This window comes from Nonomuraea sp. NPDC052129, assembly GCF_040680095.1.
Taxonomy (GTDB): Bacteria; Actinomycetota; Actinomycetes; order Streptosporangiales; family Streptosporangiaceae; genus Nonomuraea.
Genome location: NZ_JBFAVX010000001.1, coordinates 793620 through 908298 on the forward strand (window position 1 = coordinate 793620; position 114679 = coordinate 908298).

A 114679-nucleotide genomic window follows, 5' to 3' on the forward strand; every position below is an offset into this window, starting at 1 on the left:
CATGACGTACCAGCCCTGGTAGCCGCTGCTCTCAAGGCCGGAGACGATGCCCGCGATGTCCACGTCGCCCTGCCCGAGCGGCCGATAGACGCCCGCGCGCACGGCCTGCGTGTACGTGAGCTCGCCACGGGCGACCTGCCGGGCGAGCGACGCGTCGACGTCCTTGAGGTGGACGTGCGCGACGCGGCCGGGATCGGCCGCGGCTAGAGCGGCAGGGTCGGTACCGCCGATCAGCAGGTGGCCGGTGTCGAGGCAGAGCGGGATCGAGCTGCCGCCGAGCACCCGGTCGACCTCCTCGCGGGTCTCGATCATGGTGCCGACGTGCGGGTGCAGGGACGCTCCACGGCCGTACGCCGCGGCGATCCGGTCGAGGTTGGCCAGCAGCGTCGCCCAGCCCTTCTCGTCGAGGACCGGCCGGGTGTCGTAGCCGTCGGCGCCGGTGGCCGCCGCCAGCACGAGCATGCCCGGCGGGTCGGGGGGCAGCCCGGGGAGCGGGTCGTGACCCGGATCGTGCAGCACCACGGGCACGAACCCGCCCGCGACGCTCAGGCCGTACTCCTCGATGAGGGCGGGTGTCAGGAAGCCGTCCGGGCCCAGCTCGGTCGCGGTGAGGCCGAGGTCGCGCATCTCGGCGAGCACCCGCTCGGGCGGGAGCTGGAAGCCCCAGCCGGGCACCTCGCACACGCCCCATGAGATGGGCGCTCCAGCCAGGTTCATGGCGCCACCTCCACCACTCCGACGGACACGCTCACCGCGTCACCTCCACCACTTGCGACAGACGAGCTCACCGCGTCACCTCCGCGACCTCGACGGGGCGGTTTTCGCGGCGGGAGACTTCGGCGGCCTCGGCGACGTACAGGGCCGCCAGGGCGTCTTCGATGGAGCACAGGCTCACGTCACTGCGCAGGAAGCAGTCGATCTCGGCGGCGTACGCGTCGGCGAAGCGGGTGACGAAGTCGGGCCACGGCTCCCCGGGCGGTTGCAGGCCTTCCGAGCTGCTAAGTGGCGCGCGCGGCCCGAGGCCGACGGCCCGGGTGCCCTTCGTGCCGGCCAGTTCCATGCGCACGTCGTAACCGGCGCCGTTGTAGCGGGAGCCCTGCAGGGTGGCCAGCGTGCCGTCGTCGAGCGTGAGCAGCGCGGCGCTGGTGTCGACGTCGCCCGCCGCGCCGAAGAAGGCGGCGCCCCGGTTCGCGCCGGTCGCGTACACGGACACCACCTCGCGTCCTGTCACCCAGCGCAGGATGTCGAAGTCGTGGATGTGGCAGTCGCGGTAGAGCCCGCCGGACAGCGGGATGTACTCGGCGGGCGGCGGCGCCGGATCCGCGGTGATGAGGTGAACCCGGTGCAACTCCCCCAGCTCACCCCCGCGCAGCGCCATCGCCGCGTCGATGTAGCCGGGGTCGAACCTGCGCTGGAAGCCGATCTGCACCCGGTTGCCCCGGCCGGCCGCGAGCACCTCCACGGTCTCCTTGACGCTCCCCGCGACCGGTTTCTCGCAGAACACCGGGATGCCCAGCCCGCACGCCTTCAGCAGGAGTTCGGCGTGCGTGCTGGTCGGCGAGGCGATGACCAGCGCGTCCGCCTCGAAGGGGTCTCCCGGCCTGCCGTACGGCGACTCACGTACGGGATCCGAGACGATCAGCTCGTCCACCAGCGGATGTGCGGCCAGGGTGGCCGCGTGAAACGCGCCGATCCTGCCCAAGCCCAGCAGTCCCACGCGCATGGCGCCTCCAATGAGATGGGGATTTCTTTCTAAGCGCGACCTTCTCCATCAGTCAATATTTTGTCCTGACATTCTGACCTTTAAGCCTTGGATGACCTCTGCGGCGCGGTGGGCCGGGAGGCGGGCGAAGCCGACCACGATCCCGGGCGGTCCGGGCGTGAGACGCGTCGGGCCGACCGGGTCGGCGGCCAGGCCCAGCTCGCGCGCCGGCCGTACGAACGCGTCCTCGTCCGAGCCCGGCGGCAGGTCCAGGTAGGCGTGCAGACCCGCCGCGATGCCCCGGACACGCACCTCGGGCAGGTGCTCGGCCACCGCCTTGACCAGGGCGTCCCTGCGGCGCCGGTACTCCCGGCGCATCCGGCGCAGGTGCTTGTCGTAGCCGCCGGTACGCAGGAAGTGGGCCAGGGCGTACTGGTCGATGACCGGCGAGCCCAGGTCCAGCTCGCCTCTCGCCTGCCGCATGGACTCGGCCAGCTCGGCGGGGGCCGCCACCCAGCCGAGCCGCAGCCCGGGAGCCAGCGCCTTGCTGACGCTGCCGGAGAGGATCACCCGCGCGGGGGCGAGGCCCTGCAGACAGCCGACGGGGTCGCGGTCGAAGCGGAACTCGGCGTCGTAGTCGTCCTCCAGCACGACCCCGCCACTCTCGGCGGCCCACTCCATGAGGGCGGCCCGCCGCGCCGGGGAGAGCACGACACCGGTGGGGTACTGGTGGGCGGGAGTGATCAGGACCGCGTCCGCGCCGCGCGCCCGCAGCTCCGTCACGACCAGGCCCTGGTCGTCCACCGGGACGGGGACGAGCTCGGCGCCCGCCCGCAGGAGGAGGGGGACCTGGCGGTGGCTGTTCGGGTCCTCCACGGCCAGCCGCAGGCCGCGGGTCCCCTGGGTGAGTACGTGGAGCGCCAGGCTGATCCCCTGGGCCACCCCACCGACGATCACCAGGTTGTCGGCGCGTACGTCCGCCGCCCGGACCCGCCGCAGGTAACCGGCCAGCTCGTCACGCAACTCCGGGACGCCGCCGGGGTCGCCGTAGTCGAACACGTCCGAGGGCATCGTGGTCAGCACATGGCGTACAGAGGCCAGCCAGCGCTCCCGGGGAAAGCAGCCGAGATCGGGAGAGGTGGGGCGGTGGCCGTAGTGAGGGCTGTAGACCGGGCCACTCGCGGGGACCACGTCCATTGCCGAGCGGGCCGAGGTGGGGGCCACCTGGGTGCCCGCGCCGACGCGGGATATCAGGAAGCCCTCGGCCACCAGCTGCTCGTACGCTTCCACCACGACGCCCCGCGAGACCTGGAGGTCGGCGGCCAGGTCTCGGCTGGCGGGCAGCCGGGTGCCCGGAGCGAGGCGGCCGTGCCGGATGGACGCGCGAATCTCCGCCGCGATCTGCCCGGCGATGCCCCCTTGATCACGATTTATCGGGACATGTAGGTCAGCCACATTGGTCCATCCTTTTAGCGGAACATTGGACTGCTGCTATGAGCCATTGTGTCCCTAGTCTCCTTTTTATGAGAAGCGGAGTCGCCGGGGCCGCCGCCGCCATGTTCCTCGTGGGGACGCTGGCGGGCGTGTCCGGCCTGATCCAGGACTACCCCGTGTACGGCGGGCAGGCCGTGCGCTACCTGGTCGCGGCGGTGATCTGGCTCGTCGTCATCCGGGCGCTCGGCCTGCGGTTCGTCCGGCTGACGCGTCGCGAGACGTTGTTGCTCGTCGGCCTGACGCTGCTCGGGCTGGTGCTGTTCAACATGTGCGTGATCGAGTCGACCCGTACCTCCGGCCCCGCGCTGGTCGGGACCGTGCTGGGCACCGTGCCGCTCGCCCTGGCCTTGCTCGGCGGCCGCCCCGCGCCCCGGTTGCTGACCGGCGCGGTGGTCGTGGTGGCGGGCGCGACGCTGGCCACCGGGCTCGGCAGCGGCGACCTGCCCAGCCTGCTGTGGGCGCTGGGCGCGTTGGTCGGCGAGGTCAGCTTCTCGATGCTGGCCATCCCGCTGCTGCCGAAGCTGGGGGCGATCCGGCTGTCGGCGTACTCGACGGTGCTGGCCGTCCCCATGCTGGCCACGATCGGCCTGGTCAAGGAGGGCACCGGCATGCTCAGGACACCGACCACGGCACAGGCCCTCGGCTTCGTCTACCTGGCGGTAGTGGTGACCGTCCTGGCCTTCTTCCTCTGGTACACCGCGCTGCCCAAGCTCGGCCCGGGCCACGCGGGCCTGTTCGCCGGCCTCATCCCGGTCGGAGCGATCACCACCGGCCTGGCTTTGGGCATCGCCACCCCAACGGTCTTCGACCTACTGGGCGCCTCATTGGTGATCGCGGGCATCCTGGTCGGGCTGACCACCACGAGGAACCAGGAACCGGTCCCCGTCAGCTGACAGCCCGCCCCCAGAAGGCCGACTCCGTCTCACGGACCGCCCAGACGGCCAACGCCGCCGCACAGACCACCCAGATGGCCGACGTCGCGCACGTCACGGCGGCCCGCCACCTCCACCGGAGGAGCGTGCCCCTGGACAGGGCCCGGCCACGGTCGGCGGGTGGGGCCCACCGGGCTGGCCGTAAAAAAGACTGGTAGAAAAGATAGGCTCTGTGCGGCGAATGGGGAGGATCATGGGCGAGTTCGATTACAGCGAGTTGCTGCCGCTGGGGGCCGACGAGACGCAATACCGGCTCATCACGCCGGACGGCGTGCGGCGGGTCGAGGCCGCCGGGCGCAGCTTCCTCGAAGTGGAGCCCGAGGCGCTGCGGCTGCTCACCGAGACCGCGATCCACGACATCTCCCACTTCCTCCGTCCTTCGCACCTCGCCCAGCTGCGGAAGATCGTCGACGACCCCGAGTCCAGCGGCAACGACCGGTTCGTCGCACTCGACCTGCTGAAGAACGCCTCCATCTCGGCCGGCGGCGTACTGCCCATGTGCCAGGACACCGGCACCGCCATCGTCATGGGCAAGCGCGGCCGCCACGTCCTCACCGACGGGCGCGACGCCGAGCACATCTCGCGCGGCGTCTACGACGCCTACACGCGCCTCAACCTGCGCTACTCGCAGATGGCGCCGCTGAGCATGTGGGAGGAGAAGAACACCGGCAGCAACCTGCCCGCCCAGATCGAGCTGTACGCCGAGGACCCCTACGGCCACCCGGACGAGTACAAACTGCTGTTCATGGCCAAGGGTGGCGGATCGGCCAACAAGTCGTTCCTCTACCAGGAGACCAAGGCCGTGCTCAACGAGAAGCGGATGCTGGCCTTCCTGGAGGAGAAGATCCGCTCGCTCGGCACCGCGGCCTGCCCGCCGTACCATCTGGCGATCGTGGTCGGCGGCACGTCGGCCGAGTACGCGCTGAAGACGGCCAAGTACGCCAGCGCCCGCTACCTCGACTCGATCCCCACCTCGGGCTCCCCCTCCGCGCACGGTTTCCGCGACCTGGAACTGGAGGCCAAGGTCTTCGAGCTGACGCAGAAGCTCGGCATCGGCGCCCAGTTCGGCGGCAAGTACTTCTGCCACGACGTACGCGTGATCCGCCTGCCCCGGCACGGCGCGTCCTGCCCGGTGGCCATCGCGGTGTCCTGCTCGGCCGACCGGCAGGCCCTGGCCAAGATCACGCCGGAGGGCGTCTTCCTGGAGCAGCTGGAGACCGATCCGGCCCGCTTCCTGCCGGAGACCACCGACGAGCACCTCTCGGACGACGTCGTCACCATCAACCTCAACCGGCCCATGCCGGAGGTCTTGGCCGAGCTGTCGAAATATCCGGTGAAGACGCGACTCTCACTGACCGGCCCGCTCGTGGTCGCCCGCGACATCGCGCACGCGAAGATCGCCGACCTGCTCGACGCGGGCGGCGAGATGCCGCAGTACTTGAAGGATCACGCCGTCTACTACGCGGGCCCGGCCAAGACGCCGGAGGGCTACGCGTCGGGTTCGTTCGGCCCCACGACCGCCGGACGGATGGACTCCTACGTGGAGCGCTTCCAGGCCGCCGGCGGCTCGATGGTGATGCTGGCCAAGGGCAACCGGTCGAAGCAGGTGACCGACGCCTGCAGGGAGCACGGAGGCTTCTACCTGGGGTCCATCGGCGGGCCCGCGGCCAGGCTGGCCCAGGACTGCATCAAGAAGGTGGAGGTTCTGGAATATCCGGAGCTGGGGATGGAGGCGGTGTGGAAGATCGAAGTGGTCGACTTCCCCGCATTCATCGTCGTTGACGACAAGGGTGATGACTTTTTCACCGATCGCACCGGACCGGTCCTGTCGATCGGCCGCCGCTGACGCTCTCCGCGAACCGGTCGCCGAAAGGGTGCCGGGTGAGCCGTCTCCGGCCGCTCGGCACCGGCGGTCGGATGACGCTCAGGCAGCACCCGTCAGGTGAAGCTCAGACGACACCGGTCAGGTGGCACTCAGACGGCACTGGTCATTAACGGCTCAAGCGGCCACGAGACCGCGGTGGGGCGCGACGACGGAGCCGTCTGGAAGGAGCAACCCGGTGTCCTCGAACAGCACCACGCCATTACACAGCAGGCTCCAGCCCTGATCAGGGTGAGCCGAGATCACGTGTGAAGCCTCACGGTCGGGCGAGTCGGCGGTGGGACAAAGCGGGTAGTGACTGCACATCGTGCACCTCTCAGGTGGCGCTCCTGTTGTGGGTTTCAAAAGGGCAGCTGTCGCCCCGACGGCGTGCGAAGGTCCAGTGCGGGTGCGACCGGCCTCTTTGCCGGTCGGCGACGAACCTGACTCTGGCGCATCCTCATCACGTCCCTCAACGAACTCGTCTCGGTTATTGGTTCCGGTAAGCACCAGGGCGTTTGTCCCCAGTGTGACCGCCGCCACTGACAGTTTCGGCCGCCTCCGGGTTCATCCGATCCCCTTAACTTCAGTCTGCCCCTGCGCCCTTACGAGACCCTTACAAACTGCTGACAGCTGCGTCAGGCCCCTATGAGCAACCCTGCCGGACGCCTGCGAGCTTCTTGCGGGCATCGCGCACAATCCTGGTGCCCAACTTGGGCCGGGCACCATATCCGCAGGTCAGCGACCAGAGGCAGATTCGGACTGACACCCTGCCGAGGACCTGGGGGCGCGACAAGGGCGAGCTCGGCGGCCGTGGATCTTGGCGCGTTCCCGAAGCGGGCGGGGGTGCGAAGCCGGGGTGTGGGGCCGGGGAGCCGCTGGGCGGACGGCTGGCCATCGAGCGCGTTTACCACCATCATGGGAACACCGCTGGTGTTCGACGCCTGGGAGCACGCCTACTCCCTTATCAACCGGACCGATGTGGACGGCAGGTTTGCTGACGTCACGAGTCAGACCAGTTGACTTAACTTCGCAACATTTTATCGGCCCCGCCTCTACTGGTCGGTTTAGACAAATAGGTAAGCTGCCTGCCATGCGTGCGCCCTCCGGTTACCTACTAGCCGCGCGCTACCGGCTTCTGGAGCCGGTCGGCCGCGGCGGCATGGGTACCGTTTGGCGAGCGCACGATGAGCTGCTCGACCGGGACGTGGCGGTCAAGGAGGTCCGGCTGCCGGCCGTGCTCGACGAGGAGCTGCGGGCCGAGCTGTGCGCCCGCACCGAGCGCGAGGGCCGGGCGACCGCGATGGTCGCGCACCCGTCGGTCATCACCGTGTTCGACGTGGTCACCGAGGACGACCGGCCGTGGATCGTGATGGAGCTGCTTCAGGCCAAGTCCCTTGAGCAGCTGATCCTTGAGGGCGGACCGCTCCATCCCCGCAAGGCGGCCGAGATCGGGCGGCAGATCCTCGGGGCGCTGCGGGCCGTACACGCCAAGGGGATCCTGCACCGCGACGTGAAGCCCAGCAACGTGCTGGTGATGGAGGACCGCGCGGTCCTGACGGACTTCGGGCTGGCCGCACTGGAAGGTGACGTTTCTATTACCCAGGCGGGCATCGTGCTGGGTTCGGCGGGATACATCGCTCCAGAGCGGGTGCTGGGGTCGAAGGCCAGTCCGGCCGGCGATCTGTGGTCGCTCGGCGCGACCCTCTACACCGCCGTCGAGGGCCGGGGCCTGCACGGGCGCCGTACTGCCGCCGCCGCGCTGGCCGCGCTCACCAGCGGCGAGCCGATCCCGATGACGAAGGCCGGGCCGCTGGCGCCGGTTCTCGACGCGCTGCTGCGCATCGACCCGCAGACCAGGCTCGACTCCGTACGCGCCTCGTTGATGCTGGCCAGGGTGGCGGCGGGCGGCTCCGCGGAGGAGCCGCTGGCCCCGAGCAGATCGGTACGGCCGGCGCCGGTGATCACCACTCCCTCTTTCGCGCGCCGGCCCGCACACCGCGGGCTACACCGAGCAGAGGCCACCGCGGCCGCTTTGGCGGTCCCGCCACCACGTCAGGAACGTAAACCGGGTGAAGGCGTCCATCGGAAACGGGTCGAACCCCGACCTACACCGTCCGCTTATGCCCGTTTCAAAGCGACGGTGATAAAGTTGTGCCTTCCTCGACGGTTCTGGCCAAGAGAACTTCGCAAGCGAGGGTAAAGCACTTCCCAAGCGAGAATCGATATCTTCTTCTCATGCCGGAACAGCAGACACGCCTGCTCGCGGAGCGCTACGAGCTCATCGCGCCCCTCGGCCGAGGGACCATGGGCACCGTATGGCGCGCCCGCGACCGCGCGCTCGGGCGCGAGGTGGCGGTCAAGGAAATCCGCCAGGACCCGGGTCTCACCGAGGAACAGCGGTCTGAGCTGCGCGAGCGCATGGTCCGGGAGGGGCGCATCGCCGCCCGGATCCAGCACCCGTCCGTCGCCGCCATCCACGACGTGCTCATCCACGACAACAGCCCGTGGATCATCATGGAGCTCATCGAGGCCCGCTCCCTGGAGCAGGTGATCGACGAAGAGGGCCCGCTGCCGCCCCGGCTGGTGGCGGAGATCGGCGTCGACCTGCTCGGCGCGCTGCGCGCGGCGCACTCCCAGGGCATCACGCATCGCGACGTCAAACCGGGCAACGTGCTCATCACCGAGAACGGCCGCGTGGTGCTGACCGACTTCGGCATCGCCAAGGCCGAGGGCGACTCCCGGCTCACCAAGACCGGCATGGTCATCGGCTCGCCCGGATACACGGCGCCGGAGCGGGCCAGAGGCGAATACACCGGGCCCGAGTCCGACGTCTGGTCGCTGGGCGCGACGCTGTACTTCGCGGTCGAGGGCCGTCCCGCGTACGAGCGGTCCACGATCGCGGAGACACTCGCCGCGCTGCTGAGCGAGAACGCCGACCCGCCGACCCAGGCCGGGCAGCTACGGCCGGTGCTGACCGGGCTGCTGGACAAGGACCACAAGCGGCGACTGTCGGCGGCCAAGGCGGAGACCTTGCTCAGGATGATCGCCGACACGCCCACGAGCGAGATGCCGGCGATCACGGCGGAGGCCCTGATCGCCCAGGAGGCCGGCGTGCCCGACTCGAACGACACGGCGCCCGCCGTACAGCCCCCCAAGGCGGCCGGGACGTGGGGTCCCCCGCCCGCCGCTCCCGGCCGTGGAGCTCAGGCTCCGGCCGCGGCGGCCGGTCGGGATGCTCGGCCCCCGCACGCCGCGACGGGCCCGAGCGGAATGACGCCGGGCGGAGCGGGTCCGAGCGGCCAGGCACCGGGCGGGGCGTTCGGTCCGGGCGGGCAGGGGCCGATGGGCGGACCGCAGGGGCCCGGGCCCGGTCCGAACGCGTTCGGCACGCCCCCGCAGGGGCCCCAGGCAGGAGCACAGGCCGCGCGGGCAGGCGGGGCGCCTGGCGCGCAGGCCGCCGGTCCGGCGACCGGAGCGCGGCCACACGGGCCCGCGGGTGCCCCTCCCGGATCTCCCGGATCCACGGGCGCGCCATCCGGCCCTGTTGGCGGCCCGCACGGCTCCACAGGCGCTCCGTCCGGGCCCGGTGGCCCTCAGCGTGGTGCCGGAGGGCCCGGTGCCCCGACCGGGCCTCGCCCGAGCGGTGCGTACGACCCCGAGCGGACCATCAGCGTGGCGCGGCCGAAGACCCCCATGCCCCAGGACCCGTCGCGGCGCGGCTCCGACGAGCAGAGCACCGTCACCACCCGCATTCACCACCCTCCGGGACAGCAGGTCTACCCGGTGCCCCCGCCCCAGCAGAACCCGCGCGGCCCCCAGCCCGGACCGCCGCCCGGTGGGCCGCAGGCAGGGCCGCCCTACATGGGACCGCAGGCCGGACCCCCCATGGGACCGATGGGGCCGCAGCAGGGGCCGCCGACCGGCCCGCACGCGGGCCCGCCGCGCCCGGCGGGGCAGCCGGGGCAGGAACGCCAGGCCGGGCAGGGGCTCGGAACGGACCTGTTCGCCATCGCGAAGGAGCCAGAGCAGGGCCCCACGGGCAACCGCAACGGGATGCTGGTCCTGATGGCCGTGGCCGCGGCCGCCGCAGTGGTGATCGCCGTCCTCATCGTGGCGCTGCTGTCCAGCTGACCCGAGACGGCCGCGTCCTCTCCAACCGAGCCGACACGACCTCACCCTGGCCGACTGAGCTGGCCGGCCTCACCCTGGCCGACTGAGCTGGCCCGGCCTCACCCTGGCCGGCTGAGCGGGCCCACCCCGCCTCGTCCAGCTGAGCCCGACACGGTCTCGCCCTGTCGAGCTGAGCTGGCACGGCCTCGTCGTGGCGCCCCTTTCGGGCTGTTTCGGCGTGCGTGAGCCAGACTGGGAGGCATGAGCGAGTTCCGCATTGAACATGACTCCATGGGTGAGGTGCGCGTTCCAGTCGGAGCCAGGTGGCGCGCGCAGACGCAGCGGGCGGTGGAGAACTTCCCGGTGTCCGGACGGCCGCTGGAGCCGTCGCACATCGCCGCGCTCGGCTTGATCAAGGCGGTCGCCGCCGAGGTCAACGGAGAGCTCGGCGTGCTGGAGAAGGACCTGTCCGAGGCCATCGCCCAGGCCGCGGCCGACGTCGCGGAGAACGAGCACGACGATCACTTCCCGATCGACGTCTTCCAGACCGGTTCCGGCACCTCGTCAAACATGAACGCCAACGAGGTCGTCGCGACGCTGGCCGAGGAGCGGCTGGGCCGTCCCGTACACCCGAACGACCACGTCAACGCCTCGCAGTCGTCCAACGACGTGTTCCCGACGTCGATCCACGTGGCGGCGGCGACGGAGGTGACCTACCACCTGCTGCCCTCCCTGGAACACCTGGCGGCGGCACTGCGGGCCAAGGCGATCCAGTTCGACCAGGTGGTGAAGTCCGGGCGGACGCACCTCATGGACGCCACGCCTGTGACGCTGGGGCAGGAGTTCGGCGGCTACGCCACGCAGATCGAGCACGGCTCCGTACGGGTGAAGACGGCGCTCGGTCACGTGCTGGAGCTGCCGCTGGGCGGTACGGCGGTGGGCACCGGCATCAACACTCCGCCGGGCTTCGCGCAGCTGGCGATCGAGAAGCTGCGCGAGGCGACCGGGATCCCGTTCAGGGAGGCGATGGACCACTTCGAGGCGCAGAGCGCGCAGGACTCCATCGTCGAGCTGTCGGGCCAGCTGAAGGTGGTCGCGGTCTCGCTCAACAAGATCGCCAACGATCTGCGGTGGATGGGCTCCGGGCCGCGCGCCGGGCTGGGCGAGATCAACCTGCCCGACCTGCAGCCGGGCTCGTCCATCATGCCGGGCAAGGTCAACCCGGTGATCCCCGAGGCGACCGCCATGGTCGCGGCGCAGGTCATCGGCAACGACGCCGCGATCACGTTCGCGGGCGCGTCGGGCAGCTTCGAGCTGAACGTGCAGCTGCCGGTCATCGCGCGGAACATCCTGGAGTCGATCCGGCTGCTGGCCAACGTCTCACGGCTGCTGGCCGATCGGTGCGTGTCGGGGATCACGGCGAACGTGCCACGGCTGCGGGAGTACGCGGAGTCGTCGCCGTCGATCGTCACGCCGTTGAACCGATACGTGGGCTATGAGGAGGCGGCGAAGATCGCCAAGCAGGCGTTGGCCGAGCGCAAGACGATCCGCGAGGTGGTCATCGAACGCGGCCACGTGTCGGCCGGCCGGCTCACGGAGGAACAACTCGATGCCCTGCTGGACGTACTCTCCATGACCCGGCCCGCCGAGTGACGACAACGCCAGACCACGCGCCGAAGTGACGGCGGGCCTCAGGCCGCTCTGTGGGTGGCCCGGGCCCAGCGGGTGAGCAGGGTCTCGGCGGCCCCTGAGTCGACGGCGTCCCCTGCCCGCTTGTAGGCGTGGGCCAGGGCTCCGGTGAGGTCGGCGGCGGGCGGTGTGCCGTCGGCCGCGACCAGGGCCGCGGCCGCGTTCAGCAGGACGATGTCGCGGACCGGCCCCCGCTCGCCCGCGAGGACCGCCCGTGCCACCGCCGCGTTGTGCGCCGCGTCGCCGCCGGCCAGGTCCGATGGGCGGGCTCGTGGGATCGACAGGTCCGCCGGGTCGAAGCGGGTCTGGGTGACCGTGCCCTTGCGGACGAGCCAGATGGCCGAGGGGCCGGAGGTGGTCAGCTCGTCGAGGCCGTCGTCGCCGCGGAAGACGAGCGAGGAGCCGCCGCGCTCCGCGAGGACGCCCGCGATGACCGGCGCCAGGTCCGGGTCGAAGACGCCGACCGCCTGGGCGGCCGGCAGGGCGGGGTTGGTGAGAGGGCCGAGGAAGTTGAAGACCGTGGGCACCCCCAGCTCCCGCCGCGCCCCCGAGGTGCGTCTCAGCGCCGGATGGAAGGTGGGCGCGAAGCAGAACGTGATGCCGACCTCCTCCACGACCCGTGCGACACCGGCCGGCGACAGGTCGATGACCACGCCGAGCTCTTCCAGCAGGTCGGCGGCTCCGGTGGTCGAGGAGGCGGCCCGGCCGCCGTGCTTGACGACCTTGGCCCCGGCCGCCGCCGCCACGATGGCCGCCATGGTCGAGACGTTGACCGTGTTGGCCCGGTCGCCGCCGGTGCCGACCAGGTCGACCGGGTCGCCGGGGATCCTGATGGCCGCCGATCTGGCGAGCATGCCGTCGGCCAGGCCGGAGACCTCCGCCACGGTCTCGCCCTTGGCCCGCATGGCGATGGCGAACGCGGCGATCTGGGCGTCCGTGGCGGCGCCCGACATGATCTGGTCCATGGCCCAGGCGGCCTGGCCCGAGGTGAGCGAGGTGCCGTCGAGGAGGGTGCTGAGCAGCGCTGGCCAGGTTGTCACTGGACGCCCTTTCGTCTGAGGTGCTCGACAAGGGGGTCCTGACATGACGACGGCCGCCTCGTCGAGGCGGCCGGGGTGCGTATGCGCTAGGAGGACCGCCTAGAAGGCGGGCCACCAGGAGTACGAATACGCGTGCATGGGAGAAACCGTACCAGGCACGTGGGCGCCGTAGCCGCCGGGACACACCACATAAAGGACTACCGATCTATGTCGCGGACACCCATGCCGCCCTCGGCCCACGAGCGCTTAGGCTCGGAGACATGGCGAACGAGCTGACGGGGCGGACGGCGCTGGTCACGGGGGGCGGAGCCGGCATCGGAGCCGCCTGCGCGAGACGGCTGGCCGCCGGCGGGGCGAAGGTGCTGGTCGTCGACCGGAGCGCGGAGTCGGCGGAGAAGGTGGCCGCCGAGGTCGGCGGGGTGCCGGTGGTGGCCGACCTGAGCGATCCGGAGTTCGTCGGCGTGCTGCCGGACGGGCCCATCGACATCGTGGTCAACAACGCGGGGTTCCAGCACATGGCGCCGATCGAGGAGTTCCCGCCCGAGGTGTTCGCCACGATGCTGCGGGTCATGGTCGAGGCGCCCTTCCGGATCGCGCGGCATGTGCTGCCGGGCATGTACGCGCGGGGGTGGGGGCGGTTCGTCAACATCTCCTCGGTGCACGGGTTGCGGGCTTCGCCGTACAAGTCGGCGTACACGGCGGCCAAGCATGGGCTGGAGGGGTTCTCCAAGGCCCTCGCGCTCGAAGGGGCGCCCCATGGGGTGACCTCCACCTGCGTGTGCCCCGCCTACGTACGGACCGGGCTGGTCGAGGGCCAGATCGCCGACCAGGCGAAGATGCACGGCATCGACCCGGGCGAGGTGGTCGAGGACATCATGCTGCAGCCCGCGGCGATCAAGCGGCTGATCGAGCCCGACGAGGTGGCCGAACTGGTCGCCTACCTGTGTGGCCCCGCCGGGTCGTTCATCACCGGAGTCTCCGTGCCCCTCGACGGCGGCTGGACGGCACGCTAGCGACGCCATGATGAGCAGACAATTCCTCGAATTGCTGGCCAGGGAGGCGTCGGCGGTCGAGTTCGAGGGGCCGATCATCCAGGCCAGGGCCGAAGGTGCCGACGCGGCCACGGTCGAGGAGCTGGAGCTGGCCAAGGTCGACGCTCTCAAGGTGCGCGCGCTCCTGAAACGCCGGGCCAGGCGTGAAGCCGAGCTGTCGGCCCTCTACGACACCGCCAACGACCTGGCCGCGCTGCGTGACCTGGACGCGGTGCTGGAGGCGATCGTGCACCGGGCCAGGCAGCTGCTCGCGACCGACACCGCCTACCTCACGCTGCACGATCCGGCCCGCGGCGACACGTACATGCAGGTGACCGACGGCTCGATCTCGGCCAAGTTCCGGGCGCTCAGGCTGGCGATGGGGGCGGGGCTCGGCGGGCTGGTGGCGCAGAGCGCCACGCCGTACGCGACCGCCGACTATTTCGACGACGCCCGCTTCCACCACAAGAACCACATCGACGAGGCCGTCACCGAGGAGGGCCTGGTCGCGATCCTCGGTGTGCCGTTGCGGCTGGGGCAGCGGGTGATCGGCGTGCTGTTCGCGGCCAACCGCAGCCGCCGGCCGTTCCTGCAGGAAGAGGTGTCGCTGCTGGCGAGCCTGGCGGCGCACGCGGCCGTCGCGATCGACAACGCCAGGCTGCTGCAGGAGACCAGGAACGCCCTCGAAGAGCTGTCCACCGCGCACCGCACCGTCAGGGAGCACGGCCAGGCCGTCGAGCGGGCCGCGCTGGCCCACGACCGGATGACCTCGCTGGTGCTGCGCGGCGGCGGCATCGAGGACGTGGCCGCCGTGGTGACCGACGTGCTCGGCGGCTCGCTGGCCGTACTCGACGACCTGGGGCGGCCGATCACCGGAGACGTCGGCGAGCTGGACGCGGGCGTGTTCGAGGCCGCGCAGGCGTCCAGGGCGCTGGGCCGTACCGTGCGCAAGGCGGATCTGCTGATCGCCTCGGTGGACGTCGGCGGTGAGCCGCTCTGCACGCTGATCCTGCGCAGCGACGACGCCGACGAGCGCATCCTGGAGCGGGCGGCGCTGGTCTGCGCGCTGCTGCTGCTGTTCCGCCGGAGCGTCGCCGAGGCGGAGGGCCGGGTGCGGGGCGAGCTGCTCGACGACCTGATCTCCAGGCCCGGCTCCCCCGGCCTTGCCGACCGGGCCCGTCGGCTGGGCGTGGACCTGACCGCGCCGCACGTCGTGGTCGTGGTCCGGCATGACGGGCAGCGCGAGCGGGCCGCGTTCTGGGCGTCGTCGCAGGCCGCCGTACGCCATGGGCTGGCGGCGGGGCGGGCCGATGAGGTCGTGCTGCTGCTTCCCGGCGGCGACGCGGGCGCCATCGCGCAGCGCGTCGCGGCCGAGCTGAGCACGTCGCTGCACACGCCCGCCACGGCCGGAGCCTCCCGCAAGAGCGACGTGGCCGCGGCCTACCAGGAGGCCAGGCGTTGCGCGGAGGCGCTCATCGCGCTGGGCCGGGCGGGTGACGGCGCGAGCGCGAGCGAGCTGGGCTTCGTCGGCCTGCTGGTCGGCGACGGCCGCGACGTGCGCGGCTTCGTCGGCTCGGTGCTCGGCCCAGTGGTCGAGTACGACGCCCGCCGGGGCACCGTCCTGGCCGACACGCTCGCCGCCTACTTCGGCTCGGGGGGTTCGCCCTCCCGTACGGCCGAGGCCATGCACATCCACGTCAACACCGTCACCCAACGGCTCGACCGCGTCGGCAAGCTCCTGGGCGACGGCTGGCTGGAGCCGGAGCGGGCGCTGGAGATCCAGCTCGCCCTCCGCCTGCACCGGCTCGGCCACACATCCGCACCACAGACTGTGGGTCGCGACGCCATATGAGTGACGCCGGTCACTCCCTAGCGTGACGGCATGGCCACTTCCATCAAGAAGATCGTCGCCGCGAGCCTGATCGGCACCACCATCGAGTGGTACGACTTCTTCCTGTACGGCTCGGCAGCCGCCCTCGTCTTCAACAAGCTCTTCTTCCCCGACGCCGACCCCCTGACCGGGACGCTCCTGGCGTTCCTCACCTACGCCGTCGGGTTCATCGCCCGCCCGCTCGGCGGCCTGATCTTCGGCCACTTCGGCGACCGGCTCGGCCGCAAGCAGCTGCTGGTGGTCAGCCTGCTGCTGATGGGCGCCGCCACGTTCCTGATCGGCTGCCTGCCGACGTACGCGGGCGTGGGCGCCGCCGCGCCGCTGCTCCTGACCCTGCTCCGGCTGGTGCAGGGCTTCGCGCTGGGCGGCGAGTGGGGCGGCGCGGTGCTGATCGTCTCCGAGCACGGCGACGCGGCGCGGCGCGGCTTCTGGGCCTCCTGGCCGCAGGCCGGCGCGCCGGGCGGCAACCTGCTGGCCACCGGCGTGCTGGCGGTGCTGGCCGCCACGCAGTCGGACGAGGCGTTCCTGGCGTGGGGCTGGCGGGTGCCGTTCCTGCTGTCGGGCGTGCTGGTGCTGATCGGCCTGTGGATCCGGCTGTCGATCAGCGAGTCGCCGGTGTTCCAGCAGGCCGAGCCGGAGGAGACCGCGCCGATCATCGGGGTGCTGCGCCACCACTGGCGCGACGTCATCGTCGCGATCGGCGCGCGGCTGGCCGAGAACATCTCGTTCTACCTGCTCACGGTCTTCGTCATCACCTACGCGAAGACGAACAAGATCGAGAACACCACCGTGCTCAACGCCGTGCTGATCGCCTCGGCCATCCACTTCGTCACGATCCCGATGTGGGGCGCGCTGTCGGACCGGATCGGCCGCCGCCCGATGTACCTGGCCGGGGCCGCCGGCATCGGGCTGTGGATCTTCGCGTTCTTCCCGCTCGTCGACACCGGCAACTTCCTGGCGATCACGCTGGCCATCACCGTGGGCCTGCTCTTCCACGGCATGATGTACGGCCCGCAGGCGGCCTTCTTCGCCGAGCTGTTCGGCACCAGGATGCGCTACACCGGGGTGTCGATCGGCGCTCAGCTGTCGGCCATCGTGGCCGGGGCGCTGGCCCCGATCATCGCGGTCGCGCTGCTGAAGGGCTACGGCAGCGGCCTGCCGATCTCGGTCTACCTAGGCCTGGCGGCCGTCCTCACCCTGGTCGCCGTCTACGCCGCCAGGGAGACCCAGGGCCGCGACCTGGCGGAGAAGGTGAACGCGTGAAGGTCACCACGCCTCGGCTCACCCAGCACGTCCTGACCGTGGTGGGCCGGGACAGCGGCGAGCCCGCGCTGTTCGTGCACGGCAACGTCTCCTCCAGCGCGTTCTGGCGGGGCACCATGGCCGCGCTGCCCGAGGCGTACCGGCCGCTCGCGGTGGACCTGCGCGGGTTCGGCGAGACCGACCCCGAGCCGGTGGACGCCACGCGGGGCCTGCGCGACTACTCCGACGACCTGAGCGAGCTGATCGACCGGCTGGGCCTGGCGCGGGTCCACCTGGTCGGCTGGAGCATGGGCGGCGGCATCGTCCTGCGGCTGCTGCGCGACCGTCCCGGCACGGTCAGGAGCGTCACGCTGGTCAACCCCGTCTCGCCGTACGGCTACGGCGGCACGGAGGGCGCGGACGGCCGGCTCACCCACGCCGACGGCACCGGAGCGGGCGCCGGGGCCGCCAACCCCGACTTCGTGTCCCGCCTCAAGGCGGCCGACATGTCGGACGAATCCCCCACGTCTCCTCGCTCGGTGTTCCGGAGCACGTACGTGAAGAATCCGGTCCCCGACGAGGACTTCTACGTCCGCTCCATGCTCACCACCCGTGTCGGCGAGTCCCACTACCCGGGCAACCCTGTCGGCTCGGGGCAATGGCCGGGCGTCGCCCCAGGCAAGCACGGCGTGCTCAACGCCCTGGCCCCCACCCATTTCCGACTCGACGACCTGCACGAGATCGACCCCAAGCCGCCCATCCTGTGGATCAGGGGCGCCGATGACGTGATCGTCTCCGACACCTCTCTGTTCGACCTGGCCCACCTCGGTCAGTTGGGCGTGGTGCCCGGCTCGCCCGGCACCACCGCGCAGCCCATGGTGTCCCAGACCAGGGCCGTGCTCGACCGCTACGGCCGTTATCGGGAGGCCGTGCTGACGGAGTGCGGCCACAGCCCGCACCTGGAGCGTCCCGCCGACTTCCAGCGCCTGCTGGCCGACCATCTCGCGGAGTCCTGATGTTAGTCGCGTTAACCCTGGTGGCCAGCCTGCTGACCCCCGCCCAAGGCCTTACGGTGCCGGGCGCCGAGCACACCATCAGCGCCCGGCTCGACGACCTGACCACGGCGGGCACCGTCGGTACGGGCCACACCGATCCGGCCGACTGGGCCGGGCTGCACTCGGCGGCCACCGTCAACCCCACCGGCGTCCCCGGCCTCCAGATCGACGGCTACTTCCCCGACACCTCGGCCACCAACACCAACCACGGCTGGAACCACGACTCCCAGTTCGTCATCAGACTCCCCGAGAACTGGAACGGCGGCCTGGTCGTCACCGGCACCCCGGGCAACAGGGAGCAGTACGCCAACGACTTCACGATCTCCGACTGGGTCCTGTCGAAGGGCTACGCGTTCGCCGCCACGGACAAGGGCAACACCGGCCTGGAGTTCTACGCCGACGGCCGCCGCCCCGGAGACGCGATCGCCGAGTGGAACGAGCGCGTCACCCAGCTCACGGTGGCCGCCAAGGCCGTCGTCAGGCAGCGGTACGGCCGCCAGCCCCGGCGCACGTTCATGGCCGGCATCTCCAACGGCGGCTACCTTGTCCGCTGGCAGCTGGAGAACCGCGGTTGGCTCTACGACGGCGGCGTCGACTGGGAGGGCACGCTCTGGCGGGTCAAGGGCGACAACCTGCTCAACTTCCTGCCCCAGGCGCTGAAGGAGTCTCCCGAGCAGGCCGGCTTCGCCGCGGGCTCGGAGTTCTTGTGGCCCTTCCACCGGCAGTACTACTGGGAGCTCACCCAGCGGCTCTACCAGAAGGAGCTCGACCCCTCCTACGAGGGCGCCCCGGCGGACTACGACTACGACGCGCGCAAGCCGTACGCGGCCGTCGCCAAGATCGCGCTGACCGGCCGGATCACCAAGCCGCTCATCACCATCCACGGCACACTCGACTCGCTGCTGCCGATCTCGCGTGATTCCGACGTCTACGCCAAGATGGTCGGCCCGCACCGGCCGTTCCGCTATCACCGGGTCGAGGGCGGCAATCACCTCGACAGCCTGGTGGACGTCTACCCCGACAAGCTGAAGCCGATGCTGCCGGTCTTCAGAGACTCCTTCACCGAGCTGGAGAACTGGGTCAGTCCCTGAGGTAGCGATGCCTGCCCGCGCGCGCCAGCCGGACAATGTGCCGCGCGCCGGGCAGGCGGCGGCCGATCCGGTGCAGCAGCGTGTCCGTGCCCATCGCCGAGCGCCGCTCGGGGTCCACGGCGGCCGACGGCCGCACCTCGATCCTGCCTCTGCGCACCTCCAGCCCGAACCGCAGGCCGATCTCGTCGTCGGCGGTACGCAGCGAGGAGAGCCAGGCCCCGGGGCCGAGGCTGTCCTTTCCCGGCATCATCCGCTTGACCGGCACCTTGGCCACCAACTGGCCGGCGATCTTGCCCGGCACCCCCGGCTCGACCAGCGCGGGCGCGCTCACCTCGCGGGGCCGCCGCGCGGTGTTGCGCAGCACCAGCTCCAGCGCGGGACCGCCGCTCGGCGGCACGTACGGCACGGGCAGCACGACGTACAGATGCCCCTCCTGCCGCCGGATGATCACGCCGGGCGACACCAGCGCGATCGACTCCGAGAACGAGCGCGGCTCGACCGCCAGCCCGAGCTCGCCCGCGTCGCTCCAGCAGGGCACCACCAGGCGCATCCTGGGCCGCTGGGCGAGCACGCCGAGGCAGTTCAGCGGGCCGTCCGGGCGGCGGACCCGGCTCCTGGCCTGGTGCGCGCCGCCGAACATGCGGACGTGCACCTCCCACTGGCCGGCCTTGAGCGGCTCGCCGTGCGCCGCCGCCGCCACGTCGACCCTGGCCTCGCCGACGATCCGCACGCGGACGTGGCGGCGCCCGTCCTGGACCCGTTCGACCCGGTAGGCGACCGGCAGGTAGTGGATGACGCTCGTCTCGCTGTGCCGTACGTACACCTCGATGCGGGCCCGCTCGATGGCGGCGGTGACGTCCAGGACGCTGTCGGGCAGCAGCCTGGCGTCGACCGATCGGGGTGGCTGCCAGAGCAACCGCTCACCGTCCGTACGGAACCTGGTGGGCCACCCGTCACCGCCCAGAACCTCCACGGACAGGCCGAGCACCAGCACCTGCGCGTCCCAGCGGACTTCGCTCAGGTCCGCCCGCAGCCCGGCCCGGCCGGAGGAGTTGGCCAGGACGACGAGCTGGTCCAGCCGTCCGGTACGGACGAAGGTGGCCACGGCCCGCAGCTGGACCGGCAGGTAGCGGTCGAGGCGCTCGGGGAAGCTGTCGAGCACGAGCTGCCTGATCAACCTGAAGTGCATGCCCCGGTCCACGGACGAGGCGAAGAACCGGCTGCTCAGCAACGGCTTGAGCACGGTGGTGCGCAGCCAGTGGCCGTACATGCGGTCGCGCTGGCGCCCGTCGCTCACGTAGGCGTCGATGTCGGCCAGCAGGATCCGCAGCTCGGCCACGGTGGTGCGCGGGTCCTCCACGACCTCCTCGCGCTCGCCGATGTGGCAGCAGATCTGATCGGCCAGCACGGCGACGACCTTGGCCTGCAGGTAGGCCCGTACGGCGAACGCCTGCTCGGCCACCTGCCCGCCGGGCACGGCGAAGCCCAGCTCGTGCTCCTCCAGGAAGGCGCGGCGGTAGAGCTTGTGCGGGGTGAGCAGGCTGAGCAGCCGGTCGCGCAGGAGATCGGCGCGCCCCCTGCTGCGCACGAACGCGGTCACCGGCGGCCCCACGTCCCGCACCAGGCGGCCGACCAGCACGTCGGCGTCGGTCTCCACGGCCCGGTCGTGCATGCTCAGCAGGGCGCCGCGCTCCAGCCGGTCGCCCTGGTCCATCAGGTAGATGTAGTCGCCCTTGGCGGCGGCCATGCCGACGTTGCGGCCTCGCATCGGTGAGCCGGTGTGGGGCAGGTGCAGCACCCGGACGTTCCTGCGGACCGCGGCGACCGTGTCGAGCCGCTCCGCGATCCCGTCCATGGAACCGTCGTCCACGAAGATCACTTCATAGTCGTCCGCGGGCATGCTCTGCTCCAGGACGGAGCGGATGCACGCGTCAGCGCGGCTTCCCGGGTTGTGGACATTAACGATCACACTGACCTTCACACCCATGTGGTCAGCGTGCGCCGACCTATCTCATGGGGCGCGGTGGCTTGCCGATTGCAGAAGAAAAGATGGCTCGTTAATACCATCCGCTGGCCTGCGAGTGCCCCCAGGCGGCGCAGGGCGTGCCATAGCGGCCCTTGATGTAGCCGAGGCCCCACTTGATCTGCGTGGCCGCGTTGGTCTGCCAGTCGCCGCCCGCGCTGGCCATCTTGCTGCCGGGCAGGGACTGCGGGATGCCGTAGGCGCCGGAGTAGCGGTTCATGGCCCGCTCGTTCCAGCCGCTCTCCTTCTGCCAGAGCGACTCCAGGCAGCCCCACTGGTCGGCGCCGAAGCCCGCCCCGGACAGCATCTGCTTGGCGACGGCCTTGTTGCTGCCCGGCGAGGGGTTGCTGCCCGGCGGGAAGTTGGCGGGCGGGAACCCGTCGCCGCCCGGTGACTTCTTCTTGACCACGATCCAGTCGAGGTCGTCGGGCTTGCCGCCCTGGCGGCTCTCCTTGAGCTTGCGCGCCTGGTAGGCCTTGACCCCCGCCTCCTTGAGCGCGTCGCTGTCGGGGTCGGGCGCGTAGAGGTCGCCGCTGGCGATCCGGCCGAAGTCCTCCGCCGAGATGGGCGTGGGCGGCGTGTTGGCGTTCTGGATCGCTCGGTAGGCGACGAAGGCACCGCCGCCACAGACGACCACGACGGACAACCCGATGACCACCACGCGCTTCACTGTCCGCGAGGACGAACGGGCCGGTCGACGTGCCGAGCGGGGGGTTTCCGGCGCGGGGCGCTCACTCAACTGCGGACCAGGGCTCACGACCCATGAGCTTGCCCTGTCATAGGGGGTGGTCCGCAACCGAAACGGGATATCCGATTGGCGCCACATTTACTAACAGGCTGGTTGGCGCCCAGATTTACCAGCGGTGTGATTTTCATCACATCATCCGGCCCGCCCTTCGGGCGCCCGTCACCGAAGGGAGGGCCGCTTCTAGCGTGCCTGGCGTTGTTTTGGGTCTTGTGCGCGCCATGTCACAGTTTCATGACAGAACGCAGATAGTCGCAGCTGGGAAGAATAATGTCCGCGTGGCTGGCATCCTCCTCGTCGAAGACGACCCCTCCGTCCGCACGGCTCTAGAGCTGGCGCTGACCAGGCAGGGGCACTCCGTCACCTCGTACGCGACCGGCGAGGAAGCCCTCGACCACGTCAGGTCCCGCCGCCCTGAGATCGCGATCCTCGACGTCATGCTGCCCGGCATGGACGGGGTCGAGGTGTGCCGGCGCATCCGCCGGCTCGACCAGCTCCCGGTCATCCTGCTCACCGCGCGCGGCGACGACCTGGACGTGGTGGTCGGGCTGGAGGCGGGCGCCGACGACTACGTGGTCAAACCGGTCGAACCCCGGGTCCTGGACGCCCGCATCCGCGCCATCCTGCGCCGGGCCGAGTCCGCCGCCTCCGACCGGATCTCCTTCGGCGACCTCATGATCGACCGGGGCGCGCTGAAGGTCACGCTGGCCAGCAAGGAGATCCACCTGACGCCGACCGAGCTGCGGCTGCTGCTGGAGCTCGTACGGCATCCCGGCCAGGTGCTCAACCGGCGCTACCTGCTGCGGGCCGTCTGGGACCACACGCACGTGGCCGATTCGCGCCTGGTCGACGCCTGCGTGCAGCGGGTACGCGCGAAGATCGAGCCGAGACCGGCGGAGCCGGTGTTCATCCACACCGTGCGCGGGTTCGGTTACCGGTTCAGCCCTCCGTGATCCCGTTGCCCACCGGGCTGCGCGCGCGCCTGGTCATCACGTTCACCCTGGTCGCCGTCACCGCCTCCTTCCTCGTCGCCACCATCGGCTTCGAGCTGGCCAAGTCGGCGCTCATCAAACGGGCCGAGGACACCTCCATCGACCTGGTGACCAGGGAGCTGGGCCGCATCACCTTCCCGGTCGGCACGCTCCGGCAGGGCGAGGCCCCGCCCACCACCAAGAACCTGGAGAACGTCGCCCAGTCCCTCAACGGCCCGGGCCGCAGCGTCGTCGTCGAGTACAAGAACCTGGCCTACGCCGAAGGCCCGCTGAACATGAACGACGTGCCCAACGAGCTGTACGGCCGCGCCAAGCGAAACGTCGTCACCCAGCGCACCCTCATTCACGACGAGCTCTGGCTCATCGTGGGCGCCGAGGTCTACCGCAGTACCGACGCCGGACCCGAGGCCACCGGCCTGCGGGCTTTCGTGTTCTTCCCACTGCGCGACGACGAGCGCCAGCTGTCCACGCTCAGAGGCACGCTCACCCAGGGCGGCGCGGTCATCCTGCTGATCGCCCTGGTCGTGGCCTTACTGTCGGCCAGGCAGGTGCTGCTGCCCGTCAGGCGGCTCAGCGCCGCCGCGCAGGCGCTCGGTCAGGGCCGCCTGGACACGCGTCTGCCCGTACACGGTCAGGACGAGCTGGCCGAGCTCACCTCCAGGTTCAACGACGCGGCGGCGGCGCTGGAGCTCAGCGTGTCGGAGCTGCGCTCGCTGGAGGCGCTGTCGCGCCGCTTCGTCGCCGACGTCTCGCACGAGCTGCGCACCCCGCTCACTGCGATGACCGCCGTGGCCGACATGCTCTCCGAGGAGGCCGAGCGGCTGCCCAGCGCGCCCGCGGAGGCGGTACGCCTGGTGCTGCGGGAGATCGAGCGGCTGCGCGGCCTGGTCGAGCACCTCATCGAGATCAGCCGCTTCGACGCGGGCACGGCGACGCTCAACCTGGAACCGGTAAACGTGTGCGACGCCATCCACGACTGCCTGGAGGTACGCGGCTGGAGCGAGCAGGTGGAGGTGCACACCTCCCGCATCCTGACGGTCAACCTCGACCCGAGGAGGTTCGACGTCATCGTGGCCAACCTGGTCGGCAACGCGCTCAAGCACGGGCTGCCGCCGGTGGTGGTCAACGCCAGGGCCACGAAGAACGGGCTGGAGGTCAAGGTACGCGACCACGGCAAGGGCATCCCGGTCGAGGCGATGCCCCATGTGTTCGACCGCTTCTTCAAGGCCGGCGCGGGCCGGGCGCGCAGCCAGGGCAGCGGTCTCGGCCTGGCCATCGCGCGGGCCAACGTGCACCTGCACGGCGGCACCATCTCGGTGCGCCGGCAGGAGCCGGGCACGCTCTTCACGGTCTGGCTGCCTCATGGCTGACCGTCGTGCCCTTGTAGCGGCGCTCCTCGCTCTCTTCGCGGTGGCCGCCTGCGGCATCTCCCCCACGGACGTCGAGGAACGGGCCGCGCCGCCGGTCATCGAGGTGCCGCCGCCTTCGAAGACCATCTACCTGCTCAAGAACGGCAAACTGACACTGGAACCCGCCGACGTCGACTCCGACACGGTCAGCAGCCTGCTCACCGCCCTGTTCGACGCCTCCGGAATGCCGCTCGGCGACCGGGACACCGCCCTGCGCGGCTTCACCTTCGAGCGCATCGAGGACTCGCTGAACCCCATCCAGCGCGACGAGGTCCAGCTGCCGCGCACCTCGACGCTGACCGTCTTCATCAGGGGCGAGGGCACGCTCAGCAAACTGGCCAAGGCCCAGATCGTCTGTACGGCCCAGCAGGACGCCGCGTTCGAGCAGGTCAAGATCGTCCACCAGTACCCGGACGACCGCCCCTCCAAGACGGAGGGACGGTTCATCTGCGGCGACCTCAAGTGACCTAGAGCGTGATGTCCTCCAGCATCTCGGTCACCAGTGCGGCGATCGGCGAGCGCTCCGACCTGGTCAGCGTGACGTGCGCGAACAGCGGGTGGCCCTTCAGCTTCTCCACCACCGCCACTACGCCGTCGTGCCGGCCGACCCGCAGGTTGTCACGCTGGGCGATGTCGTGGGTGAGCACCACCCGGGAGTTGGCGCCGATCCTGCTCAGCACGGTCAGCAGCACCCCGCGCTCCAGCGACTGCGCCTCGTCCACGATCACGAACGCGTCGTGCAGCGACCGGCCACGGATGTGCGTGAGCGGCAGCACCTCCAGCATGCCGCGGTCGAGCACTTCCTCGATCACCTCGGGAGAGCTGACCGCGCCCAGGGTGTCGAAGACCGCCTGCGCCCACGGGCCCATCTTCTCGCCCTCGGAGCCGGGCAGGTAGCCGAGCTCCTGGCCGCCCACGGCGTACAGGGGGCGGAAGACGACGACCTTGCGGTGCTGGCGGCGCTCCAGCACGGCCTCCAGGCCCGCGCAGAGTGCCAGCGCCGACTTGCCGGTGCCCGCGCGCCCGCCCAGCGAGACGATCCCGATCTCCGGGTCCATCAGCAGGTCGAGCGCGATGCGCTGCTCGGCGGAGCGGCCGTGCAGGCCGAACACCTCCCGGTCGCCGCGCACCAGCCGCACCGACTTGTCCGGCAGCACGCGGCCGAGGGCCGAGCCCTTGGCCGACAGCATCCGCAGGCCCGTGTGCGTCGGCAGGTCTCTGGCCTCCTCCAGATCCGCCGTGCCGTGCTCGAAGAGTGTTCCCACGTCCTCCGTGGTCACCTGGACCTCGGCCATCCCGGTCCAGCCCGACTCGACCACCAGCTCGGCGCGGTATTCCTCCGCGGACAAGCCGATCGAGGCGGCCTTGACCCTCATGGGCAGGTCCTTGGAGACCAGCACGACATCGCAGCCCTCGGCGGCGAGCGAGCGCGCCACGGTCAGGATGCGGGTGTCATTGTCGCCAAGGCGGAACCCGACGGGCAGGATGGATGGATCACTGTGGTTGAGCTCAACCCTGATCGTGCCGTCTCCCGTGGGCATCGGCTCGTCCAGCCGGCCGTACTGAACTCGTAGATCGTCGAGGTAGCGCAAAGCTTTCCTCGCGAAATAGCCGAGTTCGGGGTGGTGTCGCTTGCCCTCCAGTTCGGTGATGACCACGATCGGGAGGACCACGTCGTGCTCCGCGAACCGGGTCATGGCCGCCGGGTCCGCTAGCAGGACCGAGGTGTCCAGCACGTACGTGCGCTTGGCCGGGTTGATCGAAGGGTTGCTCGAGGACACTGCCACACGTTCTCCCCCGGGCGCCCATCGGAACGGGCACCCTGCAGACGAGGTGGGAACCGGACCGGACCCGCGTCCCCGACCAAGACCTGTCGGCGGCGCCGGATTCCGGCCCCCCGCGGCAGGTGTTGGTGCAAAGGCGGGCCCTCTCCGGAGTGTCCGGCCTGTGACCGGACACTTATCACGTTACGTCCTGGATACCCAGTTGTCCCGTCAGGAACCGTAACGTCGGTGTCTCGCGGCGTAGTCGCGCAGCGCCCGCAGGAAGTCCACCCTGCGGAAGTCGGGCCAGTATGCCTCGTGGAAGTAGAACTCTGAGTGAGCGCTCTGCCACAGCATGAAGCCCGACAGGCGTTGCTCGCCTGAGGTCCGGATGAGAAGATCCGGGTCGGGTTGGCCGCGAGTGTAGAGATGCTCCGCGATGTGCTCGACATCGAGTACCTCGACGAGGTCCTCGATGCTGGCACCCTTGCTGGCGTGCTCCTGGAGGAGTGAGCGCACCGCATCGGCAATCTCACGCCTTCCTCCATACCCAACTGCAACGTTCACAATCAGGCCGGGACGGTGCGATGTGACTTCTTTTGCGTTTTTGAGGACATTCGCCGTGCGGTCGGGGAGCAGATCCAGCGCGCCGACCGGGCTGATCCGCCAGCCCGCCTCCACCAGTTCCCGCGTCACGTCCTCGATGATGCGCAGGAGCGGCTCCAGCTCCTCGCTCGGCCGGTTGAGGTTGTCGTTGGACAGCATCCAGATGGTGACCACCTCGACGCCGGTCTCGCGGCACCAGGTGACCAGCTCGGCTATCTTGTCGGCACCCTTGCGGTGACCACTCGCGACATCACGCATGCCCATGGCCCGCGCCCAGCGCCGGTTGCCGTCGATGATGACCCCGACGTGCCGGGGGACGCTGTCCTTCGACAGCTTGGTCTCCAGCCGGTGCTCGTACAGCCGGTAGACCAGATCGCGCAGGCCCACGGAGTCCTCCCCATCGGTGCCGTGCCTATGGTCGAATGACCCAACAGGCAATTATCACCGCGTTTCACCCCAGCCTGCCCCCTCAACCGGAATCCCGGCCGCCCAGGCAGTCCTCCGCCTCGTCGACCAGACCGTGCACGAACGCGGCCAACTCGGACGATGTCAGGACCGCCCGCATCCCCACGCCGCTGGAGCCCCAGGCTTCGACGTAGGCCCTGCGGGTCACCCGCCACTCGCCCTGGGCGGGTAGCCAGATGGGGATGGTCCTGAGCTGGCAGCGTAGCTCCCCGCCGTTCACCGCGCCGGACCTCGCGCGATATCGGAACCAGAACAGCTCGCTCCCGCCTTCGTCGCCGGGGAACCTGTCATCAGGATCCGGCCATTTGCCCGCTTCGCCCTGCTCCTGCTCCTCGCGTGCCCGGCTGACGCCGCGCGCCAGCCGTTCCAGCAGCCAGGCACACCGCTCGCCGACGATCCCGTACGGCGCGCCGTCGCGGCGGAGTTCCAGGGTGATCTCGTACGGCGTGCCGACGCTGTCCGTGCACGCGACGGGCGTGACGGTCAGGTATGAGCCGTCAACACAGCGGAGTCCTCCCATGTCCAGAGGGTATCCCCCGTCAAACCACGGCAAACCCGTAGAAATACCCAGCTGTACCACCGAATACCTGGTCGCGGTCGGTGCCGCCGAGCAGGGCCGTGGCCACCTCCCAGACCGTCCGGTAGTCGGCCGCCAGCAGGGCCACAGGCCAGTCGCTGCCGTACATCAGCCGCTCGGGCCCGAACGCCTCCACCGCGTGCTCCACGTACGGCCTGAGGTCCTCCACGGTCCACTCCTGGTGGTCCGCCTCGGTGACCAGTCCCGAGACCTTGGCGTACACGTTGGGGCACGCCGCGGCCCGGGTGAGCTGGGCCGCCCACGGCTCCCACTCGTGGTCCTTGATCCGCGGCTTGGACAGGTGGTCGATGACGATCTTCAGGCTCGGATGCCGCTCGGCGAGGGTGACCACGTGATCGAGGTGGCGCGGCAGCAGCGACGGCACGTCGAGGGTCAGACCGGCCTCGGCCAGCAGTCCCAGTGACTCCAGGACGCGGTCTTGGACCACCCAGTCGGGGTCGGGCTCGTCGTGAATGAGGTGGCGGACACCGGCAAACTTCGGATGTCTCCCGTAGCGGTCGATGGCCGCCGCGGCCTCCTCCGGACGCTCCAGCGGCACCCAGCCGACGACCGCGGCGATGAAGTCGTGCGCCTCGGCCTGGGCCAGCATGGCGTCGGTGTCCTCGTAGCAGTCGGCCGCCTGCACCAGGACCGTGGCTTCTATGCCGGTGGCGGCGAGCTCCGGCCGCAGGTCCTCGGGGGCGAAGGTGCGGTGCAGGGGGCCTAGGTCGGGGGTCAGCCAGGTGTACCAACCGGTCTCGACATTCCAGAAATGCTGGTGCGCATCCACTATCACCCGGCAAACCTAGGATGTCTGGATATATCAGATCAAGAGGCACCAGCCATGTGGCCGCCCTGCCTGACGCGCGACCGACCGCGCCACTCGCCCTGACGCGCGACCGCGCCGGCCGTCGCGATGACGGCCGGCGCGGTCGGTGCCGGTTGGTTCCGGAGGCTGCCGATTGGTGCTGGTGGGTCAGCTCAGCCGGTCGAGGAGGGCGTTGTACTCCTCCCACAGCTCCTTGGGCAGGTGCGAGCCGAACTTGTCGAAGTGGGCCGGGATCAGCGCCGCCTCCTCCCGCCACACCTCGCGGTCGACCGTGAGCAGCGTACGCAGGTCCTCTTCCGCCAGGTCAAGGCCCTCGACGTCGAGCGCGTCCGGCAGCAGGCCGATCGGGCTGGACACGGCCTCGGCCTCGCCGTTGAGCCGGTCCACGATCCACTTGAGCACGCGGCTGTTCTCGCCGAAGCCGGGCCAGATGAACTTGCCGTCGGCGTTCTTGCGGAACCAGTTCACGTAGTAGATGCGCGGCAGCCTGGCGTTCTCGCGGCGGCCGATCTCCAGCCAGTGGGCGAAGTAGTCGCCCATGTTGTAGCCGCAGAACGGCAGCATCGCGAACGGGTCGTGACGCAGCTCACCGACCTTGCCCTCGGCGGCGGCGGTCTTCTCGGAGGCGACGTTGGCTCCGAGGAAGACGCCGTGCTCCCAGCTCAGCGACTCGGTGACCAGCGGCACCGCGGTGGCGCGGCGGCCGCCGAACAGGATCGCCGAGATGGGCACGCCCTTGGGGTCCTGCCATTCGGGGGCGATGGTCGGGCACTGCGCGGCGGGGGTGGTGAAGCGCGCGTTCGGATGGGCGGCGGGCTCGTCGGACTCCGGCGTCCACGAGCGACCCTTCCAGTCGGTCAGGTGCGCGGGCGGCTCGGCGGTGAGCCCCTCCCACCACACGTCCCCGTCGTCGGTCAGCGCGACGTTGGTGAAGATGCTGTTGCCCCAGAGCGTCTTGACCGCGTTGGCGTTGGTGACCTCGCCGGTGCCGGGCGCGACGCCGAAGAAGCCGGCCTCGGGGTTGATGGCGTGGAGGCGGCCGTCGTCGCCGAACCGCATCCAGGCGATGTCGTCACCGACCGTCTCGACCTTCCAGCCGGGGATCGTCGGCTGGAGCATGGCGAGGTTGGTCTTGCCGCAGGCGCTCGGGAACGCGGCCGCGATGTAGCGGGTCTCGCCCGAGGGCGGGGTCAGCTTGAGGATGAGCATGTGCTCGGCGAGCCAGCCCTCGTCGCGGGCCATGACGCTGGCGATGCGCAGGGCGTAGCACTTCTTGCCGAGCAGCGCGTTGCCGCCGTAGCCGGAGCCGTAGGACCAGATCTCGCGGCTCTCCGGGAAGTGGCTGATGTACTTGGTCGAGCTGCACGGCCACGGCACGTCCTCCTGGCCGTCGGCCAGCGGCGCGCCGACGGAGTGGACGGCCTTGACGAACTCGCCGCGCTCCTCGATCAGGCGCAAGGCCCGCTCCCCCATGCGGGTCATGACCCGCATGGAGACAGCCACGTACGGCGAGTCGGTGATCTCGACGCCGAGCTGGGAGATCTCCCCGCCCAGCGGACCCATGCAGAACGGCACGACGTACATGGTCCGGCCGCGCATGCTGCCGGCGAACAGCTTGCCGAACGTCCGGCGCATCTCGGCGGGCGCGACCCAGTTGTTCGTCGGCCCGGCGTCCTCCTCGCGCTCGGAGCAGATGAACGTACGGTCCTCGACCCGGGCCACGTCGGTCGGGTCGGACTTGGCGTAGAAACTGTTGGGCCGCTTGGCCAGGCGCGTGAACGTGCCCTGCTCGACGAGCAGGTTGGTCAGGCGCGTCCACTCCTCCTCCGAGCCATCGCACCACTCGATCCGGTCGGGCTGGGTCAATGCGGCGATCTGGTTCACCCAGGCGACCAATTCGGCATTGCTCGTCGGGGCGGGTACTTCCACGGAAACGGACACGGCGGCGGCTCCTCCACTCTTCAGGGCCCAAACATCATTCACGACGACGGCGCGAAAAAGCCAATTGGCATAGACCTATGCCTGGATCTGGCCGTCGCCGCAGGCTGCGGCCTCGATGATTGGGGGAGCCTACCCCGAAGAAGCGGTTTCAAAAGAAAGCGACCCGCCCACTGCCCGGCGAATGAAGTTGGTCTAAACCAATTTCGCAAGAGGTTTAGTCCATTCGCCGGAGAGTTTTTCCTGCGTACTCTCAGGAATTGACGTCCGGCCCGGCGGAGCGAACTCGGTCGACGTGTTGCAGCGCGTCTCGCAGTTCGGACAGCCAGGTGTCGGTGTGCTTTCCGACCAGTCGTACGCACCAGGCCAGCGCGTCGCTGCGGCTACGGGCCACGCCCGCGGCGACGAGCGTGTCGAGCACCTGGCGTTCCTGCTGTCGCAGGCGTGTCATGACGGGCACCGAAAGAGTGGTGAACATCACAGTGGTGTCGCCGCAGACGACACCCCAGGACACCTTCTGCCGGAACCGCCGCTCGGCCTCCTTGGCGATCTCGATGCGGCGCTCGCGCGTCTCTTCCCTGAACCGCCCGATGAGCCCCTCGATCAGGGCCGCCTTCTCGACGTCCGATCCCTCGGAGCCGGGCTCCGGCAGTGTGCCGAGCACCGCGATCTCCTCGCGGTCCAGGACGATCTCCGGCGCCTCGGTGAACCATTCCTCGGGCAACCGCCCGGTGAACCAGCCCTTGATCTGGGCCGCTGCTTCATCACTTGCCATGTAATTAGAATTACACGGTTGCCGGGAAAAAGCACGTGCGGAAGGGCTGTCTATTTATGAATGAAGCCGTCAGCGAACGCGGGCCGCGAGCGTCGGGCTGACCCTGACGATCCCGGCCAGGTTCCGGGTGCTCATCGGGGCGATCTTGACCACGTCGCCGGTGCGCGGGGCCACCACCATCTTGCCGTCGCCCCAGTAGATCGCCACGTGCGAGATGTAGCCGGGATTGGTCGGGTCCAGGCGCCAGAAAATCAGGTCACCCGGCTGGATCTGGGCGAGCGGCACCTGCGGCCCGGCCAGCCATTGCTGGTGCGTCACCCGCGGCATACGCACGCCCGCCTGCGCGAAGGCCCACTGGACCAGGCCTGAGCAGTCGAAGGTGTCCGGGCCCTCCGCGCCCCACACGTACGGCCTGCCCAGCTTGGTGGCGGCGGCCCTGAGCGCGACGGTGATCTGCTCGCCGCTCATGAACGAGCCGGCCGCCCAGGTACGGACCTTGGCCTGCGCGGGGGGCAGCACCGGGTTGACCATGGCCGTCTGCGTGCCCTTGGGGAGCACCTTGAGCAGGGCCTTGCGCAGCTTGTCGGAATTGGCCTTGGGCGCGCTCACGATCAGCGCGTTGTCGCGCGGCAGGCCGAGCGTGCGCCCGACCTCGCGGGAGACGACGGCGTCGACCGCGCCGAAGCCGGTCGTGGCGTAGGCCCCGATGCGCAGCGGCCCGGCGGGGCCGCGCACCCGGCTGTGCAGGCTGAGGCCGCCGTCGCTGCCGAGCACGAACGAGACCGCCACGTCGCCGGCCGCCACGTTGTTCCACAGCGCGTCGGAGGCCGCCGTGACCTTGGGCGTGTAGGCGCGGAAGGTCGAGGGGTCGACCGCGAGCGTCTGCACCCGCTTGTCGTCGAGCATGATCGAGGCCGCGTCGGCGAGTTCGAGGGCGGTCACCCCGCGCAGCCGGGCCACCTTGCGCAGCAGTTCGTTGGTCAGCGGCTTACGGGTGACCACGAAGAGGTTGGGCTTGTGTAATTGGCCGAGCGGCTTCACCGGCTGCGCGGTCTTGCCGGCCTCGGCCGCCAGGGTCTGCTGGGGCGCGGGGCGCTGCTGCGGCCGTACGGCGGCCGCGGGCAGCTGGCCGCCCACCTGCCGCTGGCCCACCTGCGCGAGCAGCAGCAGGTCGGCGGTCAGCACCGCGACGAGCGAAACCACGATGAACGGGACCAGCTTGTGGTGGTCCCGCCGCTTCCTGGAGCGGACCAGGAAGCTGAGATCCTGCCGGATACCGGAGGAACGCGAAAAATCCGCCGGACCTTCGTGGGCCCGGCGGGTTGTGTCTTCGGAAGTCAGTTGCCGATGTACGGAACGGCCTCGAGGATCTCGACGGTGTTCTGGCGACCGTTGGGCATGGAGTAGGTCGCCTTTTCGCCGATCTTTTTACCATTGATCGCCGCGCCAAGGGGCGATTTCGGCGAGTACACGTCGATCGGGGCGCCGCTCTCCTCACGGGACGCCAGCAGGAAGGTCACCTCATCGTCGTCGCGGACGAACCGGATCGTCACGGTCATGCCGGGGCCGACGACCCCTTCGGTCTTCGGTGCCTCTCCCACCTGGGCGTTGTCGATGATCTGCCGGAGGTGGAAGATGCGGGCCTCCATCTTGCCCTGCTCATCCTTGGCCGCGTGATAGCCGCCGTTCTCCTTCAGGTCACCTTCCTCACGGGCGGCCTCGATCTTCTTGGCGATGTCGACGCGCCCTGGGCCCGAGAGGTATTCGTACTCCGCCTTGAGACGGTCGTACGCCTCCTGCGTCAGCCATGTGACGTTCTCATCGCGAGAGTCGGCCACGGGTTCTCCTTGCTTGCCTAGGGGGCCCTGAGATCACTTGAGGTTGCATTCGGTTGAATTGCGAAAGGCTAACAACTCAACAGCTCGTACGCTTCCTCAAACGTCTCATTCTACGAGATGGCAGTACTGGATGTGGACGGACGTGGCCTGGGCACTCGTGTCCAGGCGCTCCTTGAGCTGCTTACTACCCCCACCAGCGGGAATTCTTACTTCCCTGCTGCCCACTTCTGCGTGGTTGACATCTGTGGCCCTGATACCGCATACGGCGGCCCGGTCGACCGGCTTGCTCACCTCGAAGGTGATCTCGGCCTCGTCGGGGCGATTGGCCTGGAACGACACCACCTGGGGGATGGCCCCGGTGTTGCCGCCGGTCATCGACCACATCACGTAGCCCCAGCCACCTGCGATGATGGCCACCAGCACGCCGATGACGACGTGCACGACGAAGCGGCCCCGGCGCTCAGGACGATCGGGGAAGTCGTCGGGTGTGCCGAGAACTGGACGGCTCTCGACATCTTCGGTGGCCATGGCGGAATCTCCCTGCACTCCCTCAGCGTTATCCGAGACAATTGTTCCCTGCGGGGGTCACGCCCTCGCGACCGCCCAGCTGAACCTAACCTCTCTGGGCAAGTGATCGGTCCAACTGAGGAGACATCGAGCCCGTGAGTGCACCGTTGAGGCTGATGGCCGTCCACGCCCACCCCGACGACGAGTCGAGCAAGGGCGCCGCCACGATGGCGCGCTACGTCCGTGAAGGCGTTGACGTGCTGGTCTGTACGCTCACGGGCGGTGAGCGAGGCTCTGTGCTCAACCCCAAGATGGACCGGCCGGAGATCGTCGACAACATCGGCGAGGTCCGCAAAGCGGAAATGGCCCGCGCGCGGGAGATTCTTGGAGTTCAGCAGGAGTTCATGGGCTTCGTCGACTCCGGCCTGCCGGAGAACGAGGAGGAGGAGCTGCCCGAGGGCTGCTTCGCGGTGCAGAAGCTCGAAGACGCCTCCGCGCCCCTTGTCGCCGCCGTGCGCGCGTTCAGGCCGCACGTCATCGTCACGTACGACGACGACGGTGGCTACCCGCACCCCGACCACATCATGACGAACCGGGTCTCGGTGGAGGCGTTCGAGGCGGCCGGCGACCCCGACCGCTACCCGGGCACCGGCGACCCGTGGCAGCCGCTGAAGCTTTACTACCAAATGGGCTTCACCAAGGAGCGGTTCGAGGCGCTGCACGACGCGATGACCTCGCGCGGCATGGGCTCCCCCTACTCCGACTGGATCTCCCGCTGGGAGGACCGGCCCGCCAAGTGGCCGGTGACGACCCGGGTGCCCTGCGCCGACTACTTCGAGCTGCGCGACGAGGCGCTGCTCGCGCACGCCACCCAGGTGGACCCCGACGGCTTCTGGTTCGTCTGCCCGCGCGAGCTCCAGCAGGAGATCTGGCCGACCGAGGACTACCACCTGGCGCGCTCCCTGGTCGACACCGAGCTGCCGGAAGACGATCTGTTCGCCGGAATCCACGCCGACGAGGTCTCCGCCGCCTGCCACTGACCGGAATCCACGCCTGCCGCCTGCCACTGACCGGAGCATGACCCCCCGGTGGCAGACTGGAGGAGTGATAACTCTCGCAGCGGGTGATGTGAGTCCGGGCCTGCTCGGCTTCGTCGTCGTCGCCCTCATCGGGGTCGCCCTGTACATCCTGATCAAATCGATGAACAAGCAGATGTCGAAGATCCAGGTGCCCCGGGCGGCCGACATCGACGACAAGAAGGCCGAATAGATGCCGGTCGAAATAGTCGACAACGTGGCGCAGAGCCGGTTCGAGATTCTCGTGGACGGCACGGTCGCCGGGTTCGCCGACTACCGTCTGCTGCCCACGAAGATCGTCTTCACGCACACCGAGGTGCTGCCCCAACATGAGGGGCAGGGCCTGGCGGGCAAGCTGGTCGGGCACGCCCTCGACGCGAGCAGGGACACCGGCCTGCGGGTGGTGCCCCTCTGCCCGTACGTCGTCAAGTACATCGAGCGCCACCCCCAGTACAAGGATCTGGTCGACGACTCAGCCGCTGGGTGACCACGCGGTGTCAGCCGCTCAGGCGACGTCAGTCGCTGGGTGACCAGGCGCGTTCGAGGGCCTTGGGCAGGCCCCACCAGCCCAGCGGGGTGAGCACGTCCTCGGTGTCGACGATGCCCAGATAGCCCCACAAGGTGACCACCGGCACGAACAGCCGCTCGGTCGCGTCGAGGTCGTCGGCGTCCTGGTCGTCGATGTCGATGTCCTCCGACTCGGCGATGAGCCGGGCCAGCCGCTCGGGCGAGGCGAGCACGCCGGGACCCAGCCGGGTCAGGGCCGCCACCGCGGCCAGCCAGTCGGCGTGCTGGATGGCGCACAGGTTGGCCAGCACGGTGTCCTCGTGGCTGAGGTCGCCGTCGATGTCCGCGAACTCCTCCAGGCTGTCGCCGGCCTCCGACAGGTCGGAGATGGGCCCGGCGATGCCGGCCGTCACCGACAGCCAGAGCTCGCCGTTGTCCTCGGGCATCGGCCGGTCGTCGAGCCCGGCGCAGGCCCGCAGCACGTTCGCCGGGTAGCCGGGCAGGCCGAGCAGCTCGCGCAGCAGCGCCCCGGCCCGCCACAGCTCGTCAGCGGGCAGCTCGGGCGGCTTGGGCAGCTCGCCGACGATCCGCCGCAGCTCGGCCAGCGCGAACGCCTCCTCCTCGTCCCAGGCGGCGAACAGCTCCTCGTCCTGCTCGTCACTGACCGCGAACCCGGGCACCCGGCCGTCGGGCTGCGGCTCGCTCAGCCAGCGCTCCTGAAGCTCCTCGTACGTCCTGCGGGCCCCCGAGTCACCGGCGACCAGCGCGTCGGGGTCGATCTCCCCCGCGTTGACGCGGTCCTCCAGATACCGCACGAGCAGCGAGAACATCTCCTCGGCCACCGGTCCGCGCTCGTCCTCCTCCGGCCAGACGAAGTAGCCGGGCGTCATCAGCATGGGCTCGGTGCCGGTCGACTCGACCCAGCGCTGCACGTCGCCGACCGTGGCGACGCCCGACTCGATCGTGCCGAGTGTCGCCCTGGCCGACTCCCAGAACGCCAGGGAGAGCGGGTTGCCCGCGGCCATCAACGCGCGCCGCAGGTCGGGCAGCGCCACCAGCGCCACCCCGGAGGGCACGGCGAGCAAGGCGCGGGCCACGTCCCTGCGGGTGAGGGCGGCGGCGGGGCGGCCGGCATGCGTGCACACGAAGTCCAGATCCACGCTCCGTAACTTACGCCCCCGCCGTCCCCACCACACGCGTGTGCGCGTGACCGACCTCCGTCGTCCTTTGCCGGCTGTTGATGATGCCGCCCAGGCGAATGTTGGTCGTCAGGTGATTCCCAGATCCACGGTGACGGAGAAGGGGGCAGCAGCCTTGATCACTCCGGTGAACATCTCGCCGTCCCTGTAGGCATTGGTGGCGGGGTCGAGAACGTAGGTGTAGATGATGGGGACACCGGTTACGGCCTGTTCGATACGCCAGTAGAAGGGGATGCCGGCCTTGGCGTACTGGTCCACCTTCACGATTCGGTCGGTGGTCTCTGAGCCGGGCGATACGACCTCGACCACCAGGAGTACGTGTTCGGGGCGGGTGGGCGTGAGGTCGATGGTCTCCGCCCGGTAGACGATGACGTCCGGACGGCGGTTGGTGAGCGGAACGTCCCGCAGGCGGACGTCGAAGTCCGTGTCGGCGTTCCAGTCCGGGCCTGCGGCGGCGTCCAGGGCATCGGCCAGGACCCGGGCCAGCCGGTTGTGCCGCTTGGAGGCGCTCAGGCTGACCACGATCATCCCGTCCACGATCTCAATGCCGGCACACTGTTCCTCGGACCAGGAGTCGTACTGTTGTTCCGCGCTGATCTGGTTGTGCATCCACGCGGGCGTCACCATCTCGGCGGTCATGGTGTGTGCCTCCTTCGATGACCCCCAACAGTTCCAGCGCCGCTGGGCTCAGCTTACTGTCGGCGATGCCGAGGCACCCGATCTTTGAAGAGCGCGATTGCCCTGCCGGCTGAGCGAGGCAGAGCCCGTGCGGAGCCTCACCGACGGGGTGGGCATTGTGAGAGGCTGAATCGTATGAACCGGCTAGCTGATGCAACGTCGCCGTATCTGCTTCAGCACGCTGACAATCCGGTCGACTGGTGGCCCTGGACGCCCGAGGCATTCGAGGAAGCGCGACGGCGCGATGTGCCTGTCCTGCTGTCGGTCGGCTACTCGGCGTGTCACTGGTGTCACGTGATGGCGCACGAGAGTTTCGAGGACGCCGACACCGCGCGGCTGATGAACGAGCACTTCGTCAACGTCAAAGTGGACCGCGAGGAGCGGCCCGACGTCGACGCCGTCTACATGAGCGCCACCCAGGCCATGATCCACCAGGGCGGCTGGCCCATGACGGTCTTCGCCACGCCCGAGGGCCATCCGTTCTACTGCGGCACCTACTTCCCGCGGCTCCAGTTCCAGCGGCTGCTGCGTGGTGTGCGCGACGCGTGGGCCGGCGACCGGGCGACCGTCACCGAGCAGGGGTCGAAGGTGGTCGAGGCGCTCAACGCGCACACGACGCTGCCCACCGGGCCGCTGCCCGGCGAGGAGACGCTGGCGCTGGCCGTACGGAATCTGCGGGAGTCGTTCGACAAGGTCCGCGGCGGGTTCGGCGGCGCGCCCAAGTTCCCGCCGTCGATGGTGCTGGAGTTCCTGCTGCGCTCCGGCGAGACCGAGATGAGCGGCCGCACGCTGGAGTCGATGGCGCGCGGCGGGATGTACGACCAGCTCGGCGGCGGATTCGCGCGCTACAGCGTCGACGCGGGCTGGGTGGTGCCGCACTTCGAGAAGATGCTGTACGACAACGCGCTGCTGCTGCGGGTCTACACGCACTGGTGGAAAGCGAGCCGGGCGCCCCTCGCCCGGCGGGTGGCGCTGGAGACGGCCGAGTGGCTGCTGCGCGAGCTGCGCACCGCCGAGGGCGGTTTCGCCTCGGCGCTCGACGCCGACAGTGAGGGCGAGGAGGGCCGGTTCTACGTCTGGACGCCGGAGCAGCTGCGTGAGGTGCTCGGCGAGGAGGACGGGGAGTGGGCCACGCGGCTCTTCGAGGTGCGGGGGACGTTCGAGCACGGCACGTCGGTGCTGCAGCTGCTCACCGACCCTGACACGGATGACGCGGCGCGGTTCGACGACGTACGGGCGCGGTTGCTCGCCGCCAGGGAGCTGCGAGTCCGGCCGGGGCGTGATGACAAGGTCGTGGCCTCGTGGAACGGCCTGGCCATCGCCGCCCTGGTGGAGACCGGCACGGTGTTCGACCGGCCGGATCTGGTGGCGGCCGCCCGGCAGGCGGCGGAGCTGCTCGAAGACGTGCACATGGACGGCGGCAGGCTGCTGCGGACCTCGCGCGACGGGCGGGCGGGCCGCAATGCCGGAGTCCTGGAGGACTACGCGAATCTGGCCGAGGGGCTGATCGCCCTCTACGGCGTGACCGGGGAGACGCGCTGGCACCGGCTGGCGGGCTCGCTGCTCGACACCGTGCTGGACCGGTTCGGGGACGGCGAAGGCGGGTTCTACGACACGGCCGACGACGCCGAACGGCTGTTCCAGCGGCCGCAGGATCCCACCGACAACGCGACCCCGTCGGGACAGTACGCCGCGGCCGGGGCGCTGCTGTCCTACTCGGCGCTGACGGGGTCCACACGGCACCGTGAGGCCGCCTACGCGGCGCTGGGCACGGTGTCCGTGCTGGCCACGGGGCACGCGCGGTTCGCCGGCTGGGGGCTGGCTGTGGCGCGGGCGGCGCTCAGTGGTCCCGTCGAGGTGGCGGTCGTCGGGCCGATGGACGACCCGCGTACGCGGGCGCTGCACCGCGAGGCGCTGCTGGCCGACGTTCCCGGTCTGGTGGTCGCACTGGGCGACGGCGAAGGCGTGCCGCCGGGCGGGCCCGAGCTGCTGGAAGGCCGCGGGCCGGTCGGCGGCCTTCCCGCCGCGTACGTGTGCCGGGGCTTCACCTGCCGGATGCCCGTCACCACCCCGGAGGAGCTGCGGGCCGAACTAGCCGACCGGTGACCGGCCGGTGTCGCTCCACCGGCCGGTGTTGTTCTCGTCGGGGCCGGTCGTGGGGACGTCCGGCTGGCCGGTGGGCGGGCCGCCGGTGTCGTTCTGCCGCGGCGGATCCTGCTGCGTGTCGGGGCCCTGCGTGGTGGGCTGCTCCGTGCTCGGCTGCTCGGTGACCTCAGGGGTGGGCGAGGACCACGGGTCGGGTGCCTGGGTGTGCTGCGGTTCCTGCGGCATGTCCTGGCGCTGGTCGGGGCGGGCCCAGTCGTCGGAGCCATATCCGTAGTCCGACGGCTCGGGGAACTCCATGACCGGCTTGCCCGCCATGGCCTCGGTCATGAACGCCCGCCAGATCTGGGCGGGCAGCTGCCCACCGAACTGCACCCCGTAGCCCGGGATCTCCACCGGCTTGTTGTCCTCGCGGAACATGTCGACGGCGACGGCGAGCTGCGGTGTGAAGCCGTTGAACCAGACCGCCTGGGAGTTGTCCGTGGTGCCCGTCTTGCCGGCCACCGGGCGGTCGTACAGCCTGGCCGCGGTGCCGGTGCCGTACTTGACGACCTGCTGCATCGCGTACGTGGTGTCGGCGGCGGCCTGTTCGCTGACCACCTGGGTCGACGCGCCCTTGATCACGTTCTTCTTGCTGTCGGGGGCGGTCACCGACTTCACGACGTGCGCCTCCATGTGGACGCCGCCGTTGGCGAAGGAGGAGAAGCCGGAGGCGTTCTGCACGGCGCTCAGCGAGGCGACGCCGAGCGGGAACGTGGCGGCCGCCTCGTGCTGCTTGAGCTGCGTCTCCGGGATGCCCGCCGCGACGGCGGTGGCGGCCACCTTGTCGAGGCCGACCTTCTGGCCGAGGTCGACGAAGGCGGTGTTGACGGAGTTCTGGGTGGCGCTGATCAGGTTGATCTCGCCGTACGAGCGGTCGCTGTCGTTGGGGATGGGCTTGCTGGCCGAGGCCACGCGCATCGGCGAGTTGCCGTTGACCCTGGTGGACAGGTCGAAGCCGTTGTTGAGCGCGGCGGCCAGCGTGTAGGGCTTGAACGTGGAGCCGGCCATCACCTTGGCCGAGAAGGCGTTGTCGTACTCGGAGCGGTCGGGGCGCCCGCCGTAGAAGGCGACGACCTCGCCGGTGGCCGGATCGACGGCCGCCAGCCCGGTGCGCACCTTCTTGGGCGTCCCCTCGGGCAGCACGGTCTTGATCGCGTTCTCGGCCGCGAGCATGAGCTTCTTGTCGAACGTCGTGACGACTCTCAGCCCGCCGCCGTTGATGTCCTCGTCGGTGTAGCCGCGCCGGTTGAGCTCGGCGGTGACCTGGTCGAGCATGTACTGGGCCTGGCCCTTGAGCTCGAACGGCTTCTTCGGCGCCTTGAGCACCGGGAACGTCTGGGCGGCGGCCTGCTCGGCGGTGAGCGTGCCCGTCTGCCGCATGGCGTCGATCACGGCCTGCCAGCGGGCCTCGGCGGCGTCGAGGTCGGCGCCCTTGGGGTCGGCGAAGCGGCTGGGCTGCTGGATCACCGCGGCCAGGTACGCGCCTTCGGCCACGCTCAGCTTGCCGACATCCTTGCCGAAGTACGCCTGCGCGGCCGCCTGGGCACCGTTGGCGCCGCGGCCGAAGTAGATCGTGTTGAGGTACTGCTCAAGGACCCAGTCCTTGGACTTGGACTGGTCGACCTTGATGGAGATCATGATCTCCTTGAACTTGCGGGTGATGGACCGTTCCTGGCTGAGGCCGCTGTAGTAGTTGCGGACCAGCTGCTGGGTGATCGTCGAACCGCCCTGGAGCTGCTGCCCGGAGATGGTGGACCACACGGCTCGCGCGGTGCCTTTGACCGAGACGCCGCCGTCTTGGTAGAAGGAGCGGTTCTCGGCTGCTATCACCGCGTCACGTACGTGCTGGGGAACCTTGTCCAGCGGAACGTTCCTGCGGTCGATGCCCTTCTTGGCGAGCACGCTCTTGCCGTCGCGGTAGTAGATCACCGACCCCTGGGCCGTGGCGTCCTTCTGGGTGCTGTCGGGGATCGGAGTCATCGCCCACGCGACGGCGAAAAGCCCTATTGCCAAGAGGATCCCGGCGCCGAAAACGATCAACAGCCGTTTAAGGATCCGCCGCTTTCGCATGCCTTTTTCACCACCGATCCGCACCCACAACCCCCGATCGCGCCTCACCAAACCCCCGTCAGCTGGGCGAATGTCAAGGTTAAGCGATCGATAACGGTGCCTCGTCCCCTCCCGCGATAGTACGGCTAGCGCGTTTCGCGCTGGGGAACATTCGCCACCAATGGCAAAACGCGGTAGGGAACAGGTGTGTCGAGGGCGATGATCGAAGAAGTCCTGAGAACTCCCTGAACTTCGACGATCTGGTCGATCACCCGCTGCAGATCGGCGTTCGTCCGCGCCACCACCCGGCAGAGCAGGTCGCTGCCGCCGGTGATCGTGTGGACCTCCAGCACCTCGGGGATGTGGGCCAGCCGGTGCGCCACCGGGTCGTGCCCGGCGACCTGCCTGATCTCCATCGTCACGAACGCGGTCACGTCGTAGCCGAGCGCCACCGGCGAGATGTCGGGCCCGAACCCGGTGATCACTCCCCTGGCGATCAGCCGGTCGAGCCGGGCCTGCACAGTGCCGCGGGCCACGCCCAGCCTGCGCGAGCACTCCAGCACGCCCAAGCGCGGCTCGGCGGCCAGGAGGGCGATCAGCCGGGCGTCCAGTTGGTCGATCGTCATGGTGTACAGATCTCCTGCCTTACGCGCGGATAGGCCGTACATATTGTCTAGTCAAAAAAGTGACTGTTGCTCAACTCGTCCAGAGAATCCAAGTATTGATGCTATGACTGATGTCTTTCCGGTAAACGGGATGCACGCCGTGGTGTTCGCCGTGGGCAACGCCAGGCAGGCGGCTCACTACTATTCGACCGCGTTCGGTATGCGGCTGGTGGCCTATCACGGGCCGGAGAACGGCAGCCGCGACGAGGCGGCCTATGTCCTGACCTCGGGGAGCGCCAGGTTCGAGTTCCGGGCCTCGATCCGGCCGGGGACCGACCTGGCCAGGCACGTCGCCGAGCACGGTGACGGGGTGATCGATTTGGCCATCGAGGTTCCGGACGTGGAGGCCGCCTATCGGCACGCCGTGGAGCAGGGGGCCAGTGGGCTGGCGGAGCCGTACACGCTGGAGGACGAGCGGGGCAAGGTGGTGCTCGCGGCGATCGCCACCTACGGCGAGACGCGGCACACGCTCGTCGACAGGACCAACTACAGCGGCGCCTACCTGCCCGGGTACGTGGCCGCCGAGCCGCTCGTCGCCCCGCCCACGACCAAGTCCGGACGGCTGTTCCAGGCCATCGACCACTGTGTGGGCAACGTCGAGCTGGGCCGGATGGACGAGTGGGTGGAGTTCTACAAGCACGTGATGGGCTTCACCAACATGGCGGAGTTCGTCGGTGACGACATCGCCACCGAGTACTCGGCGTTGATGTCCAAGGTCGTGGCCGACGGGAGCCGCAAGGTCAAGTTCCCGCTGAACGAGCCGGCCGTGAGCCGCAAGAAATCGCAGATCGACGAATATCTGGAGTTCTACCGCGGGCCGGGCGTACAGCACGTCGCGCTGGCCACCAACGACATCCTGACCACGGTCGACCACATGCGCGCGGCCGGGGTGAGCTTCCTGGATACCCCCGACTCCTACTACGACGACCCCGAGTTGCGCTCGCGCATCGGGCGGGTCAGGGCGCCGATCGAGGAGCTGAAGAAGCGCAAGATCCTGGTCGACCGCGACGAGGACGGCTACCTGCTGCAGATCTTTACCAAACCCGTGCAGGACCGGCCCACGGTCTTCTTCGAGCTCATCGAGCGGCACGGCTCGCTCGGGTTCGGCAAGGGCAACTTCAAGGCGTTGTTCGAGGCCATCGAGCGGGAGCAGGAGCGAAGGGGCAACCTTTAGACCGCGCCGCGGTTGCCCTGACAGGGCGGGGACGCTGCGTCGGCAGCTTGCTGGACCTAGGCTGGATTCTGTTCGACCCGCGCCAGCAGGCTCCATATGCCAAAGCCGCGAAGACGGTCGTGGTCAATGCCTGACTCCGCGTAGAATTCCTGTCACTTAGCGAAGGGAAGAGCGCAGCCTATGGGGTTTGACCAGCGCAGGGCCGCTTCGCTCGTGGCGCTTCTGAGCATCCTCGCCTGCGCGCCGTCCAACGGCGCCATGGCGCCCACAGCGGCCCGGCCGGTGAGCGGAGACACGGGCGCGCCCGGCATCGGCGACCCCGACTTCCCCCTTGACGGCAACGGCGGCTACGACGTCTCCCACTACGGCCTCGAGCTCGGCTACACGCCGAGCAGCAAGCACCTCGACGGCGTGGCGACGATCAAGGCCACGACCACGCAGGCGCTCTCGCGGTTCGACCTCGACCTTTCCGGCCTCGACGTGAGCGAGGTCACGGTCAACGGGGAGAAGGCCATCTTCTCGCGCAACGGCACCGAGCTCGGTGTGCTGCCCGCCACGCCGCTGGGCAACAAGGCCGACTTCACCATCAAGGTGGCCTACTCCGGCGTGCCCAAACCGATCAAGGACTCCACCAACCTCGGCACGTTCGGCTTCGTCCCGACGCCCGACGGCGCGTTCGTGGCCTGTGAGCCCGACGGCGCCAAGACCTGGTATCCGGTCAACGACCACCCAGCCGACAAGGCGGCCTACGACTTCGCGATCACCGTGCCCGACGGCGTGACCGCGCTGGCCAACGGCGAGCAGGTCGGCGAGCCCACGACCGCCGAGGGCAAGACCACGTTCCGGTGGCGCGAGCGGCATCCGATGGTGAGCTATCTCGCGACGGCCACGATCGGCAAGTTCGAACTGCGCAAGGGCCGCACGCCGGGCGGCATCCCCAACCTCGCGGCGGTCGATCCTAAGCACCGCGCCTCGCTCGACGACCTCTACAACATCTCGGGCGAGGTCACCGACTACTGGAGCAAGGTCTTCGGGCCCTACCCGTTCTCCTCCACGGGAGGCATAGTCGACGACTTCTCGGCCGGCTACGCCCTGGAAAACCAGACCAAGCCGCTCTACGGCGGCTTCGAGCCCGACCAGAGCATCATCGCGCACGAGCTGGCCCACCAGTGGTTCGGCGACAGCGTGAGCATCAAGCGCTGGCGCGACCTGTGGCTCAACGAGGGCTTCGCCACCTATGCCGAGTGGCTCTGGGCCGAGCACAAGGGCACCAACACCGCCGACCGGCTCTTCCAGACCTTCTACAACCGCGCCGCGAGCGAGCCGATGTGGAAATATCCCCCGGGCCGTGCCCAGCCCAAAGACCTGTTCAACGATTCGGTCTACACCCGGGGCGGGCTGACCCTCCACGCCCTGCGCAAGGCCATCGGCGACGAGACCTTCTTCACGCTGCTGAAGACGTGGACGTCTGACCACAAATACGGCAACGTCACGACGGACGAGTTCATCGCGCTGGCGGAGAAGCTCTCGGGCAAGGATCTCAAGCCGCTGTTCGACGCCTGGCTCTTCCAGCCGACCAAGCCCGACGCCTGACTGCCTGAGCGCGAGGCTCACAGGCTGAGCGCGAGGCTCACGGGGCGCCGGGCGTGCCCGTGGCGGCCGAGAAGACCAGGACGGACGCCGTGAAGCCGTGCACGTGGTTCTGGCCGCCCACCGGGCCGACCTCGCCCGCGGCGAAGAAGCCCGCGATCCCGATCGGCCCGAGCGTGTCGCGCAGCGCCACCGGATCGTGGTCGGCGGTGCCGAACATCGCCGACCCCCGGCCGTTGCAGGAGAACAGCAGCGCGCCGTCGATCCGGCCGAGCTCCTCCCGGTGGGCGTCGAGCAGGTCGTAGAGGTCCTCGTCCGCAGTGGCCGCGTCGCGCACGTGGAAGCGTACGGTCCTGCCGACGTCCACGACGTCGCCGATGGCCACAGCCTCGCGTTCCGGGTCGATGCCGATCACGCCTCTGATGAGGAAGTCGCCGCGTTCATGCCGTTCGGCGTACTCGTCCATGGCCACGCCGATCTGCAGGCCGGCGGCGACCAGTTCGCGGTCGTCCTCGTCGAGCTCGCTGACGATGTCCTCCAGCCGGGCCAGGGCCGGCTGGCCGGCCAGCTCCAGCAGCAGGTTCTCCTCGGAGCGGGTGACGACCATGGTCGGGCCGATCGGCCGGCAGCCCTGGCTGACCACTGTGCTGACCCGTACGGAGCCGCTGAGCAGCACGCCGATGGCGCCCTCGGTGTAGATCTCGCCGTCGGCGAAGAGCCGGACCGACCCCCGGCCCCGCATCCCGTTGGCCAGCCCGCCGATCAGCGGCAGATTACCCAGCACGTCCACGGAACGCTCCACGAACGCGTCTGTGGGGAAGGTGTACGGATCGGCCAGCAGGATCGCCACGTGATCCTCCGTCGTCCGCTCCGGCAGCCCCACCACCACGAACCGGTCCTCGGCGGTCAGCGTCTCCAGCGCGAACGTGGTCAGCTCGGCCCCGTCCAGCGTGGCCGCCCACGCGCTCACGGCGGACGTCAGCTCGACCCCCTGCCCGTCGCCGATCACGCCGGTGGCGCTGCAGCCGATCACGTGGGCCTCAGGGGCCAGCCTCATCGCGCACTCCCCCGCCCTGGCGACCTCGTCCGGATCGTCGCCGCAGATGAAGAAGCACACCAGGTCCGCCTCGCCGCTGAGTCTCGACAGGGCCTGACCGACAGCACGCTCCGCGGCCTCCACCAGGTCGGAACCCACGGCGAGGCCGTCGGCGAAGCGGCTCGTCATCACAGCCACGGATCTCGCCTCCTCAGCGGGTCGAAGTTCCCTAGGAACCGATTCTCCCCATTAAAGGAACAAGCACGCGCACGAACCGTCACGCAATAGTCAAGATCCGAAATCTCCGCCAGATGCGAAAGTGTCTGCCGCAGTGGTCCCAGGGGACGTAGTCTCGTTCCCGTGCATCAGCCTCTAAATATCCGCGAGCTGCGAGAGAGCGGTCACGTTCATCGCACCGTGAAAGCAGAGGTCCGCGAAAACCTGCTGGCCAAGCTGCGGGCCGGTGAGCCCCGTTTTCCAGGCATCGTGGGCTTCGACGACTCCGTCCTGCCCCACTTGGAGCGGGCGCTACTCGCCGGGCACGACCTCGTCCTGCTCGGTGAGCGGGGCCAGGGCAAGACCCGACTCATCCGCACCGTCACCGGGCTGCTCGACGAGTGGACCCCGGTGGTCGACGGGTGCGAGATCAACGACCATCCGTACGCGCCGGCCTGTACGCGCTGCATCGCGCTGGCGCGGGAGCTGGGCGACGAGCTGCCCGTGGCGTGGAAGCATCGCGACGAGCGCTACGGCGAGAAGCTCGCGACCCCCGACACCTCCGTCGGCGACCTGATCGGCGACGTGGACCCGATCAAGATTGCCGAGGGCCGGACGCTCGGCGACCCGGAGACCGTCCACTATGGGCTGGTGCCGCGCACCAACCGGGGCGTGTTCTCCGTCAACGAGCTGCCCGACCTGGCCGAGCGCATCCAGGTGTCGCTGCTGAACGTGCTGGAGGAGCGCGACATCCAGGTACGCGGCTACAACCTGCGCCTGCCGCTCGACATCCTGCTCATCGCCAGCGCCAACCCCGAGGACTACACCAACAGGGGCCGGATCATCACCCCGCTGAAGGACCGCTTCGGCGCCGAGATCCGTACCCATTACCCGCTGACGGTCGAGGACGAGCTGGTGCTCATCCGCCAGGAGTCCATGCCGGACATCGGGGCGGACATCCCCGAGCACCTGGTGGAGGTGATCGCCCGGTTCACCCGCCTGGTCCGCGAGTCCACCGCGGTCGACGCCCGCTCCGGCGTGTCGGCGCGGTTCTCGATCGCGGCCGCCGAGACCGCCATGGCCTCCGCCGTACGCAGGGGGGCGATCGCCGGCGAGGAGCAGGCCGTCGCCCGCGTCTGCGACCTGACCAGCGTCGTCCACAGCCTGCGCGGCAAGGTGGAGTTCGAGGTCAGCGAGGAGGGCAGGGAGACCGAGATCCTCGCCCACCTGCTCCGCCGGGCCACGGCCGATACGTTCAGGAGCCGGTTGGGCGGCATGGACCTGTCGCCGCTGACGGACAAATTCGCCGAGGGCAACCAGGTGGAGTCCGGCGAGCTGATCCCGGCCGCCGAACTGCTGCGCCGCATCGGCCCGGTCAGCGGCCTGGCGAAGGTCATGTCGCGGCTGGGCATGGGCGAGGGCGAGGAGTCGCCGGGGCACGCGGCGGCCGCGCTGGAGTTCGCCCTGGAGGGCCTGTATCTCATGCGCCGCCTGTCCAAGGACGACGTGGACGGGGTCTCCGTCTACCGGACGTGAACATTCGGGCGGTCTCACACGTCGAACGTGATGAATTGATCACGCCGTCGGGGGAGACCGCCCATGCGTCTGCTTGTCTGTGCCACCGCCCTGAGCGCCACCGCCTTGTGCGCTTTCGCCGTACCAGCCAACGCCGCGGACACCAAGATCGTGTACGGGTACGCCTGGGCGGCCGGGGCGACCGAAATCCGCATCACGCCCATGACCGCCACGTACCGCAAGCCGCTCCACACCTTCAAGGCCGTCACCGGCGCCAAGGAGTTGCGGCTCGACTACGCCAAGGCGGCGTTCCGGCGAGTGACCGTCGCCTGCGACCTCAAGGAGACCGAGGGGCGCGTGGCGATCGACCGCAAGGGCCTGGGCACCACCGTCTGCAAGGCCGACGCCTTGACCGACAAGCTGGCGTCCGGGCCCGCGCCGGTCCGCGTCGAGTATCGCGGTGCCGAGGCCGTCAAGATCAATGAAGTGCTCGCCAAGTGGCCTGAGTCGCGCACCGTCCGCGGCACGGTCAAGCGGGTGGACGACACGACGGTCCTGTTCACCGGGGCGGGCAGGACGCTCAAGCTCGGCTACACCAACCTGATGTCGTTCGCCAGGACCACCAAGCGCTGCGGCGACGGCTGGCTGGCCGGCAAGCCGGTCAACGCCGACAAGCACGGCCTCGGCAAGAAGGCGTGCCAGAGCCGCGACTTCACCAAAGCCCTCAAGTCGGTCAAGCATCCGGTGCTCGTACAGGTCGATTACGTGCCGGATGTCAACGAACTCTCCGGTGTGCGTGAGGTCTTCGGGGACGCGTAGCCCCCGTTCTCGGGTTAGCGTGTGTTCGTGATGGCCTACCGCTATGGCGAGTACAACGATGGCCCCGACCCCCTCGCCCCGCCGTACGACGTGCGCGCCGCGCTCGACGAGATGGGCGACGCCATCCTGTCCGGCTCCACCCCCGTGCACGCCCTGCGCGACCTGCTCAAGCGCGGGCTGCCCGGGGCCCAGGACCGCCGGGGTCTCGACGACATGCTCAGAGAGGTACGACGGCGCCGCAGGGACCTGCGCGAGAGCGGCCGCCTCGACGGCACGCTGGAGCGGGCCCGGGCGCTCCTCGACAAGGCCATCGGCCAGGAGCGGGCCGAGCTGTTCCCCGACCCGTCCGACGACGCGCGGCTGCGCGAGAGCGAGCTCGACTCGCTGCCCGACGACACGGCCAGCGCGATCCAGCAGCTGACCCCCTACGAGTGGCGCTCCGCCGCCGCCCGGCAGACCTTCGAGGAGCTGCGCGACCTGCTGCGCCGCGAAGTGCTCGACAGCCAGTTCAGAGGGCTGCGCGACGCGCTGGCCCAGCCGGACCCGGCGGCGATGGAGCGCGTCCGGCAGATGATGTCGGACCTCAACGACATGCTCGACAAGGACGCCAGAGGTCAGCACACCCAGCAGGACTTCGATGCGTTCATGAAGGAATACGGCGATCTCTTCCCGGAGAAGCCGCGTGACCTCGACGAGCTGGTCGACGTCCTGGCCCGGCGGGCCGCCGCGACCCAGCGCATGCTCGCCTCGATGACCCCGGCCCAGCGCGAAGAGCTGGCCAACCTGATGAGCCAGACGCTCGACCAGGCGGGCTTGTCCGACGAGATGCGCCGTCTGGGCGAGTCCCTCCAGGCCCGCCGGCCCGACCTGGCCTGGGACACCCCCGAACGGCTGACCGGCGAGGAGCCGCTGGGCATGGGCGACGCCGTCACCGCCCTGGAGGAGCTGGCCGACCTCTCACAGCTGGAGACCTCGCTCCGCCAGGACTATCCGGGCGCCCGGCTCGACGACGTCGACGAGTCCGCGGTCCGCCGCGCGCTCGGCCGCTCGGCGGTCGACGACCTGGAGGCACTCAAGCGGATCGAACGCGAGCTGGAGGAGCAGGGCTACCTCCTGCGCCGCCGGGGCAAGCTGGAGCTCACCCCCAAGGCCGTCAGGAGGCTCGGCGAGACGGCGCTGCGCCGGGTGTTCGCCTCGCTCGACGCGGGCCGGCGCGGCGACCACGACCAGCGCGACGCGGGCTCGGCCGGAGAGCTGACCGGCTCGTCACGGCCCTGGCGCTTCGGCGACGAGCAGCCGATCGACGTGGTCCGCACGCTGGTCAACGGCGTCCGCAACGGCGGCGTCCAGTCCGAATCAGGCGCCGTACGCCTCTCCGTCGACGACTTCGAGGTGGCCGAGACCGAGCGGCGCAGCGCGGCGGCCGTCTGTCTGCTGGTCGACCTGTCCTACTCGATGGCCCTGCGCGGGACCTGGGCGGCGGCCAAGCAGACCGCGCTCGCCCTCCAGGCGCTGGTCGCCTCCAAGTTCCCACAGGACGCGGTGCAGATCATCGGGTTCTCCAACTACGCGCGGGTGCTGCAGCCGGACGAGCTGGCCGGGCTCGACTGGGACATGGTCCAGGGGACGAACCTGCACCACGCCCTCCTCATCGCGGGCCGGCACCTGGATCGCCATCCCGACTTCGAGCCCGTCGTGCTCGTGGTCACCGACGGCGAGCCGACGGCCCACCTGATGCGCAACGGGCACTCGGCCTTCGAGTGGCCGCCGTCGCCCGAGACGCTGGAGCTCACGCTGGCCGAGGTGGACAAGATGACGCGGCGGCGGGCGACGCTCAACATCTTCATGCTGGCCGGCGACGACCGCCTCAAGGAGTTCGTGGACGAGGTGGCGCGGCGCAACGGCGGTCGCGTGTTCTCACCCAGCGCGGATCGGCTGGGCGAGTACGTGGTGAGCGACTTCCTACGGGTACGCCGGTCCCGCTGAACGCGGGCTTGATGTCGTAGCGCGCGTCTTCAGGCGCTCAGGCGTCGACGAGAGGCGCGTAGAAGTCGAGGGCGACGTCGAAGCCGTCGCGGCAGTTGCGGTGCGAGCGGTAGCAGGGGCGCCAGGCGGAGCTGGCGCCCACGCCCGTGCGGGCGTCGCTCAGCGCCGGAGGCACGCGCTCGGGCCGGGGCAGCAGGCCACCCCCCAGGTAACGGACACCGTCGAGCTGGGTGTGCTCGCCACGGCCGCCGGAGACGAAGCCGCCGAGCCGCCACCCGCTCTCCTCGTCCCACACCAGCGCGCTGCCGTCCGCCAGTCGGACGGTCGCGCCACGCGGCTCGCAGGGGCCCTCCCACCAGTCGGCGACCTCGGCTCCGAGCAGGTCGACGACCCGCTGCACGTAGCCGGTCGGCTGCTGCAGCCACTCGTCGGTATACGGCTCGACATGCCTGATGGCCACGGACGGCACCCCCTTGTGCCCAAACGGTAAGGAAAAAGCGACGGTGGTCAACCATACCGGCGCTGAACTTATTCCGTTGCCAGAGCGTCTAGTCATTACGGACGATATTTACGTCCGACACGGGGAAGGAGGGGGGCTCCATGATTGCCATGATTCTTCTGATCGTGCTCATGGTGGTCGCGATCGCGGCCACCGAGCTGATCATGCGCTGCTCCTCAGAGAGTAAACAGAGTGTCGAGTCCACGGGCGAGATCGTCGGGGACTAGTCTCCTACGCATGTCGCCCCTGCTTCTCTGGCTGCACATCGGCTTCGCGATCTTCACGATCGGCCCGCTCACGGCGGCCACCATGGCCGCTCCGCGGGCCATCCGCGGCAAGAACGTGCCCGTCCTGCAGAACATCCAGCGGACCACCCGGATCTACAGCATCGGTTCGCTGGGTGTGCTGATCTTCGGGCTGGCTGTCGGTATGTCCCTCGACGGCGGTGTGCTCGGCAAGTGGTACATGACGGCCTCGATGACGCTGTTCATCGTGGCCATCGTGCTGCTCGTCATCATCGACCGCGACCTGCGCGCCGCCGTCAAGGTCCTCGAAACCGAGACCCCGGACGACGACGCGAAGGTGCAGAACGGCAGGATCGCCGCCATCAGCGGGTTGCTGTCCCTGATCTGGCTGGTGATCCTTTTCCTGATGGTCGTACCGGGTTCCTAACCGAACGACCGGGCTCCTAGCCGAGCGCCTGCGTGAGGTCGGCGAGCAGGTCGTCGACCGTCTCGATGCCGACCGACAGCCGCACCAGGTCGGCGGGCACCTCCAGCGGCGAGCCGGCCGCCGAGGCGTGCGTCATCCTGCCCGGGTGCTCGATGAGCGACTCGACGCCGCCCAACGACTCGCCCAGCGTGAACAGCTTCGCCCGGTTGCAGACCTCGACCGCCTCGGCCTCGCCGCCCGTGACGCGGAAGGACACCATCCCGCCGAACCGCTTCATCTGCTTGGCGGCCACCTCGTGCCCGGGGTGGTCACCCATGCCCGGGTAGAGCACCTGCGTCACGCGCGGGTGCGCGAGGAGCAGATCGACGATCCGCTCGGCGTTGTCGCAGTGGCGGTCCATCCGTACACCCAGAGTCTTGAGCCCGCGCAGCGTCAGCCAGGCGTCGAACGGCCCGGCCACCGCGCCCATCGCGTTCTGGTGGAAGGCCAGCTCCGCGCCGACCGACTCGTCGGCCGCGATCAGCGCGCCGCCGACCACGTCGGAGTGGCCGCCGACGTACTTGGTGGTGGAGTGCACGACCACGTCCGCGCCCAGCGCGAGCGGCTGCTGCAGGTAGGGAGAGGCGAAGGTGTTGTCGACGACCAGCAGCGCCCCGTTGTCGTGGGCCAGCTGGGCGAGCGCGGCGAGGTCGGCGATGCCGAGCAGCGGGTTCGTCGGCGTCTCCACCCAGATGATCCGCGTCTTCTGGGTCATCGCCGCGGCCACGGCGTCGAGGTCGCCGAGCGGCACCGGATCGTAGTGCAGGCCCCAGCGCTCACCGACCTTCGCGAACAGCCGGTACGTGCCCCCGTAGGCGTCGTTGGGGATGACGACGTGGTCCTGCGGCCTGCAGAGAGCGCGCAGCAGGGTGTCCTCGGCCGCCAGGCCCGACGCGAACGCCAGCCCGCGCGCGCCGCCCTCGACCGCGGCCAGCGCCTCTTCGAGCGCGGTCCTGGTCGGGTTGGCCGAGCGACTGTACTCATATCCGGAACGCAGGCCACCCACACCGTCCTGCTTGTAGGTGGACGTCGCATAGATCGGCGGCACGACCGCGCCGGTAAGCGGGTCAGGCTCCTGACCTGCGTGGATCGCCAGGGTTTCGAAACCGTTCGTCATAGGCCCACGGTAACGGAAGCGGCCCGCAGCCCGTTCCCCAACGGACCGCGGGCCGAGGCGGGCGCCGTCCCCAACCGCGCCCGCGTGGCTCGCGCGTCATGCCCCACGCGAGCCGGGTCTCAGGCCGCTTGAGGCTTCTTCCTGTCGCCACCTGCCCGCGGTGCCAGCGGAATGACATCGGCGTCACGTGCGGGCACCTGGATGTGGCGGCCGCTGCCACCCTCCGCGTGCTCCCCGTTGATGCGGGAGAGCAGCACCGGGTCGGCCAGCGCCAGCAGCAGACCCACGACCAGACCGACACCCAGTAGTACGAACCCAAGGACAATCATTTTCCCGTCCCCCTTCCGGACATGTATCAGCATCGTCGACGGCCCCCCGCCGCCGCCTCCACTGAAGGGCCGGTCCTCGGCGAGCCTCCTCAGCCGAACGGTCGATGCCCGCCATCCGACTTGCGGCTTAGGCTCCTAGGGGTGGGGGAAGCCAAGCACGTCGTCTATTGGATCCGCCGGCTGAGCGACATCGCGGCGATCGGCTGGCTGGCCATGATGCTCCTCATGGACCTCGCCATAGCCGCCACCAGGGGCGGCGTCCAGTGGCTCGTACCGATCTGCGGGGTCGTGGGCGTCGCGGCCGCGATCCTGCGGCGCCGTTTCCGGGTCGAGACGTTCGTCGTCGTGCTGGCCCTCTCGCTCGCCTCCTCGCTGGTGATCGCCGTCAGCGGGTTCGTGGGCGTACCCGGCGCGGCGGAGACCGGCGCGCTGATGATCCTGACGATCGGCGTGCTGCGCCACGTCGAGCCGGTCAGGCGGGCCGCGGTGTTCGGGGGCGCCGCGCTGGTCGTCCTCATGGCCGAGGGCACCTCACGCGATCCCCAGAACAAGCTGGCCTTCTCGTTCATCCTCTTCACCGCGTGGACGATGATCGCCGCCGTCGGCGGCTACCTCCGCTTCCAGCAGGAGCGCCGCAAGGAGGCCGTCCATTCCGTACGGCGTGCGGAGCGCCTGGAGCTGGCCAGGGAGCTGCACGACCTGGTCGCCCACCACATCACCGGCATCGTCGTACAGGCCCAGGCCGCCCGCACGGTCGCCGCCATGAAGCCAGAAGCCGTGCTGCCCGCCCTCGACGCCATCGCCGGCGCCGGGACGGACGCGCTCACCTCGATGCGGCGCCTGGTCAGCGTGCTGCGCGCCGAGGACGAGGCCGCCAGGACCCCCGGCACGTCGCTGGCCGATCTGCGGCTGCTGACGGAACGGTTCTCGGCGAACGGGCCGCGCGTCGCGTTCGAGATAGGGTCCGGCATCGACGACCACACCCTGGCGCCGGAGGTCATGACGACGGTCCACCGGGTGCTGCGGGAGGCGCTCACCAACATCCGCAAGCACGCGCCGGGGGCCGACTGGGTCGAGGCCGAGCTACGCCGGTTCGACCAGCTCGTACTGCTGCGCATCCGCAACTTCGGCTCAGCCGCCGACCCCCGGCTCTCGCGCCTGGGCGGCGGGTTCGGGCTGGTCGGGATGGCCGAGCGGGTGGAGGCACTGGGCGGCCGCCTCTACGCCGGGCCCGGCTCCGACGGTGCCTGGGAAGTGGTCGCGGAGTTTCCGACGTCCTGAGGCGTGCGCGGCGTCGTACTCCGCGCCCATCGCGGCGCGCAGCCTGGCGGTGATCCGGTCGACGTCGGCCCGCTCGGGGGCGGGCAACGGCACACCCACCGCCTCTCTGAGCGCAGCGGCCATGCCGAGCATCCCGGCCGCCTCCCTGAGCGCGGCCGACACGCCGAGCATCCCCGCCGCCTCCCAGTACTCCTCGGAACGGCTCCAGCCGGGCGTCCCCGCCGCTTCCCTGTACCCGCCGGAACGACTCCCTCGGACCTGTAGCCCCTTCCCGGTCTGCTCGGCCCGTCGTCCGTTCCCGGTCTGCTCGGCCCGTCGTCCGTTCCCGGTCTGCTCGGCCTGTTGTCCGTTCCTGGTCTGCTCTGCCTGTTGTCCCTCCCCGGGGTGCTCGGCCGTGAGTGACAGCGCGCCCGCCAGCCCTTCCAAGGCGAGCGCGACCGCTCTCGGGTCCCCGGTGGCTCGGGCCGCCTCGTAGCCCTGGCGCTGCCTGGCCAGCGCCGTCCCGGCGTCACCGCGCTGCTCGGCGGCGAACCCCAGCTCGGCCAGCACGAACGCGATGCCGGGCGTCCCCCGCACCTCACGCAGCCAGCCGAGCCACGGCGTCAGCAGCCCCTCCGCCCGCACGTAGTCGCCCTGTCGCCTGGCGCTCAGTGCCAGCCCGAGCACGGCATGCTCCTCCGCGGCCTTGTAGGACTGCTCCACGGCCAGCAGTCTGGCCCGCTCGTGGTAGTGGTCGGCCCGCCCATAATGGCCCGCCAGGAGGGCCACACGGCCCAGTCCGGCCAGTTTGAACGCGACCTCGAAGCCGAGCTCCTCCGCCAGCCGCAACTGCTCCTCGCGCAACCTGGCGGCCTCGGCGTAGTCACCCCGTATCTCGGCCAGCCGGTCGAGCGCGTCCATGGCCTCCAACCGCCCCCACGCGTCACCCAGCTCGACGAACAGCTCCAGGCTCCGCCGCCCGTCCCGCTCCATCGCGGCCAGGTCCCCCCGGCCGACGGCCAGCTTCGCGCGCAGACTGAGCGCGGCGGCGATCCCCCAACGGTCGCCGAGCGCCTCATAGGCGGCCAGTGCCCGGCTCGCCGCCGCTTCGTGCGCACCATGATCGCCGTACGCCCAGCGCACGTGGGTCAGAAACCAGTCGGCCAGTGCCCGCCCTCCGGCGTCGAGCCCGGCCACCCGCACCGGCGGCGCCACCTCCCCGACGGACAACGCCATCCCCGCCAACCACACCGACGCCACGGCCGCCCGCCCGACGGACTGATCGGTGGCCGGCGCGGCCGGGACGCCTCTGGAGGCGGGGGCGGCACCGGGCGCCGGGGCGGCGTTGGACAGGGCGGTGGCCAGGGAGCGGCGGGCCTCGCCCATGCGGCCGCGTAGGAACCAGTACCAGGCCAGCGCGTTGACCAGACGGAGCGGCTCCGGGCCCGCCAGGGCGAGCCGCAGGTTGGCGGTCTCGGCGTCCAGGCGTTCGAGCCACTGTCTCTGCCCCGGGCCGCGCAGGTCCGCCCGTTCGGCCAGCGCCGTGTAGTAGCGGGCGTGACGTACGGCGATCCGCCCGTGCTCCCCCGCCTCCGCCAGACGCTCGGCGCAGTAGACCCCGACGGACTCCAGCAGCCGGTACCTGGGTCCGGCGGACACCACCACCAGCGAGCGGTCGACCAGACGGGCCAGCACGTCCACCACGTCCACGCCGGGCTCGGCGCAGACCACCTCGGCCGCCTCCAGCGCGCACCCGTCCGCGTGTACGGCCAGCCGCCGCAGCACGACCCGCTCGTGGTCGGACAGCAGGTCCCAGCTCCAGTCGATCACCGCCCGAAGCGTGCGCTGACGTGAGGGGGCGTCCCGCATGCCAGAGCTGAGCAGGCGGAACCGGTCGTCGAGCCGCTCGGCCACCTCCCGCGCACCCAACGCCCGCACGCGTGTCGCGGCCAGTTCCAACGCCAGCGGAAGGCCGTCGAGCCGCCGGCAAATGGTCGCGACCGCCTCACCCACCTCGTTCGACTCACTCGCCCTGCTGGTCGCGTCTGTGGGGGTGGCGTTCGGCTCGTTCGGCTTGCTTCCGGCGCGGATGGTGAAGAGGCGTACGGCGTCGGGCTCGGTCAGCGGCGGTACGACACGGACGCGCTCGCCGGTCACCCGGAGCGGTTCCCGGCTGGTCGCCAGGATCCGCAGCCCTGGGGCGGCCCGTAGCAGTGCGGAGATCAGCTCCGCCGCTTCCTCCACCAGGTGTTCGCAGTTGTCGAGTACGAGCAACGCGCGCTTGGTGGCCAGGGCGGTCGCCAGCCTCGGCGGCAGTGGCGCGGCGTCGTCGTCGCGTACGCCGAGCACGTCCGCGACCGCCTCGGCCACGTCCGTGATCCCGCCCAGCTCCACCAGCCACACCCCGTCGGGGAAGGCAGCACTTGCGTCGGGGAAGACGGCGCCGGCGTCAGGGAAGGCTGTGCTGTCGTCGAGGAGGGAACGGGCGGTTTCCAGGGCGAGGCGGGTCTTGCCGACGCCCCCAGGCCCGGTGAGCGTCACCAGGCGGGCGGCGTCCAGCAGGTCGCGGGCCTGGGCGACCTCCGCGTCCCTGCCGATCAGCTCCGTAAGCGGCGACGGCAGGTTGGAGCGGGGCGGCTTGGCAGCGGGCGGAGGGTCCCGCCGGACGAGCGAAGGATCCTGCCGCAGGATCGCCTCCTGGAGTGCCGCCAGCTCGGGCGTGGGGTCCAGGCCCAGTTCCTCCGCCAGCCGCTCGCGCAGCTCCCCGTAGCTGGCCAGGGCCTCGCTCTGCCGACCGGCCCGGTACAGGGCCGTCATGTGCTGGGCGCGCAGACGCTCGCGCAGCGGATGCCGGGAGACCAGGTCGGCCAGGTCCACGTCCTCGCCCAGGGCGAGCCGTACCTCCGCCTGCTCTTCGAGGGCGGCCAGGCGCAGCTCCTCCAGACGCGCGATCTCCGGACGGAGGAACTCCTCGTCGGCGAGGTCGGCGTACGCGGGACCGCGCCACAGACTCAGCGCCTCGTGAAGCTGGGCGGCCCGCTCACGCGGATCCGCGGCACGCTCGCCGACGAGCTCGCGGAACCGGTCGGCGTCCAGCGCGACACCGAAGCGGCCCTCACTCAGCGCACCACGAAAGCGGCCCGCCTCCGGGGGGACACCGAAGCGGCCCTCGTCCAACGTGTCACGAGAGCGGTTCGCGTCCAGCACGGCACCGGAGTGCCCCACCTCCCGTCGGCCCCTGGCCCGAGAAGGGTCGGCGAGCGCCAGGCGGTAGCCGGCCGGGGTGTGGACGATCGAGCCGGGGTCACCCAGGGCACGGCGGAGCTGGGAGACGCGTGCCTGGAGCGTGCCGACGGGATTGCGGGAGGGCCGCTCCCCCCACAGGTCGTGGATCAGCCGGTCCATCGAGACCGGCCCGCCCCCGTGAGCCAGGAAGTCGGCCAGCAACGCCCGCATCCTGGGCTCCGTCACCTGGATCGGGCGGCCGTCGTCCGTCCAGACCGCCAGCGGCCCGAGCACCCCGAAACTCACCACGTCAGAGACAACCCTTGACGCGCTCCCCGGGATGCATCCCGGGGATTCCGCCTGTGCCGCATGGTGTCATGCGACATTTCGGTGGCTTCCTGCTTCTTCGGCCGTGCCCCGTGCCCGGCGCTTGCGCGCTGGGTGTGGGGTCTTACCTGCCTCCACAGGCGTTTGGGGTCTCCGCTTCCCGCCCATCTCAGGTTCAGGTTTCCGTCCAGCGGCGACCTGCCGCCTCCCAGCGGCCAAGATGTTGATCGCGGCGTTCACATCCCGGTCATGGCTCACGCCACAGGCGCACATCCACTCCCGGGCGTTCAGCGGCATGACCTGTGCCAGGTTCCCGCACGCCGAGCAGAGCTTGGAGGATGGATGGAACCGGTCGATCCGGGCGAAGGTGCGACCGTAGAGTTTCGCCTTGTACTCCAGCATGCCCACGAACGCCGACCAGCCCGCATCGTGCACGCTCTTGGCCAGCCGTGTGCGCGCCAGCCCGTTGACCGCCAAGTCCTCCACATAGATCGCTTGGTTCTCGCGAACTATCCGTATGGAGGCCTGATGGTGGAACTCCCGGCGCGCATCGGCGACTTTCGCATGCTGCTTGGCGACCTTGATTTGGGCCTTGGCCCGGTTCGCCGATCCTTTCTCCTTACGCGAGAACAGCTTCTGAAGGCGCTTGAGTTTCTTCTCCGCCCGGCGCAGAAACCGGGGCGAGTCGATCTTCCGGCCATCGGCCAGCACCGCGAAATGCCCCAGCCCCAGATCGATACCGGTCTCAGCCTCGGTGCGGGGCAACGGCCGTTCGGCGACGACGACCACGAAAGAGGCGAAGTAGCGGCCCGCCGCGTCTTTGATCACCGTCACGCTGGACGGATCGGACGGCAGGCGGCGGGACCAGCGCACTGTGATGTCACCGATCTTCGGCAGGGACAGTTTCCCGCCTGCCGTGATCGTGAATCGGGCGTTCCTAGTGAACCGGATCGCCTGCCGGTTATCCTTACGGGACCGCAGCCGGGGCGGGCCGATCTTCGGCCCCTTCCGCGTGCCGGACAGACTGGCGAAGAAGTTGCGGTAGGCCGCGCAGGCGTCGGCCAGGGCCTGCTGGAGCACCACCGCCGACACCCCGCCCAGCCACGCCCGATCGGGAGTCTGCTTGGCCTCGGTGATGACCTGCTTGGACAGCTCGCCATCGGTAATGAACGGCAATCCCTCGGCGTGGGCGTGGCGACGCAGCGCGAGCGCGTCGTTGAACACCACCCGCGCGCACCCGAACGCTCGCGCCAGCGCGATGCGCTGGCCGGGGGTGGGGTCCAGGCGGAAGGAGTAACGCAGCTGCACGGCCTTGATTCTACAGTTGGGTTATGGCCGACAACAGTGATATCCGGGCAGGCAGGCATTGTGTTTCCTGCTCCACGCCCATTTGGTTTTCGTCACGAAATTGCGGCATATGGTATTCACCGACGCCCACCTGACCCGCATGGAAGAGATCATGAGGGACGTGTGCGCCGACTTCGAAACCGAACTCCGAGAGTTCAACGGCGGCCACAACCACGTCCACCTCCTGGTCACCTTCCCACCCAAGATCGCCCTGTCGAAGCTGGTCAACAGCCTCAAGGGCGTCTCCTCGCGCAGACTGCGGCAAGAGTTCCCCGACCTGGCCGCCCACTACTACCGCGCCACCAAGTTGTGGTCGGGCTCCTACTTCGCCGGCTCCGCCGACAGTGCACCATTGTCGACCGTGCGCCAGTACATCGAGCAGCAGAATCGACAACTCTGAGCCCAGAGGACATCGGTTCGCCCGGCGGCGAATCGGCTGTTTCCTGCCACCGCTACGCGGGCCCGTCAGCTTCACACCCGGCCTGAAGACCGGGGCACTGCCGATGAACCCCGTAGCGAGGCGGAAGGATTTCCGTAGGGGGACGTCCGATGGTGGGGCTCATGAGTCGAGTGACAGTGATCGGAATGGGCCCGATGGGGTCGAAGATGGCGGAGACGTTCCTCGCGGCGGGCCACGAGGTGACCGTCTGGAACCGTACGAGGAGCAAGACGGACCCGCTCGTGGCCAGAGGCGCCCGGCGAGCGGACGAGGCGGCCGAAGGCGAGCTGCTGGTCATCAGCCAGGTGAGCTACCAGGCCATGTACGACAGTTTGGGCGACGCGCAGCTGGACGGGAAGGTGCTGGTCAACCTCAGCTCGGGCACCCCGGAGGAGTTGCGCGCGGCGGCGGAGTGGGTGGCCGGGCGGGGCGGCACGCTCGTCACCGGAGGGATCATGGTGCCGCCGCCGGGCATCGGCCTGCCCATGGCGTACACCTTCTACAGCGGCCCGAAGGAGGCCGTCGACCGGCACGCCGAGACGCTCAAGGCGCTGGCCACGATCACCTATGTGGGCGAGGACCAGGGCCTGGCGATGATGTACTACCAAGCGCAGCTGCTGATCTTCTGGTCCAGCCTGACCAGCTACATGCACGCGCTCGCGCTGCTCGGTACGGCTGGGGTACCGCCACGGGACTTCCTGCCGTTCGCCAGGGAGACGTTCACGCAGCTCGGGAGTGATGGGCCGATGGGGTTCGCCAAGATCTTGGCCGAGGAGGCCGAGGCCCGGGTGTATCCGGGTGAGCTCAACTCCCTGCACATGCAGGCGGTCGGCATGGACCACGTCGTCCACGCGCTGAAGGACGCCGGGCTGGAGACCACGGTGCCGAACGCCCTCAAGGAGCTGTTCGAGCGCGCCGACGCCGAGGGACGCGGCTCGGAGGGGCTCGGCACCGTGATCGAGTCGATCAAAAAGCCCTAGCGGTCAAGGCCCTAGTGGTTGGCGAGGAAGGCGAGCAGGTCCTGACGGGTCAGTAGCCCGGCCGGCTTGCCCTCTTCGAGCACCACCGCGGCGTCCGCCTTCTCCAGTGCCTCCACCGCGCGCGCCACCGACTCGCCGCTGCCGATCATCGGCAGCGGCGACGACATGTGCTCGGCGATCGTGTCCTCGGAGGAGAGCCGGCCGCGGTAGAGGGCTTCGAGCAGGTCGCGCTCGACGATGGAGCCGACCACCTCGGCCGCCATGACCGGCGGCTCCTCCTTCATCACCGGAAGCTGCGACACCGAGTATTCGCGCATGATGGCGATGGCCGTACCGACCGACTCGTGCGGGTGCACGTGCACGAACTCGGGCAGGCCCGCCCCCTTACGAGCCAGTACGTCACGGACCAGCCCCTCCTCGGACGAGGTGGTCAGGAAGCCGTAGTCGGCCATCCAGTCGTCGTTGAAGATCTTGGACAGGTAGCCGCGCCCGCCGTCGGGCAGGAGGACGACCACCACGTCCTCGGGCCCCGCCTTGGCCGCCACCTCCAGCGCCGCGACCACGGCCATCCCGCACGAGCCGCCGACCAGCAGGGCCTCTTCGCGGGCGAGCCGCCGGGTCATGTTGAAGGAGTCCTTGTCGGACACCGCGATGATCTCGTCGCAGATCTTCGTGTCGTAGGTGGCCGGCCAGATGTCCTCGCCGACGCCCTCCACCAGGTAGGGACGCCCCGAACCGCCCGAGTAGACGGAACCCTCGGGGTCAGCCCCGATGATCTTCACGCGGCCGTCGGAGATCTCCTTGAGGTAGCGGCCGGTGCCGCTGATCGTGCCCCCGGTGCCGATGCCCGCCACGAAGTGGGTGACCCGGCCCTCGGTCTGCTCCCACACCTCGGGACCGGTCGAGTAGTAGTGGGAGTCGGGGTTGTTGACGTTGGAGTATTGGTCGGGCTTCCAGGCGTTGGGCACCTCGCGGGCCAGCCGGTCGGACACCGAGTAGTAAGAGTCGGGGTGGTCGGGCGACACGGCGGTCGGGCAGACCACGACGTCGGCGCCATAGGCGCGCAGCACGGCGATCTTGTCCTGGGCCACCTTGTCGGGCACCACGAACAGGCACTTGTAGCCACGCTGCTGGGCCACGATGGCCAGGCCCACGCCCGTGTTGCCGGACGTCGGCTCGACGATCACGCCACCGGGCCGGAGCTCCCCCGACGCCTCCGCCGCGTCGATCATGCGGACCGCGATGCGGTCCTTGACCGAGCCGCCCGGGTTGAAGTACTCGACTTTGGCGAGCACCTGGGCGGGTAGGCCGGCGGAGACCTTGTGCATCCTGACGAGCGGGGTGTTGCCCATGAGCTCGACCAGGGAATCGTAAACGCGCACCGAGGTGTTCACCTTCTTTGCCGAAGCTTGGTCAGCTTGCCGAGGGCCGAGCTCCCGTGGGGGTGGCGGGCACTCGGCTAGTTTTCAAGGCAAACGCTACCGCCGTGTTCGGCCGAGGGGAGCACGCACGTGGTCTGGGCAGCGGGCACGGCGCGGGCAGCGCGCAAGATCGCGACGGCTGCGGCACTCGGCGGCGGCGGGCTGACCGCCCTCGGCGCCACCGCGTACGGCCTGCTGATGGCCGAAAGCCTGTTGGCCAGGAAGGTGATCGGCCGCCCGCACGGCATGGAGGGGCCGCCGTCCGACGGCGTCTACGGCGACTTCCCCGGCACCCCGGTCTCCATGGTCCTGCTGGGCGATTCCCTCTCCGTCGGCCTGGGGATGACCGATCCGGCCGGGACCCCGGGCGTGTTGCTCGCACACGGCCTGGCCTCCGTCGCCGAACGCCCCGTACGCCTCCGCGTGGTCGGCAAGTCGGGAGCCCCGTCGGCCGAACTCGCCGACCAGGTCGACCGGGCACTGACGGCGGAGCCCCAGCTGGCCGTGATCTTCGTCGGCGCGAACGACGTAACCACCCAGACCCCGCCCGCGGTGGCCGTACGCCACCTGAGCAAGGCCGTGCGCCGGCTGCGCGAGGCGGGCGCCGAGGTGGTCGTGGGCACCTGTCCCGACCTCGGCACCGTACGGCCCATCGCGCAACCGCTGCGCTGGGTGACGCGGCGCTGGAGCCGCCAGCTGGCCGCGGCCCAGACGGTCGCGGTGGTCGACGCGGGCGGGCGTACGGTCTCGTTCGCCGACGTCCTAGGGCCGGATTTCGCGACAAATCCGGGCGAGATGTTCGGACCCGATCGTTTCCACCCATCTGCCCGAGGTTACGCACAGGCAGCTTACGCAGTGCTACCTTCTGTATGCGCTGCGTTGGGATTGTGGCCAGAGCCTCGACCCGCGCGCGGCGAAGGACTGCAACCGATTTACCTCGCGGCGGCTACGGCCGCGGAGGAGTCCGGCACCGAGGTCTCCGCGACCACGGTCGCCGGGCGGGCGACGGGTCTCCACGGCAAGTGGGCGACGTTGTTCCGCCGCCGGCTGGGAGAGTCGCCCAACGACGCCTGATCCCGGTCACCCTCCGAACCGAAGCCGTCACTCCTCGTCCCTTTGGAGTGGATTGCTCGTGCTTCGGCCCCTCGCGAACGCCGCCCTCACTCTCGCCGGAATCCTGGCCCTGGCCGGCTGTTCCGACAGCGGCGCGGCCACGGCCCACTTCCCGACCTGGCACAACGACGAGATCGACGCGGTCAGCCGGATGTCGGCCGCGGGCGGGGTCGTCACGACCACCTCCATGAAGCCCGACGGTTCGCTGGAGACAGTCGCCGTCGACCTCACCCACGGCAACAAGCTCTGGGCCCAGCCGGCCACCATGGCGGGCCGCCTGCCCGGCATGGGGGTCTCCGCGCCCGCCATCGTCGAGACGGCCCCCGGCCAGGCCGTCGTCGTGGCGGTCGACCCGGTCAAGAAGGGCCGCTGGAACGCCACCGTCGTCGCCCGCGACGCGCGCACCGGCACACAGAAGTGGACGCGGCCGGTGCATTCGACGTTCGGCCCCCAGCGCTGCGGGCCCTACATCTGCCTGTCGGAGCACACCGCGCTCTCCACCGCCCGCGTGGTGGTGCTCGACCCGGCCAGCGGCAAGCAGATGTGGAAGCTGCCCGGCATCGCCGAGGTCGAGTGGTCGGATCCCGACCGGGTCCTGCTGCTCCGCCTGGCCGCCAACCCCATGATCGAGTCGTACGAGCTCAAGACCGGCAAGCTGCAGTGGCAGCAGCCGATCGAGCAGGCGCTCGGCCCCGGCATCGACATGTCGGGCGGATGGGCCTTCGGCGCGACCAGCGACAACCTGATCGGCTACGTCGCCCCCTACACCAACCCACGGACGAAGAAGGCCTCCACCTTCGGCCTGTTCTCCATCAAGATCGGCGACGGCACGATCAACTGGATGCGTCCCTCGGTCGTCCGCGTCTACCCCAGCGGCAGCCCTGGCTACGCCCCCGTCGTACGCCCGGTCGACCAGCAGGGCACCTACGGCGGCTTCGCCCGGCTCGACTCCGAGAGCGGCCGGGTCATCGGCCAGATCCCCGCCTCCGAGGTGCCCGGCTCCGGCTGGTGGCTGGCCTTCCCCGACCGCATGGAGAAGCTCGGCTTCCTCAAGCACGACGCCAAGGGCGCCGCCTTCGACCTGACGACGGGCGGGCCGGTCCCGGTCGAGGACCAGCGCGGCTGGTCCTTCTGCGTCACGGACCCCAAGCCGCTCCCGCTCCGCGGCCAGGCCCCCGGCTTCTACTCGATAGCCGCCGTCTGCGAGTACGACCTCGCGACCGGCAAGCGGCTCGCCTCCACGACGACCCCGCCCCCCTGGTTCACCGGCAGCCAGGACGGCTGGCGCCTCTGGCGTGACGAGAAAGGCGCCGTCCACGCCGTCAACGACGGCACGGCCACGGCACCCGGCATGTACGGCTGACGCCCCACCCACCGTGCTCCGCCACCAGGACTGGAATATAGTTCTAAAGGCCGACACAGGAGGATGAAGATGGCTGAAGCTGTGATCGTCGCTACCGCTCGCTCGCCCATAGGGCGGGCCTTCAAGGGTTCGATGAAGGACATACGTCCTGACGATCTCACCGTGCAGATGATCCAGGCCGCGCTCGCCAAGGTGCCGCAGCTCGACCCGACGACGATCGACGACCTCATGCTCGGCTGCGGCCTGCCCGGCGGTGAGCAGGGCTTCAACATGGCCCGCGTGGTGTCGGTGCTGCTCGGCCTCGACAACGTGCCGGGCACCACGGTCACCCGCTACTGTTCGTCGTCGCTGCAGACCACCCGGATGGCCTTCCACGCGATCAAGGCGGGCGAGGGCGACGTGTTCGTGTCCGCGGGTGTGGAGATGGTGTCGCGGTTCGTGAAGGGCAACTCCGACTCGCTGCCCGAGACCCAGAACCCGGTCTTCAACGACGCCATCGGGCGCAGCAAGGCCTCCGCCGAGGGCGGGCACAGCTGGCACGACCCGCGCGAGGACGACACGATCCCCGACGTCTACATCGCGATGGGCCAGACCGCCGAGAACCTCGCCCAGATCAAGGGCGTCACCCGGCGCGACCAGGACGAGTTCGGCGTCCGCTCCCAGAATCTGGCCGAGAAGGCGCTGGCCGACGGCTTCTGGCAGAAGGACATCACCCCTGTGACGCTCCCCGACGGCACCGTGGTCAGCAAGGACGACGGGCCGCGGGCCGGGACCACGTACGAGGGGGTGGCCGGGTTGAAGCCGGTCTTCCGCCCCGACGGCTCGGTCACGGCCGGCAACTGCTGCCCGCTGAACGACGGCGCCGCCGCCGTCATCGTGATGAGCGACACGCGGGCGGCCGAGCTGGGCATCACGCCGCTGGCGCGCATCGTCTCCACCGGCGTGACCGGCCTGTCCCCCGAGATCATGGGCCTCGGGCCGGTCGAGGCGTCGAAGCAGGCGCTGGCCCGCGCGGGGATGGCGATCGACGACGTCGACCTGGTGGAGATCAACGAGGCGTTCGCGGCGCAGGTCATCCCGTCCTACCGGGATCTGGGCATCGACCTCGACCGCCTCAACGTCAACGGCGGCGCGATCGCCGTCGGGCACCCGTTCGGCATGACGGGCGCGCGCATCACCTCCACGCTGATCAACAGCCTCCGCCACCACGACAAGTCGATCGGCTTGGAGACCATGTGCGTGGGCGGCGGGCAGGGCATGGCGATGGTCCTCGAACGCCTTTCCTAAGTCTCACGACCGGTGTTCCACGGCCCGGCGTTCTACGGCCGGGGCCGTGGAACGCCGGGAACTCGCCTCTGCCGTGGCAGTCCGGGCCGGCTCAGCCGCAGTGGCCCGGACCGACCTCAGCCGTGGCGGTCCGGGCCCGCCTTGGTCGGGGTCACACGGACCAGGACCCGCTTGTCGCGGACCATCGCCGCCTCGTAGTCCGGCCAGTCAGGGTGCTCGCCCGAGATCCCCCGGTAGTAGGCGATCAGGTGATCCATGGCCTCCGGGAGTGAGATGATCTCCGCCTCGCCCTCCACCTGGATCCAGTTTCCGTAGAAGGCATCCGTGAAGGCGCAGATCGTCACCTTGTTGTCGCGCCGGATGTTGCGCGTCTTGGCGGCCGTCTCCCTGGTGCTGATGACGAGGTAGCCCTCGTCGTCCACGCCCACCGACACCGGGGACATCTGCGGGCGGCCGTCGCCGTGCTTGGTGAGCAGCACCGCGCGGTGGTTGTCTCGCAGGAAGTCGCGTGCCTCGTCTAGGTCCATCCACCCATGATTCCGCGCCCGTACCGAGGGCACGGGCGCGGGTCGGGTCGGAGTGTGGGCTCTACAGGAAGCCCATACGGTTATGGCGGTACCGCTCGTGTTCGTGCACGATGGCGGCGGCGTAGCCATGGGACAGCCCGTGCTCGTCGGCGAGCCAGTTGGCCCGCTCGTCACACCTCAGGAAGGACGGGCCGTTGTCGATGGCTTGAAACCACTCGGGGAGTTCGCGTCCCGTTATCGTTGGGACCCTTGCGATCAGCTTCGTCTGCGTCTCCGGTGAGTGGTTCAAGGACATGGGCACCTCCACGGATTAAGGTCCTTTGCTCGACACTGCAACACGTCCCCCCGAATGACAAGCCCCAACCTCCGAGGTTTTTGTAACGGCGGGTAGATTTTCGGTCGCGCAAAGAGAAGGACCCCGCCGGATCGACGGGGTCCAGGCGGGGTCCGGGAGGCGAACGGTCAGTCGCTACGCGTGAAAATGCTGATGAACCGGAGCACCTCGAGGTAGATCCACACCAGGGTCAGCGTCAGCCCGAAGGCGCACTGCCAGGCGAACTTCTCCGGGGCGCCCTGCCGGACGCCCTCCTCGATCGAGTTGAAGTCGAGCAGCAGGAAGAAGCAGCCGAGCAGGATCATCGCGACGCTGAAGATCCACCCGATCGGGGAGTCGGTGCGCAGCCCGAGGCCGCCCGGGATGAAGATCCCGACGATCAGGTTGACGAGCACCAGAGCGATGGCCGCGAAGCCCGCGGCCACCACGAACCGAATGAACTTCGGTGTCACCCTGACGACGCGCAGCGCGTAGACGGTCAGGACTCCGCCGAAAGCGAACGCGGTGCCGAGCACCGCCTGGAGGACGATCCCGTTGTAGAGGGATTCGTAGGCGCTGCTGATCGCGCCGAGGAAGATCCCTTCGAACGCGGCGTAGCTGAGGATCAACGCCGGGTTGGTGCTCATCCTGAACGAGGCGATCAGCCCCAGGACGAGCGCCACGATGGCCGCGCCGATGGCCACGCCCAGGGGGACGTCGAGGTACCAGGCGGCGGCCGCGGCCACGACGAGCGTGCCCAGGGTCATGAAACCGCGCACCACGACGTCGTCGATCGTCATCGTCCGGTGGGCGGTCGGTGCCGGGGGCGCGTACGACGGGGAGTCGTACATGTTCTGCAGTTGTCCGGGGGTGGGCGTCGCGCCCTGCCACCCGCCGGCCTGCCTGGACCGGTTGAAAACGGGGTTCTTGCTCTCCATCGCTGCCTCCTGTGCGCCGAGCTTATTGGACGCGGCGTCACCTAGGTCAACACGCACTCAGATCTATGTGGTTTCGAGACTTCAGCAGGAGGACAACGAACGGATCCGTTCCTGAGTTCCCGCGGTTACTGAGGGTTGTTTAGTGAGGCATTTCCTCTGGTAGATGCGGGTGCCCCCGGCGGGATTCGAACCCGCACTACAACCCTTTTAAGGGGTTTGCCTCTGCCTTTGGGCTACGGGGGCGCCGCAATCATACGAAACGGACCATGCTTCCGAGGAGCACAACTTCGTATCAGGCGTCACAACTGTGAAGTCTGCGGTGAAGTGATAGGGCTCCTGACACTCTGTCCAGGAACAGAACGCCGTCGAGATGGTCCAGTTGATGCTGAATGCACCTAGCTTCGAATGCATCCGCCTCGATGGTGACGGGATCTCCCGTGCCAGGCAAGCTGCCGAGCACTGTGATACGCGTCGCTCGCCGTACGTCAGCGGTCAAACCCGCGATCGAGGCGCACCCTTCCCGCCCGACGCACCAGTGAGACGCCTCAGCGAGCCGTGGATTGACCACCACGAGCTCGCCGGCCCACGACCTACCTCTTGGGTGCCCGGCGGCGTCGAAGGCGATCAGCCGCCAGCTCAGCCCGATCTGGGGGGCGGCCAGACCCGCGGTCCCCGGTTCGCCGCGCAGAGTGGCGAGGAGATCGGCCGCCGCGGCCACCACGCGAGGGTCGGTGGGATCCACTTGCCGGGCCCGGGCGGACAGGAGCGGATGCGGAGCGTCGAGCACTCCGCGGGCGATCCCGTCCGGCGGGGTCACAACAGGTCCGGTTCAACGGGCCGGAAGGTGATCTCGGACTCGAGGCCCGAGCCGACCGTGGCCAGCCCGCGCATCAGCCCGGCCACGTCGACCTCCTCGGGCAACTCGACATCGGCGATGAGGACGTACAGCCGGCCGGTGAGCCGGGTGCTCATGCCGGTGATGTTGCCGCCCACCGAGGCGAGTTCGGCGCTGATGGCCGAGATGATGCCCGGCCGGTCCGGGCCGTGGACGGTCAGGACGTAACCGAGCCCGGTCGGCCGGCCGCCGAAGTAGCGGCGGGCCTCGACGGCCGAGGCGGTCACCACCAGGTCCGGCGCGCACAGGTGCTTGGTCAGCTCGTCGGCGCTCAGATCGCCCGAGACCAGCAGCATCATCGCGACATGGCCGCCGAGCAGCGTCATGGTCGAGTCCTGGATGTTCGCCCCGCAGTCGGCGAGCGAGCCGGTGACCGCCGCGATCACGCCGGGCCGGTCCACGCCGAGCACCGTCACCGCTGAGAGCCCCACTCGTGGATCCCCTCTCGATTGAGTCGAGAATGCCGAAACGCCCCGATGCGGCCGCACCGGGGCGCTGCTGTACGCGGGCTAGCGGCGGGTCGTCGCCACGGCGGCTCTGAACCCGTCGCGCGGGTGCTCCATCTCGCCCAGTGAGATGGTCTCCCGCTTGAAGAACAGGGCCAGAGTCCAGTCGACGACGACACGGACCTTGCGGTTCAGCGTCGGCACCCGCGACAGATGGTAAGTGCGGTGCATGAACCACGCAGGGAATCCGCGAAGCTTGACTCCATAGACGTTCGCGACCCCCTGGTGCAGGCCGAGACCGGCGACCGATCCGACATACTTGTGGCGGTAGTCGACCAGTTCCTGCCCCCGAAGATGGCGGACCAGGTTGTCGGCGAGCACCTTGGCCTGACGTACGGCGTGCTGAGCGTTGGGGGCGCAATACTGGCCGGGGTTGGTCACGTCGGGGACGCCCGCCGCGTCACCGGCGGCGAAGGCGTCCGTGACGCCCGCGACCGTCAGTTTCGTCGTGGTCTTGATCCGGCCGCGCTCGTCGAGGGGCAGGCCGCCGTCGTTGACCACCGGGCTGGGCTTGACGCCCGCGGTCCACACGAGGGTGTCGGCGTCGAACTTCGAGCCGTCGGAGAGCACCACGTGGCCGCCCTCGCAGGACTCCAGGCGCGTGTCGAGCTTCACGTCGATGCCGCGCTCGCGCAGCTGCTCCAGCGTCCACTTGCCCATCTCGGGGCCGACCTCGGGCAGCACCCGGTTCGTGGCCTCCACCAGCACCCAGCGGATGTCGGACGGCTTGATGTTGCGGTAGTAGCGGGTCGAGTCCTTGGCCATGTCCTCGAGCTCGGCCAGCGCCTCGACGCCCGCGAAGCCCGCGCCGACGACGACGAAGGTGAGCGCCCGGCGGCGCGCCTCCAGGTCCTCGGTCGACTCGGCCACGTCGAGCAGGTGCAGGACCCGGTTGCGCAGCGCGATGGCCTCGCCCACGTTCTTGAACCCGATGCCGATGTCGGTCAGGCCGGGGATCGGCAGTGTCCGCGAGATCGAGCCGGCGGCCATCACGATCACGTCGTAGGCGATCTCGCGCGGCTCGCCCTCGACCGGCTGGAAGGTGACGCTCCGCTCGCCGTGGTCGACGGCGGTGACGCTGCCGTTGAGCACGCGCACCTTGGGCAGGACCCGGCGCAGCGGGGCGACCACGTGCCGCGGGGAGAGGTTGCCCGCCGCCGCCTCGGGCAGGAACGGCTGGTAGGTCATGTACGAGTGGGGGTCGATGATGGTGATGCGCACCTGGCCGTCGCGCAGCTCCGAGCGGAGCGTGCGCTGTAGCCGCAATGCCGTGTAGAGGCCGACGTAACCGCCGCCGACGATCAGAATGTGCTTGTTCATCCTCGGTTCCCCATCCCATGGGAGCGCTTGTGAAACTATTCACAAGGCTACGTCAAGGGCACCCCATAAAGCCAATCCCCAGGTGGTGCTACGCGTCACACCCCCAGCGCTCTGGCTCTGACGAAGACGTCGTCGAGCATCTGGGCGGTCACCCTGCCGGTGAAGGTGTTCTGCTGGCTGGGGTGATAGCAGCCCATGAGGGTCACCGGCGCCTGCCCGTACGAGACCTGGACCTCGACGCCGTGCCCGAACGGCGGCCTGACGCGCGGCAGCGTGTAGCCCGCGTCCTTCAGCGCGGGCCACATGGCCTGCCAGGCGAACCCGCCCAGCGCGACGACCACCCGCACGCTCGGCGCGGTCAGCGTCAGCTCCCGCGACAGCCACGGCAAACACGTGGCCCGCTCCTCGGGCGTGGGCTTGTTCGCGGGTGGCGCGCACCGCACTGAGGCCACCACCCGGGCACCGATCAGCCGCTGCCCGTCACCGGCGTGCGTGCTCGTCTCCTGTACGGCCAGTCCGGCGCGATACAGCGAGGCGAACAGCCAGTCTCCGCTGCGGTCACCCGTGAAGATCCGCCCGGTCCTGTTGCCCCCGTGCGCGGCCGGGGCCAGGCCGACGAGCAGGACGCGCGGCCGGTCATCGCCCCATCCGGCGACCGGCCGCCCCCAGTAGGTCTCGTCCGCGAACGCGCGCCGCTTCACCTCGGCCACTTCCTCGCGCCATTCCACCAGGCGCGGGCAGGCCCGGCAGACGGACTGCGCGGCCGTGAGCTCCGCCAGGGTGCTGCCGGCGGCGGCGAGGCGGCGCACGTCCGCGGGGTCGTGGGCGACCGGGGTGTCAGCGGTCGCCGGGTCGCCGGGCCAACCGGTGCCTGGAGGTACGAAGCTCATGGCACCGATGGTGCCCGATCACTTGGTGGCCGAAGGACTCGGGCTGGGACACGGGGCGGCGGTCTGCGTCTCGGGGGCGACCTCGACCAGCGGCAGCGGGTAGCGGTTGAGAATCGGCTCGCCGCATGAGCGGTCGACCATGTAGCCGTGCTCCTCGGGGCGGGTGATGATCGGGTTGCCGTCCTGGTCGTACAGGTAGACGTCGGTCAGTGGGGTGCCGTCCTTGGCGTACGGCTTGATGTTGAAAAACCCGTCCGACCGCGCCATGTTCTGCACGATCACGGGGGCGTCGGCCACCGCGTAGCCGACCGGCGAGGAGGACTCGACCGACTGCGCCGCCACGAACCCGGCGGCCAGCGCGAGCACGGCCGCCAGGTTGACGGCGAAGGCGGTCGTCGCCGCCAGCCGTCCCCTCGACCGCCTGCCCAGCCAGACCGAGGCCCAGACGCACACGGCCACCACCACCCAGTCGGTCAGGGTCTGCGGCACGAGCCGGCCATCGATGGCCACACTCAGCAGCACCATGGCCACCAGGTAGCCGCGCAGCACCCACCACCCGGGCCGTAACTCGGGCAGGAAGCCCGTGAGGCTCCGGTAGGGCGCCTGTCGCAGGAGCCGGGAGTGCAAGGTCGCGATCCGCTCCCGCGCCCGGAAGCGGGGCTTCCGGGCGCTCTCCGGCCGGCCCCCGTAGGCGGCCACGAGCTCCTCGGCGTAGGCGGCGGGCGGCCCCAGCCGCTCTTCCAGCGGTACGTCGGACTCGGCCGCGATCTCCGCCAGGTGGTCGTCCAGGTCTTCGAGCAGTTCCTCGCGCTCCGGATGATCGGCCAGGGCGTCCCGTACGGCCTGCGCGTACTGTTCGGGCGTGATCATGCTTGCCCCTCCTTGAGCAGGGAGGCCATGGTGGCCGCGAAAGAGGTCCAGGTCTTGGCCGACGAGGCGTACATGCTCCTGCCGACCTCGTTGAGCCCGTAGTACTTGCGGTGGGGTCCCTCGTCGGAGGCCACCACATAGGAGTTGAGCGCGCCGGCCTTGAACAGGCGGCGCAGCGTGCCGTACACGGAGGCGTCTCCGACGTCGTCGAGCCCCGCTTCCCTCAGCCTGCGCACGACGTCGTAGCCGTAGCCATCACGTTCGTCGAGCACGGCGAGGACCGCCAGATCGAGCACGCCCTTGAGCAGCTGGCTACTATCCACGCGATGCACACTACTCTGCAAAGCGCAGTAGTGGCAAACAGAAAAACCGGGCGGCGCCACGAGGACACCACCCGGTTCAACTCAACTCAACTGATCAGGCGCCGGCCGGCTTCGGGCAGCTCACCGAGAAGCTGGTGGCCGCGGAAGCGGAGTCGGGGCTGAAGACCACGAGCTGGACGGAACCCTTGGTCTCGCTGGCGCTCTGCGCGCCCGCGATACCCCAGGTCACGTCGACACTGCCGTTGACCTGACGCTCGAGGTCCGGGTTCTCCCGCTTGCCGTCGATCACCCAGTAGTACTTGACGGTGGTCGGGGCGGTGCTGGAGATCGTCGCCTTGAAGTCGACGCCGGGGCCGCGCCTGTCGGCGCAGAACTCGTTGCGCTGGCCGGAGACCGAGAGGCTGGAAACCGAGATCTTCGGCTTCGGGGCCTCGCAGGCGGCGTAGGACTGGCTGATCGAGTCGTTGTTCCGCGGCCCGGAGACGGCCAGGGTCACCCGGCCACCCTGCGTCGCGGAGCCGGAGAGAACGCGGTCCGACAGCTCGACGGTACGCGAGCCCTCGCGGCCGAACCCGACCACACCACTGTCAACGGACTGGCCGTTGACGTACCACGTGTACTCGACCCGCGCGCGGCCGGTCGAGTTGATGGTGGCGTGCGCGCCGACCTTGCAGCCGTCGTTGTTGGTCGCGGTCACCAGGTTGGTGGCCGACACCCGCGTCGAGGGAGCCTCGTCCTTGCACCAGACCTTGTAGTAGGCCCGGTCCGAGGAGGAGCCGCCGCCGCGCCCGACGACCTGCAGGACGGCGTAGCCCCGCTGGCTGTCACGCGGCGAGTAGCCGAAGGAGACGGTCTTCGAGTGGTAGATCTTCGTCCGGCCATAGTCGACGACGCGACCGTTCAGCACCCAGCGGTACTTGACCCACGTCGGGTCGTTGACCTTGATCCGGCCAAGGAAGTTGACCTTGTCGCCGGGGGTACAGGGCCCGACGTACGAGCTCGGGTCGGCCCAGGCGCTGACCGAGATCCTCTTGCCGCTGCTCAGCTGATCCTTGTCGACGACGACGGCGTCCTGGCAGGTGACCGAGAAGTAGCCCTTCTTGGAGGTCACCTTGCGCGGACCGAGGACCTGCACGGCCTCCCAGCCCTTGACCTCCTCGTTGAAGGTGAGCGTCTGGCCGATCTTGACCGACTTGGTGCCGTGGCCCTTGAGCTTCAGCACCTTGACCTTGCCCTTGGAGCCGTCTCCGTGGAGCCAGCGGTAGGCGAGGTCGGTCTTGCCGTCGAGCTTGACGTTGATGTTGGCCGAGATGTCGACCTTCACCGGGCAGGAACCGTCGTTGTCGCGACTCGACGCCTTGGGCGTGGACACCGAGACCTTGGGCCTGGCCTTGGTGGAGGTCGCCGCGGCGCTGGCCTTGCCCGCGGTGGCCTGGGTAGACGCCTGCGCGGGAGCGGCTGCCAGCCCCGCGACCATGGCGCCCAGCACGGCGGCGGAGGCGCCGAACGCCGCCGCCTTACGCGCTAATGGACGAGATGAGTTCATGTGAGAGTGCTCCATTCCGTTAGGGAAAAGATGCGCTCCGGGAACGGTCGCCACGCCGACACCACCCGTGTCCGGCAATATGACAAAGCCCCCGCAATGCCCCTTTACCTAAGCATAAAACTGATTGCACACTCAACACAGCCGAATCCCAGATTTGTCCGATTTTCGCCGGAAAAATCAGGCCATGGAGTAGGCGATTCCGTCGAGGATGTCGTGTTCACTTACGACGACCTGCGAAAACTCAAAACGCCGCACGATGCGGTCCAGAATCAGGGCACCCACGCCAATCACGTCAACTCGACCTGGGTGCATCACTGGAATCTGTGAACGCTCACTATGGGTCATCGCGAGCAGCCGTCGCGTGACCTCGTGGACCTGCTCGGCGGTCATCCGCGAGTGATGGATCCGCTCCGAATCGTAGGCGGGCAGGTCCAGCGCGATGCCCGCCACCGTCGTGACGGAGCCGGCCAGACCCACCAGCGTGTGCGCCTCGTGGACGGGCACCGCCTCGGCGACCCGGTCGAGCGCGGCCTCGATGTCGGCCACGACGGCCTCCAGCGCCTGCGCCGGCGGCGGATCGCCCGCGTCGCGCAGGTGCCGCTCCGTCAGTCGTACGCAGCCGATGTCGACCGACAGCGCGCCTATGACGTGCTCGGAGCCGACCACGAACTCGGTCGAGCCGCCCCCGATGTCGACGACCAGGTAGGGCGGGAGCGGCCCCTGCGGCACCCCGGTCTCCCGCGACAGCCGGACCAGCCCCCTGGTCGCGCCGACGAACGACAGCTCGGCCTCCTCCGCGCCCGTCACCACCTCGGGCTCCACCCCGAAGATCTCGCGCACCCCGTCGACGAACTCCTGCCTGTTGGCGGCGTCGCGCGTCGCGCTGGTCGCCACCACCCGGGTCGCCGTGGCGCCGTGCTGGTCGATGAGCTTGCGGTAGGTGCGCATCGCGGCGAACGTCCGCTCCAGCGCCTCGGGAGCCAGCCGCCCCGTCTGGTCGACCCCCTCGCCCAATCGTACGATCTCCATCCGCCGCTCGATCTCGGTGAGGTCGTTGTCGCCGACGTCGGCGATCAGCAGGCGTACGGAGTTGGTGCCGCAGTCAACGGCGGCTACACGCATGGTCCGTCACTCCACCACTCGGGGAGGGCATCCAGCGCCTCCCGGCCGAACGGGTTGGATCCGGGCACGGCCAACTCGTGCGCGACGAGCGCGTGCAGGCACTTCACCCGCAGCGGCATGCCTCCGGTGCTCTGCATGTCACGCGGCAGCGGCTCCGTGCCCTGCTCCTGCGCCGCCTTGTCGCGCCTGGCCACGTAGTCGTCGTGGGCGGCCTGGTAGGCGGCGGCCAGCTCCGGGTCGGCGGCCAGCCTGGCCTGCATCTCGCGCATCAGCCCCGAGCCTTCGAGCGTGCCGATCGCGGAGGCCGCCTTGGGACAGGTCAGGTAGTAGAGCGTGGGGAACGGCGAGCCGTCGGGCAGCCTCGGCGCGGTCTCCACCACGTCGGGGTTGCCGCACGGGCAGCGGTGCGCCACCTCGCGCAGCCCTCTCGGCGGGCGGCCCAGCTGCCGCTGCACCGCGTCGACGTCTCTGCTGTCCAACGCTCTCCCCTCACACGCCACCGACGCTCCCCCGCGCCGGTGCTCATCCAGCCCTGCGGCTCTTGCCCGAGTCGGCGCCTTGCGGCCCCGGCCCGACTCGGCGCCTTGCGGCCCCGGCCCGAGTCGGCGCCTTGCGGCCCCGGCCCGACTCGGCGCCTTGCGGCCCCGGCCCGACTCGGCGCCTTGCGGCTCCGGCCCGAGTCGGCGCTCATCCGGCCTTGCGGCCCTGGCCCGTGTCGGCGGCCTCGACCGATTCCCACAGCGTTTGGTACCACGGCGGCATCGCGGCGGGCTGCTTGACCGTCGTCGTGGTCTTGTCCGGCTGGGCGTCCATGACCACGTAGCACTTCTCGCCCGGCCCGCAGTAGTGAAGCCGTTCCTTGGCCGTCCGCTTGATCCAGTTGGGATCGCGGATCCGCTGCGCCTGCTCGGCCAGCGCCTGGCGGTCGGCCTCGACCCGCGCCTTCTCCGCCCGCAACTCCGCGATGCCGCGGCGCTGCGCGATGTACTCGCGTACAGGGTAGGCCAGGCTCATCGCGATCGCGCACACCACGATCGCCAGGATGGCGGCCCGCCCGGTCAGCTGCGGCCTCTTAGCCAACGGTTCACACCTCCGTGTCCAGTTCGGTGGCCGAACTTAGCGGATGGTGCTATTTGCACCCTTCTGACCGGCTCGCGGCATACCCGCCATGCCGCGAGCCGTACCCGAAACTAGCGCTGGAAACGCGGAAAAGCGCCGCGACCCGCGTAGCGAGCGGCGTCGTCGAGAATTTCCTCGATGCGCAGGAGCTGGTTGTACTTGGCCACCCGGTCCGAGCGGGCGGGCGCGCCGGTCTTGATCTGGCCGCAGTTGACCGCCACGGCCAGGTCGGCGATCGTCGTGTCCTCGGTCTCGCCGGAGCGGTGGCTCATCATGCAGCGGTAGCCACTGCGGTGAGCCAGGTCGACCGCGTCGAGGGTCTCGGACAGGGTGCCGATCTGGTTGACCTTGACCAGCAGCGCGTTGGCGGTGCCTTCGGCGATGCCGCGGCCGAGCCGCTCCGGGTTGGTCACGAACAGGTCGTCGCCGACCAACTGGACCTTGTCGCCGATGGCCTCGGTGATGGCCTTCCAGCCGGCCCAGTCCTCCTCGTCGAGCGGGTCCTCGATCGAGACGAGCGGGTAGTTGTCGACCAGGTCCGCGTAGAAGGCGATGAGCTCCTGGGCCGAGACACCCTTGCCGTCGATCGTGTAGACGCCGTCCTTGTGGAACTCGGAGGCGGCCACGTCGAGCGCGAGGGCGACGTCGTCGCCCGGCGTGTAGCCGGCCCGCTCGATGGCGACCAGGATCAGGTCGAGCGCGTCGCGGTTGGACGGCAGGTTGGGCGCGAAGCCGCCCTCGTCGCCCAGCCCCGTGGCGTAGCCCTTCTCCTTCAGCACGCCCTTGAGCGCGTGGTAGACCTCGGTGCCCATGCGCACGGCCTCGCGGAACGTGCTCGCGCCGATCGGCGCGATCATGAACTCCTGGATGTCGACGTTGGTGTCGGCGTGGGCGCCGCCGTTGAGGATGTTCATCATCGGCACGGGCAGCAGATGGGCGTTGGGACCGCCCAGGTAACGGAACAGCGGCAGCTCGGCGCTGTCTGCGGCGGCCTTGGCCACGGCCAGCGAGACGCCCAGGATGGCGTTGGCGCCCAGCTTGGACTTGTTGGGCGTCGCGTCCAGATCGATCATGATCTGGTCGATGATGCGCTGGTCCTCGGCCTCGATGCCGTTGATCTCTTCGAAGATCTCGTCGGTGACGGCGAGCACGGCCTTCTCCACGCCCTTGCCGCCGTAGCGCTCGTCTCCGTCACGCAGCTCCACGGCCTCGAACTGGCCGGTCGACGCGCCGCTGGGCACCGCCGCGCGCCCCCTGCCGCCGTCGTCGAGGATCACCTCGACCTCGACGGTCGGGTTGCCCCGGGAGTCGAGGATCTCGCGCGCGTATACGACCTCGATGGTAGCCACGGGTTTGCGCTCCTAAATCGAAAGGCAATATGCCTTCAGAGCCTATCGGTGCTCCGACTCCCAGCGGAGCACGCGGTCACGGTAGTCGCGAGCGGCGGCGCGGAGCTCGGATTCCGCGTCGATTCCCGCGTCCTGGGCGCGGCGGACGAGGTCGAAGAGCTCGCGCCCCACGCCCTGCGAGATCGCGGCGGCCAGCCCGTCCGGCGCGCCCCCGCGCTCGGCCCGGCGCACCAGCTGGGCGGCCAGCGACAGCGCGGGCTGCCCCATCGGCACCCCGTCGAGCACCGACGGACGCTCGTCCTTCGCCGCCCGCTCGGCCGCCTTGATCGCCTCCCAGTTGTCGTTCACCTCGTCGGCGGTCTCCGCCCGCACCGAGCCGAACACGTGCGGATGCCGCCGCACCAGCTTCTCGACGATCCCCTCGGCCACGTCGTCCATGTCGAACCCGTCGGCCACCCGCGCGTGGAAGACCACCTGCAGCAGCAGATCGCCCAGCTCCTCGCGCAGCGCCGGGTAGTCGCCCTGCTCGATCGTCTCCAGCACCTCGTAGGCCTCTTCGAGCAGGTACGGGACCAAGGTCTCGTGCGTCTGCTTGCGGTCCCACGGGCACTCGGTGCGCAACCTCTCCATCACCGCGACCAGGTCGAGCACCCGCGCGCCGGGCAGGTCGTAGGAGCCCGGCACGACCTCGATCAGCGGCGGCTCGGCCATCGCGACGGCCGCGTGGCCGACCGCCCGCATGAAGTCCTCGGAGTCCTCGGCGGCCAGCCAGACCACCGTCTCCGTCACCGCCCGCCGCGCCAGGTCGGCGGGGACAGGCGTGACGACGGCCACCTCGACCCCGGCCTCGGCCAGGTAGGGCAGTTGCGGATGATCCGCGGACCCGGTCAGCACACGGCCCGAGCCGAACGCCTGCCACGCCTGGTGGCTCAGCAGACCCGGCGCGACCCGCGGTGAGGTGGTGACGATGATCAGCGGCACGGCTAGCCCTGCGACTGCTGCTGTTGCTCGCCCTGGCCGGCCTGCTCGGTCGTCGCCGACGGCTTGCCGAACCGGCCGGCGTCGACGAAGCCCTGCTGACTGATCGTGCCGTAGCGCGGGCTGAAGACCGGGGCGATCGCGTTGTAGGCGGCCTTGAACTTCTCCACGGCCTGCTGGTTCTGCGGCCCGCCGAGCTTCTCCAGCACCTTGTTCACGCCGAGCGCCGCCCGCAGGTAACCGCGCGGGTTGGCCGGGGAGACGGCCTTGGACAGCAGGTTCATCTCGGCCGTCTGCTGCTCGCCCTTGTCCTGGGCCGCGGCGTCGATCTCCGAGTCGCTGACCTGTACGCCGAACTTGTCGGCCAGCTGCTGCTGCCGGCTCTGCTCCGCCATCCTGGACAGAACGAACTGGTTGACCGACACACCGAGCTGCGACGGCTCGATGTTGACCTTCCGCAGCGCGGCCTCGTATTCCTGGACGTTCTTGTTCAGATCGCGCGACGAGATCCGTTCACTGCCCACGACGGCCGCGGCTCCGGCCTCCATAGGCGAGGAGCAGGCGGTCAGCGCGACACCCACCACGGCAGCGGCCACAGCCACTCGAATCGACTTCACGTGCGTCCTTTCCCGACAAAACCGCGGCTAGCTTACCCTCGCGGGCTCCAAGAACATGGCCTCGACCAGGTCACCGCACCATTTGAGCAGGTCGAGGTCGCGCAACGGCTGCCCGCCCAGGGGCTTGGTCTTCGGCGCGGGCACCAGCAGCGTCTCCGCCGCCTGCTTGTAGATGGCCTTCTTGTACAGGCGGTCGAGGCGTACCTGCTGCGACTCCCGCAGCCGGACCGGACCGAACTTGATGTTCTGGCCCTGCAGTGTCACATCGGTGAGCCCGGCCTGGCGGGCGCTGATGCGGAAGCGGGCGACGGCCAGAAGGTTCTCCACCTCGACAGGCGGCTTGCCGTACCTGTCCGTCAGCTCGGCGCGTACCTCGTCGATGTGGATCTCGGCCGAGATGGTGGCGATCCGCTTGTACGCCTCCAGGCGCAGGCGTTCGGAGGTGACATAGTCGTGCGGGATGTGCGCGTTGATGGGCAGCTCGACCTTGACGTCGGGGTGCTCCTCCGTCACCTCCGCGCCCGACAGCTTGGCCTTCTGCTCCTGTACGGCCTCGGCCATGAGCCGGACGTACAGGTCGAAGCCGACGCCCGCGATGAAGCCCGACTGCTCGGCGCCGAGCACGTTGCCCGCGCCGCGGATCTCCAGGTCCTTCATCGCGACGTACATACCCGCGCCCATCTCGGTGTGCTGCGAGATCGTCGCCAGCCGCTCGTGGGCGGTCTCGGTGAGCGGCTTCTCCGGCGGGTAGAGGAAGTAGGCGTAACCCCGCTCCCTACCTCGCCCGACGCGGCCCCTGAGCTGGTGCAGCTGCGAGAGGCCGTAGTTGTCCGCCCGGTCGACGATCAGCGTGTTGGCGTTGGGCACGTCGAGCCCGGACTCCACGATCGTGGTGCAGACCAGCAGGTCGTACTCGCGTTCCCAGAAGCCGACCATGATCTTTTCCAGCTGGTGCTCGTTCATCTGCCCGTGCGCCACCGCGATGCGCGCCTCGGGCACCAGCTCCCTGATCCGGGCGGCGACCCGGTTGATCGAGGCCACCCGGTTGTGCACGAAGAAGATCTGGCCGTCGCGCATCAGCTCGCGCCTGATGGCGGCCCCGATCTGCTTCTCGTCGTACGGCCCCACGAAGGTGAGGATCGGGTGCCGCTCCTCCGGCGGGGTGAGGATGGTCGACATCTCCCTGATGCCGGTCAGGCCCATCTCCAGCGTGCGCGGGATCGGCGTGGCCGACATGGCCAGCACGTCGACCTGGGTGCGGAGGTGCTTCATGGCCTCCTTGTGCTCGACGCCGAACCGCTGCTCCTCGTCGATGATGATCAGCCCCAGGTCCTTGAACCGGACCTCCGGGCTGAGCAGCCGGTGGGTGCCGATCACCAGGTCCACGGCGCCGGTGCGCAGGCCCTCCAGGGTGCCCTTGACCTCGCCGTCGGTCTGGAAGCGGGAGACCGCCCTGAGCGAGACGGGAAAGCTGGAGAAGCGCTCGGTGAACGTCGACATGTGCTGCTGCACCAGCAGCGTCGTCGGCACCAGCACGGCGACCTGCTTGCCGTCCTGGAGAGCCTTGAACGCCGCCCGAACCGCGATCTCGGTCTTGCCGTAGCCGACGTCGCCGCAGATCAGCCGGTCCATCGGGACGCCGCGCTCCATGTCGCGCTTGACCTCGTCGATGGCCTCCAGCTGGTCGCCGGTCTCGACGTACGGGAAGGCGTCCTCCATCTCCCGCTGCCAGGGGGAGTCGGCGGCGAAGGCGTGACCGGGCGAGGCCATGCGGGCGGAGTAGAGACGGATGAGCTCGCCCGCGATCTCCTTGACCGCCTTCTTCGCCCTGGTCTTGGCCTTGGCCCAGTCGGCGCCGCCCATCCGGTTGAGCGTCGGGGCCTCGCCGCCGACGTAGCGGGTGACCTCGTCCAGCTGGTCCGTGGGGACGTAGAGGCGGTCGCCCTTGGCGTACTCGATAACCAGGTATTCGCGCGTCGCGCCCTGGACCGTGCGCTGCACCATCTCGATGTAGCGGCCGACGCCGTGCTGCTCGTGCACCACGTTGTCGCCGACCTTGAGCTGGAGCGGGTCGACCATGTTGCGACGGCGGGAGGGCAGGCGGCGCATGTCCTTGGTGGACGCCTTCTGGCCGACGAGGTCGAGGTGGGTGAGCACGGCCAGGTTGGGGGTGATGAACCCGTGCTCGATCAACCCCGTCGAGACATGGACAACCTTCGCCTCAGGCGACTTATCCAGATATTTCACCAACCGGGCGGGAACGTCCACGCCCTTGAGGACCTCGACCATTCGCTCTGCCGGGCCGTGTCCCTCGCTCAGCAGCACGACCGCCTTGTCCTCGGCCAGCCAGCCCTTGACGTCTTCGAGCGCCTTCCTGGTGTCGCCCCGGTAGGCCTCGGAGTCCTGCGCGTCCAGCTCGACCCCGGCCCCGAACGGCGCCATCGTCCACCACGCCTGCCCCAGCACGTCGGCGTGGCCGCGGATGTCGTCGAGCGAGCGGAACGCCGCCGCCCCGAGGTCGATCGGCGCCTCGCCACCGGCTGCCGCGTTGATCCACGACGCCTCCAGGAACTCCTGCGAGGTGCGTACGAGCTCCTCGGCCCGGCCCCTGATCCGCTCGGGATCGCAGACGAACACCGCGGCGTTGCCGGGCAGGTGGTCGAGCAGCAGGTCCATCTCCCCGGCCAGCACGGGCGCGAACGCCTCCATGCCCTCGACCGGCGTCCCCTCGGCGAGCTGGTCGAGCACCTCGAGCAGCGCCGGGTGCTCCCGGCCCAGCTCGCGCGCCCGCTCCCTGACCTCCGCGGTGAGCAGCAGCTCGCGGCACGGCGGCGCGAACAGCCCGCCGTCCGCGGCCTCCAGCGAGCGCTGGTCGGCCACCTTGAACCAGCGGATCTCCTCGACCGTGTCGCCCCAGAACTCCAGCCGCAGCGGATGCTCCTCGGTCGGCGGGAACACGTCGAGCAATCCGCCGCGGACCGCCACCTCGCCCCGCTTCTCCACCATGTCGACCCGGTGGTAACCGTTGTCGACCAGCCGCCGTACGACCCCGTCGAGGTCGGCGTCGTCGCCCGCGCGCAGGCGGGTCGGCTCCAGGTCGCCCAAGCCCTTGACGATCGGCTGGAGCAGCGCCCTGACCGGCGCGACCACCACACTGAGCGGCCCGGCCGCCTGGTCGTCCTTGACCGGGTGCGCGAGCCTCCTGAGCACGGCCAGCCGCTGCCCCACGGTGTCGCTGCGCGGGGAGAGCCGCTCGTGCGGCAGCGTCTCCCAGGCGGGGAAGACGGCCACCGAGCTGGGCTCCATCAGGCTGGTCAGCGCGCTCGCCAGGTCCTCCGCCTCGCGGCCGGTGGCGGTGATCGCCAGCACGGTCCGCTGATCGTGCCCGGCCAGGGCGGCCACCCCGAACGGCCGCAGCGCGGACGGCGCCACCAGCGCGATGTCGCCGCCCTCTTCGAGAGCGGCGGTCAGCTTGGGATCGGTGACGACAAGATCAAGCAGCCCGGACAGACTCATTTTCGACAGCCCCACGACGATTACCCCCAGCCGGCGGGCGTGGGGGTTGTGCTACAAGCCTATTCGCATCTACCGCACGTCCCCGTCCGGCTCCGAGACCTTGTCCGGCTCCGGGACCTTCTACGGCTCCAGGACCTCGTCCGACTCCAGGACCGTGTCCGGTCGCAGGACCTTGTAGCCCGGGACGGATGGCCAGCGGACCGTCAGGACCACCGACTCCTCCTCCGCGTGCCAGGAGTGGTCCACGCCCTTGCCCCAGACCACGTAGTCGCCCCGCTCGGCGAGCAGCACGCTCCTGCCCGGTAGTTCGACGCGGAAGCGACCCGAGATGAGGATGAGCAGCGCCGTACGCTCCTCGCCCCGCACCCACTCGGCGCGTTCGTCACCCGGGGAGTGGGTGCCCCATTTGATCTCCACCCCGTCGCTGTGTCTCGGGTCGCCGTAGGGTTTGAAATGGCCCAGGAGCCAGCCATGGTCCGTCGCGGCGTCGACATTCGCGTTGCCCACGTACACGAGATCACTCACGGCGCAGGACGCTAGCAGGGAAATGGCTTACTAATTGGCGTCGATTGATTACTCTGGGTGACATGTCTGAGGTGCGGTCGGTAGCCCCAAGGGGCGATCTCTTTGGTCAGCGCATCCGCGAGCAGTGGGCCGGACGGCTCGGCAGGCGGCTCGACGTGCTCGTCGCCGGATGCGCGCACGACGAGCCACTGGTCCTGGACCGGATCGACACCAGGGCCACCGGCGTCGACGAGGACCTGCCCCCGATCAGGAGAGTGGTCGGCGAGCGAGCCGATCTCGCCATGTGGTCGCTGGGCGACCTGCGCTGCGTCCCGCTGCCCCCGAGGTCGGTGGACGTGATCCAGCTGTCGTTCCTGCTGGAGCGGATCCAGCACGCCGAACTGGTCTTCGACCGGCTACTGCAGGCGCTGCGCCCCGGCGGGCTCATCCTGCTGCGCATGCGCGACCGGAAATCCGCCTACGGCCTGCTCGACCGGATCACCCCGTGGTGGCTGCGGCGGCTCATCTGGCGGCACCTGGTGTCGGCGGGCACACCGGGCCCGCTACCGGCCGTCTACGGGCCGGTGACCTCACGCGACGGGATCCACACATTCTGCCTGACGCGCGGGCTCATGATCACCGACGACCACACAGCGACCAGCGGTCCGGCCATGGGGCGTGTCGGACGGATGGCCGTCAGGATGACGGCCAAGCTGACCCGCGACCGCTTTCCGTCGACGCACGATGAGATCGCCATGGTGATCAAAAAGCCGCAGAATCACTTCGCTCGGCTCATCTAGGTGTGGTTCGTCACGACCGCCTCGGGCACCGTGACGGTCCGTGCTGGCTGACGTCCCTTGGGAGGGATACCCCCTCCGGGGGCGAAGAGGAAGACCGCCCATCGTGGCCGAGGCCCTTGAGGCGGGACACCCCCTCCGGGGACGAAGAAGAAGACGGCCCGTCGTGGCCGAGGTCGCCATAGAGGGCCCCTCCGGGGAGCGGAAGAAGTCCCCGTGGAGGGACGGTCCCGTATTAGGTGGGCCGCCGCGACAGAGGCGCCTATAGAGGGACACCCACTCCGGGAGAGCGGAATGTCTGGTGAAGGTTCGGGGACACCGCACTAGCGACACACTTGTACCAAAGGCTAGACTCCTTTCCTACCAAGTCAATCGGAATAGTTGGGATGGCAGACCGTGGAGTGGACCCCAGGGGCGTACGAGCTGGCCGACCTGGAGCTGCTGCTCTCCGGCGCGTTCCAGCCGCTGAGCGGGTTCCTCGGGCACGACGACCTGCACACGGTGCATGAGCGCGGCACTCTCGCCGACGGCACCCCGTGGCCGGCTCCCGTCACACTCCATCTTCCGGAAGCGGCCACCCCCGGCACCGAGGTCACGCTGCTCGACCCCGAAGGCGTGCCGCTGGCCGTGCTCACCGTCGCCGAGCGCGAGCCCGACGGCCTGGCCTCCGGCCCGGTCAAGGGTCTGGGCGCCCCCGAGCACGGGCCGTTCGCCCGGCTTCGCCATACTCCGGCGCAGATACGCGAAGAGCTCGACGGGCGGGCGGCGCTCGCCGTCACCATGCGGGGACCGCTCGACGACCTCACCGAGATCGTCGCCACCGCCAAGGAGCTCGACGCGGTGATCGTGCTGCTCCCCCTCTCGTACGGCGAGACGGGCCCGGCCGTCGTACGCGCCGCGCTGCGCGCCAAGGAGCAGCTGCCCGAGGGCACCCTGGTGGTCTCGGTGCCGCTGGCGCCGCGCGCGGAGCCCGAGATCGACCTGGAGCTGCGCGAGCACGTCGCCACCGCCTACGGCGCGACCGAGCACCTGGCGGGCCCCGAGCCGGTGCGCATCCCCGGACCGCCGCACCGGCGCGGGCTCGTGGTCTTCTTCACCGGCCTGTCCGGCTCCGGCAAGTCCACGATCGCCCGCGGCCTGCGCGACTCCCTGCTCGAACTGGGCAGCCGCCCGGTCACGTACCTCGACGGCGACGTGGTACGCCACCTGCTGTCCAAGGGGTTGACGTTCTCCAAGGACGACCGCGACCTCAACATCCGGCGCATCGGCTTCGTCGCCGCCGAGGCCGCGCGCCACGGCGGGCTGGCGATCTGTGCTCCCATCGCCCCCTATGCCGCCACCCGCGAGGAGGTGCGCGAGATGGTCGAGTCGGTCGGGGCCGACTTCCTGCTCGTGCACGTGGCCACCCCGCTGGAGGAGTGTGAGCGCCGCGACCGCAAGGGCCTGTACGCCAAGGCCCGCGCCGGGCTCATCCCCGAGTTCACCGGCATCTCCGACCCCTACGAGGAGCCGGACGACGCCGATCTGATCATCGACACGACGCACATCTCTATCGAGGCGGCCGTCACCCAGGTGCTGGGGGCGCTGCGGAGCGGAGGCTGGGTTCGTTGATCGACTTCCCCCTGATCGCCGGGTCCTTTCTGGTCGCGATCGTCGTCGGGCTCACCGGCATGGGCGGCGGCGCGCTCATGACGCCGATGATGATGCTGTTCTTCCACGTCTCGCCACTGGCCGCGGTCTCCAGCGACCTGGTCGCCTCCGCCGTGATGAAACCCGTCGGCAGCGCGGTCCACCTGCGCAGGGGCACGGTCAACCTGCGCCTGGTCGGCTGGCTCTGCGTGGGGTCCGTGCCGGCGGCGTTCTGCGGGGTGTTCGTGGCGCGCGCGTTCGCGGTCGGCGACGGCGTGAAGTACGCGCTCGGGGTGGCGCTGCTGCTCGCCGTCGCGGGCCTGGTCGCCAAGACGTGGCTGGCCGGGAAGGGCGGCACGTCGAGCGCCCACGACATTGTCGTGCGCCCAATCCCGACCGTACTGGTCGGTACGGTAGGCGGACTCGTCGTCGGCATCTCCTCGGTCGGCTCGGGTTCCCTGATCATCGTGGCCCTGCTGGCCCTCTATCCGGCGCTCAAGGCCAACCAGCTCGTCGGCACCGATCTGGTGCAGGCGGTGCCGCTCGTCGCCTCGGCCGCGCTCGGCCACCTGCTCTTCGGCGACTTCCAGCTCACCCTGACGGTCTCGCTGCTCATCGGCTCGATCCCGGGCGTCTACCTCGGCGCCCGGATCTCCTCCAGAGCGCCGGGCGGACTCATCAGGGCGATGCTCGGGATCGTCCTGCTCGCCTCCGCGCTCAAGCTGCTCGACGTGAGCAACACGGTGACGGTGTGGGCGCTGGCGGGCGCCATACTCGCGACCGTCGCGGGCTGGCGCTGGCGCGTCAGGGCCGCGGCACGGGCGTCGAGTGAAAGTAAGGATCTCGCGCGAGCTCGCTGAACGCCCGCCCTGCGGCGGGATCGGAGTCGAAGCTCGTGTCGCCGCGCGGCGCGCGCGGCGAGTCGAAGTAGATCAGCGCCTTGATCTGCGGATAGCGCTGGATCTGCGTACGCACCGACTCGAAGAACGAGCGCTTGGCCGTACGGTCGTCGGCCCGCTCGAACACGCCCCATTCCGCGACCATGACCGGCTTGCCGGGAAAGCGCCACTGCATCCACCGGTAGAACCCCGGCCACTGGTCGAAGTCGGGCCGGGTCTTGTTGACCAGCCCGTCGAAGTCGCGGACCCGGCTGTCGGCGTAGGGGTCGAGGGCCACCCAGTCGACCACGTCGTCACCCGGATAGAGCTGCTCGAACCAGGGCTTGGCCGCCCAGTTGGGTGCGCCCATGTAGGTCATGACCGTGACCGCGTTCTTGACGCCCTCGTCGCGCAGCCTGAGCACGACATGGCGGTACATGGCCGCGTAGTCGGTGGCCTGCATGCCCGAGCCGGGGGCGGCGTCGACGTCGTTCTCCGGCTCGTGGTGGAGGGTGAGGAAGAACCGCTCGGGAAAGGTGCGCCGGATGTAGTCGGCCAGCCGGTCGATCCTGCGGTCGATCGCACCGCGGGCGATCTGCGCCCAGGTGTAGTCGAGCGACGGCTTCCAGTTGATCAGCAGCAGCCTGGGCCGGACCGGGTCGCGGGCCAGCGCGACCTCCTCGCTGGTGGGGAACTCCTCCTTGCCCCGGTGATAGACGTGCAGCACATCGGCGGTGTCACCGATGCGGGATTCGGCGCCGTGGAGCGACCTTTCGAGGCCCGCGCCGGTGAAGACCTCCGGGGCGATCCCCCACCAGGCACCACAAGATGGGATGAGCCTGGCAGTGACGGCGCAGGCCTGCGAGGTCTCCACGTTCGGCCTGGCGCTCGGCTGGGCGACCCGCGCCGGACTCCCCGCACCCTGCGCGCCTGAGCAGCCCGCGAGCACGGCGACGACCAACAGCGCCACACCTTTGACGCTGATATTTACCGCTTTATGAGAAATTCCCCACCGGTTCAAGGCCGTTCAACCCCCTCAACCAAGGACCCCCGTCCTATCAAACCTGAACCATGCCATGCCATTCCCAGAACTTCAGCCGGAGCGGGTGTATCGCCAGCTCAGCAACTATCCAACCAGCCCTCAATTTCGCATTATTTCGGACTATCGTGGGGTTAATTGTCGGCCGTACCACAGAAAATCTTCTGGATTCAGCCTGGGTAATATCTGTCCGGCCTATAGTGGGCGGACGCCGCGACTCGTGACGCACAGTCGCCGATCGGCGACACCGCGCACACACTCGAAGGAGATCCGCTCCAATGAGCCTGTCGCCGGACTTCCCGGGCCGCCACCACGCCAGCGACCTGGCGGACCACCTGTCGCTGGTGCGCAGGCGCTGGCTGCTGTTCCTGGGGTTCCTGCTGGCCGGCGGCACGGCGGGACTGGCGCTGCTGCGGTTCACCCCGGCCGCCTACACCGCGACCACCCAGGTCCTGGTCGCGCCCGTGGGCGTCCAGGACCAGAACAACCAGGTGACCAACCGGCAGCGCGAGCCGCTCAATCTCGACACCGAGGCGCAGATCGCCCAGTCGTCCGTGGTGGCCGACAAGGCCGCCAAAGAGCTCAAGACTGGCACGCCCGAGCCCGTCGAGGTCTCGGTGCCGCCCAACTCGGCCGTGCTGTGGATCTCGGTCACCGCCGCCGATCCCGCCGTCGCGGCGGCCCAGTCGCGGGCGTACGCGCAGGCGTACCTGGCCAACCGCACCGAGAACGCGCAGGCGACGATGACCGCGCAGCAGAAGGCGATGCTGGTCAAGCTCAAGCAGGTCAACACCGCGCTCGACACCGTGATCAAGGAGCTCGCCCTGGCGAGCAAGGGCAGCATCGAGCACACGATCGCCGCGCACCGGCAGAGCGTCCTCAACCGGCAGGCCTACAGCCTCACGCTCAAGTACGACGCGCTGCGGACCGTCGCCATCACTCCCGGGTCGGTCATCAGCCAGGCCACGCCGCCGACCGTGCCGAGCTCGCCCAGCCTGCCGCTCTACCTCGGCACCGGGCTCATGATCGGCCTGCTCCTCGGCACGGCCACCGCCTACACCCGCGACCGGCTCGACACCCGGTTGCGCACCGCCGCCGACGTCGAGCGGCTGACCGGGCTGCCCGTGCTCGGCGACCTGTCGGGCCCGCTGCGCCAAGGAGTGCCGTATGACCTGGCCTCGGCCGTGATCGCCGCCTGCCCGGGCAAGCGACTGCTGGTCAGGGCGATCCCGGCGGAGCTCGGCGCGACGCCGGTGGTCGGGCCGCTGGCCGTCACTGCCCCGCTGTCGTTGCTGACCGGCTCCGACGTGGGCGACCTGGCCCGGGCCGACGCGGCCTTGCTGCTGGTGGGGCTGCGCCGGGCCACCTCGGCACAGGTGGCCGCCGCCGTACGCCATCTGGGCAGGCACAACGTACCGATCATCGGTGTGGTGACGACCAGGGACCTGACCCCGAGGCCCGAGCCGGTCGACGGCAACCCGCTCGGCAAGCTGGTCGCCAGCGGCGAGCTGGACCCCGGCCAGTCCGGCGAGGCGGCGCCCATGACCTCGCTCCCCCGCCCGCCGGGCACCTCGGCATGAGAGGTCCGGCGTGGCCGATCGGCGCGCTTCTCATCGGCTATCCCGTGTGGTGGGCGCTCGGCTTCGGCGGCCTGTCGGTGATCGTCCTGGCGGTGCCCATGGCCGTCGTGCTCTGGCGGCGCCGGCCGATCCGGGTGCCGCGCGGGTTCGGGCTGTGGCTGCTGCTCCTGGCCGGTTACACGGTAAGCGCGCTGATGCTGGCCGACATGCCGCCCGACACGTACGGGGCGTTCAACGCCGGGCGGGTCATCGGCTACCTCATACGGTTCGCGCTCTACGCGGCGCTGTTGATCATGGTGCTCTACCTGGGCAACCTGACCGAGCGGGAGCTGCCGCAGCTCAGGCTCGTACGGATGCTCGGGGTGCTGTTCGTCACGACCGTGGCGGGCGGGCTGCTCGGCGTGTTCTTCCCCCGGCTGGAGTTCACCTCGCCGGTGGAGATGGTGCTGCCGGGGTGGATCAGCGACAACGCCTTCGTCCAGAACCTCATCCACCCGACGGCCGCCCAGACCCAGAAGGTGCTCGGCTACGCCTCGCCGCGCCCCGAGGCGCCGTTCGAGTGGGCCAACGCGTGGGGCAGCAACGTGTCGGTGCTGCTCATCTGGTTCGTGGTCGGCTGGTGGGTCTACGGCGGGGGCGGCCGCAAGGCGGTGGCCATCGCGTTGACCGCCGTGGCCGCCATCCCGATCGTCTACTCGCTCAACCGCGGCCTCTGGATCGGCCTCGGGCTGGCCGGGCTCTACTTGATCGTCCGGGTCGGCGGACGCACCAGGCTGGCCCTGTGCGCGACGGCGGTGGCGGCGACGCTGGCGTTCGCGCTCAGCCCGCTCGCCTCGCTGGTCGGCCAGCGCCTGGACAACCCGCATTCCAACGACATCAGGGCCTTCACGGTGTCGGCGACCATCTCGGCGGCCACGCACTCGCCGATCATCGGCTACGGCAACACCCGCAACGCCATGGGCAACCACCGCACGATCACCACCGGCAAGACCGAGTGGTGCGGCGGCTGCGGCCATCCGCCGCTGGGCAGCGACGGACAGCTCTGGCTGCTGATCATCACCCAGGGTTTCGTGGGGGCGGCGCTGTATGTGGCGTTCTTCCTGGGCGCGATCCGGCGCCACTGGCCAGACCGCAGCCCGATCGGGCTCGCCGGGGTGCTCGTCATGATCCTCGTGCTGCTCTACATGTTCGTGTACGACGGCCTGGTCACGCCGCTCAGCCTCTACCTCATCTCCTTCGCCCTCCTGTGGCGTAACTCCGGGGAGACCGCGTGAACGACGCGAAGGTGCGGCTGCGCTACCTCGATCAGACCGTGCGGGCGCTCTACCCCGGCCCCGGCTCGCCGCGCGCCTACAGCGTGCTGCCGCACCGGCTGCTGCCGCGCCGCCTGGCCCCCCGGCGCCGATGGCACGGGCTGCTGGGCCGGCCGGTCATGGTGCCGGTCGAGGGCTCGATCGAGACGTACCTGAGCGACATTCTCGGCGTCCCCGTCGAGACCGTCCTCCACGTACGGCCGGCTCGCCGGGCCAACCGCAAGCCCATCCTGGAGGTGTACGGTGAGGGCTCCCGCCTGGCCTTCGTGAAGATCGGTGACACCCCGCGCGCCCGCGAACTGGTCGACGGGGAGGCCGCCACGCTCAAGAAGCTGAGCAGTCTGGCGCTCAAGACGGTGGTCGCGCCGACCGTGCTGCGCCACGAGCGCTGGGGCGAGTACTCGGTCCTGGTCCTCTCGCCGCTGCCGATCAGGCGCGGCCGGGTCCCCGCCGCCCTGCTCACCGAGGCCGTCAAGGAGATCGCCGGCACCGGCGGCCCCGACGGAGCGGCCTGGCACGGCGACCTGTCGCCCTGGAACATCGCCCCTTCCGATGACGGGCGGCTGCTCGTCTGGGACTGGGAGCGCTACGCGGTCGGCGTGCCCTACGGGTTCGACGCCGTGCACCACTTCTTCCAGCGCGCGCTGCGGCGGATGGACCCGGCCACGGCCGCGCGGGCCTGCCTGGCGCAGGCCATACCCGTGCTCGCCCCGCTCGGGCTGTCGGCGGCGCAGGCCAGGCGGACGGCCCTGCACTACCTCATCACGCTGGCCGACCGGCACGCCGCCGACGGCCACGAACCCCTCGGGCCACCGGACACATGGCTCAACCCCCTCGTCGATCACCAGGAGCCGCTGACGTGAACACGATGAAGCAGTCGGTCCTGTCCATCTCCCGGACCACTGGAAGGTTCACGTCGAGCGTACGGATGCTGCCGTCGTTCCTGATCGCCGGAGCGCAGCGGTGCGGCACCACGTCGCTCTACCGGGCCCTGGCGCGGCACCCACTGCTGCTCAAACCGGTGCTGCACAAGGGCGTCCACTACTTCGACGCCGACTACGGGCGGGGTCTGTCCTGGTACCAGGGGCACTTTCCGCTCCGGGCGGCCGCCGCGCGGCTCGCTCGCCGTCACGGCACGCATCCGCAGGCGTTCGAGTCGTCGCCCTATTACCTGTTCCATCCGCTGGCCGGGGAGCGCATCGCGGCCGACCTGCCCGGGGTCAGGCTCATCGTGCTGGTGCGCGACCCGGTCGAGCGGGCGTGCTCCGCGCACGCCCACGAGCTGGCCAGGGGCTACGAGACCGAGTCCGACTTCGAACAGGCCCTGGAGCTGGAGGAGCGACGGCTGGCGGGCGCCGAGCAGAGCATCCGCGAGCGGCCTCACATCGTCCACCACGCGCACCGCCACCACGCCTACCTGGCGCGCGGGCGCTACGCGGAGCAACTCGACCGGCTGGAGCCGCTGTTCGGCCGCGAACGCGTCCTGGTGCTCGACAGCCACCGCTTCTTCGCCGAACCGGAACGCACCTACGACCGGGTCCTGGACTTCCTTGGCCTGCCCCACCTGGGCTATCCGATCTTCGAACGCCACAACGGGCGGCCGCTGCCCCGGCCGCTGCCCTGCTCGGTCAGGCAGCGGCTCAGGGACCACTTCGAGGCGTACGACACGCGGCTGGCCCGCTGGCTGGGCGGTGAGCCGTCGTGGCGTCGCTGACCACGGGGCCGCTCGGTCAGGTGGCCAGGGGCGGCATCGCGGGCATCGCCGGGGCCGTCATCAGCGCGGGGGCCCAGTTCCTGCTGGTCGTGGTGGTCACCAGGGCGTTCAGCGCGCACCAGGCGGGCACCTTCTTCACCGTCACCGCCCTGGCCCTCATGGTGGCCGGCGTGGCCAAGCTCGACGCGGGCAACGGCCTCATCTATTTCATCGCCCGCGCCAAGACCTACGACTACCACGGCATTTCCGGATATATCCGGGTAGCTCTGGTCCCGGCGGTCCTGCTCGCCACCGCTTGCGGAGCGGCCCTCTACCCGCGGCTCGGCCTGCTGGCGGCGGCGCTGCCCGTGATGGTCGCCGCCGACCTCCTGCTCGCCGCCACCCGCGGCTTCGGCGCCATGCGGCCTACCGTGCTGCTCGACGGGATGGCGTTGCCGACGCTCCAGTTCCTGCTCGTCGCTGCGGCGGCCGTCGCCGCCAGGCCGCAGTGGCTGCCGTTCCTCTGGGCGCTGCCGTATGTACCGGTGGCGCTACTTGCCGCGATCCAGCTGCGCGAACGGCTGCCGCGTACGCCGTACCTGCCGGGCACTGCCCGCGACCTGTGGCTTTACACGGCGCCGCGCTCGGTCGCGGGTGCCATCCAGGCGGTGTTCCAGCGGCTCGACATCGTGGTCGTCGCGCTGCTCGGCGGCCCGGTCCAGGCGGCCGTCTACACCGCCGCCACCCGGTTCAAGGTCGTCGGCCAGCTCGCCAACCAGGGACTGGCACAGGCCGTACAGCCGCGCCTGGTCAGGGCGCTGGCCGACGGCGAGATGGGGCGGGCGCGGGAGCTGTACCAGGCGGCGACGATCTGGCTGGTGCTGCTCACCTGGCCGATCTGGCTCGGGTACGCCGCGCTGGCGCCGTGGCTGCTGCGCCTGTTCGGGCCGGGTTACGGCACGGCCGTGCCGGTGGCACTGGTGCTGGCCGGCACGATGATGCTGGCGACCGCGTGCGGCATGGTCGACGTCGTACTGACCGCCGCCGGACACACCACGGCCAGCCTGCTCAACCTGGTGGCGGCCATCGCCTGCACGGTCGCGCTGGACGTGGCGCTCATCCCGGCCCACGGAGCGTTCGGCGCGGTGCTCGGCTGGGCGGGCGGGATGATCGCCAAGAACCTGCTCCCACTCTGGCAACTGCACCACCGCTACGGCCTGCACCCCTTTGGCCGCCACAGCCTCCCCGCACTCCGCTTCCGCTCCTGGACCACAGCGTGACCGGCCCCATCCTGCGCTCCTTGGCGGCGGCATGAGCGGTGCCATCCTGGTGACGGGCCTGCCCCGGAGTGGCACGAGCTGGACGGGCAAGATGCTGGCGGCCGGGGGCGACCTCGTCTACGTCAACGAGCCGCTCAACCCCCAGCACCCGCCCGGCCGCTGTCCCGGCGTCCTGCGGGCCCAGGTCACCCACCGCTTCCAGTACATCTGCGACGACAACACCGCCGACTGGCTGCCCGCCTTCCGTGACACGGTCGCGCTCCGCTACCGCTACCTGGCCGAACTGCGTACCAACCGCTCGCCGTACGATCTGGCCCGCATGACCCGCTACGGCACGGCCTTCACCCTCGGCCGCCTGCTGGGACGGCGGGCCCTGCTCGACGACCCGTTCGCGGTGCTCTCGGCGGGCTGGTTCGCCAAGCGGCTGGGCTGCAAGGTGATCGCGCTGACCCGGGACCCGGTGGCGTTCGTGGCCAGCTGGCAGCGCCTGGGCTGGACCGTCTACTTCCACGAGCTCCTCGAACAACCCCTGCTCGTCCGCGACCACCCCGAGCTCCTGGGCCTCCGTGCCCTGGTCGGCTCCCAGGACCGCATCGCCAAGGCGGCGGCGCTGTGGCGGGTCACACAGGCGATCCTCGCCCGCACCCCCGGCATCCTGCTGACCTCCTACGATGAACTGGCCTCCGCACCGGTCCCGGGCTTCCGGCAGCTGTACGAGTACGCGGGCCTCGCCTGGTCGCCCACGGCCGAGCGCCGCATCACCCGAGCATGCACGGCCCCCGTCGGCGCGGGGAGCGCTTTTGCCTGGTCGGGCCTGTCCCGCACGGCCTTCCGGCCCATGAACTCACGCCGCGCGCTCGAAACGGCCACCCTCGGCCTGACACGGGCGGAAGCGACCCGCGTACGCGAGCTCACCTCCGCCGGATGAGCCACCGGCCAGCTCGTCCCGCCGGAACCGTGGCGCGTCACTGCCGAGCGACGGGTCTGTGCGGGGCTGGACGGGTCCCTGGGGAAGCGGACCATCGGCAGCCGACCTATTCGCGCGCGCTCCCCGACGAGTCGCGTGCGCCTCCCGACGAGTCGTGGATACTTCCCGACGAGGCCCGCGCTCTCAGGCAATCGCCCAGCAACCGGGCCGCGAACGGCAGGTCGTCGACCAGGTAGCGCCTGGCCAGTCGACCGGGCTCGCTCACCAGCCGAAACGCCCACTCCAACCCCGCGCCCCGCATCCACTCGGGCGCCCTCGGCACCGTGCCGGCGGCGAACGCGATCGCCGACCCGCACCCCACGAACCACGCCCCCGGCAGATCCTGGCTCAGCCGCGCGATCAGCCGGTCCTGCCGCGGAAACCCGAGCCCGACGAACACCATCTTCGGCTCCGCCCTCACGACCTTCCGCCGCACCCGCTCACGCTCACCGGCACCGCTCTCGAACCGGTAGGGCGGCGCGTCCACGCCGCAGACCTGAAGCGTGGGATAGCAGGCGGTGAGCTCATGAGCGGCGGACGCGGCCACGCCCGGCGGGCCGCCCAGGAGATAGATGGGCCACCCTCGGCGAGCGGCCAGCTTGCTCAACGACCAGATCAGGTCGGCCCCAGTGACCCGCTCGGGTATCGGCGTGCCGAGCAGCCGCGACGCCCACACCAGCGGCATCCCATCGGCCACGACGAGGTCAGCGGAGTTGACGAGGTGACGGAGTTTGACGTCCTTCGCGACGGCGCGGCAGATGTCGACGTTCGGCGTCACGATCCGCCCACCCCTCCCCGCACCCAGCTCACCATCGACGTGCTCGACGACCTGGCGCTCGGTCAGCGGATCGACGGCAACACCCCCGACCAGCACCCGCACCGGCCTCGCCTGCTCGCCAACCATCCCCGGCCCCTCTCCCACACCCCGTGAACCCCACCCGTGTCAAACCCCGGTATCCGGACCCCGCCGTAAGACGCGCGTTGTAACGGCGTCCGCTGTGACCACACCTGCGGTGACCACTTCCGCCGTGACGGCGCTCAAATGCCGTGCCCCCGATCGTGGAGCAGGGCGAGCACCGCCGGCGCGGAGATCAGCCCGGCGGCGACGGCGAGGGCGATCGGGGCGCGTGGTTCGGCGATGCGCTCGGCGAACGTGCGCAGGGCCCAGCGACCGGCCTCACGACGCCGCCCCAGTGCGGCGTGGTGGAAAGCGAGCTGGCCGTAGACCCGCGCCGCGCCGCGCGGATCCACGGCCAGTTCGGGGTGTCGGGCGAGCATCCACTCCAGCCCGGCGATGCGGTCGGCCCAGCAGGCGACATAGTGCGAATTGCCCCAACGGATACGTACAAGTGGGCGATCGACATTCGCGATCGGATGCCGCTTGGCCGCGCGCAGGGCCAGGTCCCAGTCCTCGTTCTGGCCGGCCGGGGCGCTCTCGTCCACCCAGAGGGCCCCGCGTTTGAACAAGAACGTCGACGAGTGCACCATCACCATGCGCGAACGCACCAGGTCGGCCGCCGTGACCGTGTCGCTGCCCGCGAGCCTCGGCACCCGGCGTACGCCGTACTCGACCTCGATGCCGCAACTGACGAACTCCGCGCCATCCTCGATCGCCTGGTGCTGCGCGGCGAGCTTGCCCGGCAGCCACACGTCGTCGTCGTCGCAGAAGGCGATCAGATCGGTGTCGCACGCGGAGATGCCGGTGTTGCGCGCACCCGGCAGCCCGGCGCTGAGGGCGTTGGGCAGGACGAGCACGCGATGGCGGGCGTTCGTGACGGCGCCCGGCGTCACCACATCGGCCACCTGCTCGGCGACTGCGATGGGGTCGCCACCGTCGACGACGATGACCAGCGAGATCCGGCCGGGGTAGTCCTGGGTCAGGACGGCTTGGGCGGCCGCCCGCAGTTGTTCGGGCCGGTCACCCCGAGTGGGAATCACCACGCCGACGGACGCACTCATGCGACCCCCACTTCGAGAGGTACGGCCCACGCCACGGCGTCGGCAACCCATTCACGCGGCCCGACCACACGACGCTCGACCGCACAAGACCCGCCTACCTGAGGCCGGGCCGCGCGGGACCCCGCCACCTGAGACCCGGCCGCACGAGACCCGACCACCGAAAGCCCGTCCGCACCAGGCCCGACCGCGCGAGACCCGTTCACGCCGCCGCCTCCCCATACCCGTACCGCGACCTGAGCGGCCAGGTGAGTGCCGTGACCAGGTGCCGATGGTGGCGCGGGAGGCCGGAGTGCCACGCGTCGTCCCGCCGCAGTTCGACCGGGCCGACAGTGAAGCGCATGGGGTTGCCCGAGGCGGTGTGGGCGGTGGTCAGGTGGGCGGTCGTGCCGGTCAGGAAGGGCAGCGCCGTACCCAGGCCCAGGATGTCGGCCAATGTCGCCAGAGCGGCCGCTGGGTCGGCCAGGAGGTCCTCGTAACGAAGCCTCGTCACCGGGACCCCGCGGGCGGCGAGGAGGTCCAGGGCGAGGTTCTGGGCCGTCCAGTGGACGGCGGTGCGGGCGGGGCCCCAGCGGGTCATCGGGCGGCCGTCCTCGGGGCGTTCGACGGTCTTGCGCCAGGAGTGGGCGACGGCCCGCGGGTCTCTGACCACGTGGACCACATGCACGTCCACCCCGGTGGCCGCCAGGCAGAAGGCCAGGGAGGCGTGTTTGCCGGAGTCGATCACGACCGTCGCGCCGGCGGTCTTGGCCGCGGCGTCGTAGAGGCGCTGGTAGGTGCCGGCGTACTCCGCCAGCTCCGGGTGGGCGATGCGGGGGATCCTGCGGGTGCGGTCGACGCGGTGCCGCAGGGTGAGGACGCGTTCGGCCAGGGCCCGCGTCCATCCGCCGAACGCGGTCTCGCCGACCTCGCGCCAGAACGCGCAGGCCGGGAAGGGCTCGCCACAGCCGCATGGCTCGCCGGCCAGTACGCCTCGGGCCCAGAGGTGTACGACCTCGCCGAGGGGTGCCACGCCGGAGATCTCGCCGAGCAGTCTCTCGAGCAGCGTGGTGCCGCTACGGCCGAGGCCGCCCAGGTAGACCACCCGGTAGGCGGTCGAACGATGCGTCACGGGGGAATGGCCTTCACGTCATGGATACGGAACGTGGAGAGGCTAGCGCGGAGAGTAATCATCCCATCCGCGAAACGACAAAGGATCTACCTAAGCCCCCGAGCCACCTGCGCCGATCCCTCAGCCACGGGCGCGCGGATGCGGGCGCCCGGCCCACCGGACGCCTGTGCCAAACCCTTAGCCGCAGGCGCGCCGACGCGGGCGTCCAGCCCGCTGGACGCCCGCCATGAATCAGTCGACTACCGCAGGTCCATGATCATGCCGGCCCCGACGGTCGCGTTCGTGGACTCGTCCACCAGGATGAACCCACCGGTCAACCGGTTACGCGAGTAGTCGTCCACGAACAACGGCTGGGTGATCCGCAACGACACCCGCCCGATCTCGTTGAGCGACAGGGAGGTGGCCGTCTCGTCGCGGTGCAGCGTGTTGACGTCGAGCCGATAGTGCAGGTCACGGACGAGCGCCCGAGCGGTCCGCGTCGTGTGTTTGATCACGAGCTTGGAGCGCGGCGCCAGCTTGGCGCTGTCGGCCATCCAGCAGATCATGGCGTCGATCTCCTGCGCCACCTGCGGCTGGTTGTTGGGCCGGGCGATCATGTCGCCGCGCGAGATGTCGATGTCGTCCTCGAAGCGGAGCGTCACCGACATGGGCGGGAACGCCTCTTCCACCGGCCCGTCGAAGGTGTCGATCGAGGCGATCCGGGTGGCCAGGCCCGAGGGGAGGTGGACGACCTCGTCACCGGGCTTGAGCACGCCGCCCGCCACCTGCCCCGCGTAGCCGCGGTAGTCGTGGAAGGCGTGGTCGGTGGCCCGCTGCGGGCGGATCACGTATTGGACGGGGAAGCGCACGTCGACCAGGTTGCGGTCGGAGGCGATGTGGACGTTCTCCAGGTGGTGCAGCAGAGACGAGCCGTGGTACCAGGGCATGTTCTCGGACCGCGAGACCACGTTGTCGCCGTTGAGCGCCGAGATGGGGATGAACGTCAGGTCGGCCACGTTGAGCTTCGAGGCGAAGGCCGTGAACTCCTCGCGGATCTCCTCGAAGCGCTCCTCGGAGTAGTCGACCAGGTCCATCTTGTTGACGGCCAGGACCAGGTGGGGCACCCGCAGGAGCGTGGTCAGGAAGGCGTGCCGCCTCGACTGCTCAAGGACGCCCTTGCGCGCGTCGATGAGGATGATCGCCAGGTCGGCGGTGGAGGCGCCGGTGACCATGTTGCGGGTGTACTGGATGTGCCCGGGCGTGTCGGCGATGATGAACTTGCGGCGCGGCGTCGCGAAGTAGCGGTAGGCCACGTCGATCGTGATGCCCTGCTCCCGCTCGGCCCGCAGGCCGTCGGTCAGCAGCGACAGGTCGGTGTATTCGGTGCCGCGGTCGCGCGAGGTGCGCTCGACCGCCTCCAACTGGTCCTCGAAGATCGCCTTGGAGTCGAAGAGCAGGCGGCCGATCAGGGTGGACTTGCCGTCGTCGACACTTCCCGCGGTCGCGAAACGCAGAATGTCCATGGGTTTAGAAGTAGCCTTCCCGCTTGCGATCCTCCATGGCGGCCTCCGAGGCGCGGTCGTCGGCCCTGGTGGCCCCGCGCTCGGTGATCCGGGTGACCGCGATCTCCTCGATGATCTCCTCCACGGTGGCGGCCGTGGACTGCACGGCCCCGGTGCAGGTCATGTCGCCCACCGTGCGATAGCGCACCACCGCCTCGAACAGCGGCTCGTCATCGCCCCGCTTGACGACCTCGGAGTCGGGCAGCAGCATGCCGTCGCGCTCGAAGACCTTGCGGGTGTGGGAGAAGTAGATGGACGGGATCTCGATGCCCTCGCGCCGGATGTAGTCCCAGATGTCGAGCTCGGTCCAGTTGGACAGCGGGAAGACCCGGATGTGCTCGCCCTTGCGGATCCGCGCGTTGTAGAGGTTCCACAACTCGGGGCGCTGGTTCTTGGGGTCCCACTGGCCGAAGTCGTCGCGGAAGGAGAAGACCCGCTCCTTTGCGCGGGCCTTCTCTTCGTCACGCCGGGCACCGCCGAAGACGGCGTCGAACTCCTGGTCCTCGATCGCGTCGAGCAGCGTGGTGGTCTGCAGGCGGTTGCGCGAGGCGCGGCGGCCCGTCTCCTCGACCACGCGCCCGGCGTCGATCGAATCCTGCACGCTGGCCACGACCAGGCGGGCGCCCAGCTCCTCGGAACGGCGGTCACGGAACTCGATGACCTCGTCGAAGTTGTGGCCGGTGTCGACGTGCATCAGCGGGAACGGGATCGGTGCCGGCCAGAACGCCTTCTCGGCGATCCGCAGCATGACGATGGAATCCTTGCCGCCCGAGAAGAGCAGACAGGGGCGCTCGAACTCCGCCGCCACTTCACGCATGATGTGAATGGCCTCGGCTTCGAGTACGTCGAGCTGCGACGTCGTGTAGTCGCGCTGGAGCATAGGGGCTTCCTCCGGCCTTCAGCGATGCAGGTCCCGAATCCCGGCGAGCAGGGCAGACGCCAAGTCAGGTAGGGAAACAAGGATATCCGGTAGTGAGGGGTCGGCCTGGTTGTAGGTCAGCGGCGAGCCGTCGATGCGGCTGGCGTGGGCCCCGGCCGCCTGCGCGACGGCGACGGGCGCGGCCGAATCCCACTCGTACTGGCCGCCGGCGTGCACGTACGCCTCGACCTCTCCGGTGAGCACGGCGGAGATCTTCGCCCCGGCCGACCCGATCGGCACGAGGTCGGCGCCGACCAGATAGGCCAGCTTCTGTACGAACTCGGGCGGCCTGGTGCGGCTGACCGCGATGCGGAAGCGGCCCTTGTCGAACGTGGGCAGCGTGGGCGGCTCGGCGGTGTTGAGCGTGCGGCCCTGGGCGGGCAGCGCCACCGCGCCCGCGCTCAGCGCGCCCCGCTCCCAGAGCGCCACGTGGACGGCCCAGTCGGACCGGCCCTCCTCGGAGAACTCGCGGGTGCCGTCGAGCGGGTCGACGATCCACACCCGTGAGGCGCTCTGCCTGCGTGGGTCGAGGCGTTCCTCGCGGGTGGCCTCCTCGGAGAGCACGCAGTCGCTCGGCCGCAGCCGGGCCAGCGACTCCATCAGGAAGACGTGCGCGCTACGGTCGCCCTCGGCCCGCAACGCGGACGCGTCGGCGAACCCGGTACGCCGGCGAACCTCCAGCAACCGCTCGCCAGCCTCCGTCGCCAGATCGGCAGCGAGGGCATGGTCGTCCCGAATCGTCATCAATAAGCTCCTTGCCCGCGGGCGACGGCCGACCAGGTTTTCCAAAGAATCTGTAGATCCAGCATGAGAGACCAGTTCTCCACGTAACGCAGGTCGAGGCGGACCGATTCCTCCCAGGACAAGTCGGATCTTCCGCTGACTTGCCACAGACCGGTCAAACCAGGTCGGACCAGCAGCCTCCGGCGGACGTCGTCGCCGTAGCGGGCGACCTCTTCCGGCAGCGGCGGGCGCGGCCCGACCAGCGACATGTGCCCGAGCACGACGTTGATGAGCTGCGGCAGCTCGTCGAGCGAGTGCCGTCGCATCAGCGTGCCGAGCGGCGTCACCCGGGGATCGTTGCGGACCTTGAACAGCACACCGTCACTGTCGCTGACGAGGGTGATCTTCTGCTGCTCCGAACCGCGCCGCATCGTGCGGAACTTCACGATCATGAAGGGCCGGCCGTCCTTGCCGACCCTGATCTGCCTGAACAGCGCCGCCCCGGGACTGCTCACGCGTACGGCCAGCGCCAGCCCGCCCAGCAACGGAGCCAGGCACACCAGCAGCAGAGCGGCCACCACCCGGTCGAATCCGTTCTTGACCAGCTGCCTGACCCCCGCCAGCTCGGGGTGCTCGACATGCAGCAGCGGCAGCCCGGCGGCCGGCCGGATCATCGTGCGCGGCCCGGCCACGTCCATCAGCGCCGGGGCGACCACCAGGTCGGTGCGGGTGCGCTCCAGCCGCCAGGCCAGCCGCCGCAGCGCCTGGCCGTCCATCTCGGGGCAGGCGAGCACGGCCACAGTGTCGGCGCCGGACTGGTCGACCACGATCGACACGTCGCTGAAGCCGCCCGCGACGGGCACCTCGCCGACCCGCTCACCGGGCGCGTCGTCGGGCAGGCAGGCGGCCACGACCTCCATGCCGTGATAGGGCTCCCTGCGGAACAGGTGGACCAGCTCGGCGATCGCGGAGGCGTGCCCGACGGCCACCACCTTGCGCATGCACGCGCCCGCCGCCCGGCGCCGGTGGAGCGAGCGGCGCAGGGCGTACCTGCAGAAAAGAGTGAGGAGTGTCACGAGCGGCAGGGCGAGGACCACGTAGCCGCGGGCGATGTCGGTCTTGGTCACGTAGGAGCCGATGGCCGTCGCGGCGGTCAGCGCGACGCCGCACTGCACGACGCGGCGGAACTCCTCGGAGCCGATGCCGAGCATGCGCGGCTCGTAGGCCCGGTTGAAGGCCACCGTGCAGATCCACAGCACCGGCAGGGCCATGCTGACCACGAGGTACGGCGCGGCGTAGGCGGTGAAACCGCCGAACCTGGCGAAGAACGCGAACCCGGACGCCGCCCCCGCGCACAGGAAGTCGCCGAGCATGGCGCGCACACGGTAGGCGCGTATCCAGGGGGGCAGGTGCGGACTGAGCCGCCCGGACCTGGCGTGGCCGGACCGGACAGCGGTCAGCAGCCCATCGCCGTCGCGCACGAATCCTCCACGTGACCGATGATCAACAGACAGTCACCAGATCGTAGCGCTGAGCGACGCGTGGGAAACCGCGAACGCCTCTATGCGATGGTCAGCGAGGAGGGCCGGAAATGTGCAGATCGGCGCGATGGAACTCGTTCTGCGTGGTCTCGAGCCCACGCTCCATCAGCGACTCCACCACGTCGGCCGCCCGGTCGACCAGGAAGCCCAGGTCCTTGCGCTCGGCCGTGGCGAAGTCCTTGAGCACGTAGGCGGCCGGGTCCATGCGGCCGGGCGGGCGCCCGATGCCGAAGCGGACTCGCAGGTAGTCGCGGGTGCCGAGCACCTTGGTGATCGACTTCAGCCCGTTGTGGCCGTTGTCGCCGCCGCCGAGCTTGGCGCGCAGCGCGCCGTAGGGGACGTCGAGTTCGTCGTGGACCACGATCAGCCGGTCGGGGCCGAGCTTGTAGAAGTCGGACAGGGCCTTGAGCGGGCCGCCCGACAGGTTCATGTACGTCAGCGGCTTGGCCAGCACCGCGCGACTGGACTCCAGGACCTCGGCCCGGCTCCGGTGCGCCTTGAACCGCCCGCCGGCCCTGGCGGCCAGCTCGTCGAGCACCATGAAGCCCGCGTTGTGCCTGTTGCCGGCGTATTCGGCGCCCGGATTGCCGAGCCCGACGATCAACCAGCGGTCCATGTGTCTCCCTCAAGCGAAACGGGGCAGCCGGCGGCTGCCCCGTCGCCGAACAGCGGTGTGTTACTCGCCGGCTTCCTCGGTGACCGTGGCGGCCGCGGCGGCCTCTGCCTCGGCGGCCTCGGCCTCCGTGGGCTCCTCGACCGGCTTGGCGATGACCTGGAGGATGACGGTCTCACCCTCGGCGATCAGCGTGGAGCCCTCGGGCAGCTTGAGGTCGGCCGCGGTGACCACGGTGCCGATCACCAGACCCTCGACGTCGACCTCGACGCCGGTCGGGATGTGGGTGGCCTCGGCCTCGACCGAGACGGAGACGAGCTGCTGGTCGAGCAGGCCCTCGGAGTTGACGGCGCCGACCGTGGTGACCGGGATGTCGACGGTGACCTTCTCGCCCCGCTTGACCAGGAGCAGGTCGACGTGCTCGACGAAGCCCTTGATCGGGTCGCGCTGAACGCCCTTGGGCAGCGCGAGCTCGTCGACGCCGTCGCCCTTGAGGTGGATCAGCACGTTGGCGGTGCGCAGCGCGAGGAGCACCTCGTGGCCGGGCAGCGTCAGGTGCTTGGGGTCGGTGCCGTGGCCGTAGAGGACCGCGGGCACCTTGTTGTCACGACGGATCTTGCGAGCGGCGCCCTTGCCGAACGTGGTGCGCGGCTCGGCGGCGATACGTACTTCAGACACGACATCTCCTAGGGATGCTTTGCGGGATTTGCGTTCCCCCTCACCCGCCCTAGCGGAAGGCGTTACGAACGCAACCGTAAAAGTCTACCGGCTCAGGTGTCGCCCTCGAACAGGCTGGTGACCGACCCGTCGGTGAAGACCTCGGTGATCGCGCGCGCGATCAGCGGCGCGATCGACAGGACCGTGAGCTTGTCGAACCTGTTGGCCTGGGACAACGGCAGGGTGTTGGTGACGATGACCTCGGAGATCCGGGAGTTCTTCAGCCGGTCGACCGCGGGATCGGAGAACACCGCGTGGGTCGCGGCGGTGATCACGTTGGTGGCGCCCTGCTCATAGAGGGCGTCGGCGGCCTTGCAGATGGTGCCCGCGGTGTCGATCATGTCGTCGATCAGCACGCAGGTGCGCCCCCGCACCTTGCCGACGACCTCGTTGACCTTCACCGAGTTGGCCACGTCGAGGTCGCGGCGCTTGTGGATGAAGGCCAGCGGCGTGCCGAGCGTGTCGGCCCAGCGCTCCGACAGCCGGACCCGGCCGGTGTCGGGCGAGACGATCGTGGTGTTGGCCAGGTCGAGCCGGTTCTTCAGATAGCTCTCCAGCACCGGCATGGCGAACAGGTGGTCGACGGGGCCGTCGAAGAAGCCCTGGATCTGCGAGGTGTGCAGGTCTATCGACATGAGCCGGTCGGCGCCCGCGGTCTTGAACAGGTCGGCCATCAGCCTGGCCGTGATCGGCTCGCGGCCGCGGCTCTTCTTGTCCTGCCTGGCGTAGCCGAAGAACGGCATGACCACGGTGATGCGCTTGGCGGAGGCCCGCTTCAGCGCGTCTACCATGATGAGCTGCTCCATGATCCACTGGTTGATGGGCCCGGTGTGGCTCTGGATCACGAAGGCGTCGCAGCCGCGGACGGATTCGAGGTAGCGGGCGTAGATCTCGCCGTTGGCGAAGTCGATCAGCTTGGTGGGCGTGAGGGAGACGCCGACGTGCTCGGCGACCTCTTCGGCGAGCTCCGGGTAGGCCCGGCCGGAGAAGAGCATGAGGTTCTTCTCGCCCGGCTGCTTGATGCTGGTCATGAGATCTCCTTCGCCGGTCTCGTGACCACGGTGCGGTTGTTACTGATGACCTCGGCAAGCTCGGTCATTTGCCACTCTCCTGCTGTTCTTGCTCGGCCAGCGCCTTTTCGGCCGCCGCAGCCGACTTCGTGCCCGCGCGCCTGCGCAAGACCCATTTCTCGATGTTGCGCTGTCGCGCCCTGGCCACGCCGATCGCGCCCGGAGGGACGTCGCTGTCGATGACCGAACCGGCCGCGGTGTACGCGCCGTCGCCCACGGTCACGGGGGCGACGAGCATGGAGTCGCAGCCGACGAACGCGCCGTCGCGTACCGTGCTGCGATGTTTGTTGACGCCGTCGTAGTTCACGAAGATCACGGCCGCGCCGATGTTGACGTCCTCGCCGATCGTGGCGTCGCCCGCGTACGACAGGTGCGGCACTTTCGACCGGTCGCCGACCTGGGTGTTCTTCATCTCGACGAACGTGCCCGCCTTGGACTTGTGCCCGAGCACGGTGCCGGGGCGCAGGTAGGCGTAGGGGCCGACGCTCGCTTCCGGGCCGACCACGGCGTGGTCGCAGACCGCGTTGCGCACGACCGCGCCCGCGCCGACCTTGGTGTCGGTGAGCGTGGAGCCCGGCCCGACCTCCGCTCCGGCCTCGATGACGGTATGGCCGTGCAGCTGCGTGCCGGGGTGGACGACCGCGTCGGGCTCGATCTCGACGCCGACGTCGATCCAGGTGCTGGCCGGGTCGATGATCGTGACTCCGGCGCGCATGTGGCCGTCGAGCAGCCGCTGGTTGAGCACCTTGCGGGCGATGGCCAGCTGCACCCGGTCGTTGACGCCTTCGACCTCGGTGAAGTCGGCGGCGGCGTGCGCGCCGACCCGGTGGCCGTCCTCCCGCAGGATGGCCAGCACGTCGGTGAGGTATTCCTCGCCCTGCGAGTTGTCGGTGGAGACCCGCTTGACGGCGTCGGCGAGCAACAATCCGTCGAAGGCGTAGATGCCGGAGTTCATCTCCGTGATGGCGCGCTGCTCCGGGGTGGCGTCCTTCTCCTCCACGATCTCCAGGACGGCGCCGCCGGAGTCGCGGATGATGCGCCCGTAGCCGGTCGGGTCGGGCACCTCGGCCGTCAGCACGGTGACCGCGTTGCCGTCACCCGCGTGCCGGTGGAGCAGCTCGGCCAGGGTCTCCGTACGCAGCAGCGGCACGTCTCCGTAGGTGACGAGGACGGTGCCGGCGATCGTGCCGAGCTCTTCGAGCACGGTGCGGACGGCGTGGCCGGTTCCGCGCTGCTCACGCTGGACGACGGCGCGCGCGTCGGGGCTCGTCTCCGCCAGGTGCGCGCCGACCCGTTCGGAGGCATGGCCGATGACGACGATGAGCCGTTCGGGACCGAGGTCGCGAGCGGCGGTGAGCATGTGGTCGACCAGGGTGCGGCCGCACATCTCATGCAGGACTTTGGGGGTCTGGCTCTTCATCCGGGTGCCCTCGCCTGCGGCGAGGACGATGACTGCGGCCGGGCGCGGCACACTCACGGACTGGGGCTCCCTGTGGCTGGGCGGTTCGGGGCGGCAGCTGTCGCACCGCCACCCTCCCGACACCGTGAGGATACCCAACCGACACTCGCGCGCTAGCGGCGGGGAGTGCCTCCAAGCTCCCGGAAGAGGACTCGAACCCCTACAAAGTGGACCAAAACCACTTGTCCTGCCGATTAGACGATCCGGGACTAAATCGGACACCTGAGCGTCCGACGCACTCCTACGATACCGATCCCTGGCCCACGCGCGCGCCACATAACAGACCGCCCGAAAAGCCGCAAGATACAGAAGCTACTCCTCTCATAGGACAGAAGTCGCCTTCGCCACACTCGCCGCTTAGGTCTTACTAACTTACGATGGCGTAGGTTACGGTGGCGTAGCCAGGACATTCATCCTCATACATGTCGTGAGAGGTAGCCCATGACCGTTATCGCCGAGCGCACCTCCCCAGGACCGAAGCCCGACGTCGAACCCGAGCCCCGGACCAAGGCCGAACTCGTCACCTTCGCCCTCGTGGTGGGGCTCCCCCTCATCGCGATCGTGGCCGCGGTGCCGTTCGCGTGGGGATGGGGTCTCGGCTGGAGCGACATCGTCATCGCGTTCGTCTTCTATGTGGTGAGCGGGCTCGGTGTGACCGTCGGCCTGCACCGCTTCTTCACGCACGGCTCGTTCAAGGCCAAGCGACCCCTGAAGATCGCGCTGGGCATCGCGGGCAGCCTCTCGCTGGAGATGTCCGTGCTCGACTGGGTGGCCACGCACCGCAAGCACCACAAGTTCTCCGACAAGGAGGGCGACCCGCACTCGCCGTGGCGCTTCGGACCCGGCTTCAAGTCGCTGTCCAAGGGCCTGCTGTACGCGCACATGGGCTGGATGTTCGACGCCGACCGCACCAACCGCGAGAAGTACGCCCCCGACCTGGTCAAGGACGACGACGTCGTCAAGCTGCACAAGTGGTTCGGCCCGCTGGCCCTCACCTCGCTCCTGCTGCCCGGCATCCTCGGCGGCCTGGTCACCTGGTCCTGGCAGGGCGCGCTCACCGCGCTGTTCTGGGGCTCGCTGGTCCGCATCGGCCTGCTGCACCACGTGACCTGGTCGATCAACTCGATCTGCCACGTGTTCGGCGAGGAGGACTTCCAGGTCCGCGACAAGTCGCGCAACGTGTGGTGGCTGGCCATCCCCTCCTTCGGCGAGTCGTGGCACAACCTGCACCACTCCGACCCCACCTGCGCCAGGCACGGCGCGCTGAAGGGTCAGATCGACCTCAGCGCCGGCGTCATCAGGATCTTCGAGCGGCTCGGCTGGGTCCACGACGTGCGCTGGCCGACCCCCGAACGCCTGGCGGCGAAGCGCATTGGCTGATTCCGGCTCGTTGATGACCGGTCCGTTGATGACGGGCTCTTCTTCGAGCACCGCCATTATGGAAACCGTGACCGAACCCAGATCTCGCAGGCGGATGACCGGCAGAGAGCGAAGAGAGCAGCTGATCCAGATCAGCCGCACGCTCTTCGCCGAGAAGGGGTTCGACGGGACCTCCATCGAGGAGATAGCGGCAACGGCCCAGGTCTCGAAGCCGGTGGTCTACGAACACTTCGGCGGCAAGGAGGGCGTCTACGCGGTCGTGGTCGACCGGGAGATGCAGAAGCTGCTCAGCATGATCACCGAGGCGCTCTCCGCCTCCCACTCGCTGATCAAGCTGGAGCGGGCGGCCCTGGCGCTGCTCCACTACATCGAGGAGAGCAGCGAGGGCTTTCGCATCCTGGTGCGCGACTCGCACGCCGCCTCGGGCACCGGCACGTTCGCGAGCCTGATCAGCGAGATCGCCAGCCAGGTCGAGGACGTACTCGCCGACGAGTTCGTGTCCCGCGGCTACGACCCCAAACTGGCGCCGATGTACGCGCAGATGCTCGTAGGCATGGTGGCCCTGACCGGCCAGTGGTGGCTCGACGTGCGCAAGCCGGGCCGCGAGGAGGTCGCCGCCCACGTGGTGAACCTGGCCTGGAACGGCCTGACCGGACTCAACCCGCAGCCGGCCATCACCGCTCTTTCCTTGACGTCCACCGGACGCGCCCACCCCGTCGTCGCCGTGCCGCGCGCCAGCGAGAAGGAGCTGCGCGAGCTGGAGAAGGCCCGCGACAAGGAGCTCAAGGAGGCCGAGAAGGCCCGCCAGCGGGAGCTCAAAGAGGCGGAGAAGGCCAAGGTCCGCGAGCTGAAGGAGCGCGAGCGGCTGCTGAAGGAGGCCGAGAAGGCCCGCGAGCGCGAGGAGAAACTGCGCCAGCGGGAGGCCCGGCTGGTCGAGCGCGCGGCCCGGTTGGAGCAACCTGACCAGGTGGAATAAGCCGTTGCCGCTTAGTTCACGTTCTGTTCAACCAAATGGGGCATATTTCTCATATGTCCGCGGAACCGCTTCATCCCGAGAGTGACCTTCCCCTGCCGCAGGAGAGGTTCCTCAACCGTGAGGAGAGCTGGCTACAGTTCAACGAACGCGTGCTCGAACTGGCCGAAGACTCCTCTCTCCCTCTTCTCGAACGGGTGCGCTTCCTGGCCATCTTCGCCAGCAACCTGGATGAGTTCTTCCGGGTACGCGTGGCCGGGCTGAAACGGCGGATGGCCACCGGACTGCTGCTCAGGACGAAGAGCGGGCTGAAGCCGCGCGAGGAGCTGGCCCGGATCGCCGCGATCTCCCACACGCTGGCCACGCGGCACGCGGCCGTCTTCCACGAGCAGGTCTGCCCGCAGCTGGCCACCGAGGGCATCGAGATCGTCAGATGGGACGACCTGGGCCGCGAGGAGCGCACGGAGCTGCGCAAGCTGTTCAGGGAACGGATCCGGCCGGTGCTGACGCCGCTGGCCGTCGACCCCGCCCACCCATTTCCGTATATTTCTGGACTCAGCCTGAATCTGGCGGTCCTGGTGCGGAATCCGGTCGACGATCACACCGTGTTCGCCCGGGTCAAGGTGCCTTCGCAGCTGCCGAGGTTCGTCACCGCCTCCAAGGACAGGTTCGTCCCGCTGGAGGACGTCATCGCGGCCCATCTGGGCCAGCTCTTCAAGGGCATGGAGATCGTCCAGCACCACGCCTTCAGGGTGACCCGCAACGAGGACCTCGACGTGGACGAGGACATCACCGAGAACCTCATGCAGGCGCTGGAGCGGGAGCTGAAGAACCGCCGCTTCGGCCCGGCCGTGCGGCTGGAGGTCGAGGACACCATCACGCCCGAGGTGCTCGACCTGCTCGTCGAGGAGCTCGAAGTCGCGCCGCACGAGATCTACCAGCTCGCCGGGCCGCTCGACCTGACCGGATTGCACGCCCTCGCCGACCTGGACCGGGCCGAGCTGAGCTACCGGCCGTTCGTCCCCGCCGAGGCCGTGCTGGCGGACGACGACATCTTCGCCGCGCTGCGCGAGCGGGACGTGCTCCTGCACCACCCGTACGACTCCTTCGCCACCAGCGTGCAGCGCTTCATCGAGGCGGCGGCCGAGGACCCGAACGTCCTGGCGATCAAGCAGACGCTGTACCGGACCAGCGGCGAGTCCCCGATCGTCGACGCGTTGATCGACGCGGCCGAGTCGGGCAAGCAGGTCGTCGTGGTGGTGGAGATCAAGGCCCGCTTCGACGAGCACGCCAACATCGAGTGGGCGCGCAAGCTGGAGAAGGCCGGCTGCCACGTCGTCTATGGCGTGGTCGGGCTCAAGACCCACTGCAAGCTGGCCCTGGTCGTCCGGCAGGAGCCGTCCGGCGAGCTGCGCCGCTACTGCCACATCGGAACGGGCAACTACAACCCCAAGACGGCCAGGCACTACGAGGACATCGGCCTGCTCACCGCGGACCCGCTGGTCGGCGAGGACATCACGGACCTGTTCATCCACCTGACCGGCTACTCCAACCACTCGGCCTACCGCAGGCTGCTCGTCGCCCCGCACTCGCTGCGCGGCGGCCTGATGGCCAGGATCGAGCGGGAGATCGCGCACCAGGAGGCGGGCCGTCCCGCGCGCATCAGGATCAAGACGAACTCCCTGGTGGACGAGCCGCTCATCGACGCCCTCTACCGGGCGTCCCGGGCCGGTGTGCAGGTGGATCTGTGGGTGCGGGGTATCTGCACCCTCCGCCCTGGCATCCCGGACCTGTCGGAGAACATCCGCGTACGGTCGGTGCTGGGGCGTTTCCTGGAGCATTCCCGCATCTACGAGTTCGGCCTGGGCCGGCGGCCCGAGGTGTGGATCGGCAGCGCCGACCTGATGCGCCGCAACCTGGAGCGCCGGGTCGAGGCGCTGGTCAAGGTGACCAGCCAGCAGCACCGGGCGTACCTCATCGACCTGATGGACCGCGCCACCGCCGACACGACGAGCGCGTGGCTGCTGAACTCCGACGGCACCTGGGTGCGACATCCGGGCGAGGACCTGCAGAGCATCCTGATCGGCACCCGCCGCTGGAGGAGCGTTGATGACTGACCCGCTCCGCGCGGCCGGAGCCGTGGTGTGGCGCGGTGACGAGCGCCACCCCGAGGTGGCCGTCATCCACCGCCCGGCCTATGACGACTGGACCTTTCCCAAGGGCAAGCTGAAGCAGGGCGAGCACGTGATCGTCGCCGCGCTGCGCGAGGTGCGCGAGGAGACCGGCCTGGTCACGACGCTCGGCCGCGCCCTGCCACCCGTCCACTACCTGATCACGGACCGGCTCAAGCGGGTCGACTACTGGGCGGCCCAGGCCACGGACGAGAGCGAGGCGTTCACCCCCGGCGACGAGGTGGACGAGCTGCGCTGGCTGCCGCTCGACCGCGCCCGCGAGCTGCTGACCTGGGAGTGGGACGTGGGCCTGGTCCACTCGCTGGAGGTGGCGCCGCTGGCCACCGTCCCTCTTGTCCTGGTACGGCATGGCGCCGCGGGCTCCAGGCAGGCGTGGAAGGGTGATGACGCCCTGCGTCCCCTCGACTCGGACGGCCGGGCCCAGGCGGAGACGATCGCCCGGGTGCTGCCCGCCTACCGTCCCGAGGTCCTGGTCAGCTCGCCCAGCCTCCGATGCGTACAGACGCTCCAGCCGTACGGCGGCGACATCAGGACCGAGCCGCTGCTCAGCGAGGAGGGCCAGGACTCGGACAAGACGCCCGCGCTGGTCGGGGAGCTCAGGACGGCGGCGGCCGTGTCCAGCCACGGCAAGGTGCTGCCCGAACTGATCCGCTCGCTCAGCGGCAAGGACGTGCAGCTGCGCAAGGGGGCGTTCGCCGTCCTGCACCGGCTGGGCGAGCGGGTCGTCAGCGTGGAGCGTTACACGACCTGAGGGCCACGAGGCTCTGACGGTCACCAGGTGACGGGCAGTTCGGCGACGCCTTCGGTGATCCGGCCCTCGTTGCGGCGGAGCTGATCGAGCGGCACGGCCACGCGCAGCTCGGGGAAGCGCTGGTAGAGCCGGCTGAACACCCCTTCGAGCTCGACCCTGGCCAGGCTGGCGCCGATGCAGTAGCGCGGGCCGTACCCGAAGCTCAGGTGCGGGTCTACGGACTTCCGGCCCACGTCGAAGGTGTCGGGGTCGGGGTAGATCCGCTCGTCCCTGTTGGCGGCGCCGGGCATGATCAGCACGGCCTCGCCCCGGCGGATCGTGACGCCGCCGATCTCGATGTCGCCGTGGGCGTAGCGGGGCAGGCCGTGCAGGCTGGGCGAGGCCATGCGCAGGATCTCCTCGACGGCGGCGGGCGCCCGTCCGGGATCGGCCTTGAGCAGCGCGAGCTGGTCGGGGTTGGCCTCCAGGAACAGTACGCCGTAGTCGATGCGGTTCACGGTGGTCTCGTGCCCGGCGAACAGCAGCCCGCCGGCCAGCTGCGCCACCCTGCCGTCGTCGTCCAGGACCCCGGCCAGGTCCGAAAGGACGTCCTCGCCGGGCTCGTGCCGCTTGCGCTCGATGAGCCCGGCCATGTACGCGCCCATCTCCTCGCGCGCCGCCATGCCCTTGGCCTCGTCCGCGACGTCGCCCATCCGGCTGGAGACGCCGCTGAAGTAGTCCCGGTCCTCGAAGGGGACGCCGAGCAGCTGGCAGATGACCAGCACGGGCAGCGGGAAGGACAGCTCGGCGTGCAGATCAGCGGGCGGCGTCAGAGTGGCCAGGTGGTCCAGCCGCTCGTCCACCAAGGTGCCCACGTGGTCGCTGAGCGCCTTCATCCGGCGGGCGGAGAACGAGGGCATGAACAGCCGGCGCATCCGCTCGTTGTCGGCCTTCTCGGTCGCGCTCTCGCCCTGGGGGCCGCCGAGCAGCGCGGAGCCGGAGACGCGGGCGGCCTTCTCCGGCTCGGGGTGCGAGCGTCCGAGCCGGGGGTCGGCGAACAGCTTGCGGGCGTCCTCGTAGCCGCTGACCAGCCAGATCTCGTCGCCCACCCGGGTGCGTACTCTGGTGATGCCCTTCTCGTCCCGCAGCTCCCGATAGGCCGCAGGGACCTCCAGGGCGTCCTGTCGTGCGAAAGGTATGACTGGTAAGTCGCTCATAGTAGTTTCCTAATGGCTCGCGCCGTCTCGGCCCAGACCTTGGGGAAGTCCGCGTGTGCTCGCTCCGCTGTGCCGCGTTCGAGGCCGATGAGCAGGCCGTACGTGAAGGTGTCCTCACCCGCCTGCCGCGCGGCCTCCGCCTCCTTGGCCAGCGTCTCCTGCGCCACCACGCCGTCCTGATGGGTGCCGAGCACCTCCTGTACGGCCGCGGCGTGCTTGGCCAGCTTGGCCATGCTCTTGCCGAGCGTGGGCTGGAGGGCCTCGGCGGTGTAGCGGGCCCGTTTGGCCGCCTTGCGGACATCGTGCATGGCGAGCTCGCGGCGTTCGAGGTCCGGGATCGCCTGGGCGGTGTCGTAGATCTTGGCCACCCGGTCCCAGTTCTCGGCGGCCACGTCACTGAGCTTGTCGTGCGCCGGTTCCGCCGCGGCCTTGGTCAGCTTCGGGGCGGCCGTCAACGTGTCGAGGGTGTCGAGCAGCGCGTAGTAGCGCTCGCCGCTGAGCGTGTCCTTGATGCGCTCGTACGCCTCCAGCTCGCGGGCGTGCAGGTCGTCGCCGAGCCTGGCCAGGATGCGGCCGGTGACCAGTTCGGGGGCCAGCGCCGCCAGCTCGCGGGCGAACCTGGCCCTGATCACTTCCAGGTCACGCGCCTCGCCGAGCACCGTGGCCAGCCAGCGCAGCTCGTCCTGGACCCGCTTCGTGCCGATGATGATGCCGCCGAACGCCCTGAGCGCGCTCCGCAGCCGCCGGGAGGCGACGCGCATCTGGTGGACGGCGTCATGTTCCGCTCGCCGTACGCGGGGATCTTGTGAGAGGAGGGCCGTCACCTGGCCCGCCAGGTAGTCCATGACGGTCTGGCCGGCCGAGCCGTCCTTCGTGGGGGCATGGGCGACAGGTGGTGGTTCGAGGAGTCTGGCGAGCTTGCTGGCCGACTCCGACGGGGTGGCGCCGGCCTTTCTGAGCCGTTTGCCGACCTTGGCGAGCAGGGCTTGGTCGCCTTCCAGCAGCTCCGCCTCGACCTCGCGCCACCGCACGACCCCCGGCCCGCCTGCTGATTTTTTGGCATCGAAGACCGTGCCCTTGACGCGGTCGTCGGCGATCTCGACGAGCCCGGTCGGGCCGTCGTGCAGCAGGGTCACGGTCCGGCGGGTGTCGAGCTCGGCCACCACCTGGAGCTCCGCGCCGCGGGTGTAGGCGCGGACGAGCTCGGCCAGCTCGGCGGGCACCATCTTCGTGCTCCGGGTGAGCGGGTGGGTGATCTCCTGGCGTACGCCCTTGGCCTTGGGCAGCTTCAGATGCCAGCCGGCGTCGTCACCGCCGCGTCTTCGCCGGAGCGTGATGCCCCGGGTGGCCAGCCGCAGATCGGGCGTGTCGTAGTAGAGCGCCACGAGCTGGTAACTCTTCGGGCCCGAGATCTCTGCCAGCTTGCTCAGGTCGGGTATCGCGTAGTCGGAGGGGACGTTGAACTTGTCCTCGATTTCGATGCCCACAGCACCTCACAGCCTTGGCCGATTTGGACAATCATGCCACCGCTGGACGAACTTCACACGCCTTGGAGGAGCTCGATTCGGTTCCCCACCGGGTCCATGAGGTAGATCCGGCGGTAGCCGGGGAGCAGGTCGTCGGGTGGTTCCGTGCTGAAGGCGCCGAGGTCGTCCACCAGGAACGCCGGGTGCGCCTTCCTGGCGGGCCGAAAGTCGTCCTCGATGCCGAGATGCACCTCAACCCCCCGGCCACGGAACCAGACCCCGCCGCGTTTGTCCAGCTCAGAGGGTTTTGGCACCTCCTGGAGCCCGAGGACTCCGCCGTAGAACTCCCTCAGCAGCGGCTCGCTCCCCGCGGGCGCGGCGAGCTGGACGTGATGCAGGCCGGTGATCATTTCTGCGCCACCACATAGGTGATCATTTCTGTGCCACCACATAGGTGATCATTTCTGTGCCACCACGAAGACGCGCCGGAACGGGAACGGCGTCCCGTACGGCCTGGCCGGATAGACCTCGTCGAGCCGCTGCCCCAGCTCGGCGGTGAACTTCTTCTGCTCGTCGGGGTCCAGCCGGTCGAAGACCGGGCGCAGGGCGGTGCCGGAGATCCAGTTCAGTACCGCGTTGTCACCGTTGTCGCTCTGGAGGAGGTGGACGTATGTCGTCTCCCAGGCGTCGACCCGGCAGCCGCTCAGGAAGTCGACGTAGTCGATGGGGTCGTCCACCGGGCGGCCCCGGTTGAGGTCGCCGAGCCGATCGGACCACTCGGGCGCGGCGCAGAGCTCGCGGATCGCCACGTGGCTGGGGGCGTCGAAGTTGCCGGGCACCTGGAAGGCCAGCCAGCCGCCGGGGCTCAGCGCGTCGACCCA

Annotated in this window: 102 protein-coding genes, 2 tRNA genes and 2 pseudogenes (2 of these 106 only partly in view); 43 read left to right on the forward strand and 63 right to left on the reverse strand. The window is 69.7% G+C overall.

The window, feature by feature from the left end:
• The 3 genes from AB0L53_RS03705 to AB0L53_RS03715 form a co-directional block, all read right to left on the reverse strand.
• On the reverse strand, positions 1-717 hold the 5' portion of the coding sequence (locus tag AB0L53_RS03705; RefSeq protein WP_363989734.1) for a TIM barrel protein. It extends 84 nt beyond the left edge of the window; only the first 717 of its 801 coding nucleotides appear in the window; the start codon lies at positions 715-717; the stop codon falls past the left edge of the window.
• Between the two features lie 67 nt (positions 718-784).
• Entirely contained in the window at positions 785-1723 is a 939-nt protein-coding gene (locus AB0L53_RS03710) for a Gfo/Idh/MocA family oxidoreductase (RefSeq protein WP_363989737.1), read from the reverse strand.
• A 48-nt stretch (positions 1724-1771) separates the two neighbouring features.
• A complete protein-coding gene (locus AB0L53_RS03715) occupies positions 1772-3157 on the reverse strand; it encodes a PLP-dependent aminotransferase family protein (protein WP_363989739.1) in 1386 nt (461 codons plus the stop codon).
• Positions 3158-3225: 68 nt separating this feature from the next.
• On the opposite strand from AB0L53_RS03715, the gene AB0L53_RS03720 reads away from it, so the two are divergent.
• Positions 3226-4089 (forward strand): DMT family transporter, encoded by an 864-nt coding sequence (locus AB0L53_RS03720; protein WP_363989743.1) that lies wholly within the window; start codon positions 3226-3228, stop codon positions 4087-4089.
• A 232-nt stretch (positions 4090-4321) separates the two neighbouring features.
• Positions 4322-5974 (forward strand): fumarate hydratase, encoded by a 1653-nt coding sequence (locus AB0L53_RS03725; protein ID WP_363989746.1) that lies wholly within the window; start codon positions 4322-4324, stop codon positions 5972-5974.
• 153 nt (positions 5975-6127) lie between these two features.
• Here the strand turns inward: AB0L53_RS03725 and AB0L53_RS03730 are convergent, their stop codons facing one another.
• Complete coding sequence (locus AB0L53_RS03730; RefSeq protein ID WP_214639679.1) at positions 6128-6316, reverse strand: DUF5999 family protein; 189 nt, start codon at positions 6314-6316, stop codon at positions 6128-6130.
• Between the two features lie 766 nt (positions 6317-7082).
• Here AB0L53_RS03730 and AB0L53_RS03735 point away from each other — a divergent pair.
• From AB0L53_RS03735 to AB0L53_RS03745, 3 genes are all read left to right on the forward strand, one after another.
• On the forward strand, positions 7083-8192 hold the full coding sequence (locus AB0L53_RS03735; RefSeq protein WP_363989749.1) for a serine/threonine-protein kinase: 1110 nt from the start codon (positions 7083-7085) through the stop codon (positions 8190-8192).
• A 35-nt stretch (positions 8193-8227) separates the two neighbouring features.
• Complete coding sequence (locus AB0L53_RS03740; RefSeq protein WP_363989752.1) at positions 8228-10123, forward strand: protein kinase; 1896 nt, start codon at positions 8228-8230, stop codon at positions 10121-10123.
• Between the two features lie 240 nt (positions 10124-10363).
• The gene (locus AB0L53_RS03745; protein ID WP_363989755.1) at positions 10364-11755 is read left to right on the forward strand and encodes a class II fumarate hydratase; all 1392 of its coding nucleotides are present in this window, start codon (positions 10364-10366) and stop codon (positions 11753-11755) included.
• 38 nt (positions 11756-11793) lie between these two features.
• Here the strand turns inward: AB0L53_RS03745 and trpD are convergent, their stop codons facing one another.
• Complete coding sequence (gene trpD / locus AB0L53_RS03750; RefSeq protein WP_363989758.1) at positions 11794-12831, reverse strand: anthranilate phosphoribosyltransferase; 1038 nt, start codon at positions 12829-12831, stop codon at positions 11794-11796.
• A gap of 260 nt (positions 12832-13091) precedes the next feature.
• Here trpD and AB0L53_RS03755 point away from each other — a divergent pair, with 260 nt between their 5' ends.
• Genes AB0L53_RS03755 through AB0L53_RS03775 form a run of 5 tightly spaced genes read left to right on the forward strand, consistent with a single transcriptional unit; the run spans position 13092 to position 19141 of the window.
• The gene (locus AB0L53_RS03755) at positions 13092-13844 is read left to right on the forward strand and encodes an SDR family NAD(P)-dependent oxidoreductase (protein ID WP_363989760.1); all 753 of its coding nucleotides are present in this window, start codon (positions 13092-13094) and stop codon (positions 13842-13844) included.
• Positions 13845-13851: 7 nt separating this feature from the next.
• On the forward strand, positions 13852-15714 hold the full coding sequence (locus AB0L53_RS03760; protein WP_363989763.1) for a helix-turn-helix domain-containing protein: 1863 nt from the start codon (positions 13852-13854) through the stop codon (positions 15712-15714).
• A 30-nt stretch (positions 15715-15744) separates the two neighbouring features.
• Positions 15745-17016, forward strand: a complete 1272-nt coding sequence (locus AB0L53_RS03765) for an MFS transporter (protein WP_363989766.1) — start codon at positions 15745-15747, stop codon at positions 17014-17016.
• On the forward strand, positions 17013-18011 hold the full coding sequence (locus tag AB0L53_RS03770) for an alpha/beta hydrolase (protein WP_363989769.1): 999 nt from the start codon (positions 17013-17015) through the stop codon (positions 18009-18011). Before AB0L53_RS03765 ends, AB0L53_RS03770 begins: the two co-directional genes overlap by 4 nt.
• Positions 18011-19141: a tannase/feruloyl esterase family alpha/beta hydrolase gene (locus AB0L53_RS03775; protein WP_363989772.1), complete on the forward strand. Its 1131-nt coding sequence runs from the start codon at positions 18011-18013 to the stop codon at positions 19139-19141. Before AB0L53_RS03770 ends, AB0L53_RS03775 begins: the two co-directional genes overlap by 1 nt.
• Here AB0L53_RS03775 and AB0L53_RS03780 read toward each other — a convergent pair.
• Complete coding sequence (locus AB0L53_RS03780; RefSeq protein WP_363989775.1) at positions 19131-21128, reverse strand: glycosyltransferase family 2 protein; 1998 nt, start codon at positions 21126-21128, stop codon at positions 19131-19133. The genes AB0L53_RS03775 and AB0L53_RS03780 overlap by 11 nt on opposite strands.
• Before the next feature lie 70 nt (positions 21129-21198).
• Complete coding sequence (locus AB0L53_RS03785; RefSeq protein WP_363989778.1) at positions 21199-21834, reverse strand: lytic transglycosylase domain-containing protein; 636 nt, start codon at positions 21832-21834, stop codon at positions 21199-21201.
• Positions 21835-22187: 353 nt separating this feature from the next.
• On the opposite strand from AB0L53_RS03785, the gene AB0L53_RS03790 reads away from it, so the two are divergent.
• Genes AB0L53_RS03790 through AB0L53_RS03800 form a run of 3 tightly spaced genes read left to right on the forward strand, consistent with a single transcriptional unit; the run spans position 22188 to position 24776 of the window.
• The gene (locus tag AB0L53_RS03790; protein ID WP_358448785.1) at positions 22188-22862 is read left to right on the forward strand and encodes a response regulator transcription factor; all 675 of its coding nucleotides are present in this window, start codon (positions 22188-22190) and stop codon (positions 22860-22862) included.
• Positions 22859-24271 carry a HAMP domain-containing sensor histidine kinase gene (locus tag AB0L53_RS03795; protein WP_363989781.1) on the forward strand — a complete coding sequence of 471 codons (1413 nt, stop codon included), beginning with the start codon at positions 22859-22861 and terminating at the stop codon, positions 24269-24271. The genes AB0L53_RS03790 and AB0L53_RS03795 overlap by 4 nt, the downstream gene beginning before the upstream one ends.
• Positions 24264-24776 (forward strand): hypothetical protein, encoded by a 513-nt coding sequence (locus AB0L53_RS03800; protein ID WP_357944036.1) that lies wholly within the window; start codon positions 24264-24266, stop codon positions 24774-24776. Before AB0L53_RS03795 ends, AB0L53_RS03800 begins: the two co-directional genes overlap by 8 nt.
• A gap of 1 nt (position 24777) precedes the next feature.
• On the opposite strand, the gene AB0L53_RS03805 is transcribed toward AB0L53_RS03800, so the two are convergent.
• The 9 genes from AB0L53_RS03805 to AB0L53_RS03845 all read right to left on the reverse strand — a co-directional run bounded on the left by AB0L53_RS03805 (position 24778) and on the right by AB0L53_RS03845 (position 33629).
• Positions 24778-26097, reverse strand: coding sequence for a PhoH family protein (locus AB0L53_RS03805; protein WP_357944034.1), 1320 nt, complete (start codon positions 26095-26097; stop codon positions 24778-24780).
• A 207-nt stretch (positions 26098-26304) separates the two neighbouring features.
• Positions 26305-27066 carry an isoprenyl transferase gene (locus AB0L53_RS03810; RefSeq protein ID WP_214639665.1) on the reverse strand — a complete coding sequence of 254 codons (762 nt, stop codon included), beginning with the start codon at positions 27064-27066 and terminating at the stop codon, positions 26305-26307.
• A gap of 82 nt (positions 27067-27148) precedes the next feature.
• Positions 27149-27664 carry a hypothetical protein gene (locus AB0L53_RS03815; protein WP_363989787.1) on the reverse strand — a complete coding sequence of 172 codons (516 nt, stop codon included), beginning with the start codon at positions 27662-27664 and terminating at the stop codon, positions 27149-27151.
• Between the two features lie 19 nt (positions 27665-27683).
• Entirely contained in the window at positions 27684-28517 is an 834-nt protein-coding gene (locus AB0L53_RS03820) for an amidohydrolase family protein (protein WP_363989790.1), read from the reverse strand.
• Positions 28518-28697: 180 nt separating this feature from the next.
• Positions 28698-30491, reverse strand: a complete 1794-nt coding sequence (locus AB0L53_RS03825; RefSeq protein ID WP_363989793.1) for a phosphoenolpyruvate carboxykinase (GTP) — start codon at positions 30489-30491, stop codon at positions 28698-28700.
• 250 nt (positions 30492-30741) lie between these two features.
• Positions 30742-31263: a hypothetical protein gene (locus AB0L53_RS03830; protein WP_363989796.1), complete on the reverse strand. Its 522-nt coding sequence runs from the start codon at positions 31261-31263 to the stop codon at positions 30742-30744.
• A 69-nt stretch (positions 31264-31332) separates the two neighbouring features.
• Positions 31333-32466 (reverse strand): C40 family peptidase, encoded by a 1134-nt coding sequence (locus AB0L53_RS03835; protein ID WP_363989799.1) that lies wholly within the window; start codon positions 32464-32466, stop codon positions 31333-31335.
• Positions 32467-32600: 134 nt separating this feature from the next.
• Entirely contained in the window at positions 32601-33101 is a 501-nt protein-coding gene (gene greA / locus AB0L53_RS03840; protein WP_225296428.1) for a transcription elongation factor GreA, read from the reverse strand.
• Between the two features lie 105 nt (positions 33102-33206).
• Positions 33207-33629, reverse strand: coding sequence for a DUF4307 domain-containing protein (locus AB0L53_RS03845; protein WP_363989803.1), 423 nt, complete (start codon positions 33627-33629; stop codon positions 33207-33209).
• A gap of 134 nt (positions 33630-33763) precedes the next feature.
• Here AB0L53_RS03845 and mca point away from each other — a divergent pair, with 134 nt between their 5' ends.
• The 3 genes from mca to AB0L53_RS03860 all read left to right on the forward strand — a co-directional run bounded on the left by mca (position 33764) and on the right by AB0L53_RS03860 (position 35171).
• Entirely contained in the window at positions 33764-34648 is an 885-nt protein-coding gene (gene mca / locus AB0L53_RS03850) for a mycothiol conjugate amidase Mca (protein WP_357944021.1), read from the forward strand.
• Between the two features lie 64 nt (positions 34649-34712).
• Positions 34713-34877: a hypothetical protein gene (locus AB0L53_RS03855; protein ID WP_358448767.1), complete on the forward strand. Its 165-nt coding sequence runs from the start codon at positions 34713-34715 to the stop codon at positions 34875-34877.
• Entirely contained in the window at positions 34878-35171 is a 294-nt protein-coding gene (locus AB0L53_RS03860; RefSeq protein ID WP_363989807.1) for a GNAT family N-acetyltransferase, read from the forward strand. It begins immediately after the preceding gene.
• Positions 35172-35199: 28 nt separating this feature from the next.
• Here the strand turns inward: AB0L53_RS03860 and AB0L53_RS03865 are convergent, their stop codons facing one another.
• Together AB0L53_RS03865 and AB0L53_RS03870 are read right to left on the reverse strand one after the other, a co-directional pair.
• Complete coding sequence (locus tag AB0L53_RS03865) at positions 35200-36351, reverse strand: hypothetical protein (RefSeq protein WP_363989810.1); 1152 nt, start codon at positions 36349-36351, stop codon at positions 35200-35202.
• A gap of 108 nt (positions 36352-36459) precedes the next feature.
• Positions 36460-37029, reverse strand: coding sequence for a Uma2 family endonuclease (locus AB0L53_RS03870; protein ID WP_363989813.1), 570 nt, complete (start codon positions 37027-37029; stop codon positions 36460-36462).
• A gap of 174 nt (positions 37030-37203) precedes the next feature.
• On the opposite strand from AB0L53_RS03870, the gene AB0L53_RS03875 reads away from it, so the two are divergent.
• Complete coding sequence (locus tag AB0L53_RS03875; protein ID WP_363989816.1) at positions 37204-39174, forward strand: thioredoxin domain-containing protein; 1971 nt, start codon at positions 37204-37206, stop codon at positions 39172-39174.
• Here the strand turns inward: AB0L53_RS03875 and AB0L53_RS03880 are convergent.
• Complete coding sequence (locus AB0L53_RS03880; protein WP_363989819.1) at positions 39160-41226, reverse strand: transglycosylase domain-containing protein; 2067 nt, start codon at positions 41224-41226, stop codon at positions 39160-39162. The two genes, AB0L53_RS03875 and AB0L53_RS03880, sit on opposite strands and share 15 nt — an antisense overlap.
• 182 nt (positions 41227-41408) lie before the next feature.
• Positions 41409-41888: an Lrp/AsnC family transcriptional regulator gene (locus tag AB0L53_RS03885; RefSeq protein ID WP_357944009.1), complete on the reverse strand. Its 480-nt coding sequence runs from the start codon at positions 41886-41888 to the stop codon at positions 41409-41411.
• Between the two features lie 103 nt (positions 41889-41991).
• Between AB0L53_RS03885 and hppD the strand changes: the two genes are divergently transcribed.
• Both hppD and AB0L53_RS03895 read left to right on the forward strand, forming a co-directional pair.
• Positions 41992-43101 carry a 4-hydroxyphenylpyruvate dioxygenase gene (gene hppD / locus AB0L53_RS03890; RefSeq protein WP_363989822.1) on the forward strand — a complete coding sequence of 370 codons (1110 nt, stop codon included), beginning with the start codon at positions 41992-41994 and terminating at the stop codon, positions 43099-43101.
• Between the two features lie 180 nt (positions 43102-43281).
• Positions 43282-44694: a M1 family metallopeptidase gene (locus AB0L53_RS03895; protein WP_363989825.1), complete on the forward strand. Its 1413-nt coding sequence runs from the start codon at positions 43282-43284 to the stop codon at positions 44692-44694.
• A gap of 37 nt (positions 44695-44731) precedes the next feature.
• Here the strand turns inward: AB0L53_RS03895 and AB0L53_RS03900 are convergent, their stop codons facing one another.
• A complete protein-coding gene (locus tag AB0L53_RS03900; RefSeq protein WP_363990354.1) occupies positions 44732-45916 on the reverse strand; it encodes an FIST N-terminal domain-containing protein in 1185 nt (394 codons plus the stop codon).
• A gap of 171 nt (positions 45917-46087) precedes the next feature.
• Between AB0L53_RS03900 and AB0L53_RS03905 the strand changes: the two genes are divergently transcribed.
• From AB0L53_RS03905 to AB0L53_RS03915, 3 genes are all read left to right on the forward strand, one after another.
• Positions 46088-47479: a sigma 54-interacting transcriptional regulator gene (locus AB0L53_RS03905; protein WP_363989828.1), complete on the forward strand. Its 1392-nt coding sequence runs from the start codon at positions 46088-46090 to the stop codon at positions 47477-47479.
• A gap of 63 nt (positions 47480-47542) precedes the next feature.
• Positions 47543-48277, forward strand: coding sequence for a hypothetical protein (locus AB0L53_RS03910; RefSeq protein ID WP_363989831.1), 735 nt, complete (start codon positions 47543-47545; stop codon positions 48275-48277).
• A gap of 30 nt (positions 48278-48307) precedes the next feature.
• Entirely contained in the window at positions 48308-50263 is a 1956-nt protein-coding gene (locus AB0L53_RS03915; RefSeq protein WP_358542259.1) for a hypothetical protein, read from the forward strand.
• A 37-nt stretch (positions 50264-50300) separates the two neighbouring features.
• Here the strand turns inward: AB0L53_RS03915 and AB0L53_RS03920 are convergent, their stop codons facing one another.
• On the reverse strand, positions 50301-50723 hold the full coding sequence (locus AB0L53_RS03920) for a DUF6292 family protein (RefSeq protein WP_363989834.1): 423 nt from the start codon (positions 50721-50723) through the stop codon (positions 50301-50303).
• A gap of 140 nt (positions 50724-50863) precedes the next feature.
• Here AB0L53_RS03920 and AB0L53_RS03925 point away from each other — a divergent pair, with 140 nt between their 5' ends.
• On the forward strand, positions 50864-50989 hold the full coding sequence (locus AB0L53_RS03925; protein WP_363989837.1) for a hypothetical protein: 126 nt from the start codon (positions 50864-50866) through the stop codon (positions 50987-50989).
• Positions 50990-50999: 10 nt separating this feature from the next.
• The gene (locus AB0L53_RS03930) at positions 51000-51434 is read left to right on the forward strand and encodes a hypothetical protein (protein WP_363989840.1); all 435 of its coding nucleotides are present in this window, start codon (positions 51000-51002) and stop codon (positions 51432-51434) included.
• 16 nt (positions 51435-51450) lie between these two features.
• Here AB0L53_RS03930 and AB0L53_RS03935 read toward each other — a convergent pair whose 3' ends face one another.
• Together AB0L53_RS03935 and AB0L53_RS03940 are read right to left on the reverse strand one after the other, a co-directional pair.
• Positions 51451-52590 (reverse strand): cystathionine gamma-synthase, encoded by a 1140-nt coding sequence (locus AB0L53_RS03935; protein ID WP_363989842.1) that lies wholly within the window; start codon positions 52588-52590, stop codon positions 51451-51453.
• 119 nt (positions 52591-52709) lie between these two features.
• Positions 52710-52919 carry a hypothetical protein gene (locus AB0L53_RS03940; RefSeq protein ID WP_357651650.1) on the reverse strand — a complete coding sequence of 70 codons (210 nt, stop codon included), beginning with the start codon at positions 52917-52919 and terminating at the stop codon, positions 52710-52712.
• 141 nt (positions 52920-53060) lie between these two features.
• Here AB0L53_RS03940 and AB0L53_RS03945 point away from each other — a divergent pair, with 141 nt between their 5' ends.
• A complete protein-coding gene (locus tag AB0L53_RS03945) occupies positions 53061-54200 on the forward strand; it encodes a histidine kinase (RefSeq protein ID WP_363989846.1) in 1140 nt (379 codons plus the stop codon).
• A 1932-nt stretch (positions 54201-56132) separates the two neighbouring features.
• Here AB0L53_RS03945 and AB0L53_RS03950 read toward each other — a convergent pair.
• Positions 56133-57635, reverse strand: a pseudogene (locus AB0L53_RS03950) (BTAD domain-containing putative transcriptional regulator); the annotation flags it as partial.
• Positions 57636-57779: 144 nt separating this feature from the next.
• The gene (locus AB0L53_RS03955) at positions 57780-59039 is read right to left on the reverse strand and encodes a transposase (protein ID WP_363989849.1); all 1260 of its coding nucleotides are present in this window, start codon (positions 59037-59039) and stop codon (positions 57780-57782) included.
• Positions 59040-59062: 23 nt separating this feature from the next.
• Between AB0L53_RS03955 and tnpA the strand changes: the two are divergent.
• Both tnpA and AB0L53_RS03965 read left to right on the forward strand, forming a co-directional pair.
• Positions 59063-59478 (forward strand): annotated as a pseudogene (tnpA, locus tag AB0L53_RS03960) (IS200/IS605 family transposase).
• Positions 59479-59639: 161 nt separating this feature from the next.
• A complete protein-coding gene (locus AB0L53_RS03965; protein WP_363989852.1) occupies positions 59640-60497 on the forward strand; it encodes an NAD(P)-binding domain-containing protein in 858 nt (285 codons plus the stop codon).
• A gap of 11 nt (positions 60498-60508) precedes the next feature.
• Here AB0L53_RS03965 and AB0L53_RS03970 read toward each other — a convergent pair whose 3' ends face one another.
• Positions 60509-61879 (reverse strand): cystathionine beta-synthase, encoded by a 1371-nt coding sequence (locus AB0L53_RS03970; RefSeq protein WP_363989855.1) that lies wholly within the window; start codon positions 61877-61879, stop codon positions 60509-60511.
• Positions 61880-62008: 129 nt separating this feature from the next.
• Between AB0L53_RS03970 and AB0L53_RS03975 the strand changes: the two genes are divergently transcribed.
• The 3 genes from AB0L53_RS03975 to AB0L53_RS03985 all read left to right on the forward strand — a co-directional run bounded on the left by AB0L53_RS03975 (position 62009) and on the right by AB0L53_RS03985 (position 65681).
• Positions 62009-62992 (forward strand): SGNH/GDSL hydrolase family protein, encoded by a 984-nt coding sequence (locus AB0L53_RS03975; protein ID WP_363989858.1) that lies wholly within the window; start codon positions 62009-62011, stop codon positions 62990-62992.
• Positions 62993-63050: 58 nt separating this feature from the next.
• Positions 63051-64394, forward strand: a complete 1344-nt coding sequence (locus tag AB0L53_RS03980; protein ID WP_363989861.1) for a PQQ-binding-like beta-propeller repeat protein — start codon at positions 63051-63053, stop codon at positions 64392-64394.
• 69 nt (positions 64395-64463) lie between these two features.
• Positions 64464-65681, forward strand: a complete 1218-nt coding sequence (locus AB0L53_RS03985; RefSeq protein WP_363989864.1) for an acetyl-CoA C-acetyltransferase — start codon at positions 64464-64466, stop codon at positions 65679-65681.
• Positions 65682-65797: 116 nt separating this feature from the next.
• On the opposite strand, the gene AB0L53_RS03990 is transcribed toward AB0L53_RS03985, so the two are convergent.
• The 19 genes from AB0L53_RS03990 to AB0L53_RS04080 form a co-directional block, all read right to left on the reverse strand.
• Positions 65798-66208 carry a PPOX class F420-dependent oxidoreductase gene (locus tag AB0L53_RS03990; RefSeq protein ID WP_363989867.1) on the reverse strand — a complete coding sequence of 137 codons (411 nt, stop codon included), beginning with the start codon at positions 66206-66208 and terminating at the stop codon, positions 65798-65800.
• Positions 66209-66269: 61 nt separating this feature from the next.
• Positions 66270-66503: a DUF4287 domain-containing protein gene (locus AB0L53_RS03995; protein WP_357943976.1), complete on the reverse strand. Its 234-nt coding sequence runs from the start codon at positions 66501-66503 to the stop codon at positions 66270-66272.
• Positions 66504-66670: 167 nt separating this feature from the next.
• Complete coding sequence (locus AB0L53_RS04000; RefSeq protein WP_363989870.1) at positions 66671-67459, reverse strand: Bax inhibitor-1/YccA family protein; 789 nt, start codon at positions 67457-67459, stop codon at positions 66671-66673.
• A 170-nt stretch (positions 67460-67629) separates the two neighbouring features.
• Positions 67630-67702, reverse strand: a tRNA-Leu gene (locus tag AB0L53_RS04005).
• Between the two features lie 49 nt (positions 67703-67751).
• Entirely contained in the window at positions 67752-68276 is a 525-nt protein-coding gene (locus AB0L53_RS04010) for a peptide deformylase (RefSeq protein WP_358541655.1), read from the reverse strand.
• On the reverse strand, positions 68273-68785 hold the full coding sequence (locus AB0L53_RS04015; protein ID WP_357943970.1) for an ACT domain-containing protein: 513 nt from the start codon (positions 68783-68785) through the stop codon (positions 68273-68275). The genes AB0L53_RS04010 and AB0L53_RS04015 overlap by 4 nt, the downstream gene beginning before the upstream one ends.
• A 78-nt stretch (positions 68786-68863) precedes the next feature.
• A complete protein-coding gene (locus AB0L53_RS04020; protein ID WP_358541658.1) occupies positions 68864-70180 on the reverse strand; it encodes an NAD(P)/FAD-dependent oxidoreductase in 1317 nt (438 codons plus the stop codon).
• A 95-nt stretch (positions 70181-70275) separates the two neighbouring features.
• Positions 70276-71070: a uracil-DNA glycosylase gene (locus AB0L53_RS04025; RefSeq protein ID WP_363989874.1), complete on the reverse strand. Its 795-nt coding sequence runs from the start codon at positions 71068-71070 to the stop codon at positions 70276-70278.
• 18 nt (positions 71071-71088) lie between these two features.
• Positions 71089-71940: a hypothetical protein gene (locus AB0L53_RS04030; protein ID WP_363989877.1), complete on the reverse strand. Its 852-nt coding sequence runs from the start codon at positions 71938-71940 to the stop codon at positions 71089-71091.
• On the reverse strand, positions 71937-72263 hold the full coding sequence (locus tag AB0L53_RS04035; RefSeq protein ID WP_358444342.1) for a PadR family transcriptional regulator: 327 nt from the start codon (positions 72261-72263) through the stop codon (positions 71937-71939). Before AB0L53_RS04035 ends, AB0L53_RS04030 begins: the two co-directional genes overlap by 4 nt.
• Before the next feature lie 94 nt (positions 72264-72357).
• A complete protein-coding gene (locus AB0L53_RS04040; protein WP_363989879.1) occupies positions 72358-73809 on the reverse strand; it encodes a hypothetical protein in 1452 nt (483 codons plus the stop codon).
• A 177-nt stretch (positions 73810-73986) separates the two neighbouring features.
• Entirely contained in the window at positions 73987-74931 is a 945-nt protein-coding gene (locus AB0L53_RS04045; RefSeq protein WP_363989881.1) for a Ppx/GppA phosphatase family protein, read from the reverse strand.
• The gene (locus AB0L53_RS04050) at positions 74922-75410 is read right to left on the reverse strand and encodes a DUF501 domain-containing protein (protein ID WP_363989884.1); all 489 of its coding nucleotides are present in this window, start codon (positions 75408-75410) and stop codon (positions 74922-74924) included. Before AB0L53_RS04050 ends, AB0L53_RS04045 begins: the two co-directional genes overlap by 10 nt.
• Positions 75411-75618: 208 nt before the next feature.
• Entirely contained in the window at positions 75619-76011 is a 393-nt protein-coding gene (locus AB0L53_RS04055; RefSeq protein WP_363989887.1) for a septum formation initiator family protein, read from the reverse strand.
• A gap of 110 nt (positions 76012-76121) precedes the next feature.
• On the reverse strand, positions 76122-77399 hold the full coding sequence (gene eno / locus AB0L53_RS04060) for a phosphopyruvate hydratase (protein ID WP_363989890.1): 1278 nt from the start codon (positions 77397-77399) through the stop codon (positions 76122-76124).
• A 42-nt stretch (positions 77400-77441) separates the two neighbouring features.
• A complete protein-coding gene (locus AB0L53_RS04065) occupies positions 77442-78380 on the reverse strand; it encodes a MazG family protein (RefSeq protein ID WP_363989894.1) in 939 nt (312 codons plus the stop codon).
• A gap of 2 nt (positions 78381-78382) precedes the next feature.
• Positions 78383-78994 (reverse strand): SurA N-terminal domain-containing protein, encoded by a 612-nt coding sequence (locus tag AB0L53_RS04070; protein ID WP_363989897.1) that lies wholly within the window; start codon positions 78992-78994, stop codon positions 78383-78385.
• A 27-nt stretch (positions 78995-79021) separates the two neighbouring features.
• A complete protein-coding gene (gene mfd / locus AB0L53_RS04075; RefSeq protein ID WP_363990357.1) occupies positions 79022-82510 on the reverse strand; it encodes a transcription-repair coupling factor in 3489 nt (1162 codons plus the stop codon).
• Positions 82511-82630: 120 nt separating this feature from the next.
• On the reverse strand, positions 82631-83035 hold the full coding sequence (locus AB0L53_RS04080; RefSeq protein WP_363989900.1) for a signal peptidase I: 405 nt from the start codon (positions 83033-83035) through the stop codon (positions 82631-82633).
• A 62-nt stretch (positions 83036-83097) separates the two neighbouring features.
• Here AB0L53_RS04080 and AB0L53_RS04085 point away from each other — a divergent pair, with 62 nt between their 5' ends.
• The 3 genes from AB0L53_RS04085 (at position 83098) to AB0L53_RS04095 (ending at position 86300) form a co-directional block, all read left to right on the forward strand.
• Positions 83098-83814 (forward strand): methyltransferase domain-containing protein, encoded by a 717-nt coding sequence (locus AB0L53_RS04085; RefSeq protein WP_363989902.1) that lies wholly within the window; start codon positions 83098-83100, stop codon positions 83812-83814.
• 393 nt (positions 83815-84207) lie between these two features.
• The gene (gene cysC, locus AB0L53_RS04090) at positions 84208-85422 is read left to right on the forward strand and encodes an adenylyl-sulfate kinase (protein WP_363989904.1); all 1215 of its coding nucleotides are present in this window, start codon (positions 84208-84210) and stop codon (positions 85420-85422) included.
• Positions 85419-86300, forward strand: coding sequence for a sulfite exporter TauE/SafE family protein (locus tag AB0L53_RS04095; RefSeq protein ID WP_363989907.1), 882 nt, complete (start codon positions 85419-85421; stop codon positions 86298-86300). Before cysC ends, AB0L53_RS04095 begins: the two co-directional genes overlap by 4 nt.
• Here AB0L53_RS04095 and AB0L53_RS04100 read toward each other — a convergent pair.
• Complete coding sequence (locus AB0L53_RS04100) at positions 86245-87288, reverse strand: hypothetical protein (protein WP_363989910.1); 1044 nt, start codon at positions 87286-87288, stop codon at positions 86245-86247. The two genes, AB0L53_RS04095 and AB0L53_RS04100, sit on opposite strands and share 56 nt — an antisense overlap.
• Positions 87289-87635: 347 nt before the next feature.
• Here AB0L53_RS04100 and AB0L53_RS04105 point away from each other — a divergent pair, with 347 nt between their 5' ends.
• The 6 genes from AB0L53_RS04105 to AB0L53_RS04130 are packed head-to-tail and all read left to right on the forward strand — an operon-like array spanning position 87636 to position 94151.
• Complete coding sequence (locus AB0L53_RS04105) at positions 87636-88937, forward strand: Wzz/FepE/Etk N-terminal domain-containing protein (RefSeq protein ID WP_363989912.1); 1302 nt, start codon at positions 87636-87638, stop codon at positions 88935-88937.
• Entirely contained in the window at positions 88934-90211 is a 1278-nt protein-coding gene (locus AB0L53_RS04110; protein WP_363989915.1) for a hypothetical protein, read from the forward strand. Before AB0L53_RS04105 ends, AB0L53_RS04110 begins: the two co-directional genes overlap by 4 nt.
• Positions 90208-91113, forward strand: coding sequence for a hypothetical protein (locus AB0L53_RS04115; RefSeq protein ID WP_363989918.1), 906 nt, complete (start codon positions 90208-90210; stop codon positions 91111-91113). The genes AB0L53_RS04110 and AB0L53_RS04115 overlap by 4 nt, the downstream gene beginning before the upstream one ends.
• A 5-nt stretch (positions 91114-91118) precedes the next feature.
• A complete protein-coding gene (locus AB0L53_RS04120) occupies positions 91119-91964 on the forward strand; it encodes a sulfotransferase domain-containing protein (protein WP_363990360.1) in 846 nt (281 codons plus the stop codon).
• A complete protein-coding gene (locus AB0L53_RS04125) occupies positions 91952-93223 on the forward strand; it encodes a polysaccharide biosynthesis C-terminal domain-containing protein (protein WP_363989920.1) in 1272 nt (423 codons plus the stop codon). The genes AB0L53_RS04120 and AB0L53_RS04125 overlap by 13 nt, the downstream gene beginning before the upstream one ends.
• A 31-nt stretch (positions 93224-93254) precedes the next feature.
• A complete protein-coding gene (locus tag AB0L53_RS04130) occupies positions 93255-94151 on the forward strand; it encodes a sulfotransferase (RefSeq protein WP_363989922.1) in 897 nt (298 codons plus the stop codon).
• A gap of 106 nt (positions 94152-94257) precedes the next feature.
• Here the strand turns inward: AB0L53_RS04130 and AB0L53_RS04135 are convergent, their stop codons facing one another.
• The 12 genes from AB0L53_RS04135 to AB0L53_RS04190 form a co-directional block, all read right to left on the reverse strand.
• The gene (locus tag AB0L53_RS04135; protein ID WP_363989925.1) at positions 94258-95094 is read right to left on the reverse strand and encodes a WecB/TagA/CpsF family glycosyltransferase; all 837 of its coding nucleotides are present in this window, start codon (positions 95092-95094) and stop codon (positions 94258-94260) included.
• A 134-nt stretch (positions 95095-95228) separates the two neighbouring features.
• Complete coding sequence (locus AB0L53_RS04140; protein WP_363989928.1) at positions 95229-96149, reverse strand: glycosyltransferase family A protein; 921 nt, start codon at positions 96147-96149, stop codon at positions 95229-95231.
• Between the two features lie 199 nt (positions 96150-96348).
• Positions 96349-97257 carry a sulfotransferase gene (locus tag AB0L53_RS04145; protein ID WP_363989930.1) on the reverse strand — a complete coding sequence of 303 codons (909 nt, stop codon included), beginning with the start codon at positions 97255-97257 and terminating at the stop codon, positions 96349-96351.
• Between the two features lie 239 nt (positions 97258-97496).
• On the reverse strand, positions 97497-98759 hold the full coding sequence (gene cysN, locus AB0L53_RS04150; RefSeq protein WP_357943927.1) for a sulfate adenylyltransferase subunit CysN: 1263 nt from the start codon (positions 98757-98759) through the stop codon (positions 97497-97499).
• Positions 98760-98763: 4 nt separating this feature from the next.
• Positions 98764-99678 carry a sulfate adenylyltransferase subunit CysD gene (gene cysD, locus AB0L53_RS04155; protein ID WP_357943925.1) on the reverse strand — a complete coding sequence of 305 codons (915 nt, stop codon included), beginning with the start codon at positions 99676-99678 and terminating at the stop codon, positions 98764-98766.
• A gap of 18 nt (positions 99679-99696) precedes the next feature.
• Positions 99697-100461: a 3'(2'),5'-bisphosphate nucleotidase CysQ gene (locus tag AB0L53_RS04160; protein ID WP_358541720.1), complete on the reverse strand. Its 765-nt coding sequence runs from the start codon at positions 100459-100461 to the stop codon at positions 99697-99699.
• On the reverse strand, positions 100461-101813 hold the full coding sequence (locus AB0L53_RS04165; protein ID WP_363990363.1) for a sugar transferase: 1353 nt from the start codon (positions 101811-101813) through the stop codon (positions 100461-100463). Before AB0L53_RS04165 ends, AB0L53_RS04160 begins: the two co-directional genes overlap by 1 nt.
• A 199-nt stretch (positions 101814-102012) precedes the next feature.
• On the reverse strand, positions 102013-102597 hold the full coding sequence (pth, locus tag AB0L53_RS04170) for an aminoacyl-tRNA hydrolase (RefSeq protein ID WP_363989935.1): 585 nt from the start codon (positions 102595-102597) through the stop codon (positions 102013-102015).
• 60 nt (positions 102598-102657) lie between these two features.
• Positions 102658-103272, reverse strand: a complete 615-nt coding sequence (locus AB0L53_RS04175; protein ID WP_363989937.1) for a 50S ribosomal protein L25/general stress protein Ctc — start codon at positions 103270-103272, stop codon at positions 102658-102660.
• Positions 103273-103364: 92 nt separating this feature from the next.
• Complete coding sequence (locus tag AB0L53_RS04180; RefSeq protein WP_357943919.1) at positions 103365-104342, reverse strand: ribose-phosphate diphosphokinase; 978 nt, start codon at positions 104340-104342, stop codon at positions 103365-103367.
• A 64-nt stretch (positions 104343-104406) separates the two neighbouring features.
• On the reverse strand, positions 104407-105858 hold the full coding sequence (gene glmU, locus AB0L53_RS04185; RefSeq protein WP_363989941.1) for a bifunctional UDP-N-acetylglucosamine diphosphorylase/glucosamine-1-phosphate N-acetyltransferase GlmU: 1452 nt from the start codon (positions 105856-105858) through the stop codon (positions 104407-104409).
• A 119-nt stretch (positions 105859-105977) separates the two neighbouring features.
• A tRNA-Gln gene (locus AB0L53_RS04190) sits at positions 105978-106049 on the reverse strand.
• 232 nt (positions 106050-106281) lie between these two features.
• On the opposite strand from AB0L53_RS04190, the gene AB0L53_RS04195 reads away from it, so the two are divergent.
• The 4 genes from AB0L53_RS04195 (at position 106282) to AB0L53_RS04210 (ending at position 111136) form a co-directional block, all read left to right on the forward strand.
• Positions 106282-107220: an acyl-CoA desaturase gene (locus AB0L53_RS04195; RefSeq protein WP_358541729.1), complete on the forward strand. Its 939-nt coding sequence runs from the start codon at positions 106282-106284 to the stop codon at positions 107218-107220.
• A 94-nt stretch (positions 107221-107314) separates the two neighbouring features.
• Entirely contained in the window at positions 107315-108196 is an 882-nt protein-coding gene (locus AB0L53_RS04200; RefSeq protein WP_363990366.1) for a TetR/AcrR family transcriptional regulator, read from the forward strand.
• A 53-nt stretch (positions 108197-108249) separates the two neighbouring features.
• Complete coding sequence (locus AB0L53_RS04205; RefSeq protein WP_363989944.1) at positions 108250-110310, forward strand: RNA degradosome polyphosphate kinase; 2061 nt, start codon at positions 108250-108252, stop codon at positions 110308-110310.
• A complete protein-coding gene (locus AB0L53_RS04210) occupies positions 110303-111136 on the forward strand; it encodes an NUDIX hydrolase (protein ID WP_363989948.1) in 834 nt (277 codons plus the stop codon). Before AB0L53_RS04205 ends, AB0L53_RS04210 begins: the two co-directional genes overlap by 8 nt.
• Positions 111137-111156: 20 nt before the next feature.
• Here AB0L53_RS04210 and AB0L53_RS04215 read toward each other — a convergent pair whose 3' ends face one another.
• The 4 genes in view from AB0L53_RS04215 to AB0L53_RS04230 are tightly spaced (at most 53 nt apart) and all read right to left on the reverse strand, a layout consistent with a single transcriptional unit that may run on beyond the window.
• Positions 111157-112332: a cytochrome P450 gene (locus AB0L53_RS04215; protein WP_363989951.1), complete on the reverse strand. Its 1176-nt coding sequence runs from the start codon at positions 112330-112332 to the stop codon at positions 111157-111159.
• Positions 112329-113819 carry a CYTH and CHAD domain-containing protein gene (locus tag AB0L53_RS04220; protein ID WP_363989954.1) on the reverse strand — a complete coding sequence of 497 codons (1491 nt, stop codon included), beginning with the start codon at positions 113817-113819 and terminating at the stop codon, positions 112329-112331. Before AB0L53_RS04220 ends, AB0L53_RS04215 begins: the two co-directional genes overlap by 4 nt.
• Positions 113820-113872: 53 nt before the next feature.
• On the reverse strand, positions 113873-114208 hold the full coding sequence (locus AB0L53_RS04225; protein WP_363989957.1) for a glyoxalase: 336 nt from the start codon (positions 114206-114208) through the stop codon (positions 113873-113875).
• 48 nt (positions 114209-114256) lie between these two features.
• Positions 114257-114679: the 3' portion of a trans-aconitate 2-methyltransferase gene (locus tag AB0L53_RS04230; RefSeq protein WP_363989959.1), read on the reverse strand. Its footprint extends 348 nt past the window's final position; the window shows 423 of its 771 coding nt (coding positions 349-771); its start codon lies off the right edge, out of view; the stop codon is at positions 114257-114259.

What these genes read in the sequence shown, in the direction of transcription:
- AB0L53_RS03800 (WP_357944036.1), top strand. Translation starts at nt 24,264, where the DNA reads ATGGCTGACCGTCGTGCCCTTGTAGCGGCGCTCCTCGCTCTCTTCGCG.
- AB0L53_RS04120 (WP_363990360.1), top strand. Translation starts at nt 91,119, where the DNA reads ATGAAGCAGTCGGTCCTGTCCATCTCCCGGACCACTGGAAGGTTCACG.
- AB0L53_RS04205 (WP_363989944.1), top strand. Translation starts at nt 108,250, where the DNA reads ATGTCCGCGGAACCGCTTCATCCCGAGAGTGACCTTCCCCTGCCGCAG.
- AB0L53_RS04130 (WP_363989922.1), top strand. Translation starts at nt 93,255, where the DNA reads ATGAGCGGTGCCATCCTGGTGACGGGCCTGCCCCGGAGTGGCACGAGC.
- AB0L53_RS04225 (WP_363989957.1), bottom strand. Translation starts at nt 114,208, where the DNA reads ATGATCACCGGCCTGCATCACGTCCAGCTCGCCGCGCCCGCGGGGAGC.
- cysN (WP_357943927.1), bottom strand. Translation starts at nt 98,759, where the DNA reads ATGGACATTCTGCGTTTCGCGACCGCGGGAAGTGTCGACGACGGCAAG.
- AB0L53_RS04215 (WP_363989951.1), bottom strand. Translation starts at nt 112,332, where the DNA reads ATGAGCGACTTACCAGTCATACCTTTCGCACGACAGGACGCCCTGGAG.
- AB0L53_RS04045 (WP_363989881.1), bottom strand. Translation starts at nt 74,931, where the DNA reads ATGCGTGTAGCCGCCGTTGACTGCGGCACCAACTCCGTACGCCTGCTG.
- AB0L53_RS03740 (WP_363989752.1), top strand. Translation starts at nt 8,228, where the DNA reads ATGCCGGAACAGCAGACACGCCTGCTCGCGGAGCGCTACGAGCTCATC.
- AB0L53_RS04000 (WP_363989870.1), bottom strand. Translation starts at nt 67,459, where the DNA reads ATGGAGAGCAAGAACCCCGTTTTCAACCGGTCCAGGCAGGCCGGCGGG.
- AB0L53_RS03965 (WP_363989852.1), top strand. Translation starts at nt 59,640, where the DNA reads ATGAGTCGAGTGACAGTGATCGGAATGGGCCCGATGGGGTCGAAGATG.
- mfd (WP_363990357.1), bottom strand. Translation starts at nt 82,510, where the DNA reads ATGAGTCTGTCCGGGCTGCTTGATCTTGTCGTCACCGATCCCAAGCTG.
- AB0L53_RS04085 (WP_363989902.1), top strand. Translation starts at nt 83,098, where the DNA reads ATGTCTGAGGTGCGGTCGGTAGCCCCAAGGGGCGATCTCTTTGGTCAG.
- AB0L53_RS03990 (WP_363989867.1), bottom strand. Translation starts at nt 66,208, where the DNA reads ATGGACCTAGACGAGGCACGCGACTTCCTGCGAGACAACCACCGCGCG.
- AB0L53_RS04110 (WP_363989915.1), top strand. Translation starts at nt 88,934, where the DNA reads ATGAGAGGTCCGGCGTGGCCGATCGGCGCGCTTCTCATCGGCTATCCC.
- AB0L53_RS03720 (WP_363989743.1), top strand. Translation starts at nt 3,226, where the DNA reads ATGAGAAGCGGAGTCGCCGGGGCCGCCGCCGCCATGTTCCTCGTGGGG.
- AB0L53_RS04160 (WP_358541720.1), bottom strand. Translation starts at nt 100,461, where the DNA reads ATGACGATTCGGGACGACCATGCCCTCGCTGCCGATCTGGCGACGGAG.
- AB0L53_RS03765 (WP_363989766.1), top strand. Translation starts at nt 15,745, where the DNA reads ATGGCCACTTCCATCAAGAAGATCGTCGCCGCGAGCCTGATCGGCACC.
- AB0L53_RS04180 (WP_357943919.1), bottom strand. Translation starts at nt 104,342, where the DNA reads ATGACCAGCATCAAGCAGCCGGGCGAGAAGAACCTCATGCTCTTCTCC.
- AB0L53_RS04040 (WP_363989879.1), bottom strand. Translation starts at nt 73,809, where the DNA reads ATGAACTCATCTCGTCCATTAGCGCGTAAGGCGGCGGCGTTCGGCGCC.
- AB0L53_RS03940 (WP_357651650.1), bottom strand. Translation starts at nt 52,919, where the DNA reads ATGATTGTCCTTGGGTTCGTACTACTGGGTGTCGGTCTGGTCGTGGGT.
- AB0L53_RS03930 (WP_363989840.1), top strand. Translation starts at nt 51,000, where the DNA reads ATGTCGCCCCTGCTTCTCTGGCTGCACATCGGCTTCGCGATCTTCACG.
- AB0L53_RS03845 (WP_363989803.1), bottom strand. Translation starts at nt 33,629, where the DNA reads ATGGCCACCGAAGATGTCGAGAGCCGTCCAGTTCTCGGCACACCCGAC.
- AB0L53_RS03910 (WP_363989831.1), top strand. Translation starts at nt 47,543, where the DNA reads ATGCGTCTGCTTGTCTGTGCCACCGCCCTGAGCGCCACCGCCTTGTGC.
- AB0L53_RS04025 (WP_363989874.1), bottom strand. Translation starts at nt 71,070, where the DNA reads ATGAGCTTCGTACCTCCAGGCACCGGTTGGCCCGGCGACCCGGCGACC.
- AB0L53_RS03760 (WP_363989763.1), top strand. Translation starts at nt 13,852, where the DNA reads ATGATGAGCAGACAATTCCTCGAATTGCTGGCCAGGGAGGCGTCGGCG.
- AB0L53_RS03725 (WP_363989746.1), top strand. Translation starts at nt 4,322, where the DNA reads ATGGGCGAGTTCGATTACAGCGAGTTGCTGCCGCTGGGGGCCGACGAG.
- AB0L53_RS04200 (WP_363990366.1), top strand. Translation starts at nt 107,315, where the DNA reads ATGACCGGCAGAGAGCGAAGAGAGCAGCTGATCCAGATCAGCCGCACG.
- AB0L53_RS03875 (WP_363989816.1), top strand. Translation starts at nt 37,204, where the DNA reads ATGAACCGGCTAGCTGATGCAACGTCGCCGTATCTGCTTCAGCACGCT.
- AB0L53_RS04140 (WP_363989928.1), bottom strand. Translation starts at nt 96,149, where the DNA reads ATGAGTGCGTCCGTCGGCGTGGTGATTCCCACTCGGGGTGACCGGCCC.
- AB0L53_RS03935 (WP_363989842.1), bottom strand. Translation starts at nt 52,590, where the DNA reads ATGACGAACGGTTTCGAAACCCTGGCGATCCACGCAGGTCAGGAGCCT.
- AB0L53_RS03830 (WP_363989796.1), bottom strand. Translation starts at nt 31,263, where the DNA reads ATGGCAAGTGATGAAGCAGCGGCCCAGATCAAGGGCTGGTTCACCGGG.
- AB0L53_RS03885 (WP_357944009.1), bottom strand. Translation starts at nt 41,888, where the DNA reads ATGACGATCGACCAACTGGACGCCCGGCTGATCGCCCTCCTGGCCGCC.
- AB0L53_RS03815 (WP_363989787.1), bottom strand. Translation starts at nt 27,664, where the DNA reads ATGGGAGGACTCCGCTGTGTTGACGGCTCATACCTGACCGTCACGCCC.
- AB0L53_RS04195 (WP_358541729.1), top strand. Translation starts at nt 106,282, where the DNA reads ATGACCGTTATCGCCGAGCGCACCTCCCCAGGACCGAAGCCCGACGTC.
- AB0L53_RS04135 (WP_363989925.1), bottom strand. Translation starts at nt 95,094, where the DNA reads ATGGTTGGCGAGCAGGCGAGGCCGGTGCGGGTGCTGGTCGGGGGTGTT.
- AB0L53_RS04105 (WP_363989912.1), top strand. Translation starts at nt 87,636, where the DNA reads ATGAGCCTGTCGCCGGACTTCCCGGGCCGCCACCACGCCAGCGACCTG.
- AB0L53_RS03985 (WP_363989864.1), top strand. Translation starts at nt 64,464, where the DNA reads ATGGCTGAAGCTGTGATCGTCGCTACCGCTCGCTCGCCCATAGGGCGG.
- AB0L53_RS03860 (WP_363989807.1), top strand. Translation starts at nt 34,878, where the DNA reads ATGCCGGTCGAAATAGTCGACAACGTGGCGCAGAGCCGGTTCGAGATT.
- AB0L53_RS03895 (WP_363989825.1), top strand. Translation starts at nt 43,282, where the DNA reads ATGGGGTTTGACCAGCGCAGGGCCGCTTCGCTCGTGGCGCTTCTGAGC.
- AB0L53_RS04030 (WP_363989877.1), bottom strand. Translation starts at nt 71,940, where the DNA reads ATGATCACGCCCGAACAGTACGCGCAGGCCGTACGGGACGCCCTGGCC.
- AB0L53_RS03870 (WP_363989813.1), bottom strand. Translation starts at nt 37,029, where the DNA reads ATGACCGCCGAGATGGTGACGCCCGCGTGGATGCACAACCAGATCAGC.
- AB0L53_RS04020 (WP_358541658.1), bottom strand. Translation starts at nt 70,180, where the DNA reads ATGAACAAGCACATTCTGATCGTCGGCGGCGGTTACGTCGGCCTCTAC.
- AB0L53_RS03735 (WP_363989749.1), top strand. Translation starts at nt 7,083, where the DNA reads ATGCGTGCGCCCTCCGGTTACCTACTAGCCGCGCGCTACCGGCTTCTG.
- AB0L53_RS03780 (WP_363989775.1), bottom strand. Translation starts at nt 21,128, where the DNA reads ATGGGTGTGAAGGTCAGTGTGATCGTTAATGTCCACAACCCGGGAAGC.
- AB0L53_RS03710 (WP_363989737.1), bottom strand. Translation starts at nt 1,723, where the DNA reads ATGCGCGTGGGACTGCTGGGCTTGGGCAGGATCGGCGCGTTTCACGCG.
- AB0L53_RS03900 (WP_363990354.1), bottom strand. Translation starts at nt 45,916, where the DNA reads ATGACGAGCCGCTTCGCCGACGGCCTCGCCGTGGGTTCCGACCTGGTG.
- AB0L53_RS03730 (WP_214639679.1), bottom strand. Translation starts at nt 6,316, where the DNA reads ATGTGCAGTCACTACCCGCTTTGTCCCACCGCCGACTCGCCCGACCGT.
- AB0L53_RS03745 (WP_363989755.1), top strand. Translation starts at nt 10,364, where the DNA reads ATGAGCGAGTTCCGCATTGAACATGACTCCATGGGTGAGGTGCGCGTT.
- hppD (WP_363989822.1), top strand. Translation starts at nt 41,992, where the DNA reads ATGACTGATGTCTTTCCGGTAAACGGGATGCACGCCGTGGTGTTCGCC.
- AB0L53_RS03925 (WP_363989837.1), top strand. Translation starts at nt 50,864, where the DNA reads ATGATTGCCATGATTCTTCTGATCGTGCTCATGGTGGTCGCGATCGCG.
- AB0L53_RS03995 (WP_357943976.1), bottom strand. Translation starts at nt 66,503, where the DNA reads ATGTCCTTGAACCACTCACCGGAGACGCAGACGAAGCTGATCGCAAGG.
- AB0L53_RS03775 (WP_363989772.1), top strand. Translation starts at nt 18,011, where the DNA reads ATGTTAGTCGCGTTAACCCTGGTGGCCAGCCTGCTGACCCCCGCCCAA.
- AB0L53_RS03755 (WP_363989760.1), top strand. Translation starts at nt 13,092, where the DNA reads ATGGCGAACGAGCTGACGGGGCGGACGGCGCTGGTCACGGGGGGCGGA.
- pth (WP_363989935.1), bottom strand. Translation starts at nt 102,597, where the DNA reads ATGGACCGCTGGTTGATCGTCGGGCTCGGCAATCCGGGCGCCGAATAC.
- AB0L53_RS04210 (WP_363989948.1), top strand. Translation starts at nt 110,303, where the DNA reads ATGACTGACCCGCTCCGCGCGGCCGGAGCCGTGGTGTGGCGCGGTGAC.
- AB0L53_RS04165 (WP_363990363.1), bottom strand. Translation starts at nt 101,813, where the DNA reads ATGCTCGGCGACTTCCTGTGCGCGGGGGCGGCGTCCGGGTTCGCGTTC.
- cysD (WP_357943925.1), bottom strand. Translation starts at nt 99,678, where the DNA reads ATGCTCCAGCGCGACTACACGACGTCGCAGCTCGACGTACTCGAAGCC.
- AB0L53_RS03915 (WP_358542259.1), top strand. Translation starts at nt 48,308, where the DNA reads ATGGCCTACCGCTATGGCGAGTACAACGATGGCCCCGACCCCCTCGCC.